Source organism: Paenibacillus sp. FSL H8-0283 (assembly GCF_045040675.1).
Lineage (GTDB): Bacteria > Bacillota > Bacilli > Paenibacillales > Paenibacillaceae > Paenibacillus > Paenibacillus amylolyticus.
The window spans coordinates 980,413-1,095,755 of the sequence record NZ_CP150295.1 but is presented as its reverse complement, the minus strand read 5'-3'; the positions used below and the strand labels follow the sequence as shown (position 1 = coordinate 1,095,755).

Sequence of the window (115,343 nt, the reverse complement as noted above, 5' to 3'; positions counted from 1 at the left end):
AATCTCAGCTGTTCTCGGATCTTCATCGAGGAATGGCAGGAAGATTCGACCCCGATGCTGACTGTGCACCGGAACAATATGAAGTGCACCTGTGGCTTGTTTGAACACATTACCACTCCCCAGATGAACAGCATACTCACCCAATTCACCATCAATTCGTGCGTAATTCCCGTCCAGACGTACATTGTCGATCTTCAGCAGACGCAACGACTCGTTCACAATGACGTGACGCATCTCGATGGTTGTCAGGCTGGCTTCCGGATCTACGCCTCCCACATGTGCAACGCTGACCACCAGATCGATATCACGCATAACTTCCGAGAAGAACGTCAGCGGCACATCTTGCAGCGCTACAGGTTTGTAGCTCTTGCGATCGTAGAACTGCACCGTCTCCAAGGTAGGTGCTTCGGTATCTGCTGGTGAGAACCAATCTGCCATGGCATAGAGATTCGCGATCAGATTATGCTCATAGCTTACCTTCTGCAGACCTTCCTCATAACTGACAGTCCATTGGCGTCCTTTAAGCAGAGCTACTGCTTTTTTCGGTTGAATCTGATACCCCGCATATCGGCGGGACACCGTACCATTAGCCAATTCGTCCTCGTTAGGAAGATACAGCTCACGGAATACCTGCTTGAACGGCTGACGCTCCTGACGGGTGAACAGATCCCGCTGGAATTCACTCCAGCTTCCGCTCTGATACAGATGAAGCGGATGAGCAATCAACAGTTGATCCTGTTCCGCTAGTGCATGGACCGTACCCTCCGGTCCTGGTGCAACCAAACCATTGGATAATACATCGAATCTTCCCGTCTTGTCACCTGACTGGAATACAAGTGTTCTTACCAGCGGTTGTATAACCGGATTTTGCATCAGACTGGCAATTTCCTGACGTGTAAAGGATGTTCCAGCAGTCATCGAACGTTCCAGCTCCTGTCGTGCCCGGCGATACTGATCCACCAGATCCGATTTCAGCTCTTTCAGTTCAGCGATATATCCATCTTTTTTGAACCGGGCAGGTACAGATTTGAGTGTCTTACCTTTACTAACGATAACCATCTCGGGTTGACCTTCCTCATCGATGACCAATTGCGCTGTCGTATCAGCATCCAATGCATGAGGTTCAAAAAAGGATTTCATCTCATCCAACTTACGTGCTTCCATGTCCCACATCAGCCGCGTAACATCGGCATAACCTGCATTACGAGCAAGATTGCCCAGTGCAATCTGCGATGCCACACCTTCACTGGCACGGCGTTGCGCACCGAATTGTTTGCTCTGCATCAGAAACTTCTGAATGAAGTCGTATCGCTCACGCAGATCCTGTTCGCGATTTACAGCGAATGGAATCAAACTGTAGGTTAACAAGTGATCCTTGTTTCGCTTGTCTGACACGGACTCACGCATATCGTCCAGTCGAAGCTTGCCTAGTGCAGCATCTGCGAACAATTGGGATCTGCGGTGGTTGGATCCCCCGGAAATGTACTTGGCACAATCGTATAACAGATTGAACCGTTCCTCCCCGACAGCAGCATAGGCTTCTTCAAACCAAGCGATATCAAACGCACCTTCATTAAAGTCCTGTGGTGAGATTGGAGAATAGTGGGCCACGATGGTTTCTTTCTCCGCAGTAAAGCGTTCATTAATATGAGCATGGAAGTACCAGGCCGCACTGCGTAGACCTTCCCATCCCAGATGTTTCGCTACAATCTCCATCCACTGCGGGGCGTACATGGCTGCTTCCAGCAATTTCTTCTCATTCACCGGATACTTCTGGAGCAATTCCCCAAGACGCTTCTCATCTTCTCCATCTCGTGGATGACAATTCTGAATTAGATAGCTAAACGTCTCTTTACGTGTTGTGTTGTCCCCATAACTATAGATATATCCACGGACAAATGTATCCTGATCCATCGCCGAGACCAGATGTACCCAGTGTTCCATGCCTTCAATTCGATCCAGTTTCATGGCAAGTGTGCTTACTTCTGTAGAGAGTTCTCCCCGGGTCAGCTCAATCTCCAGAATGCGATCGACCACCGCATCTCGCAATTGAACAAGCTTCGGATCACTCGCGATCATTTCTGTACGAGTGGATGTTAAGTCCCGAATAAACAACTGACGATTCCCACCGACCAGCACCTGTCGATATATCTCTTGATCATCAATCAGGTTCAACTGGTACGCACGCAGGAAATCTTCAAGTGACAGTAAAGACAGCGGTTGACTACTCTCTACAAGACTGGTGAACTGGTAAGCTGTCTGGAAGAAACGTTTGAAGCTGTTATCGTCATGGATTTTGCCACGAACTACATAATTCCAAGGTCCAGTCAGAATATGAAGCATGCCTGACTCTTTTTCGAGTCGATCAGCAGGCATACTTGCGATGATGGAGGCCCAGGTTTTCTCAGCTATTTCAAACGTGTCGATCGGATCGCTATCCTGAAATGCCGCCGATATCAGTGCCACTACCTGATCCTTATACGTTAACGAATCCAGCATCTGCTGCAGCTTTTCGATGTCATCCAGAGGATAGATCTGTTCGGCAAACGACTTGCGCCAGCCTTCCAATAACGGAATCTTCTGCAATTCGTCATAGTCATACTGCTCACGGAAATAACTGTAATGGTCGCTCAAATTGCCATTGAACTCCCCGAGCTGTATAGCCATGTATAGCTGCATCAGTTCCACACTGCTGAACCCGGCATGTTGAATATAGTTCTCCCATACGTCATGAAGCGGGAACTGTTCCATCTGCTTCATTTCATTCCGCTCTCCATACGGAACCTTGGAGCGAAGACTCGCTCCGACTAACAATGTGTCTTTATAGCCAGCGTAGTATTCCACCTGATACTCATAATCCCTGTGTTCATGCACTAATTCACTAAGTCCCTCCAGAAATGGTCTGGTCTTATCCAGAGAGAGTGTAAAGATATCCTTCGGATTATGGCCCTTGAGATCACGCTTCTCATCCAGCAATGGCTCACGTCGCTTCGGATCAAATAAACCAAATCCATTAGAAACTGTGTAACGACTCCCCTGATCAGTCAGCTTATCCAGTAGTTTCTGTTCCTTGGCAGTGGGTGTCTCAATCAGCTGCGCCAATGGCTGCAATTGCTCCTGCTGATCTATCCGCTCTGGATCTGCCGCAATCTCGGTCAATAATTCTAGCGCACCCAAGCGCTGCAGTTCACTCTTGGCCTGCAAAAGTCGCTTCAGCGAGACCGCCAATTGGTCCACGGGTTGCAGTAACAATACATGAATGACCTTCTGACGAAGTGAGCCTGTTTTGAGCTTCATCAACGCCTCCATCTGTTTCATCTCATCAACCGTCAACGTGAGCAGCTTCGCTTTGGCGAGTGCACTCTCCCGATTACTGATGCTTTTATCAGACAAACTCTCAAACACAAACTGTCTTTGCACCTCATTATCGGGATGCTGAACAAACTGGGACAACAGTTCTCCGCGCAGTTCCGGGCTTAAACGGTCCTTGATTGCGATGACCTCCCCGATCCATTCCGGGTCCATATCATAAGCGGCCAAATATAACATTTTCTTGACTACATCATCCGTATCAATCCGGTAGTGAACATACTCAAGTACACCCGATGGTCCACCTGACCCTCCTTTTGGAATGGCAGCCAGCATCTGTTTGAACCGATCAAAGTCCTGACGCCGCAAGCCCTTATCTCCAAGAGCAGGCAATGGCCACACGTAGACGCTACGCTGATTCTCTCCATTCTCGAAACTCCAGTTGTACATATACATCGCATCATAGTTGGTCACAATCCAGTGCATCAACTCGGTATCCTGCGCCTCCAGATAACGACGTGCAATGTCCAAACGAAGCTCCCTGTTCTGGCTGTTAGCCAGTACATATTGAGCAACAATCTTCTGATATAACTGACCTTGATCCATAATCTCGATTATCTTGCTCTTCAATTCATTCTCTTCAATGACCGCTGTCGCCCAAAGACTGATAAAGAGTTTGTTGGCGTTAGCTTCCTGCTGCCAGGCCTCGCGTACTTCTGGTTGCACAAGCGCCTGATAGGCCTGTTCAATCAACTGTGCCGCAACACGTTGGTTGGCTGCTTCTATACCGATCCCCGTCCATACGGCAAGCGCTCTTACCACGGAACTGAAACGAATCAGGTTGTTGTCGATAATGATTTTTAATATGTAAATATAGGCTTCCAGTGTCCCTTCATCCATCCGCTCCACAATGCTTTGGCGCAGCCCTTCCTGCAACCTTGCTGCAACTAGCAGCTCACCCACCATCTGATAGGCATCCGCCTGATCACTCATGAATATACCTTTGATCATTTCATGGGTTAACAGCGCCGTCTGATTGTCACCATAGATAACATCATGCAGCGCCTGCTTCATATCTCCGCCCTGATGATCCAGTTCATAAGCGATACAATCCGCCAGGACCCAACGGATCTCATGCAAATAATCCAGCTTGTACTCACGAAGTGACACATATTCTTCCAGCGAGAAATTTTTCATTTCCATACGGAACAATCCCATCAGTTTACGGATGACTTGTTCTACATGCTGCTCCGGATCGGATGTGCGGAAAGGGCGGCGTTCATAGTTGTTACTGTATGGGAAACGAGTCGCACGCTCTGCAATATAACGGAATCGTGCAACCAATGACTCGCTCTCCAGATGCTGGAGCACATCCAATAGTGGCTCGAATAATGGTTTCTGCGTTTCTGCAGCCAGCCTTCCAAGCAACTTATCAGTATTCAAAAACATCTTTTCGTCTCCACGTAAATACGTAGACCCGGCGATCTCCACAACATAGCCTGCCAGCTCAAGCTGTACCCCTGTTAACGACTTGGCTCTTTCCTGCAATCCATCCATATACACCTGTACTTGCTCTTCCTGATTCATCCTGTTCTCCTCCTTCATCGTTCTCTACCACAGACGCCCGGCTAGCATTGTAAAACGAATAAACACCACGTTATCTCCGTCTTTTACAACAAGCGACTCATCCAGCTCCTGCAATTCTTCATCGTTGAGAAATACTTTATATAACCCATCCTCATAGGCGGTTATAGCTGTCTCCATCGCAACATTCAGATCAGGAACACCCTCATTGTATACTGCGCCAAACCCAACTTTCCCCACCGCTCCTTGTGTCTCAATCTCATCCGGCATCAGGTAGGCGAGCAATTCTGCCTGTTGTTTCTTGTCCTGAAGAGCTTTTACTTGTAGAGCCACCATGTTCTCAATGAGCTGCCTTAACGTATGAGTTGTTTCCGGAAGTTCGGCAGCTTGCTTGGCAAGTACCGGCTTGCGCTTGCCCAGACTTTTTACCGTTATCCATACATTCACTGCATTACCTCCCTTGTCCTGCTCTATTTGAAGAAGCTTCCATAAGCCCCGATATCTATACCACGATGCGGAATAACCTAAACTCGAAATGATTATCTGTCTCTAAATAAAATATAAAATACGTACATATGTACCCCTAATGAACATCATAACTAAAATTCAATCCATATTCATGAGCCAATCCTCATGTTTACGTGGAACCACGGAACTAGGGCCTACTTGCGTACATATACGCAAAAAAAGCCGCACAGTGTCATATAAATATGGACTGTGCAGCTGCTAAGCTACCATTAGAACAGCTTATGATGCCTGAGAACCTTTATAAACTGAAACCTGTATGAATCATCTCGCCAGACGCAACGGTCGAATGGTTACAGCTGCTGTCTTGAACCCAGGCATCCGGCAGAACGGATCCAGCTCTGGTCTGGTGGCCCGATTCACATTCTGAATGCCGCCCCAATGCATCGGCACGAACAAGGTATCCTCCCGAATCGAATCTTTGATACGCGAACGAACCGTGAAGCTTCCGTACGTCGATTGAATCTCTACCCACTCTCCATCGTGAATACGATAACGGGCAGCGGTAGCCGGGTGAAGTTCAACAAAGTTCTCCAATTCACGAGCTGCCAGTGCCGGACTTCGATGTGTCTGCACCCCTGTAAGATAATGAGGCAGCACACGCCCATTGGTGAGAATTAAGGGGAACTCCGAAGATATATCATTCCAGCCCGGGCTGGATTCAAATGTGAACGCCGCTTTGCCATCCGGGTGAGCGAATCGTTCACCGAACAGCAGTCCTTCTCCCTGATCTTCGAGGGCAGAACACGGCCAGTATACCCCTTTCTCGTTACGCAAACGCTCATAGGTAATGCCATAGTAATCAGCGACTCCGCCGCGGCTCGCCACCCGAAGCTCATTAAAGATATCCTCAGCAGTGTCATATTCAAAGTAAGAAGCTTTACCCAATTGCGCGGCAATCCGGCATAATATATCCCAATCATCAAGCGTTTCTCCCGGTGCAGGCCGCCCCTGTTCACGGAGCAGAACACGCCCCTCCAGATTGGTCAGTGTACCTTCATTCTCCATATAAGATGTAACCGGCAGAATCAGATCAGCCATGCGTGCTGTCTCCGACAGGAACATATCTGCCACGATCAGAAAGTCCAGCTTGCGCAGACCTTCTTCCACCAAACGCACATTGGGGTTGGATACGACCGGGTTGGAGCCCATTACAAGCAACGCCCGAATCTCCTGATCATGGACCTTCTCCATCATCTCGTAGGCGGATACCCCTTTGCCTGGCAAACTTGCAGGTTCCACGCCCCAGACGGATGCCACATAGGCACGATCGGCTTCATTTTCAATGGATCGATAGCCCGGCAGCTGGTCAGCCTTCTGCCCATGCTCCCGTCCGCCCTGCCCATTGCCTTGACCTGTGATGGCACCATATCCACAGCCTTCTCTACCAATTTTGCCAGTCGCCAGCACCAGGTTCAAAAAGTGTCTAACGGCCATATGCCCATCCGTCTGCTGCTCCACACCACGTGCTGTCATGATCATGCCTGTCTCTGCCTCACCATAGGCCATCGCTGCCTGACGAATCAGCGCCAGATCAACCCCGCACGTTTGTGCCGCCTGTTCGAGTTGCAGATCAGCCAACCCTTGTATCAATTGATCGTAACCATGCGTTCGTTTGTCTATAAAATGAGGCTTCACCAATCCGGCATCCATAATCACCTTCAACATGCTATCCGCCAGCAGAGCATCCATGCCAGGCTTCACCTGCAAATGAAGGTCGGCAATGGCAGCGGTTGCCGTCTTGCGTGGATCAATAACGATAATGAACGCCCCGTTCTCCTTGGCCTGATTGAAGTAGGGCAACAGGGTAGGTTGGCATTCTGCAATATTGGTACCTGCGAGTACTATACAACCTGCCTTGGGAATATCAGACAGTCGGAACGTCAATCCACGATCTATCCCGAACACTTTACTTCCAGCTGAAGCCGCAGCTGACATGCAGAACCGTCCATTATAGTCGATATACTTTGTCCCCAATGCAACCCGGGCAAATTTTCCGAGCAGGTAGGCTGTCTCATTGGTCAAAGATCCGCCTCCGTAGACTCCGACCGTATCTGCTCCGTATAAATCCCTCAAGTCCTGAAACCGCTCTGCGATGGTCTGAATGGCCTCCTTCCAGGAACAGGGTTCAAGCTCGCCATTACGACGAATGAGCGGATGCATTAATCGTTGACCACTGAGCGCATGTTGATGCGCATTCATGCCCTTCACACACAACCTGCCCTGAGAGGCTTCATTCGGAACACCCTGAACCGTATACTCACCACGACGCTGGCCTGCAACAGGTGCAGCCAGTTCTTCAACAGTCATCTTGCACTGCACACTGCAATACGGACACTGGGTTTCCTTTACATGGAGCTTGGAGGCTGTTGGTTCTGAACTCACGGATAATCCCATCTTTTCATCCCCGCCTTTCATCTATATATCAGCTTGAAGTGTAGCTGCAAGTTCCTTCTGTAACTGGTCATCCAGCAGCGTTTCCCGAATCGACATGAATCCCAATCGTTCCGTCCATGCCCATAACGGCTCATCATACCAAGCGGTTTGGCGATACCATTGAAGGCAGGCTGATGCAAGTGTGGCCGCTTGCACCTCTGTTTCAGCCACCCCAATCAAGCCACCTTGTTTGACCGGATGCTCTGCATGACCGCCTGCGTAGATCTCCCATCCAGCTGGTGAAGCCAGCAAGCCAATATCCTGCACCAGTGCGCTCACCAATGATCCCGGCCCTGGTGCAACTCCCATATTCACCGGCGACGGCATTGCAGCGCCGATCCAACTCGCACGAAGCTGTGCAGCCAGCCCCCTGGCATCTCTTGCATAGGATGAAAGCGGGATCTGATCATCCCAGCGCACCTGAACCTCTGAGTGACCTTCGATCTCTCGAACAACCATCGTTCCACCGGATACCTGTAAGTAATAATGAATTACGGGGCGACATACCGCGCAGCCATGTTCCGAACCCCAACCCAGCTTCTGCAAGATCAAAGATATGTCTGGTAGCCCTGTCTCCAGAACATTGATGTCAGCCAGTATTCCCTTTAACTCTGCATGCCCAAGATCCGTACAACTGCAAACAGGCATTGGAGCAGGTTTATCTGGTGTGGCTACCACGCCAGTACCCCCGTTATTTTTCAGGTTATGCGTATGTTTCAACAGAGCAGCCACCATCGGGCGACAGCCACCGCATGAACCTGACGCCTTGGTCTGCTCCTTCACCTGATCTGCCGTCTCGAGACCCTGTTCCTGAATAGCTTTCATAATGGCAGCCTTGGTCACATTGTTGCAGGCACATACGGTCTCCTGAGCCGGTAATGCCGCAGCAGCAATCTCAGCCGGGTCCGGAGCCCCTTCACGCGGAGCCAATTCCGCCACATCTGCGCCTCGTTGCACAAGTCCAAGCAATGCCGTTCCTTCGGTTGTATCTCCAAATAAAATGGCTCCGCGCACTTTGCCAGCCTGCATCAGTACTTTTTTATATGTGCCTTGAATGCCATCCAGATGTTGAATTGCGGTCTGCATGCCTTCCCCACTGATCTCGCCTGCCGAGAAAACATCAACCCCCGATACCTTCAGCTGTGAGTATGGAATTGATCCTTTGTATTCAGGCGTTTCCTGTCCACAGAGTGTACGTGCGAGCACCTTCCCCTGTTCGTATAAGGGGGCCACCAGACCATAACTAATTCCCCGATGTTCAGCACATTCCCCAACTGCGTAAATACCCGGTACACTGGTGCGCATATAGTCATCTACCATAATTGCCCGATTGGTGGCGATTCCACTTCGTCTGGCCAGGTCCACATTTGGCCGAATTCCTACAGCGACAATGACAACCTGAGCTTCAAGCTTGGAACCATCTGTGAAGAGCAGCCCCTGCGCCTGCGATCGTCCGGTGATTTTTTGCGTATTTCTGGCCAAAAGAAAGGACATACCCTGCCCTTCAAGTTCCTCCTGAAGCATCGTGGCAGCCTTCTGATCCAACTGCCGATTCATAATGTAAGGTGCGTTATGGACCACCACAGCTTCCATGCCCAGATGCAGTAACCCGCGCGCAGCCTCTAGCCCAAGCAATCCGCCACCAATGACGGCGGCCTTGCGATAGGTTTTGGAATAATCAGACATGCGCGTACAATCGTCAATCGTTCGGAAGGACATGACCCGCTCTTTATCAATTCCCGGAATCGGTGGGATAAAAGGTGAAGACCCTGTCGCCAGAATCAGGACATCATAGGTTTCTTTTAGTCCGGATTCCGTCTCTATATATTTTCCACGGGTATCAATGCGGTGTACCGTTTCACCTGTACATAGCCGTATATGATGCTCGGCATACCAAGTCCAATCATTGATAATGATATCCTGTAACGAATGCTCACCCTGCAATACTTTTGATAACATGATCCGATTGTAGTTGGGACGGGGTTCATTGCCGTAGATTACAATCTCATACGTATCAGGCTCCAGTGCTATAATCTCTTCGACACACTTCACTCCAGCCATGCCATTCCCGATAATCACCAGTTTGCTTCTACTCATGGGCTGCCCCCCTATCTCTCTCTCACCTGAAAATAAACAGAAAAATCCCTTCTCCATGATTCGGAAAAGGGCACCGTTGCCTCCGGAATCCACACGCCTTTGTGTGGATTCATATTAGATTCAGATTAAGGGAATCTCAATCTAATGTCAACTAAATTAACATTAAAAGTGCGAATAACGATTAAAAAATGAATTATTAAAAATATCATGTAATTTTTATTGACATACACATTTTCTCTTGATTATAATTTGAATCAAAATCACAGTGCTGTGATCAACTCAGATGCGGGAACACAATGACGTGTACCGCCTGTCGGCAACGGGGCCGCAAATCGTTCAGATCTGGACGAATTGCGGCCTTTTTCTGCCTTAACAAGCACATAGACAAATCACGAAGATCTCAATTGGATGAGGAGCGATGATGGATGATGGAGAGCAAAAGTTTTTGGAAAAGCGGGCATAAGCCCACCCTCTTCGGGGCGTTTATGTATTTTGACATCAGTTTTATGATATGGGGGATGCTTGGTCCACTCGCAGTTGTCATAGCGTTGGATTATCCGATGACTCCGCTGGAAAAGGCCAATCTGGTCGCATTGCCTATTCTCGGCGGCTCCATCCTGCGCCTTGTGCTTGGCTTCATGTCTGATTATATTGGTCCGAAACTGACCGCACAGATCGGGATGCTCGTCACCTTAGTTCCTTTATTACTCGGCTGGTTATGGGTTGACTCCTTAAGCCAACTGTACGTGGTGGCACTCTTGCTTGGTGTCGCAGGCGCCTCCTTTGCTGCTGCGCTACCTCTGGCAGGCCAATGGTATGGCAAGGAGCATCAGGGTCTGGCCATGGGTATTGCCGGGGCGGGTAACAGCGGAACCGTACTCGCGACGTTGTTTGCTAATCGCTTGGCTACGCATTTTGGCAGCTGGGAAGTTGTGTTCGGACTTGCTATTATACCGATCGTTATTGTATTCATCCTCTTTTCAATCTTTGCCAAGAATAGCCCTAACCGGCCTGAACCCAAGAAATTGTCCCAATATGGAAGTCTGCTTAAACAAAAAGATGCTTGGGTATTCTGTGCCTTCTATTGTGTGACCTTTGGTGGCTTCGTTGGATTATGTAACTATCTCACCATCTTCTTCAACACCCAGTATGGGCTCTCTCCAGTTCGTGCCGCTGACATTACCACCTTCTGTGTAATCGCAGGCAGTTTCTTCCGGCCTGTAGGGGGTTATCTGGCGGACAAAATTGGTGGAACCCGCATGCTAACATTCCTGTACACAGGGGCTTGTGTCATGTTAATCGGAGTATCCTTCATGCCACCGCTTCCTGTTGTAGTAGTCATGTTGTTCCTCGGTATGATGTGTCTGGGAGCCGGAAATGGCTCCGTGTTCCAACTGGTTCCCCAACGTTTCGGCAATGAGATTGGCCTGATGACAGGTATTGTGGGTGCCGCTGGCGGATTGGGGGGGTATGCACTGCCGCTGATTCTCGGTCAACTGTATAGCAGCTATCAATCCTATACACCAGGTTTTGTCATTCTTAGCCTGATTGCAGCAGCTTCCCTGTTCCTGGTTCTCTTCATGCAATCCCGCTGGCGTGTGAGCTGGTTGAGCCGAGGTAACAAAGGCATGGCGGAATCGACATCCCTTTCTTCCTGAGCAACCACTCGGCCGTTAACCAATGGTACGGTGTATGTGGATGATCCCGAAGTCGAAGTAAGCAAAGAACAGCGCAGCCCGATGGGGCTACGCTGTTTTTTCTGCTTAAAGCTGCTTTTTTGCTTAAGATGAATACTTTTGAAGAACAATAACCGCATTATGACCGCCAAAACCAAAGGAATTAGACATCCCAATCCGCAACTCTGCTTTTCTTGCCTCGTTTGGCACATAATCCAGATCACATTCGGGGTCCCTCTGCTCCTGATTGATGGTTGGAGGAATGATGCCATGCCGCAGACTTTGAATAAGTGAGATCGCCTCCGCACCGCCTGCTGCACCAAGCATATGTCCCGTCATGGACTTATTCGCTGTGACCGGAATATCATAGGCACCTGTCCCGAAAAGTTGTTTAATGGCTCTCGTCTCAGACAGATCACCTGCCTCCGTACTGGTGGCATGGGCGTTAATTACATCAATGTCCTCAGGTCCAATCTGAGCTTCTTTCAGTGATGCTTTCATCGCCAGATATGCACCCCGTCCTTCCGGGTGGGTAGCTACCATATGATACGCATCTGAACTGGCACCATATCCAATCACTTCGGCAAGAATATTCGCCCCTCTTGCTAGAGCATGAGACAGTGATTCCACAACCAGAATTCCAGCACCCTCCGCCATGACAAAACCGTCTCTCCCTGCATCAAATGGACGGCTGGCTGCTTGGAACGCTTCATTTCGTGTAGACAACGCTGTCGCATTACCGAAGCTTGCCAGTGACACTTCCGTTACAGCCGCTTCTGTTCCTCCAGCAATAATGACATCGGCTCCGCCATGACGAATTAACCGGAAAGCCTCTCCAATGGCTGTATTGCCAATGGAACAAGCTGTTACTGGCGACAATGTCGGTCCCCAGCAACCAAACCTCATACTGACCATAGCTGCCGCCATATTGGAGATCATCATAGGTACCAGTGTTGGGCTGACTCTCGCAGGTCCCCGTTCTGACAGGATCTTGCCTTGTTCCATCAATGTCTGGATGCCACCTATGCCTGAACCAATATATACACCTACCCGTTCACGGTCCAGTTCATCCATCACAAGACCCGATTGTGATACAGCCTGATCCGTAGCAGCAACAGCAAATTGAACGAATCGATCCATACGCCTTGCTTCCTTGCGTCCAAAACGCTCTTCACCATCAAAATCACGGACCACTCCTGCGATTCTGGTTTTGTACGAAGCTGTATCAAAATGTACTATAGGTGATACACCTGATCTACCCTCAATCAATCCGTTCCAGAATGTATCTACATCATTTCCCAGAGGAGAGATAACTCCCATACCTGTAATCACGACTCGTTCCATGTCCATCCTCCTTCAGCGCTGTTGTCTACCTTACTCTTACGCTCTGCCACTAATAGTGCACTTTTGAATATCCTATTACAAGTTGTCAATTATAATAGTATAATGACTACCATGATAACGAGGATTGAAGGTGATGGATTGAACTACGATGTCAGGTTACAGGCATTGTCCACTTTTCTGAAAACACAGCGTTCCAAAATTTCCCCCGAATCGGTCGGTTTACCCACTGGAAGTCGGAGAAGAACGCCTGGGCTGAGGAGAGAAGAGGTTTCCCAACTGGCAGGAGTGAGTACAACATGGTATACCTGGCTTGAACAAGGTCGGGATATTCAGGTATCCCATTCCGTGTTGGATAACATTGCTTCGGCACTGAGGCTTACTACAGATGAACGAAAATATCTGTTTTCGCTCGCCATGGAGCATCATACGGAGCTACCCACACTGGAAGAAGAACCGGTTCAACTTCACCCTTCCTTGCAGAAAATTTTGCAAGAACTTCACCACTGTCCTACCGTGATCTCGGATCGGCGTTGTTACATTGTCGGCTGGAATGATGCAGCCCGGCATGTTTTTATTGATTTTGAACAGATTGCCCCCGAACAGCGGAATATGATCAGTCTGTTATTTGATCGAAAGGAGTTTCGCAGGCTCGCGGTGAACTGGGAGGATTTTGTTAGCGGATTTCTGGCAATTTTTCGTGCTTACTATGGCCAGTATGTTGATGATGAATGGTATAATTTATTTTTGGATGACATGATGAACAGACATCCCGATTTTCATACCCTTTGGAAACAAAGCAGCGTCAGTAGTGCCCCGGACGTATTAATCGAGTTCAGGCATTCCAAAGCAGGCAAAATGTTGTTTGATCTGACTTCGTTGCAGGTTCAGGGTAGTTCCGATCTGCGTTGCAGTGTCTACACCCCTGCGCCAGAGAGCGCTACCGAGCGCAAATTGATGCGCCTGATCGAGCGTGAAGCTGATCCACATCTTGGCAAGCATTAAATCGGAGTCTCTCACCTTCTCGGAGTCATGTTAGAGCCTTGACATCCTCATGTTGCATGTTTTAAATATCAGGTATATTAAGTAATCCATGGATCTTAGTCCTTCTACAAGAAGGGGGTTCAGAAAGGAATATCATGACGAAAGTGCTTATCATAGAGGACGACAACATGTTAGGCGATACATTATCCTTGTATTTGCAAGGTGAAGGGTATGATGTTATCCGTGTCGATAACGCAAGAGATGGTCTTCTACAGCTTCAAGCGCGGCCTGATATCCTGCTTCTTGACTTGATGCTCCCTGATTCAGGTAATAAGAATCCTAGTTCTCTCATGCGCCAACATACGGCAATCCCCATCATTGTCATCTCTTCCTTAACCGAGGTTTCTGAGCGTATTCGATCATTAACAGACGGGGCTGATGACTATGTATGTAAGCCTTTCAGCATGCAGGAGCTGAAGGCACGTATTGAGGCCGTATTGCGTCGTTACTCTATATTGAACAGCTCTGTTGTCACTGAACAGGAATCCGGAATATCTCTCGATCTGGCCCGAAGAACTGTTTTGTTGAATAACCAGCGCGTGGAGATGACGTTTTCCGAATTTGAGATCATGAAGCTGTTTATCCTCAATCCTGGCAAAGTCTACAGTCGGTATGCCCTGATCGAAGCCATTCGTGGTATTGATGCGTACATTAATGATCGCACCATCGATGTGCACATTACCAAGCTTCGCAAAAAAATTGAGGACAATCCAAAAAACCCCCAATACATTCAAACCATCTGGGGGGTCGGATATAAGTTCACACCTTAAAACAACACAGCTTCATTCCGATCACCATGGCAGGGACTTGGTAATTTTATCAATTTCCTGTTGTACCTTCTCCAATACCAAACGCAGTTCCTCTTCTTTGAACACCGGACGGAACAAGAGCGATTCCAATTGGAGAACTGCACACATCAGGTCCACTGCATGCAGATTCGCAGCTACGCCTCGAAGAGAATGAACACTACGAATGACATCAGCAATCTGTTGTTGCTGATGTTGAATCGCCAGTTTTTTCTGAAACGAGCCATACTCCATTCTGAATTTCGTGAGCGCATATTGCAGAATATGCGGCTTGCCGTCCATCTGTCTGATCGCCTTATCTGCATCAATTCCATTGATCTCCCTTATGCCTTTTAGATCAATCCATATTTCCAAAATGTCTGCGAGCTGTTGTTCATGTATGGGCTTAGTCAGGATGGCATTCATACCTGCTTCAAGATATAATTCATGGTCCCTTTTTAAACCATTCGCTGTAATCGCAATAATAGGTGTACGATCATATTTCCTCATCTTGCGAATGTGCCTTGCTGCATCAATTCCGTTCATAGCTGGCATATAGAGATCCATCAGAATCAGTTCCCATGTTTGTTCGTCCAATTTCTTCAAAACCTCTGTGCCACTGTCTGCCAGCGTCACCTTGAATCCGTTATGTTCCAGCATGGCCCTAATGGCCAGTTGATTGATTTCATGATCTTCAGCGATCAGAATGTGCCCTTTGGATTTAAGCAAGTAGGATTCATCACCTTCTATCATCCGGTTTTTCTCCAATGGCCCTTCACCCTGAAGTGCAAGTAATACTTCGAACAATCCCAGACGTGTAATCGGTTTGATCATCAAGAGATCGGGGCGAAAGGATCTCTCCTCACTCCACAGGGCATTTTCACTAAAAGCATGGGTATAACCCACCATTTGAAATTTGGTTTGATTCATTCGCTTCATGAAACTATCCCATGACGATCCGTTGACGGTCTCCTCTGCATCCATATCCAACATGATCAACATCGAACTTGTCCCATCTACATGATGGACATACCAATCACTTTCCATCATATGGTTCAAGGAAGTATACAGCGTCGAATTCATCCCGAATGAATAGAGCAGTTGCTTCAGATTTGCGCCCATCCGTTCATCATCTTCAATGATAACCACATCATTCGCACCATATAGGAGAGGGTGTGTCTGCAGGGAGAAACTCTCTTCTTCTTCCGAATCTGCAAGTTCAAATATCAAGTCGAATGAAAACAGACTGTACTCTCCCAAAACACTATCCACCCGCAAGCTTCCTCCCAAAGAGGTGACCAGAAGGTAACAGATGACCAGCCCAAGACCAGAGCCACCATATGTTCGATACGTCGAGGGTTCCGCTTGAGTAAACGGGACAAAGAGCCGTTCCAATTGTTCGGGTGACATTCCGATTCCCGTGTCCTGTACCTCAAAACGGACATGAACTCGCTCCGCCTCCAATGAAAGAACCTCTGCCTGCAACGTTACATATCCATGCTCCGTAAATTTAATCGCATTACTGAGCAGATTCAATAACACCTGTTCAAGTCGGAACGGATCACCAATCACCGTTAATGGCAGATCGGGATCGGTTGTAAAAATCACTTCGATATCTTTGTGCCCGATGGCCACACCGATCTGATCTGCCACACGTTTGATCACATCCTCTGGTGAAAAAGAGACCTTCTCCAACATCAGCTTGCCTGCCTCAATTTTCGAAAAATCAAGAATATCATTTACGAGGGCAAGCAAGGTTTGGGAGGACGCATTGATTTTACTCAAATAATCCTTTTGTTGTGGAGATAGATCTGTCCGTTGAAGCAACAACGAAAAGTTGATAATACCGCTCAGTGGGGTACGAATCTCGTGGCTCATGAATGCGAGAAACTCACTCTTTGCCTGGCTTGCTTTGTCAGCCTTAACACGTCTATAGTGATCCGAAATGTCATGAATGACTGCCTTAATTTTCTCACTCGAGTTTAATACTTTAACAGGGGATAGGTGAACCCTAACATGCTGCTCATGACCTTCTCCAACAATAAAACTCAGTTCCGTATCCTGTGCTATATTGTGATGTAAGGCTTTTTGGAAAACGAACAACCAGTTCTCCAGCTGCTCAATGAACAACAATTCTTCAAGCTGACGCCCAATCACTTCCTGCCTGCCGAGACCGAGAACATCCAGAAATTTCTGATTCACTGACACAATACATCTGTTGTTATCCAAACCGACAAACCAGTCTGCCGACACTCGCTCAAGTGTTCGATATCGCTCTTCACTTTCTTGAATCCTTCGTTTAACCGCTCTGTGCTCCGTAATATCAAGTCCATATCCCACGACATATTTCACCACACCCTCTTCTCGCAGAGGGCGAACGTTCACCAGCGAATAGTAACCTCCATGCTCAATCTCGTAAAAAAAAGATTCCCCTTCCCATGCCCGGTTAAACTGCTTTCGCAGAAATTCTACCTTTTCCTGAGGTAAAATATCCAATGTGCCCAGTTTGTAATCTTGCTTCAGACTACTCATATCCAAGCCCAGTCGGGAGAGCATCTCTCCCTCAAGCACAAGATACTCGAATTTTCCGTTGTGTTTTCGGATTTTAAAAGTAAAACCCGGCTGCATACGAAGCATCTCTAGCATTTCCTGATCCCTCTGAATGACCAATCTCCTATATCGATGATTTTGGTTCAGATAATACAGGAATAATATAACGGAGAGCAGGCAGATACATTGAAAAAAGAGAATCTGCCCCATCATTAGCAGAGAAGGGGAATTGGTCTTTAGTGCAGAAAACTCATACACAGTAATCAACAGCAACGCTCCGGACAACCACTTCTGTATAAATCCCCTGATATACTTAAAGATCAGACATATGGCTACAACAAATAATAACTCTGTCAACGCATACTGCCAGTTCTCCAACAAGGGATTACGCCCCATATTAATCCGAAACATCCACATGAATGCAAAAGTAACGAAAGCAGAGCCACTCCCACCAAAATAAGCAGCAAGCAGATACACAATGGCCCGGAAATTCAACAATGTACCATCCTCAAGCACAATAGAGAAATAATAGAGCGCCGTGCCCAACATGCTCAGCGTAATACCAATAATGATCCGAGTCGTGATGGATGTTGAACGGGTAGCATTTGTATGGTTCAGATAGTGATGAATTAGGAAAACAAAGATCAAAATTAGCGTGAAATTTAATACAAGATCGCGTAGCAAATGGTCACCGTCCACATTACGACTTCAGGATTTCATGCATTCAATGAATGTTGTCAGATTCATGGTCGCAGTTCCTCAGTACACAAATCATAGTATGCCGTGCTCCCTTATTCAATTGACGATATTGACCATTTTTTTGAAAATAATTACTACTTTCAGCTAACATCCCCTTATCACCAAACAACGTTTTTTTTCATGAAAATTCATCATTAAATATGCTGATATAAAAAAGAGAATCATCCAAATGAACCGATGTAATCGTAACTTGGGCTTCCCACACTTCCTGATCAGCCTTCATCAGTTTGGCTACGCCGGACCAGGTCTGATTTCCTCTCCAGTGGGTATCCATTAACAATCGGGCAGGCTGACCTATGGTGCTCTCCCGTGAGAATCCTGTTTTGGTTACATAAACGGAATTCACATCCAGAATCACACCCTCCTCATCTGTAATCATGACCGCATCCGTTAGCAGTAAGAAGGCTTTGAGTTCCAGTTGCATGGTTGTCCACTCCCTCTAATGAAACATGATGTGATGCTGTCCCTGTATGATACTCTCTTCTACGATCCCGTTTAATACTTAAACTGTCTAATCAGACGCTGCAGCTCTTCAGCCAGGGTAGACAAGCCACGAGCCGAGGAAGAAATCTGCTCCATCGCTGCCAGTTGCTCCTCTGAGGAAGCGGCCACTTCTTCGGAAGTTGCGGCGTTGCCTGACGCAATGCCTGCCAACTCATTGGATACAGCAGATACTTCCTGCACACCTGCTGTGATCTCTTGCGATGTGGCAGCAATCTCTTCAATCTGAGGTGTCGTTTCCCGCATGCTATCCAGAATACGTTCAAACTTCCGAATCGCTTCTGTAGAGATGTCCATGCCCTCTCCAACCTCTGAAGTCACCTTCTCCATCATGCGAACGGAAGCAGCCATATCTTCCTGTACCGCCGTAGTCAGCACGGTGATTTCATTGACGGACTGCCCGGATTGCTCTGCCAACTTGCGAACCTCTGCTGCTACAACGGCGAATCCATTGCCATGTGTACCTGCACGAGCAGCTTCAATGGATGCGTTCAGCGCGAGCAGGTTTGTCTGTTTGGCTATATTTCCGATTAACTCCGTGATCGCTGAAATTTGGTGTGATCGTTCATATAACGCCTGAATCAATTGGTTTGTCTGTTCTACTGTCTCTTGAATCGATTGCATCTGACTCACCGTCTGCTTGACGGTGTTGCCGCCTTCTTCTGCTTGTACGGTTGTATGTTTCGCCAAATCAGCGACATGTATGGAACGTTCGGCGATTCTTGTAATACCAATCGTAATTTCATTCATGGCCTGATGGTTATGTTCAATACCTTCGGTCTGTTTCTCCGCACCACTCGCAATTTCTTGAATGGCTCGCGCTACCTGCTCACTGGCTGCACTGGTTGATTCCGCACTCTGAGTCATTTCATCCGATGAGATGACTACCTGACTGGCGCTGTTCTCCACATTTTGAATCAACACACGCAGATTGTGCTGCATTTTGCCAAAAGCCTCACTCAGTTCACCTATTTCATCATGGCTTGTACTTATTATGGTCTGGGTTAGATCCCCTTCGCTCACCTGAATCGCCTGATCCTTCAACTGACGGATCGGTTTAACAATCGATCGCATCACCAGCCAGATGATCAAAATTCCGATGACAAGACAAGAAACGATGACCATAATCGTTCGATTCAGAATAGGTGCAGCGGCATCCTCAACTTCAGAGGAGAACATGGTGCCAGCGACCTTCCATCCCGTGGATGCATTCGTGGCGTAATACATGACCTTATCAACCTGATCAAAGGTATAGTTGAAATTACCGGATTCATTCGTATACACTTGTGTCCAAAAATCTTCTGTTGCATCTGTTCCAGGTTGCATCGTCGGATGATAGATATACTTTTCGCTGGCATCCAGCAGAATCAGATGTCCCTTTTCTCCAACTTTAATTCCGCTAACTAATTGACTAATGTCCGCCAGATTGAGATCCAGTTGGACCACACCAGATTGGTCTTCCAGTGCCTTCGCAATCGTAATGGTAATCTCTTTTGTCTCGGCAGAAATATAAGGGTCTGTAACAATGACCTGCTGTGGAGTACCCATCGCTTCTGTGTACCATGGTCTTGTTCGCGGATCGTAATCTTCAGGCATCTCCGCATCAGAGGACATCAGATACACACCTGCCTCTGTGCCTACACCTATGGTGATGATATCTTTGTTCTGTGCGGCATACCCCTTCAATTCGTTCACAACCCGAACCTCGGCATCTTCTTGACGCAATTGCTCCGCGAGTGTACTCGCATAATATTCAATGTGGTTCCGCTTGGCATTGACTGAAAGATCTATCGTTGCACTGGCAAGGTTCACATTTTCCATCGCACTATGTAAAATTTGCTTCTCCACTTCATCTTTTGCACTGTTATACGATAAAACTCCAATACTTAACGAAGGTATGGCCAGGAAAGCAATAAAGGACACCACCAGCTTGGTCTTAAAGTTCTTATGCATCTTGTTGAACCAGGTCGATTTGCTATTTTTTCGGGACAAATTTCTCTACCTCTTCCAGATAAATTTTAGTTTTACTTGATCTACTTATAAGTTGAACTAGTGATTATTTACACTTGCCACTCCGATGACAGAACAACCGCCAATTGCTGAATGATTCATACAACTTATATAGCTCTTGTATAGCTCTCATAGATTGTAAACCATCTTTTCAAAAAACTAGGTCTCACTTCTTGTGAAAAACACTCTTTACACTACAAAACTCGAACAAATCTCTTAATTTATAATCCAAAAGAACTATTTTCAAACAAATTATACGAAAAAACTATTAAATAAAGTGTTCCGGGGATATGACCAAATTGTTAACTTTCTAAATACTTGTTAATAAGCGAGCGGACGACAAAAAAAAAGATCCAAGCGTTATCGCTCAGATCTAAAGGTTATTTACATTGGACCAACGTATTCTCTATTTAAATGCCGGGATCGCAATATCTGCATATTTCTCTTCGAAGAAGGCTTTGACCTCTGGACCCGCCATGCGTTTAGCCAGCTTCTGGATCGCTTCGGAGTCCTTGTTATCCTCACGGGCAACCATGGTGATTGCAAAATGGGAATCATCCTTCTCGGTTAACAATGCATCCTTTTTCGGTGTAAGACCGAGCGGACTGGCATATGCCGGAGTCATGGCTACCAGATCAGCATCATCCATCATGCGAGCCAGCATCAACAAGTCCACTTCCTCAAACTTGAAGTTCTTTGTATTCTCGGTGATGTCTGCCTGTGTGGCGTTAAAACCTGCGCCCTCTTTCAGCTTAATCAACCCGTTCTGCTCCAGCATCACAAGAGAGCGACCAATGTTGGAAGGATCGTTTGCAATTGCAATCGTTGCACCTTCTGGCAATTCCTCAATCGTTTTGTACTTTTTGGAGTAGCCGCCATAGATGGCATTATAGATAGGCTGTACAGCCACCAGATTGGCATTGTTCGCCTCATTATACTGGGTCATGTAAGGCACGTGTTGGAAGAAATTTGCATCCACTTCCTTGTTCGCGAGTGCCGTATTCGGCTGTACGTTATCTGACAACACAACAACTTCCAGGTTGACACCATCTTCCTTCAATAGCGGTTTAACAATATCCAGCACATCTGTCATCGGCGGAATCAACGTGGCTACTTTCAGCGTAACTTCTTGTGCAGCTTGTGTATCTTCTTTTGTTCCTTCAGCCGCAGGTGTTTCTTCTTTTTTGCCACAAGCAGCTACAACCAGCATTACTGCAAGCAACATAAGCATCATTTTCACTTTCATTTCATGTCTACCCCTCATCGTATAATCTGTATTGGTTATTCGTAATAATGCACGGTCCAACCGTTCAGGATCTGCGATCCAGCCAGTGGGACAGTCTGCTACCTGTGAATTGGATCATCTGTACCAGGATAATCATAATGATGATCGTAAATACCATAATCTCCGTTTCGAAGCGCTGATAACCGTAGCGAATGGCAAAGTCACCAACACCGCCGCCACCTACAATACCCATCACCGTCGAGTAGGAGATGAAGCTAATCGTAGCTGTTGTGAGTCCCAGTACAAGACCAGATCGTGCCTCCACGTACAAGAATTTCACCACAAGTTGCATCGTCGATGCCCCCATGGAAGCAGCAGCTTCAACCACTCCCCTCGGTACATCCAGCAACGCTTGTTCCACCAGTCTGGCGTAGTAGGCAATTGCAATGACCGAGAGTGGCACGGTTGCCGCCAACGTACCTATGGACGTTCCCACAACAATCCGTGTGAATGGAATCATGAATACAACCAGCAGTAAGAACGGAAACGAACGAACGATGTTAACGACACTGCCGAGTACAAAGGACAGCGTTTGATTCTGATACCGTTGTCCTCTCCGGAATAAGTACAGCAGTGTACCCAGAGGTAACCCGATCAGAACAGCTGCCGCAATGGAGATACCCACCATGACAAAAGTCTCTCCGATCGCCTGCCATATCTCATGCTGATATTTCAGCACAGACTCAGGTAACCTCATGACTTGTCCTCCTGTTCTGCCTTACGGAACAGAGACGAACCTGTCATCCCGTATTCGTCACCCGCAAGCAAGGAGGTCAGCAGATCAGGCTGCGGAGCAGGGATACTGCTCACTTCCGCTTTAGACAACGTACGAACTAGTCGCCCATCCTTCATGACGGATATCCTGTGACATAGTCTGCGAGCCACTTCCATCTCATGCGTTACTACAACAATGGTCACGCCCAGCGTTTCATTGATATGTCGTAGCACATCCAGGATACCGTTCGTGGTCTGTGGATCAAGCGAAGAGGTCGGTTCATCACAGAGCAGCACATCCGGACGACTGGCCAGCGCTCGTGCAATCGCCACACGCTGCTTCTGTCCTCCGCTAAGCTGAGCAGGATATTGACCCGCCTTGTCTTCCAGTCCAACAAACCGCAACACCTCAAGTCCACGTTCAACTCGCTGCACACGGGGCATACCCGCAAGCTCCAATGGCATGCAGACATTGCCACTCACCGTTCTGTTACTGACAAGATTGAAGTGTTGAAAGATCATGCCAATGGATCTTCGTGCCTGACGCAGACTCTGTTCATTCATCTGGGTCAGGTGCTGCCCATTCACAACAACCTCACCATCATCCGGCTTTTCCAACCCGTTGAGCATCCGCAGAAGTGTGGATTTGCCTGCACCACTTGATCCAATGATGCCATGTATTTCTCCTTGTCCCACTTCGAGGGACACCGAGCTTAATGCTTCGAATCCCTGATCTGCACGGGAACCGCGCTCGTTATAACGTTTGCTTACACCATATAATGAGATCATGGAGAGTCCTCCCGTGAATGATCATGCATGGTTCTTCAAGAACACATGAAGAAAGCCCGCACAGCCGATAACCGGAGCGCGAGCAAGCCTGTTCATTTATAATAAATCAACATCCCTTACGAGACAAGCTTTTAAGGTGAGATTGCCTCCTGCAGGCGGCTGGCTTCATGTACACGAAAACGTCCGTTGGACGAACCCACATACACTTCATTACCGATCCGGTTAATCATTCCATTCTTCGCATCCCGGTCCCGGTGCTCCGGGTTTCCCATCACAACGTCATGTACACGACCTAACAGTGCTCCATTCTTTTTGTTCATTACGAGAAGATTTTCGTCCATGGGCAACAGCAACTGATCATCAATGACCAGATAACTTCCCTGATTCGTCGGATGCCTTAGTGTTGCAATCGTATCTTTGGCATTCCAACGCGTCTCCCCCGTTTTATAATCCACAGCCGCTGGATAACCGTTCTTAATCACATACAACTGATCCTCTTCCACCAGTCCTCGTTCAATCTTGCCCTTGATCGTCCAGCGTGTTTTGCCTGTCTTGGCATCATACAGGGTGGTTGTAAAATCTTCATATTCGCCGTAATGATCGCCGTTTTTGTTCTCACGGATCAACAACATGCCATCATCCAGCTCCTCAAATCTCTGTCCTACCAGAACAGGGAATTGGGCAAGCTTTTTCCCCGTGTTCAGATCAAGCAGAAGCCACTGATTATCTAACGATAGCCATCTTTCAGCATTCGTGGTTGCAAAGGGATCCATACGTTCGATTCCATCAAAATATGGATCATTCACAAATTGTTCTATGGTAGATCGTTTAGCTTTCAAGCTCCATACGGTTCGGCCCGATTGCGGATCGGCTGCAACTAGCTTATTCTTTTCCCAATACAACACATAGGGGTCATCTGCACTCTTGTTCAATAATTCATAACCCTTAGCCAGTTTTCGCGTCCACAATGTTTTTCCGTTTGCACTGTCCAGAACCGTTAACCAACTGTTGCTTGAGCTCTCAACAACCGGGTTATCTACAACCACAACGTTCTTCGCAGCGGTGATGCCATTTAGTTTAAAATTTTGCTTAGGAGTGTACGTCCACATGACCTTTCCGTTCTTCAAGTTCAGATGACGAATACGATCCACGTATTTTTTCTTATCAGGGTCATAATCGGTGTAGATTGTAACGTATTTGCGCTCTGCATCCACCACTGCCTGCTGTCTTCCAAAACCCCCGTTGATCTCCCATAATTGCTGGCCGGAATGTCGGTCAAGGGCATATATAGAACCTTCGTAGTAACCCCCGCTGAATCCACCGTCATCCCCTTTCATCAGGAGCACATCATCCGTGGCTGCTTGTAAAAAAGTGTAGTTAATATCCCCCTGGTTGGTCCATACCGGTTTCCAAGGGATTGTCGTTGGCAGTGTTGTGCCATAGATTTTTGTTGTGAACCCATATTCATCCGCCCGACTGATGTTCCAATCGGAAACAACAGCATTTCGATTATCCTGTGCTAAATTCCAGCGTGTTCTGGCCAGTCTGCCATTCTTGTTTAATGTGACCAGAAATTGCGCATCTTCCCGCTCATATCTCCAGGTCTGTCCAATACTCATTGAATAACCCGTGAAATTTAGATTGCTTGAACTCTCTTTCCAATCCGGCTCGCCTAACCACCCAGCCACTTGTTTGGAGGTGGTTGCCTTGTTCAGCTTCATATCTGTCAGATGGCGTATAACCGAAGTTGGCAGCGATGCCTCCTGATTGAACCAGCCATCAGCCACATTCATCCGCTGTTCTATAGCCTGTGCCTTGATCCAGAAGAGTCCTGGCCGATACGTGGAGGATTCTTTATTCCAGACTCGTGGAGCAATGGATACCCCATACCAGCCTTTCCACTTTGCAACAATAACAGCCTTATCTGTTAGCGCTTTCTCAAAAGACCAAGTTGTAGAACTATCCGGAGCCAGATACAGCTTGCTGCCTGATTGGAGTGTGAAGCTTTGGGGAGCTGTTTCCGTCATGCTTCTGCTCTCCTTCAGGGCATACCAACTTGGCAGCCAAAAGTCTCCATGCTCGGTTGACTTAAGCTGCACCCACTCACCTCGAACCGAGGCCAACGTATACTTTTCGTTTTTTGTTGTATAGTATTCAATCCCCAGCTTGTCAGCAGCCACACTGCCGTCCCTTCTGTTTTTGAACAGAGGGATGTCATTAATAAGCGTAACGGTGTCTCCTTGTTTGTAAGCTAACTTTGCAGTTAAGACTTGGGAACTTTCCCCCAATGCTTGTGGCGTTGTAGCCAAAGCTTGTCCTTCAAGGGCGACCATTTTGGAATCCAGCAGCATCCAGCCCGTCAACAGCACAGCTGATAATCCAGTCATGGTAATCCATTTGTACCCCGTTCTCTGCCAGTCAGGACCCGTCTTCACTCTCGTTCATCCCCATTCATTAGAAGTTATTTCCAATAGAGACGCAGTAAAAAGGAAAAGGTTACCGTTTACCTCAATATATTTCTATCTATCTGCCCGTATTACCTTACATCCACCATCGTAGCATGATAAGGAAAGGTAACCCCGATGTAATAAGCAGCCGTTAAGGTGAGCATATAATAAAATACAAACCACAGATCAGCTCGCGAATAGCCAATCTGAATGTAATACGTGCGGCTCGCGCCATCTGTGAACCCTTTCGCTTCCATTGCTACCGCCATTCGCTGTGCACGGCGAATGCTCTGTGCCAGCAGCGGAATAGCGTAACGCTTGAGTGTACCATACACATTCCAGCGAGAGCCGAGTTGCTGTGTTCCACGAATACGAATCGCATAACGGAGCGTCTGGAATTCATCCAGCAAAATGGGGATCATGCGCATCGCGGCCAAAAAGCTATAGGCATATTTTGCGGGAAGCCGCCACTGCTGCATCAGGGAATAAAACAGTCTCACAGGCTTGGTCGTAAGACCAAAAAGTAACCCAGCCGCGGCCATAGTCAGCGAGCGAAAACCCAAGTGCAGACCGCGATAGAAACTCTCTTCGGTTATGTGGATCAGTCCCCACTTATACCATGTGGTCTCGCCCTTACCAAACATCATCATGCCTGTAGACGTGGAGATAAACACCAGAATGAATGGTGATGCGTACAGCATCAATCTGTACCACGGATGACCTGCCCAGCACAGTAACAGCATCATCGCCAACGCAACGTTGGCCATTACATTCAGATTGTGAATGAGGATAACGATGACAAACATCATCGTCAGAATGATCATCTTTAATCCCGGATTGACGTTATGAAGCCAGGTTTCACGGTGAGGAAACGACAGTTGCATCAGATAACCTCCCCTCATCTACCGTCCAGATTCGGGTGCAATATCTTTTTACAATTTCACGATCATGGGTAACCATGACAATAGCTGTTCCCTCTCTCCGCAATTGCTCCAGCTGTGCTAAAATGGCAAACGTATTGCGGGCATCCTGTCCAAAAGTAGGTTCATCCAACAGCAGTATTCGCTGCTCTCTCACCAGTGCAGAGGCAACGCTCAAGCGTCGTTTCTGCCCCATCGATAATTGGTAGGGATGGCGCTCGGAGAGGTCTATTAGCCCAAATTGATTCAACATATGATCAGTCCTGACAAGTCTTTCTTCCGTTGTCAGCCTGCCCCCCAGCAATGAGAATTCCACTTCTTCCGCGACCGTGTTGGTCACAAATTGAAACTCCGGGTTCTGAAATACAAACGCAATTCGATCTGCAAGCTGCTCCGTTTTGCCAGAAGGCTGACCTTCCACCTCATAATGACCTGTTGTTTTCAGGATATTCATCAGAGATAACAACAATGAACTCTTGCCAGCTCCATTAGCTCCGACAATACCAATCCAGTCTCCATGCCATACCTTGGCCTGCTCCACCTGAATGAAAGGTGTTTTCCCACGCCATCCAGTGAACTGCTGCAAGTCCAGTGCAGGCAGATAGGCGGGAGATACAGGCGAAAAGGATGAGTCGTGAGATATGGGGGATATACCCGGTGTATCGGATAAGCCAGACGATTGCTGTGCTTCCAAACTTGAGATGCCGTGGTCCACACACACTTGAAGCTCTCCAGAAGTACTTCCCTCTTCTTCCTTAGCTGCCCGCTCTTGCTCCTCCCATATGCCTGGATACCAGATCCCATAAGCCTTCAGCTTGCCCCGTTCATCCGTAAATACCTGCTGTGCTGGCCCATCCGCCACAATCTTTCCTTCAGGTGATAACACAATGATGCGATCGACCATATCTACAATCTTGTTTATTTTGTGTTCAACGATGATGATCGTTTTGTCACTGGCGATTCGTTTGACGGTATCCCACACCTGGGAAGTCCCCTCATCATCCAGCAGTGCAGTGGGTTCATCCAAAAACAATACCTCCGGGTCCATGGCAAGCATCGAAGCAATCGCAAGACGCTGCTTCATCCCCTGAGACATGGACTGGATCAATACACGATTCTGTTCAAAGGATAACCCCACTTGTTTCAGATAATATTCAATCAGAGCAGGCATCTCTTCACGCGGAATATTTCGGTTTTCCAGAACAAATGCGATCTCTTCATCTGTAAATGACATACAGAACTGGGTATCCGGATCTTGAAAGACCACTCCTGCTTTGGCGGGAATCTGAATATCATCACATTTCATCGGAATCTCAACCGAACGTGGTATCAGACCGCTCAGAATTTGCAATAACGTTGATTTACCGGAGCCACTTGGGCCAAGCAACAGCACTTTCTCTCCTTGACGCACAGAAAGAGACAAGCCTTGAAATACCAAGGCTTTCTCTCCCGGGAACTTGCATCTTAGATTTGTCACACTTACCGCTTGCGAATTCTCTTCCCCGTTCATCTAATCCAGTGCCTCATAATCTTGTTTGGATACCGGTCTGAGTGAACGCGTTACACCGGTTAGTTCCAATGCTTTGGCAAGATAATAAGCAAACACTCCAGCAATCAGAATACTTCCAATGAAGCGGAATCCGATAAATAGCGTATAATTCCACGCCGAGAGTGAATCAATATACCCGTACTGGTAATCCAGCAAAAGCGAAGCCGCTGCGGCTCCTATGGCTGCAAGACAGGTGACAAACAGATTGGTTTTACGATACAAAAATGCGGCGAAGAATATCTCGGCTCCCAATCCTTGCAACAGACCGTATACAAGTGTGGACATGCCCCATTCACTACCCAGAAAAGCACTTACCGTTGAAGCCGCAACTTCGGCAAGAATAGCCACACCTGGTTTACGAATGATAACAAAAGCAAACGTGCCCGCCATAAACCACATGCCGTAGATCATCTGCTCCGCATGAACACCAAATGGTTTCATCAAGTCATATGTAGGTCCCCATATCTTGTAAATTACCCCAAACACTACTGCGATCACGATGGTTACCAGAATATCCGTTAGTTTCAATCGCTTGTTGCCTGCTGTTGTTGCCATGTTCTCTACGTCCTTCCTTTATTCCCTGTGGGGGTTATCATAATAACGAAAAAGCCTCCCCGGTTCCGGGCAGGCCTTACGTACAGTGTACAATCCTCACAATGATGTAATGGATGGATGTCGAAAATACGGAATATCAACCAGCACCCCTCCGTCATGGCAGATACACCACCACAGTTCAAAGAGGTCTGTTGTTCATCCACGTTCATTCCCACAATTCACCCTTACATATCGCAAATCCATGTTCTCTACGCTGGCATTACCCAGATCAGATGTACGGTCAGCGGCACAAGGCCACTCTCTCAGCCCAACTTCATTGAGCTCCCGGTTCACTTATTTCATTGCTTCTAATGTACATCAGATGGGTATTTGTGGCAATCCCTAGAAAAATCATCATGCTTCATTTGGGGTAATAGGGGAAATAATCTGATGGTTCACTTTCCATAATATGAAACATTTAGGTTATGTGGTCCGTCTTAAACATTAGAAGGGAGATTGATAGTGATGAAAGATTACAATTCTATTTGGCAGCTTAAAACATGGAAAATGGTCCTTGCCGCTTCGATACTCACCGCAGGCACGGCACCTGCCTTACTCTCATCCACTGTGGCGGAAGCCGCAGCAACTAAACCTAAACCGACAGCTTATATTAACAATGTTCAAGCTCAATATGATGTTGTCATACGGCAGGGTATTACGTACGTGGCATTGACGGAGCTTCAATTCCTCGGCAACTATACGTTTGGTTACAATAACAAAACAAAAGAGATCAGCATTAGCACAGGCAGCGATAAGTATGTCCTTACACCTAACAGCAAAACAATGAAGAAAAACGGTCAGAATGCGACATTATCCTCAGCGCCGATTCTGGTGAATGGTAAAGCGATGCTTCCGCTCCGTGCCATCGGTGAAGCTTTTGGTGCCAAGGTGCAGTGGAACCAGAAGGCCAAGGAAGCCTATATTTACACTACCGATGCTACGATTGTAAAAGAATATAACAGTTCCGATCTGACTGTGACGCGTGAAGCCGCACTGCATCTGCCACGCTTCTCTGAACTGGGACAAGCACGTCTGGACATTCGCAATCCTTTGGGTCCGGTGGATTCATCCATTGAATACATCTTTGAGCAAGGTAAAAAAGATCGTTTTTTCGTTGTTGAGGATAACGATCTGATCAGTTATTATATCCTTAAAAATGGAAGTGCACTGTTACAATGGCAGGCTAACATCAGCAAAAATGCCGGAACCATCGGTGACCTGTTCTTTATTAAAAACAAAGCCGTTGCTGAAGCAGGGACTCGTCCTTCCGTAACAGGTCAAACACTCGTATCATTCAAGTACTCTCGCATGCTTGAAGAAACCTCTTACGAGATCATGAACAAATTGGGCTCTATTGATACCGGTTCTGTTGTCCCCGAGAAAGGCAAAGTCATCGTTGAAGTTCCGGGAGAGAAATAGTCTGAGCATCCTCTATAAGACATTGCTCAGCAGAAATTATCACATCTGCATTACAAAGAGCGCCCTCAAAGTCATTGTGGCAATGACCTTGGGACGCTCTTTTTGGCGTTATATTTTAACTTCAAATCACAAGTGGAGCTTAACTTTTACCAACTCCAGCGATTCAATCTCCTGTTTAATATTGCGTATTGCCGGATTGACTGGTCTTACCTGAAGCAAATCCCTTGAATAGGGTTGGCACTTTGGAATAACGGGTATTCGTAATTTTCCCTTGTGATGTGCTGCTGTCTGTACGCATAATCGAATCTTTCACATTGGAAATGTTGGAGTTATCCAGCGTCATGTTAACTGCAAAGGAAGTTCCACCATTTTGGCGAACCAGTTTGCCAATATCATCTGCACGGAAATTTTTGATGTTAATTGTTCCAGCTGCATTCATCTGGAACACTTTATCATAAGCCTTATACGCTGCCCCACCGGTAATGTTAACCGTTCCGGCAGACTTCAATGTCAGTGCATCCTCGCCCACGTCCTGCCAGACCACATTCGATATATTACAGTTGCCATAACAGTGAACACCATCAGCAGCTGGTGATCCAATGTTTACGTTTTTGAGCGTGGCCCCTGCCTCCAGACGGAAGACTGGCTTCTGATTTTCTGCTTGAGATCCGTCGCCCAGTGTGGAAGGATTGGCTACAAATGTTTTACCTTGGCCGTCATAGGTCGTGCCCTTTGGAACCACAATGGTTGAATTTACAACCGTAGGCGCAGCCGCAGCCGGAACTGCACCAAATATAGAAGCAACCAAACCAGCGGACAGTAACAACGTCAACATTTTTTTCATAACTTTATTCCTCCCTTATTCTCTCGTTTTTTGGTAGTGTACAGCCTGGGCTTGTACTGGAAGATCTTCAGAGGTGCACCTCTGTCCGATCTACAACCTAATCTTACCAAATAAGGGAGGTAACTAGAATAATCATTAGATCAGATATATCATGACATCGTACAATCCCTGTCATATCGGCATTTTTTGCATGCTAGGTCTCTCAAGCAATATGCTCATATCAACCTCTGGTATGCTCATTTGTAACGTATATACCCCTCACTTAATCCCCGATAACAAAGAAAGACCACTGCATTTGTCTCCAAATGTGTGATCTTGAATGGCTTCTGGCTTGCTGATATAAGATATCAGGCTCCAAATCTCTGACGATAACCGCACTTTCTACACAACTCTTCTACAGCTTCGCGTTTGGAGAAGCCATATACCAGATTGTTCGCTCGCTCACCCTCAATAATCTCCGAGAATGACTTCTCGTGCACATTACCAAGGTTAATCACACCCTCGCCATCGAGACAGCATGGAACCACCGTTCCATCTACAAGCACAGCTGCCTGACCGCGAAGTGCATGGCAAAAGCCTTTACCGTCATCTTCAGGTGCATCCAGACTTGGCCACTGGAACTCATGGTCCTGATTCAGGTATACATTCGGGGCAATTTTGACCCCGCTGCCTGGAACTACTTTTTCCTCAATGCGGAAGTCCAGATTAAACTCACGTTCCAATACTTCAAGGGTCTCCCGATTTCGATTCATCTGAGCATTTGTGAAGTTATCCTGTGTCAGATTCCACAACCGGAATGAAATGATGACATTGTGCTTAACGGCCTCGTGTACAAAGGACAAAATATGACGCAGATACCCGTCACGATCTGTTGAACCTTCATGCCCATCGAAGCTGTGCAGGGAGAAATTCATCTGCCGCAGCGCCGGTTTGCCAAGCAATTTATGCTGAGTCTTGGGCAGCAGTGTACCATTCGTTGTAATGTTCACCTTGAGTCCCTTCTCATGTGCGGAATCGAGCAACAGATCTATTTTGGGATGCAACAAGGGTTCACCTTTGACATGTAAGTAAATATGATTGGTGTGTGGTTTAACTTGATCCAGTATATTGTTGAAGACTTCAGGGTCAATGAATCCTTTGGCACGCTGTGTCTGCGGACAGAAGCTGCATGCCAGATTGCAGATACTCGTGATCTCAATATATACTTTTTTGAACGTTTTCAACTCGGGTCCCCATTCTGCCTAGGAGGGAGAACAATCCCACCTGCATTTGTGATCCGGCCAATATGCGCCACCACTATTATATCGGGTTAGGGAGCCCAGGTAAATTGTTCAGTTGTTCGGGTATGACTCCAAGTTCATCTCAAGAATTCTATCATGCTGCCTCTTTACAGTTCATGTTCGATTGATATATGCTGAACACACAACTGCATATCTTGAACTTTTGCACTAGGGGAGCCTTGCGGCTGAGACGAATATGACTATTCGGACCCTTTGAACCTGATCTGGATCATACCAGCGGAGGGAAGTGGAGCGGCCTTTTAGTAAGCGGAATTTTTTCATGTATGTGAAGATAAATTGCGGATTTAACTTACAGACCCACTCATTTCTCCGGAAATGGGTGGGTCTTTTTTGTTCCTTTTGCAGAGTATAGGATGCCGTTGTTATTGCAGTAGTCTGACATCAAGGGGGTGAGGATCAGATGGATAACCATGTAACCATTCACAACGTAAGCTTTGCTTTTCCCGAAAAAAAGGGTTCCCCTGTGCTCTCCAATGTGTCGCTTCAGGTTCAACAAGGAGAATTTGTCTCGCTCATCGGCTCCAGCGGATCAGGTAAAAGCACGCTCTTCAAGCTGCTCGCAGGCTTGCATGAACCAACCGTTGGCACCATCGATATAGCTGATGTCCCGCAAGGACAACGGCTCGGACGAGTCGCCTATATGCCGCAGAAAGATCTGCTGTTATCCTGGCGTACCGTCATGGAGAACTGCATGCTACCTGCCGAGCTTGCACCAGGCCGACAGGATAAGGACAAACTACGAGCCGATATCATCGCAGGATTGGCAAGGTTCGGCTTGTCCGGTTATGAACATTCCTATCCGGATGAGTTATCCGGCGGCATGCGGCAGCGGGTGGCATTGCTTCGTACCTTGCTTACAGGCGGGCAGCTCATGTTGCTGGATGAACCCTTCGGTGCACTCGACGCATTAACCAAACGAGAAATGCATCGCTGGTTGCTGGAGCTGTGGGAGAGCTTTGGCCAAACCGTGATGTTCATTACACATGACATCGAAGAAGCCCTGCTGTTAAGTGACCGTATCATTCTGTTAACTCCAGGAGGGCAAGGTCAGCAGTTGCAGGAGATGACGGTTCCTTTACCACGCCCAAGGCATTCGGACATGATCTACGAACCGGCTCTCGTGCAGATGAGGCAACAACTGGAGGAACAATTGCATGCACGATAGAGCTGAGGTTAGCGTCTGGACGTGGTGTTTAAAGTGGCTCTCGAGGTCGTTTTCCCAATATGGTCTGTTCATTATGCTCATGTTCTTATTACTGGCGATCTGGGAAGTGATTGTGCGTATGGGATGGGTGCCCTCCTTCATCATTCCTGCACCCACGGCCATCGTAAGCTCACTGGTTGAGCATCGCCGTCTGCTGTTGACCATCCATCTGCCTGCTACCTTTATGGAGGTTGTTGTTGGTTTTGTCTTGTCCATAGTGACTGGAATTACGCTGGCAACAGGCATGCATATGAACCGATCGATTGAAAGGGCATTGTATCCCTTCATCGTGATCAGTCAGACCATACCGTTGATTGCCTTGTCCCCCGTATTTATCCTGTGGTTTGGTTACACGTTGTGGAGCAAAGTCGCCGTGGTATTTTTAATCGCATTCTTCCCCATTGTGGTCAGTACCTACGATGGACTCCGCCAAGGCGATCCAGAGCAGCGTGAACTGTTGCTCACCATGGGCGCCAGCAAGTGGGATATTTTTTGCAAACTCCAGGTTCCGCTGGCACTTCCCTCTTTTTTCTCGGGGCTAAAGATGTCTGTGGTGTACTGCGTGGTTGGGGCAACGATTGGCGAATGGCTCGGTGGTAGCAAAGGTCTAGGGTACTTCAGCCGTCGTATGTCCAGCAACATGAACACGGATGCGATGTTTGCCGCCATTTTGCTGTTATCCCTGCTTGGGATCGTTTTGTTTGTACTGATTACCTGGCTGGAGAAACGGTTTAGCATACGGCGTCATCGTCATGGAGGCAAAAGAAAGGTTGGATAATACTTAGACAGAAATTAGATGTAAATACAGTAGTTACAATCTTCAAAACAAAACATATCTTATGCACAATTTCAGCAACATCTTCAATCAGTTCATTGTCACATTATCGTTAACATGCTGTTGCCCATTTTCTACAAATCAAAACGATGAAATGAGGAACTTCATTTATGAATAACAAAGGTATATACTCCCTGCTTCCCATCATACTCATTAGCCTTTTGCTGATCGTTAGCGGATGCAGCACCACAGACAATAGCCAAAATACGCCAACAACAGATTCGGCAACCAATACACAGCAAACAGATCCGTCTGCAACCGAACCTGCATCAGACGCCAAAGATAAACTGTCTATCATGCTCGACTGGTACCCGAATGCAGTACACTCCTTCATCTATGTGGCTCAGGAAAAAGGATACTTTGCAGACCAAGGTCTGGATCTCGATATTCAGATGCCTGCGGATACCAATGATTCGCTCAAACTTGTTGCTGCCGGAAAAATTGATCTGGCCCTAAGTTACCAGCCCCAAATCTTGCTCGCGCGTGGCGAGAACATTCCTGTACGTTCCATTGCTGCTGTTGTTCGGCACCCGCTTGTGCATCTGTTGACCGAAGCGAATGGCAACGTAAGTTCACCCAAAGATCTTGAAGAAAAGACTGTTGGTTATTCCTCCATTCCTCTGTACGAAGCGATGGTACGCACGATGATCAGTAAGGATGGCGGCAATCCCGACAACATAAATCTGGTCGACGTTGGGTTCGATCTGATTCCTTCGCTGGCTTCCGGACAAGCGGATGCGATTATGGGTGGTTTTATTAACCATGAACAATTGATTTTGGAGAAAGAAGGACATGCCATGAAATCGATTAACCCCGTCGATTATGGTGTGCCTGATTATTATGAATTGGTCCTGACTGCAAGTGAAGCTGGCATTGAAGCAAAAAAAGACCAACTTACCCGGTTCGTCAAAGCGGTCCAGGAAGGACAGAAATATGTGACTGAGCATCCAGAAGAAGCCTTGAGTATTCTGCTCGCTCATGAGAATGAAACATCACCGCTTGACCCGGAGATCGAAACCAAAAGCCTGGCAATTCTGCTACCACTCATGAATGAAGAAGGCCAACCATTTGGTCGGCAGGAAATGGAATCGTGGGAAAATGTACGTACATGGCTCGTTGAACAGGATTTGATTCCTGAATCGGTGAAAGCCGAGGATACTTTTATTACTCTGCAAGGAGAGTAAATAAAGGAGAGCAACGCGAATAAAGGAAAAGTGATTGAACATAAAGGGAATGAAAGCAATGTGATTAAAAGCAAAGTTAGCAAAACGTAGGATCGAATGCATGAAGTTTTGCGAAATGGAATTGGCCTGAAGCAAGCATCGGAGGATCAGAATTTATAACAATCCTAAGTGGCTTGATGTGCATCTGGGCAGATTGATATGCGTTTGGGTGGCTTGTTGATATGTATTTGGTAATGTAATTAGCGCTTATCTTCAAGCCTACTGGGAGCTGAAACGCTCCTTAACTTGATCGAAACAGAGCATGCTACGACCGCTAACGAATCTGAGGCGTCCTATTCAGGGATTTGGAGCGGTTGCAGAAATCTAAAGAACCTGAAACATGTTATATCAGAATAAATAGCTGTTTGCAGCGTTTTGGTCAGGAGATTCTGGGAATAACGTGTCTGATGTTCCTTACATTTCAAAAGGAGGACCTGACAGCCAAATAAGACGTCCTGTGTTCTTTAGAAACATCGTCTGACCAGTCGTGCCCCGATCGATCGTGCCCCAATCAGTTGGGTATCGACCAGCCTGGACTTCAAGACACTGGTTGGATGCTAACATCCATCACAGTATTGCTTGCCTGAGTTTGGAGAAATACCCTGGGTTCACTTTCTGTATTTTGTATCGTTTCGTTTTTTATTGTTTCGCTAGATATCGATCAGAATGATTCAATTTGTCTATATCCAGTTCCAAAAATCCATTTTAGTGAGTTATGAAATTGATTTAGATTTTACGTTTCTGCTTTTCCCGCATTAATGCATCTGGCTGTTGTTAGACTCTGCGCCCCAACTCAACAAGGGAACTCATATCCAATTATTCTGTTGAGTGACTCCAGATATCGGACTTCCGCCGATCGGGTTACTTCAAAACAAGGAGGAAATTATATGTCTTATCTGGAACGTGTTCGTACGCAAAATCCGCTGGTACACAATATCACTAACCTTGTCGTGGCTCCCTTCACAGCCAATGGTCTGCTTGCACTCGGTGCGTCCCCTTTTATGGCCTATGCTCATGAAGAGGTCGCTGATGTCGCCAAGATGTCAGGAGCCGTGGTACTCAACATCGGTACACTCGATGACAAAGTCGTTCAGGCAATCCGTCTGGCAGGCCAATCGGCTAATGCGCATCACGTGCCTGTGGTGCTTGATCCGGTTGGAGCTGGCGCAACCACCTATCGCACGGAAACCGTGCAGATGCTCATTCGTGAACTTCGTCTCACGGTACTGCGCGGCAATGTGGCAGAGGTCGCTAATGTCATCGGTGAGAGTTGGAGTATTAAAGGTGTGGACGCAGGATCAGGTGAGGGCGACCGAATCGGCATTGCGGAGCGGGCAGCGCATAAACTTGGCTGTGTCGTGGTCATTACCGGAAAAGAAGATATTATTACTGATGGACAATCCACATTCCTCACGAGTAATGGTCATGCCCTGCTCACTCAGGTCACAGGTGCTGGCTGTCTGCTCAGTTCAGTGATTGGCGCTTTTACAGCCATAGCGGAATCAGGAGCCGATCTTCTAGGCAGTGTTGTTGAAGCGCTAGCGTTTTATGGTGTAGCAGCTGAACTGGCGGCAGAGCGGACAGCTCATCAGGGGCCGGGTAGCTTCCAGATTGAATTGTTGAATCAACTGGCACAAGTAACACCAGACCTCTTGGCAGAACGCGCACAGATCCGTCAGATCCGTGGAGGTGCAGTATGAGTATTGCTCAAGCGCTAACCATTGCAGGCTCCGATAACGGGGGCGGCGCAGGCATTCAGGCCGATCTGAAAACATTCCAAGAACTTGGTGTATACGGCATGACCGTTATCACCGCTATTGCTGCCCAAAATACAACTGGTGTGCAGGGCGTTTTTCCCATCCCTTACGATGGCATTGCCCAGCAATTGGACTCGACCGGCGAAGACTTTCAACCAACCGCAACGAAGACCGGCATGTTATATAGTGCCGAGATTATTCGTCTAGTCGCTGAGAAATGGCAGCAATACCGTTGGGCTAATCTGGTCATCGACCCTGTGATGGTAGCCAAAGGTGGCGCCCCCCTTCTCCAGCAGGAAGCTGTACAGGCGTTGGTTACGGATCTGTTGCCCCATGCCCTGATCACAACACCCAATATCCCGGAAGCGGAACTGCTTACCGGGATGTCTATCACCAATCTGAGCCAGCGGGAAGAAGCCGCAAGACGGATTGTACAGATGGGCTCAACGTATGCTTTGGTCAAAGGTGGTCATGATGAAGGAAGTGGCATGATCGTGGATGTGCTCTACGATGGGCAGTCTTTTCATTATCTGGAGAATGTTCGTGTGGTAACCCGTCATACACACGGAACGGGGTGCACATACTCTGCTGCCATCACCGCAGAGTTAGCCAAGGGTTCACCTGTTCTGGCTGCCGTTACGACCGCGCGAGCATTCATTCAGGCAGCCATCGAAGATGAGCTGGGGATTGGGGCCGGACATGGGCCGACAAATCATTTTGCGTATCAGCGCAGACAGCGGGGTGAGCAGTGATGCACCCTTGGAATGCAGAAGCGGTACGACGCGCGATGCAGGTGTATTTGGTGATGGGCAGCGTTAATACAACGCAAGACCCGGTGGAAGTGCTGCGCCAGGCCATTGCCGGCGGCATCACGCTGTTCCAGTTCCGCGAAAAGGGAACTGGCGCCCTGGTTGGCGAAGCTTGCATCACGCTTGCAATGCGGCTTCGCGAGGTATGCAGCCAGCACGGGGTCCCGTTCATCGTGAACGATGATGTGGAGCTGGCTGTAGCGGTGGAGGCCGACGGCGTGCATGTCGGCCAGGAAGATGCGGACGCGGCGCTAGTACGCGCCCGCATTGGAGATGGGCGGATGCTTGGCGTATCCGCCCACTCTGTGGAAGAGGCGCGCCGTGCCGTGCAGGCGGGCGCCGACTACCTTGGCGTCGGGCCCATGTACCCGACGCGCTCCAAAGCGGATGCCCACGCTGTGCTGGGCCCCGCAGGGGTGGCGGAACTGCGCGCCGCAGGCATCGCAGTTCCGATTGTGGGTATCGGCGGCATTACGCCCGATACCACGGCCGCCGTGATGGCGGCTGGAGCCGACGGAGTAGCCGTCATCTCCGCCATCGCGGGCGCGGCCGACGTGCGCGCAGCGGCTGCGCAGTTCGCTGCGGCAGTGTGCGGGATGCAGGCGTAGCCCTGCTCTCCCTGCACTGCCAGCCCCGTGGGCTGCACCGAATACATGGTGCAACCCACAACTGCTCACGCTCCTCTCCATAACAGAGGAGCCTCAAAACACCCCCGCGGCGCGGCAGCAACCCATGTCTTCGACATAGAAGCACAGCCGCTCCCCTACAGTGACTGAATGTTATAATAATTCAGTCATATCCAGTCACATCCTGTCATCAATCCATGATCAAGATGCAGCTTCCATGCTCGCATCTTGTTTTTTCATTTTCAACGGTTGACTCTCACGTAACGTGACACTGTACAATCGGTGTTGTAAGGAGGTTTCACACATGGCCATGAAGGTAAAAGAAGTTGCCGAACTTGCCTCGATCAGTGTGCGCACACTGCATCACTATGATGAGATCGGATTGTTAACACCGGACGAAGTAACTTCTGCCGGATATCGATTATATTCAGATGCCAACCTGGAACGGTTGCAGCAAATATTGTTTTTCAAGGAACTCGACTTCTCTCTGAAGGAGATCAAAAACATTATAACCAACCCCTCCTTCAATCCGGAAGAAGCACTTAAAATGCATCGACTTATACTGCTGGAGAAGCGCCAACGCTTGGACCAGATGATTGCTACCATTGATAGAACGGTTTTACACGTGAGAGGAGAAATTAAAATGACAGCCAAAGAACAATTCGAAGGATTTGATTTTAGCCAGAATCCGTATGAACAAGAAGCGCGGGAACGTTGGGGAGACCATGCCGTCGATCACGCAAATCAGAAGCTGCACAGTAAATCAACCACAGATCAGAAGGCTCTATCCAATCAAATGAACGAAATCTACAAGCGTCTAGCCGCACTTCGTCACACAGAACCAGCATCTGCCGAGGCACAGGCCGGTATTCAAGAATGGTACACCTGGCTGAATCAGATGGGAAGCTACTCGCCTGAAGCCTTCAGAGGACTTGGTCAGATGTACGTGGACGATGATCGCTTCACGCGTAATATTGATCAGTTTGGCGATGGTTTGGCAGTATTTATGAGAGATGCTATGGCTGTATTTGCTGACCAAAACAAATAATATAACCCTGTATTCAACCACATACAGTTTTATTTAATTCTCATTGTCGTCAGATGTGTACTGTAAACGATAGTCTTGAACTTAGAGCTCTGTCCTCTAGTGATAAAAGTAATCCCTCGTCATCAGCTTTATTCACAGTAAATGACCCTTCGGATAACTGAACCTACCTTTTGGGGTGAACATATCTTTCTTGTAATTAACCTTATGAACATGCTGGATATTTACTAGGGTTATGTGGTAAGTAATTTAAATCGATCCGAATTGTTGCAAAAGTTATGAGCAATATCCCCCTACCTGGTGTATACACAAAAGGGACGTACACCCTCAGGCGTATCGTCCCTATGTATGTAAGTATCTCAGCCGCAATGTGAACAAGCCTAACTGCTGCTCACTCTGAGTACTTTATAAATATCTTTTAAAGTAGATGCTCTTTACTACGTTTTTCTTCTGCTCCCAGTCCTTCGATATAACCTTTTCACAAGTGCTTAGGATGATGAGCATTAAGTTTCTTCTGTCAAACGTTCTTCATTTTACTGCCAAGCGTCCACCGTCTATCCGATTAAGCTCTTGGTGCGTGATCCGATGAAGATGCATCCGTAGCTAGACTGGTTCTCGCCATCCGGCCAGGAATCTGCCATGCAGACACAATCGCAAGCACGATGAATAACAAATCAATCGGTTGACTGAAGTACTCCTGGAAGGTTTCCACAAACGCACTGATCATCTCGCTATCAAACACAAGTTCCATCACGCCGACATCACCAAACAGTTCAGAAGTAAAATAAACCACCGTCAGATATTTCCCCAACAAAATGCCGACAAGTGCAAACAGTACGGCAATAATCTTATGTACCGTCGCAATTTGTTTATTGGAGAACAACACAACTGCGTAACCTGTGAGCGCTCCAATCAGAATCGCAATTAATCCCACCTCATAATCGGTCATTGCAGCAATAGCTGCCCATACGATGCCTCCCAGAATGGCTGCAATTAAGCCACCAATGATCGGCATACCGATTTTAACTCCTTGTTTCTCTTCCACGTTGTCTTTCCCTCCTGAGTCATGCATATGCTTCTTTTCCAGAATTCACCTTTCCTATGAAACCACAAAAAGACTTATTATTCAACATTTTTCTACTTTTGGTGCCATGTATTTACATAATAGAAAAGATATATTAAGCATCCATTTCCTTATTCGCTCGAATATCATTTTAGTTTTGTCCACAAACCTCTCATAATCATTCCCTTGGTACATAAAAAAACACCCCTCCAACAGCATAATAGCCGTAGAAGGGATGTTGTCCATATCTGTATCATAGATATAACCAATGTAACCGAGAAAACTACATTGAAAAGCTCTCTCTATCTTACCTTTGCACTTCCTTGGAAGGCTGAATGACAGCTGCAATCTGTGCCAAAATGGCATCCACCGATGCCGGATCATGCACATCATACTCATCAATGTTCAGACGCAGCACAGGGCAAGCTGTAAACTGATCAATCCACACGGAATAGCGCTCGTGCATGTGTTCCCAGTACGAACGGTCCGTCTGAATCTCCATCTCGCGTCCGCGTTCCGTAATACGGTTTAAAATCGAAGGCAGACTGCCTTCCAGATAGATCAGCACGTCTGGATGTGGGAAATACGGTGTCATTACCATCGCTTCAAATAAACTGCTGTATGTCTCGAAATCTGTAGCAGACATGGTTCCTTGATCTGCATGCATTTGTGCAAAAATGCCCGTATCTTCATAGATAGAACGATCCTGTACGAATCCGCCACCCAGTTCAAAAATCTTTTTCTGTTCCTTGAATCGCTCTGCCAGGAAATAAATCTGCAGATGGAAGCTCCAACGCTCAAAGTCATGATAGAACTTCTCCAAATATGGATTATGATCAACTTGCTCTAGAGAGGTCTTGAAGTTCAAACGCTGCGCAAGTGCAGCCGTTAACGTGGATTTGCCCACCCCAACCGTACCTGCTACCGTAATTAATGCATTCGTTGGAATGCCATAGTTATTCATATGATATACTCCTTTACCTGATTAACAATTTGCCTGAAGTGTTCAGGATGTTCCACAAAGTCGAGTTGCTCTGCATTGACCTTAATGATTACTGGCGGATTTGAGCTATTTGCCAGATAGTCCATGCCTGTTTTGTAATCGGCGATCAGTTGTTCCATATATGCCGGGTCCATATCCTGCTCAAATGAGCGTCCACGCTTGTTAATGCGGTACATCAACGTATCGAGTTCAGCTTCAATATAGAGCACCAGGTTGGGCTTTGGCAGATCATCTGTTAACAGATGATAGATTTGACGATATTTATCCCGTTTCGTTCCCTTTAAGGTACGATCGGCAAAAATCATGTTTTTATAGATATGATAGTCTGAAATGACTGGGGTATTCTGCTCTACATAATGAGCGCCCGTGTCTTCCAGCTGTTTAAACCGATTACACAGAAAAAACATTTCCAATTGGAAACTCCACTCGTCGATATCCTGATAAAAGGAAGCCAGAAATGGATTCTCTTCTACGATTTCTTTAACTAACGGAAGATTCAATTCATGGGAAAGCATCGTTGCCAGCGTTGTTTTCCCCGCTCCGATCGGACCTTCCACGGCAATAAACGGGGCTGATTTCATCGTGTTCACTGTTCCTCCTCGTACTTATGCGTGTTTCCGTTTTCTATATAGACCTCACCTATTGTATCACAGCTTTAAGGATTGGAACGCCAGTATTTTATGTATATAACAAGTCAAATCAGAACTAATGAATTACATAAAATGATTTACATTAAAATAAAAAAGACACACTCGATATCATCAAGTGTGTCTTCCTGTTGCTTGGCGGCGTCCTACTCTCCCAGGACCCTGCGGTCCAAGTACCATCGGCGCTAGAGGGCTTAACGGTCGTGTTCGGGATGGGTACGTGTGGAACCCCTCCGCCATCGCCACCAAACGCATAGCTTAGCTTACATTTCAGAGTTGTTGTTCTCTGAAAACTAGATTCGAAACGAGACATGCGAATTACAACTTGCTATTGGATAAGCCCTCGACCGATTAGTACTGGTCAGCTCCATGCATTGCTGCACTTCCACCCCCAGCCTATCTACCTCGTCGTCTTCAAGGGGTCTTACATACTGGGAAATCTCATCTTGAGGGGGGCTTCACGCTTAGATGCTTTCAGCGTTTATCCCGTCCGTACATAGCTACCCAGCGGTGCTCCTGGCGGAACAACTGGTACACCAGCGGTACGTCCATCCCGGTCCTCTCGTACTAAGGACAGCTCCTCTCAAATTTCCTACGCCCACGACAGATAGGGACCGAACTGTCTCACGACGTTCTGAACCCAGCTCGCGTACCGCTTTAATGGGCGAACAGCCCAACCCTTGGGACCTACTTCAGCCCCAGGATGCGATGAGCCGACATCGAGGTGCCAAACCTCCCCGTCGATGTGGACTCTTGGGGGAGATAAGCCTGTTATCCCCAGGGTAGCTTTTATCCGTTGAGCGATGGCCCTTCCATGCGGTACCACCGGATCACTAAGCCCGACTTTCGTCCCTGCTCGACTTGTAGGTCTCGCAGTCAAGCTCCCTTATGCCTTTGCACTCTTCGAATGATTTCCAACCATTCTGAGGGAACCTTTGGGCGCCTCCGTTACTCTTTAGGAGGCGACCGCCCCAGTCAAACTGCCCACCTGACACTGTCCCCGCACCGGATTACGGTACCAGGTTAGAACCTAGATACGATCAGGGTGGTATCCCAACGTTGCCTCCACACAAGCTGGCGCTCATGCTTCAAAGGCTCCCACCTATCCTGTACAGATCGTACCCAAATTCAATATCAAGCTGCAGTAAAGCTCCATGGGGTCTTTCCGTCTTGTCGCGGGTAACCTGCATCTTCACAGGTATTAAAATTTCACCGGATCTCTCGTTGAGACAGCGCCCAAGTCGTTACGCCATTCGTGCGGGTCAGAATTTACCTGACAAGGAATTTCGCTACCTTAGGACCGTTATAGTTACGGCCGCCGTTTACTGGGGCTTCGGTTCACAGCTTCGGATTGCTCCTAACCACTCCCCTTAACCTTCCAGCACCGGGCAGGCGTCAGCCCGTATACTTCGCCTTACGGCTTCGCACAGACCTGTGTTTTTGCTAAACAGTCGCTTGGGCCTTTTCACTGCGGCCCCCTCGTGCTATTCACACTACCGGGGCACCCCTTCTCCCGAAGTTACGGGGTCATTTTGCCGAGTTCCTTAACGAGAGTTCTTCCGCGCGCCTTAGAATACTCTTCTCGCCTACCTGTGTCGGTTTGCGGTACGGGCACCATCACCTGGCTAGAGGCTTTTCTTGGCAGTGTGAGATCATGACCTTCGCTACTATAATTTTCGCTCCCCATCACAGCTCAGCCTTACAATGTGCGGATTTGCCTACACATCAGCCTTACTGCTTAGACGGACATCCATCAGTCCGCGTCACTACCCTACTGCGTCCCCCCATTGCTCATAACGGCTTACGGTGGTACAGGAATTTCGACCTGTTGTCCTTCGACTACGCCTTTCGGCCTCGCCTTAGGTCCCGACTTACCCTGAGCGGACGAGCCTTCCTCAGGAACCCTTAGGCTTTCGGCGGATCAGATTCTCACTGATCTTTTCGTTACTCATACCGGCATTCTCACTTGTATAATGTCCAGCGCTCCTTACGGTACACCTTCAACCCTTATACAACGCTCCCCTACCCCTGATGCAAAGCATCAAGCCATAGCTTCGGTGGTGTGTTTAGCCCCGTTACATTTTCGGCGCAGAGTCACTCGACCAGTGAGCTATTACGCACTCTTTCAATGATGGCTGCTTCTAAGCCAACATCCTGGTTGTCTGTGCAACTCCACATCCTTTCCCACTTAACACACACTTGGGGACCTTAGCTGATGGTCTGGGCTGTTTCCCTTTTGACAATGGATCTTAGCACTCACTGTCTGACTCCCGGAAGTAAGTCTATGGCATTCGGAGTTTGACTGAGCTTGGTAACCCTTGCGGGCCCCGCACCCAATCAGTGCTCTACCTCCACGACTCTGTTTTCCGAGGCTAGCCCTAAAGCTATTTCGGGGAGAACCAGCTATCTCCGAGTTCGATTGGAATTTCTCCGCTACCCCCACCTCATCCCCGCATTTTTCAACATGCGTGGGTTCGGGCCTCCAGTGCGTGTTACCGCACCTTCACCCTGGACAGGGGTAGATCACCCGGTTTCGGGTCTACGTCCACGTACTAATTCGCCCTATTCAGACTCGCTTTCGCTGCGGCTCCGGCTCTTCACCTTAACCTTGCACGGGAACGTAACTCGCCGGTTCATTCTACAAAAGGCACGCCATCACCCCTAAAACGGGCTCTGACTTTTTGTAAGCACACGGTTTCAGGTTCTATTTCACTCCCCTTCCGGGGTGCTTTTCACCTTTCCCTCACGGTACTGCTTCACTATCGGTCGCTAGGAAGTATTTAGCCTTGGCAGATGGTCCTGCCGGATTCATACGGGGTTTCACGTGCCCCGCACTACTCGGGATCCGTCTCGGAGGGAACAGACTTTCAACTACAGGGCTTTTACCTTCTTTGGCGGGCCTTTCCAGACCTCTTCGCTTAACCGGTTCCTTTGTAACTCCATGTGAGACGTCCCACAACCCCAAAGAGCAAGCTCTCTGGTTTGGGCTTCTCCGCGTTCGCTCGCCGCTACTGACGGAATCACTATTGTTTTCTCTTCCTCAGGGTACTTAGATGTTTCAGTTCCCCTGGTATGCCTCTGCATAACCTATGTATTCAGTTATGAGTAACTGGAAATTACCCCAGCTGGGTTTCCCCATTCGGACACCCCCGGATCAAAGCTTGCTTACAGCTCCCCGAGGCAGTTTCGTTGTTCGCCACGTCCTTCATCGGCTCCTAGCGCCTAGGCATCCTCCGTGTGCTCTTAGTAGCTTAACCTCGTGCTCCGGTTTCGACTGCTCGCTTCCCTTGTTTTGCTTGCGCAAAGCCAAAAGTCGCTCCCATTCGATACCATCGTACGTGCAATCTACCGTTTTTATTGAAACTTGTTTAACACAAGTTCAGCTAAAAAGGAATGTTCTAATTCGCGTTTGTTTCGTTTCGATATCTAGTTTTCAAAGAACAAGCTCCATGCAAAAGCAAGCTGTTTGAGAGTTTGAGCTCTCAAAACCGAACAACGAGTGAGTGTTTTGCAGCTAAGCTGCGTATTTGAATGTTTCCGTTGCAGGAAACGATTCTCCATAGAAAGGAGGTGATCCAGCCGCACCTTCCGATACGGCTACCTTGTTACGACTTCACCCCAATCATCTATCCCACCTTCGGCGGCTGGCTCCTTGCGGTTACCCCACCGACTTCGGGTGTTATAAACTCTCGTGGTGTGACGGGCGGTGTGTACAAGACCCGGGAACGTATTCACCGCGGCATGCTGATCCGCGATTACTAGCAATTCCGACTTCATGCAGGCGAGTTGCAGCCTGCAATCCGAACTGAGACCGGCTTTGTTGGGATTGGCTCCATCTCGCGATTTCGCAGCCCGTTGTACCGGCCATTGTAGTACGTGTGTAGCCCAGGTCATAAGGGGCATGATGATTTGACGTCATCCCCACCTTCCTCCGGTTTGTCACCGGCAGTCTATCTAGAGTGCCCACCCGAAGTGCTGGCAACTAAATATAAGGGTTGCGCTCGTTGCGGGACTTAACCCAACATCTCACGACACGAGCTGACGACAACCATGCACCACCTGTCTCCTCTGTCCCGAAGGAAAGATACATCTCTGCATCGATCAGAGGGATGTCAAGACCTGGTAAGGTTCTTCGCGTTGCTTCGAATTAAACCACATACTCCACTGCTTGTGCGGGTCCCCGTCAATTCCTTTGAGTTTCAGTCTTGCGACCGTACTCCCCAGGCGGAGTGCTTAATGTGTTAACTTCGGCACCAAGGGTATCGAAACCCCTAACACCTAGCACTCATCGTTTACGGCGTGGACTACCAGGGTATCTAATCCTGTTTGCTCCCCACGCTTTCGCGCCTCAGCGTCAGTTACAGCCCAGAGAGTCGCCTTCGCCACTGGTGTTCCTCCACATATCTACGCATTTCACCGCTACACGTGGAATTCCACTCTCCTCTTCTGCACTCAAGTCACCCAGTTTCCAGTGCGATCCGGGGTTGAGCCCCGGGATTAAACACCAGACTTAAATGACCGCCTGCGCGCGCTTTACGCCCAATAATTCCGGACAACGCTTGCCCCCTACGTATTACCGCGGCTGCTGGCACGTAGTTAGCCGGGGCTTTCTTCTCAGGTACCGTCACCTTGAGAGCAGTTACTCTCCCAAGCGTTCTTCCCTGGCAACAGAGCTTTACGATCCGAAAACCTTCATCACTCACGCGGCATTGCTCCGTCAGGCTTTCGCCCATTGCGGAAGATTCCCTACTGCTGCCTCCCGTAGGAGTCTGGGCCGTGTCTCAGTCCCAGTGTGGCCGATCACCCTCTCAGGTCGGCTACGCATCGTCGCCTTGGTGAGCCGTTACCTCACCAACTAGCTAATGCGCCGCAGGCCCATCCCCAAGTGACAGATTGCTCCGTCTTTCCAGTTCTCTTCAGGCGAAGAAAACAATTATTCGGTATTAGCTACCGTTTCCGGTAGTTGTCCCAAACTTGAGGGCAGGTTGCCTACGTGTTACTCACCCGTCCGCCGCTAAGTATCAAGGAAGCAAGCTTCCTATCAACTCCGCTCGACTTGCATGTATTAGGCATGCCGCCAGCGTTCGTCCTGAGCCAGGATCAAACTCTCCAATAAAGTATTGAAAAGAGCGATAAGCTCATTTTGAATCTGACGAGATTAAAAATCTCATTTGTGCTCCAGTCGATTCAAGCCAAGGCTTGTTTCAACTTTCGCGTTCATTCTGCAAGCAGAATGTTTACTCACTCGTTGTTCAGTTTTCAAAGATCAAACTTGTTTCGTTACCGAATGTTGTTCTCTTCAGCAACTCTTATATAATATCATGTCCGAACCAACTTTGCAAGCTCTTTTTTTTAAATTTCTTTCGAAGCTTATTTCATTTGCTTGCCGCACCGTGTAAACCGTGTTTTCTTGGCCGGATTAATAATATATCACGTATAGATATTAATTACAATACTTAATTTAATAAAATTCATTTACTACAAATAAACTACTCTTACTGTGTTGCTCTCCTCTATCCCAGTGTAAAGTTTATTATAGCTTAAATGACATTTTTTCCATTCATACATCGCAATACATGTCTAATTGATTTTAAACTTATTAGCCTACATCTCCTCTCTTATATTTTAGCTTCATTAATATGCTCAATTTAGGTTGTCCTTTTATCAAGGTCATGCAAGATTTACTGGGGGCACTGTAAGTTACCACGAGTATAAGTAGAGGTATTATAAAAGATAAACAAAAAAAGTGATGCACGCATATAACTATACGTGAACCACTTTCTTGTGTGTTATTACATTATATATAGAAGGAAACTCTTAATGTTGTGCCTGTGCTGATGCTGGAGGCGTCATCGTCATTTGTCCATTACCTGCTTTTTGCATACCAACTCGCAGCAACGTAATTCCCCACGTAATAATCGAGATCAATAGAAGATGAACCATGTATCCCCCAACTGCTTCTCCACTATAGATCAAACGCATAAATCCCTGTACCCCATTGGAAGCGGGCAGAAAGTTTCCGATATAACGGTAGAATGGCGCCAGCATCTCGGCTGGAATGATATTTCCTGCTGTCATCAACTGGAGCGGAACCATCGCTACATTAAATAGAGGACCTGCATTGCCAAACAGGGCAAAGCTCATTTGTGTAAAACAGATACAAGCCAGACTCACCAGCACATGATACAGATACAAAGCGCCGAAGGAGCTCGCAACATCTGTGAACTGAAGAGCTACTGTATCCACAATTAGGGGAACAATCAAAGCTATACACAATAACAGCAATTGCCGTCCCCAGAAGATTTCCCATTTGGAATGGGTACGCTTCATGATATTCGACGTAATATTAAACTGAATATTCATAGTCATCGAAGCAATATAGGTGATAAACCCCAAAATCATGGGCAGCATCGATGTTGCAAAATCACTCACGCTGTTCGTTTTATTAATTTCAGCCTTCACAGGCCCTTCATTCATCTTCGCCATCGCTTGTCCAATAGCTGCACTCAGTTCATCGCTATTTATACTATCGTTATTGAGTGTCACTTGAACCTTGGATTCCAGAATCCCTTGACCCATTTGTGCAGTCATTCCGGTCGCAGCATGTTCCACAATGGATTTGGCTACATCGGCATTTCCCTGATTGATATAAAAGGGTAAGCTCGCCTCTGTGCCTCCTGCAATCTGGTCAGTGAATCCTTCCGGAATAACAATAACCATCGCATAGTTACCTGCATTCATCTGTTGCTCAGCTTCCTCGGCAGAACCCAGTACATTGACATGGAAAGGCGCGAGCGTTTCAATCTGCTTCTGCACCTCTTTTCCCTGTGTCCCGTCTTCGTTCACCAGAGCAACTTGAAGTTGATCCACTCTCTCCGTGGCTTGATGATAACCCGTCATCCAGATCACAACAAATAACAGCGGAACAATCAATGCAAAAACCAACCCTATTTTTGTCTGTGGCACTTTAAGAAAATCTTTGAAGCTTCTCATTCGTTCACGACTCCCATTAGTTAAAATTAAAATAATTGCACTACATATATATGCACATGCACATAATTGCTCAAAAAAATTTATTTCATCTTTTCATAGATACGATTCATCACATTCATGAATGCTTCAAGCTCTTCAGGAGAACATTCGGCGAGTGCCTCTTGCTCTTGCTGTTTTGCCTTTGGTGTCAGAACGTTATTCATTTCCAGTCCTTCCGCCGTCAAACAAAGCAAAACCGCTCTGCGATCCTGTGGATCTTCTTCTCTTGTCACCAGACCTTTGCGAATCAACTTGTCTATAATTTTGCCTACCGTTGTCTGGTCCCGCACTGTTAATTCAGCCAGTTTTTTCTGTGATATATGACTTCCAGCCTTGCTCAATTCATTCAAGACTGCAAATTGTTCCGGAGTAATATCCTGTTCACTCAGATTTCTGGTTGTTGTTTTTTTGTATGCCAGATACGTCCGTGACAGAATCAGTCCAAGTGGATTTTCATCCATATTAACAGGCATGCTGTTGCTCCTTTCTCTATATAGTAGCACTACCATCTAATTTGCGTAAGCTCTATATTATTACCATATTTACATTACTGTCAATTTAATTTTTTATCTTTTCAAGCAAAAAGAGACCCACCCGTTAGTCAGGCAGCTCTCTCCTCTGGCATCGTCAAGCCATACTTACTCGGGCTTGCCACTTGAAGTTTCGGTATCGTCCTTCTTCTTTGTGCCTTTACTTTTATAAGGCTTCGGTGCACTTTTCGCCCGGTTAGCAGCGGCTTGCCAACGGTTCCAGCCTTTTTTACCTGTACCACGGCCGGTGCCGCCTTTTCCTTTTGCATTGCTCATGTTATCACTCCAATAATCCTGTATATGCTTAAAAATGACCGTCCTCGGTAACTTATTATGCAACCCAGCCCATCTAATTCACTTCCAGCATTTCTTATTATACCAAAAATCCACGTCTTTACGTCCATTTCCATAAATCATTGTATTGTTATTCTGTTATGAAAGCGGTATAGTGGACATAATTGAAAGAGGAAGCTGCGTCTTCTTCGGGATTGTTACTGGTAAGCAGGCGATACCCAAACCAAGGCTATTAAGCCTTAGTTTGGGTTTTTTGTTTTTATTACGACCAATTGAGGTGAAACACATATATGATCATCCGTCAGATTTTTAACAACAATGTCATCCGGGCTGAGAACCAGGTTGGTCACGAATTTGTTGTCATTGGCAACGGTCTTGGCTTCAAAAAGAAAAACGGACAGCCCGTGGATGAGGATAAAATCGAAAAAACCTTTGTGCTGAAATCGGATAAAATACCACAAAAATTAATCGATCTGATTGGGGAAACATCGGTCGAATATTTGAAGTTAGCGGACGAAATTGTGGGCCATGCCAAAAAGGAAATGGGCGATATTTTTAGTGATAATATCTATATATCATTGATCGATCATATTCAGTTTGCTATTACCCGGTACCGTAAATCCGTCGGGCTGAAGAATTCTCTTTTGTGGCAGATCAAGAAGTTTTACAAGAAGGAGTTTGGGGTTGGTATGAACGCTGTGGAGCTGATTCAGGAACAATTCGGTATCCAAATGGATGAACATGAGGCCAGCTTTATTGCGATGCATTTTGTAAACGCTCGTCAAGATGCTCAGGGCATGAAACAAACCGTTGAAATTACCGAAGTTATTGATGATATCTTCAACATTGTGACCAACCACTACCAGATTGCTCTGGACGAAAATTCATTTAATTATTCACGGTTTATTACCCATCTTCAATATTTTGTGCAGCGAATGTTGAGTAATGAACAGGAGCAATTTGCTTCAGGAGATAACTTTCTGTATGAGCAGGTGAAGGACAAATATAGCAAGGCATTTGAATGCACACAGCGGATCAATCAGTACCTTGAAGACAAGTTTGAAAGTGCTATGTCCATTGATGAAAAGGTGTATTTGACGATCCATATTCAACGTGTCACTTCCCGTAACGAGCTGCTGGACGCGGAATAAAAAAAGCTTGCAAACGATTTCGGCGTCATATATAGTAGGTCTCACAACTTAACGACAAGGATTGTTACTGCTCAAGCAGGCGATACCTAAATGATTGGCAACAGGTCATCTTTCCGATGATCATAGCCATTCGTTTAGGTATTTTTTTGTTTTCAGGCAATCTTAACAACAAAGGAGAATGAACATGGATCATAAAAAAATGGGGGATGACATCGTTCGTCTCGTCGGCGGAGAAGCCAATATCAATGGTCTTGTCCACTGTGCGACCCGGCTGAGATTCGACCTGAAAGATTCCAAAAAAGCCGAACGCGAAACGCTTGAAAAGCATGACGGCATTATTACCGTTGTCGAAAGCGGCGGCCAGTTCCAGGTGGTCATCGGTAGTAACGTGGCTCATGTATATGCGGAGATTATGAAAAACCGGGATTTCGGAGGAGATTCCTCCTCATCGGCTGAGTCTACAGGGGAAAAAACCTCGCTATTATCCAAAGTTTTTGAAATTATATCCGGAAGTTTCTCGCCGTTAATCCCGGCTATGGCAGGATCAGGTATGTTAAAAGCTTTGCTGACTGTCCTGACCATGCTCGGATGGATGTCGGATACAAGTGACACATACTTGATTTTATCCGCTGCCGGCAACGCTGTATTTTATTTTTTGCCCATCTTCCTTGGGATCACACTGGGTATGAAGCTGAAAGCCAATCCTTATGTAGCTGGCGTAATTGGTGCCGCTCTGATGGAACCGAGTTTCACCGGGCTGATGGATAAGGGTTCAGATGTATCATTCCTGGGTATCCCGGTTGTCATGATGAATTATTCAGCCAGCGTATTCCCAATCTTCATATCCATTAGTATCTACGCTGTTCTCGATAAGTTACTCAAGAAAATCATTTTGAAAGACCTGCAATTGTTCCTTGTACCAATGATTGCTTTGATGATTATGGTTCCTCTGTCCGCAATGGCCTTTGGACCATTCGGTACCACGGTAGGTGACTGGATCTCCTCGGGCGTAACTTGGCTCATTGGTGTCAGCGGTATATTATCAGGGGTTGTACTGGGTGGATTCATGACCTTCATGGTTGTGTTCGGACTCCACTGGGGCTTCACTCCAATCACGATACAGAATATCGGGGTTGGCGGCGATCCGATTGAAGCCATGGCTGCTGCAGCTGTATTTGCACAAATCGGTGTAGCCTTCGGTATTTTCCTGAAAGCCAAAAAGAACAAAACCCTGCGCACTCTTGCTGGCTCAACCAGCCTTACAGGTTTACTTGCAGGAGTCACTGAACCAATTGTATATGGTCTGATCCTGCGTTATAAACGTGTGATTCCTATCGTGGTTATCGCAGGTGCGATCGGCGGTGCCATCAATGGTCACTTTGGTGTTAAAATGACTGCTTATGTGTTCCACAATATATTTGCCATTCCTGTCTATACACCAACGGTTGTCTACGTAATTGCGATTGCCTGCTCCTTTGCGGTAGCCGCGGTATTAACGGTGATGTTTGGTTATGAAAGCAAAACCAAAGACAAAGTTTCCGCGACCAATGAATCTGTCCCCCACACGTCAGTTGAAAGTACGCCGGCAGAACTTCCTGTCGTACCTGAGACCAAAACAACGGAGATCAAGAAAGAACAAATTTATAGCCCACTTACTGGTAAAGCCGTAGCACTGAATACCATTAACGACCCAGCCTTTTCGACTGGTGCTATGGGCAAAGGTTTGGCGATTGTCCCTGAGATTGGCGAAGTTGTCGCTCCCGTAGATGGCGTTGTCACTTCCCTCTTCCCAACTGGACATGCCATTGGATTAACAACCAACGCAGGAACGGAAATCCTGATTCATATCGGCATCAATACAGTAGCGCTAAAGGGAAAACACTTCTCTCCAGTTGTTCAGGAAGGTGATATCGTCAGACAGGGCGATCTGTTGATCCTGTTTGACATCGATAAGATCAAGGAAGCCGGATACGAAACCGTAACCCCTGTCATTGTGACCCTAACGCTGCAAGAAGTAGATGTGTTCGAAACAACTCAGGAACAGGTACAGAAAAATGATGTCCTGCTGACTCTCGTTGTCTGACCCAACTTATCTTATACGAATTCAACTTAGGAGGAACTAACTATGAAACATACTCAACTGAAACCATTTCCTAAAGATTTTTTCTGGGGAGGTTCAACCTCTGCCTATCAGATTGAGGGAGCCTGGAATGAAGATGGTAAAGGCCCTTCTGTCATCGACATGGGGAATCATGTGGAAGGCGTAACCGACTTCAAGGTAACCAGTGATCATTATCATATGTACAAAGAAGATGTGGCGTTGCTCGCCGAAATGGGCTTCAAAGCCTACCGTTTCTCCATCGCATGGACACGCATCTATCCGCAAGGAGCGGGTGAGGTAAATCCGAAGGGACTCGCCTTTTACGATTCTCTCATTAATGAGTTAATTAAATACGGTATTGAACCCATTGTGACGATGTATCACTTCGATCTTCCTTATGCGCTTGAAGAAAAAGGCGGCTGGTCCAACCGAGCAACGATTGATGCTTTTGAACAATATGCCAAGACCCTATATGAGAACTACGGAGATCGGGTTAAATATTGGCTGACCATCAACGAACAAAATATGCTAATCCTGCATCCTGGCTCTCTGGGTACACTGGATACAACACTTGTTGATCCGCAAAAAACACTGTATCAGCAAAATCACCACATGCTGGTTGCTCAAGCTAAAGCCATGGTCCTGTGTCATGAAATGCTGCCTGAAGCCAAGATTGGCCCAGCTCCCAATATCGGTGTAATTTACCCGGCGAGTTCCAAACCAGAAGACACACTCGCGGCTGATAACTATGCTGCCATTCGTAACTGGCTCTATCTCGATATGGCGGTATATGGACGTTATAACCATATTGCCTGGAGTTATCTCGAAGAGAAAGGATATACACCTGTCATTGAAGACGGAGATATGGACATCCTGGCTCAAGGAAACCCTGACTTTATTGCGTTTAACTATTATACTTCCCAAACGGTTGGTGAAAGCCTGAACGATGGTAATGACTTCTCCCATACAGGAGACCAGCATGAAATCGTAGGTGAACCGGGCGCATATAGAGGATCTGTGAATCCCAATCTGCAAAAAACGGAGTTTGGCTGGGAAATTGATCCCGTGGGCTTCCGCTCTACCCTGCGCCAGATCTACTCCCGTTATCACCTGCCATTGATTGTTACGGAAAATGGTCTGGGTGCCTTTGATAAACTGGAGGAAGGCGACGTGGTTAACGATCCATATCGTATTGAATTCTTCAATAAACATATCGAACAGATTCAACTGGCGATTACGGACGGCGTGGATGTATTTGGCTTCTGCCCTTGGTCTGCGATCGATCTGGTCAGCACACATCAAGGGTCGAGCAAACGTTATGGATTCATCTATGTGGATCGTGAGGAATTCGATATCAAGGAATTGAGACGTATCCGCAAACAGAGTTTCCACTGGTATCAAAAACTGATTGAAACGAATGGAGAAATTCGTTAATACACGCACTAATAAAAAAGTCGACTGCACATGAAACATGTGTAGTCGACTTTTTTGGTGTTGATGCATTGATATGGAAGCGTTCTTTTCCAATTATAAAATTACATTTCAGCCTTCGGTTGTTTTACCGCTTTGGCCCCTCTGAGTACTCGTAGGGATAACAGGAAACAGATCGCCAGAACGGCAGCTGCCGAAACATAAGGATAGTTAATATTCACATCGAACAGCGCTCCAGCTACGATTGGACCTGCGATATTCCCCAAACTGGTATACGCCGAGTTCAGTCCGGCCACAAAGCCCTGTTGTTCTTGTGCCAGTTTGGACATCTGTGTACTGATCGCCGGACGTAAAATATCCATACCCAGAAAGACGATAAACGTTACGACGAGAATCATCCAGTACGTACTTACAAACAAGGTCAACAGTACAAATACGGCTACAAATAACAGACAGACTGAAATGACCATCTTTTCACCAAATCGATTGAGCAACCAACCGATCAGGGATACTTGCACAACCGCACCTGCGATGGAACCAAATGTAATAATAAATGCAATGTCTTTGGTCGTGAAGCCAAACTTGTGATCCACAAATAGTGAAAATACCGTCTCATAGTTCGCTAGACCAAATGCCATAACAAATACAATAATCAAACTGAAAAAGTACGGTTCACGGTATGAATTCAGCAATTGGGATACCATACCCGGAGCTTTGGCCTTCGTTAAACCAGGGATAGGTTTACTTTGTTCTCCTGTACTTCGTGCAGATTCCGGCAAAATAATCAATGTAATGATGGATGCCAGCAAACCGGCAACCCCAGCGGCGTAGAATGGAATTCGAATGCCAAAGTCCGCAATGTATCCACCAATTCCCGGACCGATGATAAATCCGGTTGTAATCGCTGCATTAATCAAGCCCATACCTTTGCCGCGTTCTTCCTCTGTTGTAATATCTGCGGTGTAAGCCATAACCGCCGGGAAGATCATCGCCGCACCAATACCGCCTAACATCCGGGCTGCGAAGAGCAAGACTGGTGCATTGACCGCACCAAACATAAACTCGGATACGGCAAAGATCAGCATGCCGCCAACGATAATTTTTTTACGTCCCCATGTATCCGACCAACGACCCGCAAGCGGGGAGAACAGAAACTGGGTGAAGGAAAATGCCGCTACCAGCAATCCAACCGTGAATCCGGTGATATGCAGTAGATCCATATACGCAGGCATGATCGGTACAACCAGACCAATACCCGTAAAAACGAGAAAAATATTAAACATTAACAGCAGCAGTGCGCCCCTGTTCCGTGTTAGTAATGCCATGATTCCATCCTCCGTAGTTGTCAAAATGTTGCTTAAGCTTTATCTTTTGCAATCCCGTGCAAGAATACACTAGCGGCCTGGCGGTATAACGCAAGAGCCTGATCAGGCTCCATCCCCCGTGACATCTGACTAAGGCCAATAATGGTACTTTCCAATATGAGCGCGAGATTATCTACATTGTCTGCTTTGAACTCACCGCTCTCAATGCCTTGCTCTATCATTTGTTTATTAAATTGAATATGCCGCTCAAACATTAAGGAGATCCGCTCCTCAATATCATTTTCTTTCTTTTCCCCTGTGAAGAACTCATCAGCTGCCTTCGTCAGCGGGTGATTCATATCATCCATGACGAGTTGTTCCGCCAAACCATAAATTTTCTCCGTGGAGGTGCGATAGAGATGTTCTTTGGCCGCCCAACTCTCTTCCCACTCCCGGTCCCACTCATCGATTAGATAGAGGAACAGACCTTCCTTACTTTTAAAATGGTAATATATATTGCCTTTGCTGCTGCCCGTCGCAGCTACAATATCCTCAATGGACGTTGCTTTATAACCTTTTTGTACAAAAAGGGCTTTGGAAGCATCCGCAAGTTTCTTCTTGGTCTGCTCAGTCTGTAGTTGTTTTTTATTCATATTCATTCCATTTCACTCCGTCCCATCCATACTGAACATTCGTTCTGTATTTTAACAGATGCACCCAATATAAGCAATGAAAAAGGAGAATTGGCACGCATGCCCACTCTCCCTCAACAATCATTTCACTTTTTTACCTTTACCATGCAATATTTTCAGTTGACCATTCTCATAACCCAACTGATACTCGACCCGATATTGCGATAGTATATATTCCCCATCTTTGCGTTCATTTGCTGTAATCATTGCCTTCACTTCCATCTCGTCATCGCCTTTATTGACTGAGGATACCTCACTGATGGTCACCTCACTTGTATTCAGATATCCTTCTCTGAACTTGGCATATGTTGTAGCACTCTGCCACTCGCTTCCGAGCAGTGCATAAGCGGTGACATAATCACTCAGATTAAGACTTGCATAAAAGTCCGTTACAATTCCTTCTGCTTGCAATGTCTTAGTGGCTGAACCCAAGTGAGTATCTCCAGCCGTCCGCACCGACGTTGTGCCAGAAGGATTTTTGGACCATGCCTGAACCTGCTTGAGCACACTAGTCATAGGAATACTGAATCCTATTCCCCCCTCCTGTTCCACGACCGCCGAATTAATGCCGATCACTTCACCAGTCTCCGCACTAATGAGTGGTCCACCACTGTTGCCATGGGTTATTGGTGCCGAGATCTGATAGAGGTTACTATAGATGTAAGGCGCTATTTCAAAGCTACGCCCCAACCCACTGATGATTCCGGTTGTTACGGTGTTCTCTAGCCCAAGTGGACTACCCAATGCCAGAATCTCGTCTCCGGTCTCAGCTTTGGATTTGGCGATGATTAACGGCTTAACTTTTTTCAAATCAGGAACTCTGACTACAGCTACGTCTGTTTCATCACCAATACCAATAACCGTCCCCTTATATTCCTCATGGTTCAAGGTCCGAATAGTTACTTCATTCGCCCCCTCCACTACATGGGCATTGGTCACGACATCTCCCTGATCATTGTAGAGAAAACCGGAGCCCAATCCGCTGCTACTCTCGATCGTTACAACTTTCTTCTGGCTTTCTTCTATAATCTGTTTGCGTGTCTTCTTCACAGGTTGCTTGGAGGCAGTCGTGGCTGCCGCATTTTCCGTTTCCTTCGCGGCAACAACTGCCAGTCTGGGCCCATCCTGCAACTGATCTGCTGAATGCTGGTGTATCCAGAACACGCCCCCTGCTCCAGCACCAATGATAATAGCACTGGATATGATCATACTCCATGTTCGTTTGGTCATTCCAACCTGTCCTCCTATTCGAGATACCACGTTGCATTCACAACAGAGATTTCCGCTTCCTCGTACACACCATAATAATAGGTTTCAAAAAAACCTTCTTCCCCCACATCCAGCCAGCTTGGATACACATCTGCATAAGTTTGGCCCAGATATATACCGTCTATATTATAAATATCAATCAACACTGTAATGGAAGAGATCGGACGAGTTGCATTATTGATCAATGAACCGCTAATATAAAGATCCCCGTACATATCAAGCGTCGCATCAACGTTCACGACACTTACTGCCGCCGTTCGATTCATCAGATCTTCTTCTGCAGCCTGTTGCTCCGCCAGTTGAATCCGATCCGCTTCCGCTTTTTCAAATGCCTTTTTTTCACTGAGCACCCGTTCACGATACGAAGTCAGTTTTTCATTTTCCGGCGCATAGGACAATCCCTGGTCGACCGTTTGTAACGCAATTGTGAAATTCTTTTGCTTTACTTGCTGTTCCGCCTCTTTATAACTTATGCTTGCGAGCTTGTCGACAATTTGCTTCTCTACTGTCTCAGCTTCCTTGCCTTTCAAGTCTGATATGGTGTCCAACTTCTCGGCTAGTGCCTCAATTGTTGTCAAACTGTCGATTTCCTTTTTCACCTTCAATACGGCCAGTGTTACCTTTCTGTTGTTGAATGCGGCACGCACTTTGGCAAAAACAGGTTCTTCCCGCTCCATCAACGCTTTGGCTACAGCCTGAATGGTCTTGTCTCCTGCGGACAGCTTTCCTGTCTTCAGACTTGTGGACGCCTCATCCAACTGATTCATCAAGTTGAACGCCTTCGCCGTAATTTGCCGATCCTGTATAAGTGCATCATAGTTCGGTCGTTTCGTTAGAGCGCTGTCCAGCAGTTGGAGAGCCTCTTTATATTTTCCCTCTAGTGCAGCCTGTTCCGCCTGTTGGTGCAGTGATTTAACCTCTGCATTTATACCTGTTTCCTGCTTGTAATAATACGTTAGCAAAGCTCCTACAACTACTGCCAGAAGTATGGGAATAATCCAGCTAAATGCAAGGCCTTGACCCGTATTTCCCTGTTTGGAAGCTGGTTGCTGCTGACGGGACAACGAATCAATTGCTTTTTGCGTTCCTTTATCCAAGTCAATGGCTGTTTCTGCCCAGATCTGTTCCTCTGTAGAGCTTGTTTCTTTCAATTTGGTTCTACACTTTCTGCACGTGTTATCCGCCGGACTGTTTTTGGTCCCACATACATGACAATACACCCTGATCCCTCCACTTAAGAACATATGTATACTTCGCTTTCCCGGGGTTCGCCTATCGCATCAATTGCTAAAAAACACCAACATGAATCGATAATTATCATATAGCAAAAAGGAATATTACACCATATGTTCTGTAGATATCATGTTTAAACGAGTCATACTGGATGCAAAAAAGCCTTCCTATTAATCTAGGAAGGCTCTAGTTATTTTCATTTTATTACTCCGAAGGAAAAGCGCTGAGATCCATATAGGAAACTTCCCACAGGTGATCATCCAGATCCTGAAAACTCCATCCGTACATAAATCCGTGATCCTGTGGTTCGTTGGATGGCTTCCCTCCTGCATCGAGGGCAGCTTGTACAATCACATCTACCTGCTCACGGCTATCTACAGACAGGGCAACGATGACTTCGGTTGTATCGGCGGCATTGGAGATTTTTTTTGAAATGAAGGATTGGAAACGTTCCTCCACCAGAAGCATGGCGTAAATATTTTCCCCGATGATCATACAAGTAGCAGACTCGTCCGTAAAATTGGCATTAAACTCAAATCCCACCTTGGTAAAAAACTCAACGGATTTCTTCAAATCTTGGACAGGTAAATTAACAAAAATCTGCTTAGCACGAATAGCCACCATCGATCACCTCGAACTCATAGAATACATTCCACCTCAAAATAACACCTCGCGAATACGCTGTCAATTTTATTATAAATACCTTCCAATACCACAAGATCATTTTCTCGTAGAATAAACTCAAAGTGTATCTCACATTGAAAATATTCTTTATTTAATAATAAAATAATCAGTTTGGCTACATATATTGTAGTTTTTTGTAACCCTCGAATGCTATAATTTTTTATATTTACTTGGAGGTGTTAGCATGGAGACTTTGGTTGTCAGAAAGAGCATAAAAAATTTGAACCAATCAATGAAGGCTAATTGGAATGATTTTTTTAAGTCTTTAGGAAAAGCAACAATCGGAGGAGTATTCTTAGATTCTAAAGAAGTTATTAATAACAGTTATGAAGCGTTACTTTCACTTGGACTTGAGAAGGAGGTAACACATCTAGCCTGGCTTCTAATTTATAGATCTCTTACTGAAGCTATAAGAAATATAGTTGAAGAAAGTCGTGAATTATTTAATATCACAGAAATAGATATAGAAAGTCTCAGCATGAGAATTGATCTATCTTTAGAGAATGAAATATTTGAGATTGATAGAAACTTCTTTTCTAACCCTAAATCCTTGAAAATATTAAGCACTGTAAAAATACCGTTTGCACAATGGTTAGATGGTTTCAATCTCTCAGCAAGTCAAATCACTTCAATAACTGATCGATTACCCGTATTTTTCACCTTTGCTCTCCATGAAGAGTGGAAAGCAAGGCCAGAACAATATAAAAGTATTTCAGAATACTTTGATTCTCCTTTTATGAGAGCTAATGAAAGACAACTTTCTTGGTTGCGCTATACCACTTATTTACGAAAAGAAACTGAAAAAAGAATGTTTGATGAAGCATTTAGTTTGAGAAAAATCTATGTTCCTCTGCGGGCATACTATAACAAAAAATCTCAGGATAATTCAAAGTTGGGAGATATTGATTTTTCACTTCCTCCTAATAAAAAAGTCGTTATTGATTTAGAGAAAGAATTAGATAACTGGTTACATACAGCTGATAAAAATGATGCTATTCGCGTTATAAGTGGAGGTCCCGGATCAGGGAAGTCTTCTTTTGCAAAAATATACTCGGCAAAATTAGCCGAAAAGCAAAGTGTACCTGTGTTATTTATTCCATTGCATCATTTTGAATTGGCCGATGACTTAATTGAGGCAGTAGGACGATTCGTGAAATATGATAAGTACCTCATCCATAATCCCTTAGATCCTCAAAATGGTGAGGAAAGAATAATTGTTTTTTTTGATGGTTTGGATGAATTATCTAGACAAGGAAAGTTAGCAAATGAGATAGCCAGACAATTTGTTGAGGAAGTACAACGTAAAGTAGATCGCTTTAATATGGAAGAAATAAGAATTCAGGTCATCATGACAGGTAGAGAACTAAGTATACAGCAAAGTAAAGATCAGTTTAGGCGGCCTAATCAAATATTTGAAATACTTCCATACTATATTAGCCACGACGACAAGGATGACTATTATGATCCTAATAAGCTTTTAGAAACAGATCAAAGAGAAACTTGGTGGAAACTTTATGGATTGGCAAGTGGCCAAAACTTTACCTCTATACCTGATACCTTAACTGGAGAAAGTCTCGAAGAAATAACTTCTCAGCCCTTACTAAATTATTTAGTGGCATTAAGTTTTATGAGAGATAAGATTGATTTTAATAAAAATAACAATTTAAACGCAATATATAATGACTTACTACAAGCAGTCTATGAACGAGGATGGGCCAATAATAAGCACCCATCGATAAAAGACACTACTTTAGAACAATTCATTCGTATCCTAGAGGTTATAGCTGTCTCGGTTTGGCACGGTTCAGGTCGAACCACTACAATAAGGGATATAGAAAACTACTCTCAAAACAATGGGTTAAAAGATTTGTTAAATAGATTTCAAGAAGGCGCCGCTAATGGAGTCACTAGGCTCCTAACTGCATTCTATTTCAGAGAATCAGGAGCAAATAATATGGGCGATAACACTTTTGAATTCACCCATAAGAGTTTCGGAGAGTATTTAGCTTCTCGGAGAATTATCTTATCATTAAAACATATAAATAAAATGCTTTCTAGAAGAGCAGATGATCCTGATGATGGATGGGATACCAAATCAGCAGTTGTTTACTTTATTAATTTATGTGGGTCAGCTAAGATTGACACTTATTTAATCAACTTTATAAAAGGAGAGCTTGATTTTCTAAGTGTGGAGGAAATACAAAGACTCCAAGTGACATTAGGAGAGTTATTAAATTACTGTATTAAATTTGACGTACCTGTTGACAGACTTGATCCTAGGCCATCCTTTTCATTAGAAAGGATATACTCTAACAACACTTTTGAATCTTTAATTATTTTACTTAGCTTAACTTCTAGCCATATCGGCCAATCACTAAAAATCAATTGGGATTTAGATAACAGTTTTGGTACTATTTTGAAAATGATAACTGGACAACGTACTGGTGCAACAAACCCAGTAGTTATGTCAAATTTAAAGCATCTTGATCTGTCAAATCAACGTCTTGATATTGCAGATTTGTATGGGGCTAACTTGTCCAACACGGATTTTAATTTAGGAGCTTTACACTATTCTAATTTAGTTCTTTCAAATTGTGAGAGAACTAATTTCAAAGGAGCTCGTTTAAATTATTCTCAGTTAACGAGAACTAATTTCAATTATAGCAATATGACCGGAGTTAGTTTGAATGGAGCCTACGCTCAGAAGTCCTACTTTATTGGAGCACAATTAGAGCAAGCAAACATATATGAAACTGATTTTTCTGGCTCTAATTTTCATAATACAAATTTAAAGAATTTAAACAAAAATAAAAATAAAGAGCTGTTCAGGAGAAAAATTCACCTTGAAAGAATAATCTTCACAAATGCAGAATTCAATAATACAGATTTAACTGGTTCTCTTTTACGTGGTTGTAATTTTACAGATGCAACATTAACAAATTCAAATTTTCACAATGCAAATTTATCATATTCTTGCTTTGATAATGCAACATTAAATAATGTGAATTTCAAAGATGCTGATTTGACAAAGGTTGATTTTGAGAAGATTAAATTAATCGAAGATTGTACATTCGAGGGTTCATACTGCTTAATCAAGCATGAAGAATCTATTGAAGATTAAAATCCATATAGAAGTTAACACCACTTCTTCTTATGAACACATTAAATTCCACAAATAAATTAAATAAGAGTGATTAGTTATCAACTTTTAATGATAACCAATCACTCTTATTAGTCTTTTAACAACTATTGAAAAACTACTTTATCTTCTCACGAAAAATTACTGCGTAATCTCCAACTTTTCCAAAAAAAGCTTTAATTTATCCACGACATAGTGGCTTCCACCTCGGCCGTTCACCTCTTCAATTACAGCGGATAACAGAAAGCTCGGAGAACCAGTATCAAACACTACGAAAAATCCGTTTTCCTGACCCTTCTCTCCCTTTTTTGCTTTCAGTTCCGCTGTTCCCGTCTTGCCCGCGAGCCCTCCAGGTATTGAATTCAAGGTGTGGGCCGTACCTCCCTGCCGGGAAACAACTTCTCCCAAAGCATCCTTAACCGTATTTGCGGCTTCCGGAGTAATAATTACCTCAGGCTCAGTGCTTTCTTTTCCCTCGATCAGAACAGGTTTCACCAGTTTCCCTTCATTAATAAAAGGTGTAAATGACGATGCCAGATGAATCGGGGACATCAACATCTCCCCTTGCCCGTAGGACGTATCAGCGAGCAACACCTCGGAAGACAGATCCAGATGTGCTTCGTTGGCATATTGGCTTGGCTTCAGATACAGTTCATCCAGTCCAAAGTTATCGCCAAAACCAAACTTCTGGATCCCATCAATAAACTTGGCACTACCCATCTCGATCGCTTCCATCGCAAAGTAAATATTGTCCGAATACACCAGAGCATCGACCATGTTAACCGGGGATAAACTCTTCACACGCTTAACATAATAACCGCCCCAGCTATCGTCTTTGCGCCATTGCAAGCCAGAGATATCATGGGTTTTGTCCGCTGTAGTCACCTTCTCCAGCAGTCCCGCTGCGGCTGTAATCGCTTTGAAAGTTGATCCTGGTGCATACCGGGTAGTGACTCTGTTGATAAAAGGAAGCTTCTCATTCGCCGAATAAGCATCCCACTCTGCCTGAGTAAGTCCTGTAACCATTTTGTTCGGGTTATAGGAAGGCGCACTGACTAACGCCAGCAGGTTGCCGTCCGTCGGATTCATCAGAACCATTGCACCGGCGTCTCCACCACTGGATAAAGTCTGATACAATTTCTTTTGTTGTTTGGAGCTAATCGTCAGTTGAACATCCTGTCCATCTACAGCTTCCTTGCGAATAAGCTCAGAACGAGAGTTACCGGATTCATCGGTGATTTCGATCAGACCACCACGTTCACCACGCAGCTGCTTCTCCATGGACTGCTCCAAACCCGCTTTGCCAATCCAATCTTCTGCGCGATAATACCCTTCCGTATCCTTATCCAGATCTTCCTTGGTGGCTTTGCGCACGTATCCAATCAGGTGTGCAGCCGCATTGCCGAGTGGATAATAGCGGATTTCCTTGCTTTGCATCGTAACCCCGCTTAAAGATTCTGCCACGTCAAACTCCTCCGTTGAACCAATCGGGACAAAATACTCTGGCTTCACCCATGTCTGCGCAAGCGCTTTGTGAATGGCATCTTCCGAAACCTGATAATGGCTCGCGATTCGGGCAATCATCTGGTCCGGGTTATCCCCAAGTTTCTCAGGTACAATGCCCCATTCATTCATCGTTCCCTTGGTAGCGAGTGGCAGACCATCACGATCCACAATGTCTCCACGATCCGGGAACAGTGTCCTCACTCGTACCTTACTGCCCTTAACCATGTCATTCAGGATCAGTGAAGGCTGCCAGTTAATTTTCCAGTTTTTTCCCCCGTCCTCAAGCTCCTGCCGGACCATTTTCAATGTATGCGTCTCACTGACTTCACCCAAAAAAGTTGTCAGTTGCAGGTTGTAATCCACCTCATAGGTATCCGGGTTTTGTTTCTCTGCATCGGTCTTACTGCCATCGGAAGCCGTTTCGGCAACATCCACAGGTTTAACCGCCGCCTTGACGGTGGATACTTCCATACCCGAATAGATCGCATTGTATTTCTCAACAAATTGTTCCTTGTTCATGCCCGACTCTTGCAGCGAAGCAGGTGTCATCAAGGTGTACAACTGGTCAAATTCTTTTTTTTGCAGATGCTCTATGTATTGATTCACGGTAGTCTGGGGCTTAGCCTCTGCTTCTTTGTTATTCTGCATGTATAGATACATTCCGATTCCACCTGCAAACAAGATGGGCAGCAGTCCGTACATTAATTTACGTTTTGATTTCATGGTTACATCACCTCTAATATACACTATAGATTTCCAGAGCCATTTAAACAATGAAACAAATCTGACGAATTTATCATTAAAAATAGCCGAAAGCTCACATAATATGTTTAAATAAGGAGAGTGAGATTACATACTAAAGCTTTTTTGCTATGCAAAAGGCTGAAAAGGAGCCCGATGATGGAAATCAGCTATTTTTTACTCCCCAAAGCCGAAGTGGCCTATATCAAGTCTACCGCTTCCATGAAAGATGCTATTGAGCAATTGGAATCGCAACACTACACCGCCGTTCCCGTGATTGACCAGGATGGAAAATATGTTGCTACCCTGTCCGAAGGCGATTTGTTATGGAAAATGCGAAATACACCCGGATTGACTTTTGATACGATGGATCAGGTTCAGGTCCATGAGATTAACAATCGGGTATATAATGAATGTGTATTCATTGAGGCTGAAATGGAGGATATGCTGACACTTGCAGCAGACCAAAATTTTGTGCCCGTGGTGGATGTCGATCGTGTCTTCCTCGGTATTATCCGTCGTAAGGATATTATTGAATACTATACGCGTAACATTTCGGATTAAATGAAGTCAAACATCCTGTAATAAACGAATATTCAACTCGAAAGGGTACTCCTGTGGTCATGTTTTGGCCAAACCGGGGTACCCTTTTTGTTTCATGGTCTGGTCGGAATCATTCTAGTTACGCTTAGCCCGCTCTTCAATGTAATAACTCAACACATCCCTCGGACTTCCCTGAAATGCACGCTCTCTGCCGAACTCATACGCCTGATGCAAATACGAATACGCCTCGTCATGCTGTTCAAGTCTCATGCAGATCATGCCGAGATCGATCAACGGACTCGTACTTCTATCCGAACTCCGCGTACTTAACGATATCTCAGCCCACGGCTTCGCCAGTCCATACTGCTTCAGATCGATATGTGCATTCGCATGACAGGATGCGATCCAGCTTGCAATCTCCCATTCCATCTTCGGCTCGGGCAACATGCCCCATGCCTGATCATAATAGATAAGTGCTTGTTCATGTTGTTGCGTCTCATCCAGCACATTACCGGCTTCTACCGTTTCTACAATTTGTCGCTCCAGTTCGGCATGTTCCGGTGTCAGATCTTTCATTGCACCGTCTCCTCCTCCAGAACGAAATACCACTCCAGAAAAGCATTGAAATCAGCCCACTGCGGCTCACTCTCGCCATTAAGAAACCGTTCAATCGATTCACCCAGTTCCACCAGTACCACTTCTCCCGTCTGACGGTTGTAGAAAAATCCACCTTCACCTTCAAAACTGTCCAGTGGAATATACGCCTCGGGAAGTCCCAGTGTAAGCTGTGCTACATCCATGTCTTCCATATATACGGTGTTCTCCATAAACCAGCAGATCTGATACAACTCCTGATGCCTGCTGTAGAAAGTTGGTCCATCCTCTGCATGTAAATAAAATTGTGCAAAATCCGATTGAAGATCAATTCCAAGCTTCCGCAATGCTTCTTCGTAGGCTGCTGGAACATCTTCATGCCACCAGCCTTGCTCCTGGCAATGATCAATCACTTTATTGGATAACATCGCAGACCTCCTAATTCAATTTTGCTCATAATACCTGTTCAAAAAGATTGGTTTTCAGTACCGAGAAGATGGGATGAAGCTAGAAATGGAGTAGCGGAGCGTAGGGAAACTACGTGAGCAACGGACATTTCGGCTGAATTCCATATTCAATGCTGATGATGCCTCTAGGCATCCTTCGTAATCAAAAGCGGACTTTTTGAACAACCTCTTATAGTGATTTTACAGGTATCCAGACTTGGGGAGGTGTGCCATCACCTTTGTACACTTCAAGTTCTGGAATCCCTGCATGCTGATATGAAGTGGAAGGAAACCACTCTGTCATAATATAGTGCCACAACCGTTGTATCGCTTCCGGCTCTAGTTCATCAGCTTCAAATACGACCCAATGGGACTCAGGAAGTTCGATGGACACCAAACCTTCAGGCACTTCACCTGAGTAAGAGGTAGCAATCCAATACTCCATTTGATTGTCATGCAGCTCTCGCTGATCTACACAGATGCCCACCAGACCGGGAATAGCTCCGTTATTGAACCCGTTTAAACGTTCCTCAATGCCGTCTGCCACATCTTAGGAATTTCTATTAAATTCTCACCATCCACACAAGAGAACGTTCGTTTGATGCCTACAAAGGTAAGAGACTGTTGTTCGATCACATGTTCATTCACATTCATTAGATGGACTCCTCTCCGAGAGCGATACGGGGCACGGTTCTCCATGACCCATTCATGAAAACATTGTCCCATACATGATATATACCTCCGATATGTCCTACAGTTACTGTATCAAAAGAGTAAGTAGATTGGAAATAGTGCCAGTACTCCTGCAAATAAAAAAAGTCCGCAGTGACTGCGAACCATATCTCTAAAAGGAATCACTCATAGCTTCACTCAAGAAAACACTTCCCGGCTATGGAATATACGATATGTGGCAAGTATAGTCGAAACAGTCATGAAAGCCATCACAACTATATATAAGGTTAAATAAGATATATTCAGTCCGAATAAGGAATAGTTTATTGGTGTTTGATAAAGCCCTGTTACCCGTATCATGGTACTTATCGAAAATTTTTCGACCCAATTTAATGACCCGGAATTCAAATTTAATACGTCAAAGGCCAAGTATGGCAGACCTACTATCACGGTATTCACAATTATAGCTATAAAGGATGTAGAACTGAGGACGGATACCAGTAAAACAATAGATGCAAAGACCAAGCTACCTGCTATATGAGTAAACAATTGAACTAAATAATATTGAAAAGCAGTAAACGTATATGGTGAGAACTCATAATCAAAGCTGTAAACATACATGCCCACGCTCTGTATGGAAGTATCCGCCCCAGCCAGATTACCAAACCTTAACCAATATAAAACCAAGTTTACCCCAGTAAATAAAACGGCACACATCACAACGTACAATATGGAAGCAATGCATTTTGCTGATACAAGCTTGCTTTTTCCTCTTTTGCTGCTACGCAGTAATGATGCTGTACCTAGTACATATTCTTCGGTAAATACCGGAGCCAACCCTAGCAGAATCATAATCATCATAAAAACTACACCGAATTGATCAATGTATTCCAGTAGGTAACCCCAAGGTTTATTATAATAAATTTCGGATACATTCACTGTTCGCTCCATGATGTTGCCATGATCATCATATCGTGTACTGTTCTTAATCGCCTCTGGAGAAAAAAACACAATATCGTACAATGCACCATATTGGTATCTACCTTTGGTACTATCCCAAATGGAATCATATTGATTATGTGCGACTTTTACCTTCTCTGTTGTAATAGCACCTTCATAAGGTTTGTAAAAGGCGGAACCATCCATTATCCCAGGATGCCTCCAAAATGAGTATACGACTAGAAAAACAATTAAAATAGACAATGCTATGCCAATACTTTTACGCGTTATAATTTTATAAAACTCGAATTGAGTTAAACGAATCAAGACTTCGTCTCCTCTCCAAAATAGTGCATATATACATCTTCAAGCCGAGGTGATTCTCGTACGGCTTGCGGGACAGGCTGTTCTTTGGCCAGTATTCTGGCTACGATTCCATCAGACTCATAAGACAAACCACTTACTTTGAAATGAGAGGTAAGATCAGCAAGTTGTTGCGGATTTAATTTCGCTTTCCATACGTTATTTTTCATCCGGTTCATAATCTCTTCCGGAGTATTATGGGCGATGAGCTGCCCTTCATTCAACAAAATCATCTCCTTACATGAAAACTCCAAATCAGAAATGATATGCGTAGATAACATTACAATACGATCTCTTCCCAGCTCGCCGATAATGTTACGAAATCGAATGCGCTCTTTGGGGTCCAATCCAGCTGTAGGTTCGTCAAGAATCAAAATTTGTGGATCATTCAACAAAGCTTGGGCAATTCCCAATCGCTGCTTCATTCCTTCGGAGAATGTGTGGATTTTATGTTGTGCTTGATTTTCAAGGCCCACCGTCACTAGCGTTTCCTGCACACGTGCTGAAGCTTGACTAATACCGATCCCTTTCAAAGAGCACATATACATGAGAAATTTATAAGCACTGAATCGGTTATAAAATCCAAATCGCTGGGGCATGTAGCCCAACAAACTTCGATAACGGTCTCCCATGTTTTGGATAGACTGCCCGTTCAACAAAATTTGTCCAGACGTGGGCTTGGAAATGTCTACAATCATGCGAAACAATGTTGTCTTCCCTGCTCCATTCGGCCCAAGGAGACCGTAAACACCACCACTGGATAGTTCTAGTGAGACTTCTTTTACAGCCAACTTGTTCCTGTATTTCTTGGATACGTTATCCATGGTCAGTATCAAAGGAGTAACCTCTTTCTGTCTGTGATGTATATTTCCTTGCCATCTCATAGATCTGACTGATTAATAGTAAAACTCCGCATAGAGCCATCGCTATAAGTACTGTGGGCTGGATCGATTGAAGTAGAGTCTTCAATTCGGGATTACTTAGTACAAGCCAAACCAGCGCGAACCATACAATTAAAAAGATACTGACGGCTGTCCCACCTCTGACACGCATCGCAAGCCATAGACTTGTACCTGCTGCTATCATAAGCTGTGTATACGAGAGGCCGATAGCACTCCATGATATGGAAACATCTTTTTCGCTTGATATAAGTAAATTAAGCAAAACAACAAACGCCATATTCCCAATAAGTACTACGATTAGACGGGTAAGCATCAGTTGCTGTGCCGTGATTTTGCAGGTCAGTTCGATTTCCATTAATCCTTGATCTCGACCTTTAAAAACTTCTAGCAAACCAAGTACAAATGGAACAGGAACTATAAAGAGCACACTCATGTACGGGTCTGTCGTACTGTGAGTACCTAGCCAATAGCCGAACAACAAGAGCATTGAACAAACTAACCAGTAAGATTTGTGGAAGACAGCAACCTCACCATAAACTAACTGGAACAATTCCTTAACTGAATTCCCAGATGATTTTTGTTTCAGGTGAGCATTCATGTGATCTGGCATATATGTATCCAGTATTCTAATTGTCTTGTCAATCTCCATCTCGGATGGAAATTCGACCGGATACTCATCCAGATATGAAGCAATTTCGTTGTACTCTTCTATTTCCAACTCTGTTACAGGATTCAGTTCATCTCCGTTTCCTCTGCTTTTCATCCCGTTCACCTCCCACAATAATCTCCTTTAATTTCGTTATCCCCAATCGAATGCGCGACTTCACGGTCGATTCGTTGGTTCCCGTAAGTTCAGCAACTTCCCTGATCTTCAATCCATTGTAATAGTTTAGAATGACTGCATCTCGCTGGTGATCAGGCAAACTTAATACTGCGCGCCTGACTTGCTCATTCTGAAATCGCTTATGAAAAATATTCCAAACATTCTGTTGTTCACTGGCAGGGAACGCATCCTCAGTTAATTCACTCTCTCTTTGTTGTTGCTTGAACTCCCGCCCACGATAATAATCTCTACAATGGTTCACTGCAATCTTCAGTAGCCAGTGACTGAATTTACCTGTGTTCTGATACTTGTCCAAGGAATTCATCATTTTTACAAATACCTCTTGTGTTAGATCATAAGCAGTATGGTACTCTCCGGTTTTCCGGTAAACATAAGCAAATATCGACTGATAGTGCCGCTTCACCAGTACTTCCATGGCAGCACGGCTACCTTCGCGAATCTCTTGAATAAGCTCTTCATCATTCAACGCTCCCTCACCCCCTCTATAAACAATTAACGAAATTTGGATAGTAAAAGATCAAAAGCATAGAAGTGTATTTTTTTGAATATAACAAAATTTCAAAAAAGAAGTATTAATACATTGGCTCTGATCCAAATTTACTCAGGCGTGCGAACTACTAGCTTCATCCTTCGTTTCCTTATTCTGGTGCAACTTTATTGTTACTCGTTCGTCTAACTACTGACCAACAACGAAGGAGATGACTATGCGAATAACTTGCAGCCCCGGTTTCCCAGGAAGCATGATTGGATCGATTGATCTTCAGCCATCGAAGTATTACACCCCACCTTCCAGTAACAGTAAGATCACAGAATATGTTGACCCCGAACTCGTTACCATTCCCTATGTAGAAGATCCGGAATTCGGATCACACTTTGACAACATGAAGGTTATGAACGGAACTTATAAAGATGAAATGCATGTGAGCTATGATGTCGAATTTACGATTGATGTAGATAAAAAAGGTTATATTACGCAATTCGAGCATACGTTCCAGCTGGAACGTTATCTGGATCTGGTTCGCACACAGTCCTATAAAGTGATCAAGACAAACTGGCGTGGACAAACATTTCACGTGATGACGTGCAGTTACCTGGAGGAAGTCATTCATCCGAAAAATGTTCTTTTTAAATGTAACAATGCCGAGGATGTCTTCGTCGTGGCTGAACTTATACCCCATCGTGTTGGTGGCATTGTAGTACAACCCAATAATCTTTATCTTCATTTCCGTGCATTAATCTCGGCACGAGATGACTTGTACCCATTAGATTATATGTGTGAGCCTGATTTCGACCTGAGTCTCGACTAAAAGTAGATACATATGTAGAAAGAGCATAAGCTGTCCCCAATCAGCGGGGTGGCCTGTGCTCTTTTTTCAACAAATGAACCACTAACTCCCTAATTTAAATACCCTCCTTCATACGCTCGGCCTTATGCTCCCATGCCTGGCTCTAAGCAAAACCAGCTGTAATGTCGATGAATATACCATAATGCTGAACATGCATATGTTCTTTGTACGTTCAGATATGAGAGGGGTTGGAAACATGGTTTACCGGAAAAATAAAATACATTCACTGTTCACTCTGCCCTTGGCAGGTTTACTGTTTCTGTTATGGGGTGCTCAAGCGGCACATGCGGAACAGGTCGACAGTTTGTTACCTGAGCGAAGTCAGCAGGAGATTGTCCAAAAGTGGAATCAGTGGATGAATGGCAATGATACATCTCCCCTGTATACAAAGACACCTTCGACAAGTGCTCCCTACTCTGCTGGTGTGGTAAGTGACGCCTATCTGGAACAAGGGCTGAATGCAGCCAACTTTTATCGTTTTATCACGGGGCTACAGGGCGATCTTGTCCTTGATCCGGCATTGAATCGTCAAGCCCAGCATGGGGCTGTTGTGGTCTCCACGGGTGGATACCTGTCCCATTCTCCAAAACAGCCAGGAAATATGCCAAAGGATTTCTTTGACACCGGTTCAAAGTCTGCCAGCAGCTCCAATCTGTACGTTACCAGCAGTGCAAAGAATAACGTCCTGACAAAAAGCATACAGGCCTACATGAATGATTCAGACGCCTCCAATATTGATCGACTCGGTCATCGGCGCTGGATTTTGAGTCCACAACTGCAACGAATCGGATTTGGACTCGCCACTCGTAGTGAAGCAGGCAAGACATATGATCAGTACTATAGTGCCATGCAGGTATTTGATAAAAGCAGAACGGGGGGAACTTCGTTCAACTACAGCCTGTTCCCGAATCAGGGCGCATTTCCAATCGAAGCTTTTGGCAGCACACAGGCCTGGTCTGTTCAACTGAATACAGATGTATTTGCGAAACCATCACTATCTGAGGTACAGGTCGAGATGACTCGGACTTCCGATCAACGTACATGGACCTTTAATGCAAAGAATCAGAACAGTGGCTTTCCAACCGGTTATTACAACGTGGACCCTGCGGATAAACAATGGTTTAATCAAGCCTATTTCAATGTAGAGACAGCTGGATATGGATATGGTTACGCCATCATATTCCGTCCCGACGATGTGCAATTGTTAAAAAACGGCGATACGTTCAACATTCGAATTACAGGTCTGCAAAAGAAAAACGGTACAGTAGCGGAAATCTCATACTCCACACGTTTCTTCCATGTGGACGGTGTTCAAGATACAACACTTACCCGTATAACGCCAGGACAACCAAACCTGAAAGTCCGAACAGGAGAACAGATTGATCTGCCTTCAATCACTGCCGTGAATGATAACGGAACATCCTATGTTCCACAGTCTAACGTTTCCTTCACCACGACGTCAGATCGCATTGTCATCAAGGATGGAAAAATCATTGGACTTCAGGCTGGTAAAGCCGAAATTCGGATTCGTTTTGAAGGGAAAGAAGCGGTTGTCTCTGTTACGGTAACGGGAATTCCCCAATTAACTGATGTCCGTACACATTGGGCGAAAGATGCCATTCAATGGGCCGTTCAACAGGAGATGGTCAGTGGATACGAGGATGGAACGTTCAAACCCAACAATCAGGTGAGTGAAGCCGAATTCCTCTCTATGTTGTTCAAGCTGTATGCGAATTCCCATGTCATTCAGAGCATCGATGCTGCAGAGGGACAAGCTATCAAAGGAAACATCTGGAGTGATCGTTACTATACCTATGCTTCCGCGTTGAATCTGAAACTGGATGCCAGCAAACAGAATCCGAAGCTGCGCAATCGTGCCTTGAACCGAACAGAAGTAGCCTTAATCGTGGCGGGGCTTGGCGGTAAAAATTATACCCAGGACGACGATGCCATCCGGTATCTGCTGAACATGGGATACTCTTCAGGCAAAACCGCAGCTACGGTGCAAGGTTATGCGGGACAAGAATCCTTGACCCGGGCAGAGGCCGTTGTTTTTCTCCAGAACCTGAAGGAAAAAGGCTTCGAACTATGGAGCAGGCCGAAGAATGCCACTGAAGCTACCGAGAATGAAAAGAACGGCGGACTACCGGATCAGACCATGAAAGCAGTATATTCTTCCGATCACACACTGGTCCTTCAAGGTACGTTCCCGGCGTATGCCAACCAGACGATGCCGATCAAAATCCATGGTCCTTCGCCTGCTGTAGAGCACATCCAGACGCAACAGGTTACAACAGATGCCTATGGCAATTTTAAACTAACGCTAAGTAACCTTGATGCAAAGGAACTTAACCTCTATGTGGACGTGCGCGAAGATTATTCCTACTGGATCAGTGTAGAAGCGGGGCATACTGCGATAAGTGATTATACCGAGTAACATGTAAAAAACCAGCTTAGGAATTCTACATTGAATTCCCAGCTGGTTTTTTTCTCGAAACATATTATTTCTGGTGTGAACATGACATATTTTTATGGAATTGGAGAAGCGTCGGCTGCACTAGAAATTAAATCGGATGACCGAATTGCTCTGCCTTTTCTGTCATTATCCTCGCTAACCTCGCTCTTAGTCCGCTCATCCACTCCGGCTCATATGACCACTGCTCTGCAACAGATCGAAGCATACGCACATAACCGTACAAGTTGGCAAAACGGCGACAAGCGGGGAACATACTCTCCAGATCATAACGTTCTCCTGCCTCGGACCAGTACCCGTTCAGGAACAATTGTTTCTTCTGCTCCCATTGTTCAGGCTCGATCTCCTCACGTAAACTATCCAGACTCTGTTCCACGTCCATTGCGTACCAATGATACATCGAATCATCAAAATCAATGGCATAACAAGACTGGCTACCTTCGTCATAGAAAACATTGTCCAGTTCAAAATCGTAGTGGATGAGACCGAAATTTTGCTGGGTCATCGGTAAAGTCGCAAAATACGTTCGAAGAAACTCCACCTCATTCAAAGCAGCCGTTTCACCAGGAAAACCCTTCAGGATCTCCTGCATCCAATCCAAAACATCCGTATAGGTCCAGCGTTTCTCCTTTTGCTCAGGCATGAATGTACGTGATAAATGATGCAGCTCACCCAACGCCTGACCATAGCTGTACAGGATGGAGTCATTCAAATCAATGCTTCCTAACTGCGATCCAGGTACTCGCTTGAATACGGAAGCATAGTACACTCCCCATGGGGTGTGAGCCTCTATGAGTTCTGTCCCTGAATGGGAAGGTACCGCCTCCATGGCTCCATAATGATTCGTTTGAAGATAACGCAGAAACTCCAGTTCAGCGCCAAGATTGATTTGATTTTTCTCCTCTACCGGAGCAAATCGAAGTAATCTCACTTCCCCCTGATCTCTGAACGGATACACGGCATTGGAGGATATGCGATAATACTGAAACATATCCAGCGACTCAGGATCATAGTTCCAATTCTTTAAAATCATCTCGGCAAGATCATTATGTTGAAATAAATATTTTAATTTTAACATGGGCAGTTCTCCTTTTTGATCGTTTTATGTGCATTGCTTGTAGGCAACGAATGTCTATTTTTGCGCGCAAAAAGCCGCAGGCTATGCCTGCGGCTTTTAAAAATTCTGAGTGTATGAGAAATTTGCACAAGCAAATAAACCTCGTATACGCCAGAAAAATTGAGCAGTTATATCCCTATATATCAGCAGATCTCAGACCAAACCGGGGAACAAGATGTGTTCCTCCCTTCGTCTGATAGTCTGCCGGAATTATTCAGTTTATGCTTACCTTCATTGTAGTAATAGAACATACCATCTTAGACCGTCGTTTCATGACGCTCACTCCCTTCAAAAAACCAGTTGTTACCATAATAGCCGATAAGCCAAATGTAAGCAATTACAAAACGACGATATTCACATCATTTTTTACTGGACAACCATCACCCGTTCCACCGTCTCGGTGTTGTCCTTATACCACACCATCACGATGTTTTCTTTTTGAAGATCAGACACTTGAATGGACGAATTCGCACGTGGGATGGAATTGTCCGAGCCCGGCGTCCCCATGCCTTCAGTGATAACAACATCATCACTTATATTCAATTTCATCTCCATTCCGGTATCCATCCATTCCCTGCTTGGGGATGAGTTGTCCTGCACCTCAAGTAACGCCAGCGTCACTATGTTCCCATTCACGGAGATGACTCTACCAGTAATGTCGGCATTCATCATCCCCTGCGTCATGCCAGAACTGCCTGTTCGATCATTCATACCCGCGGTGCCTCTTCCACCTCTCGGTGTTCCTCCATTCATGCCCAGGCCACCACCATTCGGCATACCGCCACCGTTCATGCCTTGTGCAGAACCGGTGGCGGTAATATTCTGGGCGGTTATCACATCGCAAGCCGTTAGCATAACCGAACATCCCAGCAGTAGGAGTAGCGTAACCGATGTAAAATATTTATTTTTTCGCATATGATCACCTTTTTCTCAGGGAATACTTCTCCAAGGTACCTTTACGATGGAATATGAAGTCATACGTATCTTTGAAACCCATATAGGACAGCACAACCAACAACGGATATACAGGGTAGATGTATCTGGACTTAATCTCCCATAGAATATAAAATCCGATGAATCCGAGAATGACCAGGATTAAGGAGACTTCATCATATCGTTTACGACGAATTCCACCGAACAACCGGATGAAAATAAAACAGTACATCAAGAAATTCATCACATATACAATACAGAGCAAACCTGTCCGATAAGCCGAATCCCCTTGCAACAGTTCTGTTATCGCATTGGTGTAACTGTAGGAGCCTGCGATTCCGCCTCCCCTTCCTCTTCCCGCACCCATGGAACTTTCATTGCCGATTCCGTAGCGGTCCATCTGGTATGTCCCTTCGGTCCAGGTCCATATGATCTTTTTGTAATACATCTGCACCAAGTCACTCGCACTTGCTTCAGACAGCTTGTTGCTGATTTCTTGTTTGAATAATGATGCGCTCTCTGCCTTACTGTAGTTGGCCTGCCTCTGGTAGATCTGATAACTCTCCATATTGTCCCAGAAGCCAAAACGCGCCAGATTAATCCCCATATTCAGCCACATATAGACCGGTGCAGCATTCTCTCCGACAGGTTCGCTCACAGCACCGGAGGATTGAAGAACCGCATTCTGAGTCCAGGTTGGTACATTAAACAACATAGCCAGCACACCGATGGAAATGATGACTTTCTTCATTCCGATGCTCCGCATATTCAGCAGGAGATATATGATGGCAGCGATTAGCACGATCACGCCGATGCTTCGGAAGTAATTGCCCATCGCGAGAAAAACGGCGGCAATGACGATGGTTTTCCAAGACTTTTCACGCACAAAACGAATGATAAAGTATAGGCACGATGTCAGAAATGCTGTAGCAATCACATCGTTATAGATCAGGTTGTTCAGGAACAAGGACGGTAGGTACGTGGCTGCAAAGATCAACACACCGTAATCACGTTCCGTGGATCTGTCGTTCACTTGTTTGTAGATAAGATAAATCATGAACGTTGTTAACGTTGAAAACAAAATATTAAATAGTTTGATGACCAGATAGTTGTCCGGGAACAGGTACAGCAATGTCTTCAGATACAACACGATCGAATAGTTAAACGGGAACATGTGCAGATAACCACCCGTTTCAAACGAAGAGTAGTCTTGGTCATACAGCATGTTCATAGCAAGTGAAAGAACGGTCTGTGAATCATCGGTGGGCACTCTCGGAAATACAAAAATGATGATGATCTGAATGGCCAAAGAACTTAGTAGCACAATCGGAATGACAACCTTCGGACTGTATTTGTTCAGCTTCAGACATAGAGCATATAACCCGACACCTGAACCAAGAAGCAAAAGAATGACCGGGAGAAAAATACTCCACTGCTGCATGCCCAAAATGGGATTGTCCCCATATAAGGCGTAGTTGTACTGTGCCCGAACCAACAAGGACGAAGCAATAAACACCGCAACAAACACGAGCAAAATGAGATAAAACGACTTATGCAGCACCTTAGACATGCCAAAACTCCTTTTCGATTACAGGATTCCGTGAGTATTATAATGGCTCTGGCTGAAAAATCGCTGAAAAGGAGTAACGCTTGCGATCGGTGCGGATCAGTATGTGTATACAAACAGAAAAAGACCGTCCCTTCGATAAAGGTAACGGTCTATATGTCCAATTTTTTAAAAGTATAGGGCCTTAGCTAATTGTTGAAGATCACTTCTCGTCCTTAATAAACTCAATGATATCCTGGATGTCACAATCCAAAGCCTCACATATTCGATTCAGCGTATCGAACTTCACACCATCGGTTTCTTCATTATATAATTTGGCAATCCCATTTCTATGTAATCCGGTTAGTCGGGATAAATCAGCAATATTAATTCTTTTCTCACCCATAATACGAGATAAATGAACCTTGATCATACGAATTCCCCTCCAAACTAAAATGCACACTGTGATGTTGACAAAGGATGCCTTATTCTGTCCAATACACACAAATAGACCGCCCCCCTCGCAAAAGGATGCGGTCTATTGTTGATCATCTTTCTAAGCGAAGCCCACCGCCCTTAAAAGCGGCTATTGCTCGGAGGAGTCGTGTTACCAGCGCGGCTCTCTTTGCATTTTACGTCTCATCTGCTCTTATTATACCCTACTCAAATCTCCGGCGTCACTTGTAAACCACGCTAGATACGATACATTTCTTTATACTCATCCACATATAAAACTTCAATACAATTCGACCAATTCAGAATCGAACCGACAAAATCCTGAATGTCCAGACCCGGCATCTCATACGTCTCCGCTGTGTTCACTGAACCTGTTGCGTCCTCAATCAAGGTTACCTTAAACCCTTCGTATTCTGCAGTAATTGCCGTAAACAGACAACAATATTCCATGTTGAATCCAACAATAAATACATGTTCTACCTGATGCTCATGTAGCCAAGTTCTTAGCTCCGGATTGCTGAAGGCACTTGGTTTGCTTTTCTCCATAACGGGATACTGACCCGTACCCATTATAATTTCCAGGTTCGCAGCATTTTTATAGAACAGTGAAGAAGCCTCCTGATCGTAATCTACATGTTTCATGTATATGATTGGCTCATGTTGCTGTTCAAAATCAGCGATAACCGCTTCAATCTTGCCCAACTGAACTGTGAAATCCTTCAATGACGTGATCCCATACTGCACATCCAACACGATTAGTGCTTTGTTCATCTGTACTTCCCTTTCAGTAGACTAACAGGTTTTTACCATTTACTACTTCTTCTGCTTCTTCTCCCGAGCTTTTTCCACATTTTCTTTCACCCGAAACTCCACAATCCGGCGGATCAGATCCTCCGGCAATGGCTGGTCCAGCGGAAACTGGACAGATCCCTTAGCCCCTTTGTACTTGGAGAGTTCCTCCTTAAACGCCAGAATCCCCGTGGGAGCAGGGTAAAACCCAATATGATGCTGGTAAGCGGCAAAATGAACCAAATTCCCATGCTGTGCATACGTAGGCATCTTGTAACTGATCTTCTCTTCGGCGTTCGGAGCCGCTTCACGAATAATCTGTCTTATTGCCTGTAATCTCACCTGTACATCAGGTGCAAACTCCGAAATATATTCATCTACCAGCACCGAATAATGGTTACTCTCAGCCATCTTGGACTCCTTCCACCACGGATACATCAATGGATTCGTGGTACGGGCATATTTGCTTATATTGTACTTCAAATGGACAAGCGGAACAGCTATTTTCCTGCAACTTGGAATGTTAAATTTGATTTTTAAGTGAACTAAGCCTTATAATACGTTTAAACAATTAAACATTATAACGGAGTGAGCCATGAACGAGTCGATGGGTAACCAAAAAGTTATTGATATTTTCGAGAATCTAAGTCCTTATCTTCAAGGTTTGGGAGACCCCGTTCGCCAGCGAATCATATCGCTGCTCATTGATCAAGAGAGCATGAACGTATCGCAGATTGCAGAGCATGTCCCCATGTCACGCCCTACGGTCTCTCATCACTTGAAAATATTGCGTCAATCCGGGCTGTTATCGGTTCAGAAAAAAGGTACGGAGATGTATTACAAGCTGGAGTTCAACGATGCGATCGAATTACTCAAACAGCTCGTTCATCTCGTAGAAGTGGAATGTCAGAGCTAGCGCATATCGCGCTGGTGAACTGCATTCCTTTTCTTCACCCTTATTGGTTTAATAGTTTAAACATATAAGTACATGAACATATCAACGGAGGTATATCGAATGAATAGAAAAAGAGTTCTTATCGCTGGAGGTTATGGTGCTGTAGGTGCACAGCTTGCCCGCATTTTGCATGACAGGCATCCTGATCTGGAATTGGTACTGGGAGGCCGTTCTGCGGGTAAAGCAGCACCTTTTCCATCCAATCGTGTCCAAACGGTTGTTGTTGATACCCATGCAGACGATCCACTGATTCACGCAGGAGAGAATATATCGCTAATCATTAATGCAGTGAACGATCTGGATGATCGGCTACTGGTATCGGCAGTGCGGAGAAAAATTCCACTTATCGATATAACACGCTGGACTGAGGTGTTCAATCAAGCGATCCGTACAATAGAGCAGGAAGAGCTTCATGCTCCGGTAGTGCTGTCCTCTGGATGGATGGCAGGAACGGCGTCACTCTTTGCCATGATACTTTCTAACTCTCTGCAACATGTCGAAGTAAACATTCATGCCCTATGGTCGCTGCGGGATAAGGCCGGCCCTGACTCGGCAGCCTTCATGGACCGGATGAGTATTCCTTTTCAGATAACCGAATCCAATACACATCGACTCGTCTATCCCATGACAGATCCGATCAAAGTTCATTTCCCGAACGGGTATACGACTCCATGTTACAGATTGGATACACCCGATCACGTCACATTACCTCATACCAGCCATATCGATTCCGCCAGTTTCCGTATCTCATTCGATAGTAAGGTATCTACATATGCTCTCGCCGGATTGGTCAAAACCGGAGTATGGAAGATGATCAGTGGTGAACGTTTCCAGCCATTCCGGCGGAAATTGCTCTATAATCCGGGAACCGGGAGTGCACATCATCTGGTCATTCAATTGAAAGGGCTGGATGCGAAAGGAAACGACGTTAAACGAACGATAACAGTCTCTGACCCACTCGGTCAGACCCACATGACTGCACTCAGCGCTGCGGTGCAAGCCGAGAAGATACTGATGATGCCAACGGACAAGCCTATGGCTCCAGGCATCTATTATCCTGAGCATCTGTTCGATGATCGAATGGACATGGATGCAGTTACTCATTTTTTCAAACAATACGGCGTTCAAGTATCCCATTCCTGATCCAGACATAACAAAAAATCCGCGAAGCCGCTCACTGCAAACAGTGGGACCATCGCGGATTTTACGAATTATAATGGAGGGATCTATCGTATCAAGTACAAACTTGGGTCTGGAATTATAGTGTCATAGCCCGACCATTGCGCATCAGGTAATCTTCTTTTGTTTTGTAATCCGGCATGATGCTACCGATCCGCCGCCAGAAGGAGCGATCATGATTCATGTGGTGAATATGGCACAGTTCATGAATGATGACATAATCGATCACTTCCAATGGCGCCATCGCCAGGCGATAATTGAACGTAAGTTTTTTGTCCCAGCTGCAACTGCCCCACTTGGTGGGAGAATCTACGACTTCTACTGACTTCGGCTTCACCTTCAACTCCTGCTGATAGCGACCGATGCGCTCCCCAATCATACGTTTACACTCGGCAAAATAAAACTTCTTCAAATTCGCTCGTAGCTCTTCTTCTGTCAGACCCTCTACAGGAATTAAGTCATGCAGTGCATGCTCCTTGCCAAAAAGCAGAAACTTCCCCTTGCCCTCATCTTCGTATTCCTTGGCTTGAGGACCTTCGAGCGCCCGCTGCATCAGTGCGGATTTCTTCAAAATTACATCCCCGTGCTGCTCTACAAGTTGCCGGATCATGTCTTCACTGGTACCATTGGGTGCTTTGATTGTTACCATATAAGGCAAGTCCATCGTGATGGACACTTTCTTGCGTTTGCCGTATTGGATATGACAGTTAATGCTGTGATTATTTAATTCTATAGTTAACATAACGCGCTCCGCTTCTGAAATTATTCAACCAAATTAAATTGTATACCATCTCCGGCTATAATGCATACTGTTCGGCGATATATATGTTAGTATTGTATTTTTATACACGATTATGTATTATTATTTAATTATAAAATCGGAGGTTAGATATGACGCATACTACGGATTCAGAATACAAAACCATTGAAGAACTATCCCTTAATCACTGGCAACCCTTGTCCACCTTACTGTATGACGGCTGGGTACTGCGTTTTGCCAAAGGATATACCAAACGTGCCAACTCCGTTCAACCGATCCACTACTCCACTCTGGATGTGTATGAAAAGATTGAGGAATGTGAGCGCATCTATGCTTCCAATCAGTTAAATACCATATTCAAAATCACACCGTTTATTCAGCCGGATCATCTCGACCAACTTTTGCAAGAGAAAGGGTATGGCGTTGTCGATCTGACCCGCATCCAGACTCGGAGTCTGGAAGAGATCAAAGAGCCTGTGCACCAATCTGTACAGATCGACGAACAGTTGACCACAACATGGCTGGATCACTTTTGCCGGTTGAATCAGGTGAATGATCTGCAACGGGAAACGACCGAATTAATGTTGGACAACATCCGGACAAAGGTAGGTTTCATTTCGCTGTTGATTGACGGGCAAGTCGTCGCTTGTGGGTTCGGTGTCATCGAACGTGGCTACATTGGATTGTATGACATCATAACAGACGCTAACTTCCGGAATCGGGGACTTGCTGAACAGATGATCTTGCATCTCCTGCATTGGGCAAAAAGGAATGGCGCTACGTCTAGTTATCTGCAAGTCGTTGCGAATAATGCACCTGCCTTGAAGCTTTACGCCAAGCTGGGTTATTCAGAGATTTATAGCTATTGGTACAGAGTCAAAGAATAGAGTGTTTGCTAATCAAGCTTAGCTTGTGGATTTTATCATATTCAGTCTGACAAACAGATTAATTCAAAACAACATCTTGAAAGCAAAACTACCCTCCTCCTATGAAGGAAAGGCAGTTTTTAATTTTTCTTAGTGATTGTCCAAAACTCTTCACATCGTTCAGCAGTACCCCCTGCGCTTTTCTACAGAGGCAGCTTCACCAGCACCTCATATTTCATACCGGCTTGTATGTTCTTGATGATGTCGCCTTCAATCCCTTGGCCGTCAACATGCACTTCAATCGTCTGGACAGTTGCATCCTTCTTCATGTTTACATTCAGCTCAGCCCCGCGGAACAACCGCGTAACTGATGCCTTGTTCCAATCTTCTGGTAACTGCGGCCGCACTTGAAGTCCTTCTGCATGACCTTGCAGTCCAAACAATCCGTCGATCAGGCAGCGATACACCCAAGGTACTGTGCCGGTGTTGAACAGATGACTGGAGCGCCCAGCTGTACGTGGGAATTGCCGATAAGCTCCGCGATAATAATTCGGGATAAATACAGGTAGCTGACCCCGCTGGAGAATATCCTCGCCATCAGGGCCCGGAATCATTTTACGCAACAGACGATACGCCTTCTCCTTCTCGCCCACCAGGTACAACGCATAAATATAGAACGCCGCCGCGTGATTGTACACAGCACCATTCTCTGCACTTCCCGGATGTTTCTGCGTGACACGACCTACATCCTCCCGCATGGCGGTGAAAGACGGCGCGAGTTTCTCGACACCATATGGCGTCTCCAATTGCTCCTCTACCGCACGAATTAACTTCTCCTGTTTATCTTGATCCGCAGCACCGCTCATAAGTGCCCAGCTCTGAGGATTGATATAGATGCGCCCTTCCACGTCTTTGCTTACACCAAACACTACGTTATCATCCGTAATTCCGCGGGCATACCAGTCCCCATCCCACAGATACTCATTGGCTACCGCATTGGTCTGAGTGGCTTCCTGACGGAATTCCGCTGCAACCTCGCCATGCCCTGCCTGTTCACCAATATCTGCCCACACATTGAACGCATATGCCGACGCAATGGTTAACCAGCCGGATACCCCTTTGCCTTTGTACCCCACCATGTTCATCGGATCACACCAGTCACCCTGATTGATATAGTTCAACCCACGCGCATCACGCTCATGGATCAACCAGCGCATTGCAAGATTCATATGCTCCAGTACGGAAACCTTTTGTTCACTGTCTGTAAAAGCAACTTGTTCCTCCAAAATGCTATAGTCATTCGTTTCATCCAAATAGGTCTTCATACAGACTGGAAGCCAGATACAGTGATCGGTATGAGGAACCTGGTTAATATATTTCAGTTCTGCGTCTGGGTGCAAAATAATGCCGTCTGGCATCGCGCCGCTTATATGCTGCTGAGAGAGAGCGGTCAAGAACGCAGCCCGTGCAATCTGCGGCTGAATGTAACTCATGCCCATGTTGTCCTGCAAATAATTCCGCGTCTGCGGATCAGTTGTAAGACGATTCGTTTTGCCATGATAGTACATCTGACGAGGTAGCCAGTGATTCACGACATTATCTAACCAGCTGTCCGGTGTCTGAATCTGGATGTTCCCTTGCCCTTCCGCAATATAACCAGCATACTCCTGTTCTGCTGCGACGAAACCATCCTGTCCATCCTTATTCTGCTTCACAAAATAATGCTGACGAATGCCCTCAATCTCTGTCTCATCATGAGCCGGACCAAAGATGAATCGATACGCCTGCTCCGCTCCTGCTTCCAGTTTGACTCTATATTGCAATACAGCGACAGGTGTCTCATACCGCGCATCTCCACCTGCGAGTGTCTCTGACTGAAGCGCCGAAGGATTATGTAGTCCACCTTCGCCTTCAAAAGTCTCATGATTTACTTCCCAGCCAGTCGGTTGGTGATCTGCAAGCAGATAGGTTTTGTCGCTGTAATTTTTGATTTTGCTATAATCCTGATATTTCTGATACGGCGTAATCGCCGAGCAGACAATGCCCTGCAAATCTTCCACATATGAACCGGATTGGTTCATCCAGGACATATAACCGACCGTATAATACGGGTAGATACTCAGCTTGCGTTTTCTCGAAGACAGATTGGTTACCTTCACACGCCATAGCTCCATGACATCTTCCTTCGGCAGGCGCAGGGACATCTCGATGCAAATGTCGTCCTGAATCACTTTCCAGTGAATATCGTGTTTACCGACAGCGAACGTATAGCTATCCGCCTGCTTGCGAACCGGTTCATACGGGGCTGAGAAAATTTCGCCACTTATTTCATCTTTAATGTAGACAAACCGTCCCGGATGGTGGGCATAGTATGGTTGCTCCGGTTGCATAAACGTCTTGGCTTCCAGGTTGGGCGCATACGAGTATTTAGCAGGTTCGGGCTGCATGAATTGGGCCACCGCGTACCCCCGGCAATTCACATGAATCATCATCTTTTCATTCCAAAGGAATCCGGATGCCTTCGGTAAACTTGTCGGGCTTGTTAGTTCAACATATTGATTATCTTCCGTTGCTTTAATCATCACTGAACCTCACTTTCAGATTATGGAGTTAAAAGACAGAAAACGTTTTAGGTAACTTGTATACAACTTTGTCCATTATAACACGGGAACGCTTACAAAGAACTGAAAACTAAAAAAGAGCTGAGAAACTCAGCTCCGATTACGCTCCAATTGTTTCTCGATGCCCAACCTGTCGATCTGTATCCAATACTCTGCAATTTGTTCGTTTTCCACTCGGTATACTGCACTGGCAATTTCAATCACCGGGAGGTTGGTTGGACTGTATCCGTCCACTTCGCCAACATGGGTACCGGTTTGTCTCCAGCGAACATAAACTTTATCGCCTTGCGTCAGCAACTCCTGAATTTCGAGTGAAAATTCCCCGTAAGCTTCGATCATTTCTCGCACATGATCTGCATAATCGGAAGGTGTTCGGGTGACCGTGACCTCAGCTTCGGATATTACTTGATGAGCCAGTACTTGTTCCGCCATCACGCTGCTTGCATAATCAGGATTTCGGCCTGATCGGACTTCTTCAAAAAAGGTTCTGACAATCTGTTCTGCTGTCATACGCCAATCCAGCCTCCTCAATTATTCTTCTGTTATATATATAAATATGTAGTAACTCTTGTATTTTAACATGGTCCCCCCGCTATGGAATTACAACTGTTCTATTGTTCTACAGGACTTAAAACCTACCCTCTCACCTTGACAATGCGTCAATATGACCATAAACTAGCAAAGGATATTAGGAAATTAATAGGAGGTTTGGCCGTTAAGAGGTTCGAGTATGGGTTTTAACCAATTTTGATAATCTTTCGGTGTGTAGAAACGTAGCATTAGAGCAACTCAGAAAAACAAGAAAGCGGTGTATCATGAAACGTCTATTTTTCATTATGTTTGCACTCACCCTGTTACTGGCTGGATGCCAGAGTACTGAACAGGAGAGTAGTCCGTCCGAAAATAACCCTACAGAAGTAGTAGAAGGTTCTACCATTTTAAGTTTGAAGCAGAAATACGGCTCTGAATCGGAACAAGCGATCATGCCGATGTACAATGTAGCTCAGGATGAAGAATTTACGTTCAATTTTAAAGCAGATTTAGGAAAATCTAATTGGTCCCTGAGAGATACCATATCCGTACATACCGATATTAAAGCACTCAAAGCAAGTGAAGTACCTTTATTATCAGATATTCATGACAATAGTATTTCTATTAGACCTCTTGGATGGGGCGTTTTAAGTTCAGATTCCATGATGAACAGGGGCCAAAGTTCTTGGGGTGGTGCCCCCATTTATTACATTCGTCTGAATTATGATCCTGACGCAGAGAACATGACGTTGCTCGATGAACCCATCATTATTCCGTTTACAGTGAAGTCAGAGTTACCTGTACCTAACCTAAGATACGAAATTGACAAAGATAGACGGTTCAAGTTGGTCTGGGACAAGGTTGAAGGTGCCACAGAATATAAAATTTATAAACGTTCTGACCTAACCAACTTCGATACAAATGTAGCTCTAACTGGCGCAGAGGACGCGTTCAGTAATAGTCTGCCTTTAGATATTGCGGTAACGACAGAGACGTCTTTCAATGATTTTTTGAGAGACGGAAAAGGCGGGCTAGGCACTTATAATGAAATGATAACTACCACTCAGAACCATGGTATACGAGGAGAATATTACGTCACTGCAATCGGCGGAGGCAAAGAATCCAATTTTAGCAGAGGTGTCCCTACAGCTCCGCTTGCTTCCCAGTTGCCAACATCTCTGAAAGAACAATTGTATAGGGAGAAATTAAAGAATATAGATGTACTTCCTCAGAAAGCAACAGTTGAGTACAATGACGGCTCTCTAGCTCGTGAAACCATTGTCTATGATACCAAAAGCGTAGAAATTTCAGAGTTCAATGAAACGAATATTCCTTTTCATATTAAAGGAACAGCTCTGAAAAGTTACGTGCGTGTAGAAAATGTGACCCAAGCAGACCTGGACAGACTTGCTCAGCAAACCGTAGCCGATTCCAGCAACGGACTGGTGGAACCAAAGAATGACACACCTTACGTTCCTGCACCTGATGTGCCAACGATCATCAACAATCATGATGCACCTGAGTCTGCAACGGAAACAGAGGAAGCACCGGCTTCGGAAACTTCAACTCCAGAGTCTACAACCGATACTGGAACGTCAGAAGATGCAACTGATCCTCTATCTACTGAGGCTTCCGATGATACTTCTGATAATTCTTCAGATATGGCTTCTGAAGAAGCTTCCAATGAAGCACCTGCTCCAGCTCCCGAAGCTGAAGAAGACAACCTGGTAGATGAACAGAAATCCAATACACAGCAAAATGTAGAACAAGGTAATCAGGAAACCGTGCCTCAGCCTGCTACAGGTGATGCAATGATCAATGCAGATTCCGCATTGGAAGAAGTTTTAGCCAAAAATATGATTGCGGCACAAGATAAAATTTCGTTAAAAGCTTTTCCCGAAGCTCAAAATTTCTCGACACTCTCGGATGTTGTTCTGAAAGTGATGTACCAGAATCCATTGATTCTTGGTGTGGAAGGTTTCGAATACAACTATGGTACACTTACCCTTTCCATTTATTACAATGAATCGGCTAGTGGAATCCAGAAGAAGCAAGATGAGATTATTGCCAAAGCAAACGAAGTGGTGGCTTCCATTATCAAGAATGGTATGAACGAAGACGAGAAACGGAAAGCCATCTACGATTATCTGAACGATAACGCGAAGTATGATGATGCAGCGCTGGAAAATGCGGAGCAAAACAACTTCAAAAATGTCGATCCACAGTTTAATGACTCGTTTACCACATACGGTATTCTGGTCAAAGGAGTTGGGGTATGTGCCAGCTATGCTTCCGTTTACAAATTGCTCTCCGATCTCTCGGGATTGGAAAGCATCGTTGTAACGGGCGCTTCCAGCGGCGTTCCACATGCATGGAACAAGGTCAAAATCGGGAACGAATGGTTCCATGTCGATGCCACCAACAACCTGACGAACTCCGGCATCCCGTATTTCCTGTACAACGCCAATGATGAGACTGCTGCAAGTCAGAAAACGATAGCGGATCAAGATTATTGGCTTGATTCCGAGCTCACGATGTTTAATGGCGAGAGCGATGCCAATGATTATTATGTGCAGAATGATCTCGAAGTCGCGTCCATTAATGAGTACAAAACCAAGGCTGAGAGTGAACTCAAAAAAGGAGAGAACCGGGTCATTCTCCGTTTCGCCTCACCTGTTGACTCTGATGAGCTGATGACAGCTGCCGGTGAAGCCCTCGCTGCAGTGGATGAAGCCCTTCTGAATACAGCACAATTAGCCACGCTAGGCAGTTATGCCATTCTGGACCCGAAACCAGAGCAGAAGTAATTTTATTTTCATAAAAAAATAACATAACAATAAAACACTCCATTCACCTTCATCGGGAATGGAGTGTTTTGCTTAAATTTCCTATGAGTACTGACCTAGGATTTATAGGCCTTTTATATCCAACGTTTACGGACTAACCGTACCGCCATTTGCATTCAGTGTCTCTCCGCTCACATAGCTGGATTCCTGGCTTGCCAGGAACACAAATGCCGGAGCCATCTCGGCAGGTTGTCCTGCTCTACCAAGCGGTGTATTGGAGCCAAAATCGGCCAGCTTCTCGACTGGTTGTCCACCCACGACCTGAAGTGGTGTCCATACCGGGCCTGGTGCAACAACGTTGACACGAATTCCTTTGCTACCCACCTGTTGCGCCAGCGCTTTGCTGAACGTGTTAATGGATGCCTTCGTTGTCGCATAATCCAGCAGGATTGGCGAAGGTTTGTATGCCTGAATCGATGATGTGTTGATAATGGAGCTGCCCGGCTTCATGTGTTTCACAGCTGCTTTGCAGAGCCAGAACATGGAATAGACATTTGTTTTGAACGTTGCATCGAACTGCTCGGTGGTCAGATCCGCAATCTGCTCCACAAACTGCTGTTTACCTGCCACGTTAGCAAGGATATCAATCCCGCCAAGCTCTTTTACCGCAGATTCAATGAGTTCTTCACAGTATTTCTCATCCTTCAGGTCACCTGGAATCGTAATTGCTTTGCGACCGGCTTCCTCAATCAGCTTCACAACTTCCTGCGCATCTGCTTCCTCTTCCGGCAGATAGGCAAGAACGACATCCGCGCCTTCACGAGCAAACGCAATCGCTGCCGCCCGGCCTATTCCGCTGTCGGCTCCGGTCACAACCGCTTTACGTCCTGTTAAACGTCCGCTGCCTTTATAACTTTTCTCACCCGCATCGGGAACAGGGGTCATCTCACGCTGGAGCCCCGGCTCATCCTGTTGCTGTTTCCACTCCGGTGTCGCCTTTGGATATTGGGTCGTTGGATCTTGCATGGTGTGCTGATCTTGATTAGCCATGTTCAATTTCCTCCTTGGTTATTTACACGATACCCATCGTATAAACGTATTTTTTATTTGTTGTGAATTTAATTTGCGTAAAAGTTGCACTCTTTCCTTTGTAACCGAGTTGGGTGAAATTTAAACTAAGCCCGCCAGAATTCCATGACAGTCGTCTAACATTGAATCTCCAGTGACAGGAGGTTGTATAATGAATCATGAGGTGATCTCGTTGAATGCAAACAAAGAACCCTATTCCATCGGTGAAGCAGCCAAACTGATCGGCTCCACGGTGAAAACGATCCGTTATTACGATGAGATTGAACTGTTACAACCCTCCAATCATACGGAAGGCGGGCATCGACTCTATACAACGCAAGACCTGTGGCAACTCGAACTCATTACAACACTTCGTTATCTGAATTTCAGCATACCGGATATTCGAAAGCTCATGTCGGGTGAACTGGCGGTAGCACAGGCACTGGATCTGCAGATTGAAGCGTTGGAAACCCAGATCGGCACGATGAATTCCATGCTCTCCGTTTTGCAGCAAGCGAGGCAACATGAAGAAGAAACTTCACTGCGCTCGGAGCAGTCTCTTACCTACATCTCCAGTCTGGTAGAATCCCTGACGGCCAATGCGAGCAGGCGAAAACAATTTGTTGCTGCCAAGGTGGATGAATCCCATCTGCTGGACAGCATTCCGCAGGAGTGGAGAGTGTCGTTTCTGCACTTTTTTGATAAATACATGATGAAAGATACCAAACTGACGGCTCAGCAAACACTGGCCTGGAAGGAAATTCAGGAACTGATCAATGATCCGGCCTATTGGGCTGATCTGGCTCGGCTGGAGGTTCCATTCTTCATTATGGTGAATCAACCACAAGTCGAAGCGGACGTCTGGGTGAAAAAAATGGAGGCTATTCGCATTCGTACTACCGAAGCGCTGGACAAGCGTTGGGCAATCGATAGCCCTGCTGTGCAAAGCATGGTGTGGGACTTTGTGTTGATGTATGCAAGTGTCGAGCATGCCGAAACACCTGAAGTATTTTTCAGCAAACAGGCCCGATATATGCTGGACTCTGTGACGGATCGCATTCTGCGTTTTAACAAGCTGTGCAAGGTGATGAATCCCGAATGGAGCCAGATTGTAGATGGCATTAACCTGTTGCAGGAGGGCATGCGGTTACGATTAAAACAAATGGAAGAAGACTGAACTCCAGTCTCCTTCCATTTATACGTTTAGCCTTTTTTCAACAAATAGGACTCGTGTTCTCCCACTTCCGTGTCCAAATGTAGCGATTGCCCTTTCAAGTAGTGGTTAAAAAAATCAATCGTTGTATCGTTAACCAACTGTTGTGTCCCCCGCGCATCTACACCCTGTGTCCATTCGAGCAGTGGAGAGATCAGGTAGAGGTCGGAGAAACTCAGATGTTTGGTGTTGGTCAGCTCCATCCAGAAGTTCCCTCCTGCGGTTACCGGCTCATAGCGCTCGTACACTTCCTCGTAATATTTCTCGGCTTCCGGACGGGTCGTGCCCATCGCAGCAATCTCTTCGTCACTCATCACACTTGTGCCTGCAACGGTTGAGTCTGCACTCATCATCAGGAACGGCTTGCCCACGCCTTCCGCAGGGATACGTTTCTCGCCAAACAATACACCGTCCATATTCATGCCTGCTTTCACACGTGGATCATCCATTAACATCTGTACTGTCGTTGCTCCGCCAAATGAATGCCCAAACATGCCGATATTGTCCAGATCCATACGTCCGGTAAAGCGTCCGCTCGGATCTTCCGCACCCAACTTCTCTACCTCATCCAGCACAAACTGTGCATCCTTCACCCATGTCTCATTTAACTTGTCCATGTAACTGAATTGTAGCTGCTCAAAACCTTCTTTCCCTTCCGATTCAAACTGCGCCACACGTCCATCCGGGAATACGGACACCAGACTGCTATACGTGTGATTAATGCCCACAACGATGTATCCTTGACTCACTAGCTGCTCGACCTGGAACGTATTCTGATTTTCATACCCATGCAGACCATGAGAGAAGAGAACAACCGGATACTTGGCTTCGGCCTCAGACAACTGAGCTTCCTGTATCGCATGTGTTTTGACCTGACTCAGACTGGAAAATAAAAGCTTTGGCAGTTTCAGCACTTCATTGAAGGCTGTCGCATAGATATCCGGCTTATTAACATAAGGAGCTGTTGCGCCCTCTGCGTCTGAATTCGTTGGGTACCAGATCTGTACCATCAGCTCCCGTTGATCACCGGCAGAACTCGTCAGCAACTCCTCACGGCTGTTATCTGTCCAATCGTAGGATACCGTTCCGATTCCATAAGGACCTGCTGACTTGGCAAACGAAAACACCGGGAACAGCAGCGGCAAGCCAATGCTTACAATAGCGTATCCCAACACCAGGAGAGACGTTGCCATGATTCGAACACGTCCGAATTTCCCCGCCACAGTCGATGTGGAAGCAGATGTCCCGGAACGTTTACTGTTCAGCGAGGTTACACCTGACTGTTGCTGGCGTCTTGCCTTTGTAAATAACACAACCAGTGGAACCAACGTGAGCAGATACGCCGGAATCATCGGCCAACGAAGTCCTTCGACCACACTATGGACGATCAACAGCACACCCGATATGACGAATCCACCCCATACCATTTTCCGAAAATGTTGACTCTGTCTCCCGATCCCGATTACCCCCACGAACATAAGCAGGTTAAAAATAAGATAAATCCATTCTACTGTCCTCATATACTTAAAGCCTCCCTTTCTACCTCCAATCTTAAAACCTCCAGTTACAGGAGATTCAAGCATGAATTTTGCGGATAAAAAAATGCACTCCTTGAATGACGCTGAATCACCCGCAGGTTCTCCATTGTATTCAAGGAATGCACGTATGAAATTACGATATAAGTTGATTTTTGAATATTAGGCTAGCGATCTTCGCCGCCATCTATCCGTTGTCTTTTGCCAATGCCAAATGCGAAATATCCTGCCACCACGATTGCCATAAACGTAGCTCCAACAACCAGAGGCAAGCGCGTATCCGGGTTAAACGCCATACCGATAATGACGAGGATCAAATACACAATAATAATGTAATTGCTGATCGGGAACCATTTGGACTTGAAGTTATGATCCGCCATCTCGTTGCCCCAACGCCTTCTGAATCGGAACTGGCTGAACGCCAGGGCGAACCATGGAACCATACCCGGAAGAACACTTGCACTGTAGATGTACAGGAACAGCTTGGAGTCCGGCATCAGGTAGTTCAGCACAACCCCAATCAACAGCAAGGAGATTGTGATGACGATACTGTTGCGGGGAACCCCGCCTTTGGACAGCTTTTTGAAAAAGGCAGGTGCCTGCCCATTCTCAGCCAGTGTATATAACATCCGTCCCGCACTGTAGATCCCGCTGTTACATCCCGACATGGCCGCCGTGAGTACCACAAAGTTAATGATCCCCGCTGCAGCAACAATACCAACTTTGGCAAAGGTGAGCACAAACGGGCTTCCCGTCTCGCCCACTTCGTTCCAAGGGTACAGGGTTACGATAACAAATATGGCACCAACGTAGAAAATAAGAATACGCCACACGATATTTTTGATCGCTTTACGCAAGGTGTATTTCGGATTCTCCGCTTCGCCTGCTGTAATACCGACCATTTCAACTCCCTGATACGCAGCCGTTACGATACACAGCGCGAAGAGGAAACCTTTGATGCCTCCAGGGAAGAATCCGCCATGACTGAACAGATTCGACAGCCCGATTGGCTGTCCTCCGTTACCCCAGCCGAAGAAGATGAGACCTGTTCCGATTACAATCATGGCCACAATAGCCGTCACTTTGATCATCGCAAACCAGAATTCAAATTCTCCATAGAACTTCACAGCCGCCAGATTTGCCGCCGCAATGATGAGCACCCCAGCAAGTGCAGGCAGCCACTGTGGAATATCCGGGAACCAATACCCGACATAGATGCCAATCGCCGTAACTTCCGCCATACCAACCGTAACCCACAGGAACCAATAGCTCCAGGCGGTCAGAAATCCGGCAAGCGGACTAATATATTTGTGAGCAAATGTTGCAAACGAACCCGTGACCGGCTCCTGAATCAACATTTCACCCATAATACGCATGACAAAAAAGATAACGATACCGGCCAGTAAATAGGCCAGCAACACGGATGGCCCTGCCCATTTGATCGTACTCGCCGATCCCATGAACAAACCAACGCCGATTGTACCGCCGAGTGCAATCAGCTCTACATGGCGGGGCTTTAGCCCTCTAGATAGTTGCTTTGATTCCAAACGATTCTCCCCTTTTCTTGTGTACAGCTTCCTGATGTAATCTTTAATTTTCACATTCACATTAACGCAATGCAGAATTACTCCACCAAATTGTACGAGATGTGTCGCAGAAATACAACAAGGAATGTGAGGAAGTTTAGCTAAACAGGGCTTTTACATGAAAAAGGTGCCTCTTCCTCATGCCCTCACCTGACATGATTAGGATAACCCTTGATGATTTATTGCAATCAGATTAATCCTGATTTTTATCCCTACTGGAATAGGGATCTGAAAACTCATAAAAAAAGAGCTACCAGAGAAATAACTTTGGCAGCCCTACATCCATTTTTGTAATCATCCGGAAGGCAAATGAACCATCACCGTTGTCCCCACGCCCATCTGACTTTTCATTTCGACAGTTCCGTGATGAAGCATCACGATTTTTTTGACGATGGCGAGGCCCAGACCGTTACCACTAATGCTACGATCGCGTGACAGGTCTGTTTTATAAAACCGTTCGAAAACATAATCCAGTTGCTCCGGCGCTATTCCAATGCCCGAATCGCTTATCGTGAAAAAGATTCCATCCACAGACTGGCTGGTGCGTATTTCGATACGCCCGCCCACGGGAGTAAACTTAATGCTGTTGCCTAGTAAATTCATCCACACTTGGTTAAGCTGATCCTGATCTGCCCTGATTTTGATACCGTCCGCCAATTCTAAGTGAATTGGAATGCCTTTGACTGACCATTGAGGCTCGCAAGTCACCACCACTTGCCTGATTTGCTCATCAAGATTATAGGTAGTTGTCTCGAACGGATGATGATCAGAATCCAGAGACGCAAGCTCCAGCAGATTATCACTTAGTCTGGATAGTCGTCCACTCTCCGTAATAATGATATCGAGGTAATAGTTACGATCGGCCTCAGCGACCAAGCTGCTGTTTTTCAACGCCATGGCAAAACCGGAAATAGAGGTCAGCGGCGTTTGAATCTCGTGAGATACATTGGAAACAAAATCCTGCCTCATCTGTTCCAGCTGTTTAAGCTCACTCGCCATTTCATTAAAACTCTGCGTCAATGCTCCCATTTCGTCCACGCACTTTGTTTGGATTTCCACATTAAAATCACCCTTCGCCAGTCGTTTGGTTGCCCTCGTCAACACCTGAATCGGCTTCACCAAATACCTTGCAGCAATAAGGATACAAAAACTTCCGATCAACAGTGCAAGCAATAACACCAGTAAAATCATCCGATTAATGATATTTTCGTTCTGCGGAGAATACTGCATAAACATGGCTTGTGGTTCCCCTTTGTATGGAAAAGGGAGACCGATGAACGTCTGCTCCACTTCTCCAGGAGAACGATAGATCTGACCCTGCAACACCATTTGAACCGCTTCTGGTGCAATTTCAACGGTCTCTGTATGGTCTAGGTCATAATAGGTTACGTTACCCGAAACGTCATATAGATGAATGGGATAGGTGGACACTTTCACCATACTTTTGATGAAAGCATCCCTGTCCTCAGGTTGCGTCTGCTCATATAGACGGATCAGTTCCTCCCCTACTGAAATCATGTCATTCTGACCGATATGATTTACTTCTTTTTTGAAAAGGAAGATCCCGATGAAGAAAGAGGTTAGCAAGCTGAAAACAATGACGACCAGAAACGTGCAAATAATACGAACATATAAGGTTTTGATCATGTGATGACTAACCGGTAGCCCAGACTACGAGCCGTTTCAATCTGAAAATGGTGTGCATCACCAGCGAATTTTTCCCTTAGTCGCTTGATGTGAACATCAACTGTCCGGTCATCCCCTTCGTAATCAATCCCCCAGATCTTAATGATTAATTGTTCCCGGGTAAAAATCTGCCCAGGCTGGTTTGCCAGCATGAACAGCAACTCGAACTCTTTTAGAGGCAAATTGATTGTTTCCTCTCCACGAATCACTTGAAAGCTGCGTCGATTCAGCACAATGCCCCCTAGTTGAATGGTCTGGGAAGAGACAATCAAGTAACGTTTCAGCAATGCTTTTACTCTCATCACAAGTTCTAGTGGATCAAAGGGCTTCGTTAAATAATCATCTGTTCCCAACTGAAATCCCTTCACTTTCTGGGCCGATTCCCCTTTTACCGTGACTATTAGCAATGGCATATTCAGATCCATACGCCGGATCTCCCTGCATAATTCCCAACCATCCAAACGCGGCATCATAATATCAAGGATAACCAGATCAATTGGGGATTTCCCCACAATCTCCAGTGCTTCAGCACCGTCCTTAGCTACCACAATCTCGAATCCTTCATTACGCAAAAACAAGGTGATCAGCTCACGAATATGCACATCGTCATCCACAACTAGGATTTTGGTCATATCAAATGTATGCCTCCAATATCTATCTTGTTTCTTCCACTTGGGAGGAGGTCTTCAACCAAAATGCCAGCCCAGCAGGTTCCAATGATAGAAAAATAAACTCAAGATCACTGCTGCTACCGTTACAAACGTATAGTGCACACGCTTCAGTAACGTCCAATATTGGTTTTTCCATGCCAGAACGCTCATGATGAATATTGCCGCAGTCAACCCTACAAGGATAACCGGCATAAACAGATAGAGACTTAAAGATAGTGGAATATGGCTAAGCCGATCAATCAAATCCATGTTCATCACCAGAAGCGTTGCGCCCAAGGTTAATAATCCCCATATAGACGTAATAGCTGACAACCGTACTGCCCATTTCTGCGCTTTTGGCATCACTCTGATTTCGCGTCTGCGATAAACAAATCCATGCAATACAGTGATGAACAGAACAACCGAAATGCCGAGCAAGAGGAGCCAGAACTTCGATTGGTTCATTAACGGTGCAGGTTCTAGCGGCATTGGGTTTAATATATCCAGAAACAGATACGTGACCTTGCCTTCTGCATCGGTGCGGAACCCCATCTGATGTGTCCCTCCGACCTCCTGGAATAAATTCACACCAATCGGAGTATATACTTGCTGATCTGCACCACTTCCAATAAACAGTCGGTTATCCGAAACCTCAATATTGATTTGAGTCAGAAAACTGAAAAACTTATCGATCTTCGTGTGATTACGACGGGTAAATTGATAGGAGCCTGCATATTTTTCCAGGGACTCCCCTAATTTAATAGAAGTTTCATTAGGCTGCTCAGTTGCATGTACAGGATAGTATCGGTCAAAAAAGGCTTGCGCCAACCCTTCTGCTGCTGTCCCGCCTTCCCCTCCACTATAGGAAACAAAGATGCCCACTTTTTTGTCCGGTACAAGATAAAGCGCTGTATTAAACAGCTCATCGGCCCCTCCATGAGAGATCACACGCAGTCCATTCATATTCAACTCGTAAAAGCCCAGATCCATGGCGGGTAAACGTTCATCAAACTGGAATGCCGGAGAATGCATGAGCTTGGCTGTTTCCGGCTTGAGCATTTGTTTATCTTCATATCGCCCGTCTTGAAGATGGGCAATCATAAAATGAGCCATATCGTTCGCCGACACGCTCCCTGATCCCGCAGGACGGAATCCTCCCTCATACGTTGGCCGTTTGGTTACAAACTCGCCGTTGGCTCGGGCGTATCCAAGGACGGCATAAGGTTCCAGAGACGCTGGAACAGGCTCCTCTACCGTAGCATAATTCATGCCCAGCGGATCAAATATATTTTTCTGTATATAGTCATTGTAGGCAACACCGCTGACTTCTTCGACGATAAGTCCCGCGAGTGAAGCGCCATAATTGGAATACGACAGCATCTCGCCTGGTGCCTTAACCCGTGCAGGCATATGTTTTGCCATCGTTTCAGCAATAGAAACGGGAAGTTTCCCCGGATCGGTAGTGATCTGATAACCTACACCGCCCTCCTCGAACCCTGCGGTATGGGTCATGAGATGACGCAACGTAATCGGTTCCTCATAGGTTCTCGGTATTTGCACCGTTTTCAGATAAGTGTTGATATCTGTATCAAGATCAAGCTTGCCCGCCTCAACCAATTGCATCACGGCGGTCCATGTGAACAGCTTTGTTGTTGAAGCAATTCGAAATAAGCTGGTTTGGGGATCAACGGGTTTATTTTCTTCGATGTTCGAATGTCCGTACCCTTTGGAGAGCAGGATCTTCCCATCCTTCACAATCGAAATGACTGCGCCTGGAATCTGTAAAGATCGCATTTGCACATCCATCATCCCATCCATGAATGCCGTTAACTGATCTGAATCATCCAGATTCGCTACGACTCCTTGCTCCAATTTGCCCGAATTTAATCCCGGATTGGATACTGCTGCCGATAGTGGCATGGTCCCTAATCCAGTTGCCTCTAATATCATGCCTAACAATAACACCAGTAAAATCATTTTCCCAAAAATCTTTCTTATCAACGATGACATGACTTGCCCCCACCACTCCGCATATTTTTTAATACCTGTTCCTTACGCTTTCTTTCGAGAGCATATCAAGCACGTATGAACGGAGCGTGAACCTTTTTTTCATATTTTGCCAAATCAAATTACCTTTAGTAAGATAGGAACAGATTGAATAGGAAAAGGAGACTTTGCATGCCTGACTTTTTACTGGCTTTATTTTTGTTTAACCTGTCTCTCTTTCTGCTTCACGAAATGGATGCCATCAGGCGGTCCGAGTGGAAATTGTTTATGGTGTTAAAAGATATGGAAGATGATAAAGCCTATAGGTATTTCACTTGGATTCACCTGCCAATGTATACCATCATCCTCTCTCTTCTTTTTAGCTCATATCAGACCATTACATTTTGGGTGCTGGATATCTTTTTCATCATACATACCGTATTACACTTCTTTTTCGAAAAACATCCTCGAAATGAATTTAAAAACGGGTTCTCCAGATCATTGATCTACCCTATGGGAATAATCGCTTTAATTCATTTGATATTCCTAATCATCTAATCTGATCCACTATTTACATCTGTAATTTATTGGTATATAGTATAGTCGTTAGGAATGTCAGCGCTAACATAAACTGAATAAGGAGGGGCTCCAATCCGTTTCGAAAAGGTTTTTGGTTTACATTGAGTTAAACTATAAAAACACTTTATTTTGAGAGGATGGGCATTCTATGAAAAGACGCATTAGCACATTTTTTGCACTTATTCTAGGTATCTCCCTTCTGTTTAGCCTGACCGCTTCCGCTAATCCCGCCATCGTAAGTTATGGAAGCACCTATTCCCATGCGCTCTCGGCCGGGCAAGGATACGCCTATATTCTTCCTAACGCTAAAACGACTGGTACCAGCGTGAAAATTACGACAAATGCAGCCAATACCCTTCAACTGCGCTACTACTGGAACTACAATAATACGACACTCGACCTCGGTACAGTTATCGTAAGCAACAATACTTACAATGGCGGGTCAGCCTACTACAATCCGGGTACGCTGATCACTGTAGTAGAACGTGTTCCAGGATCGACGACGGCATACCCTAACGTAGCCTACACAATTTCTTTCAATTAGATTAGTCCTATATCACCGATCAATCTAACCTACGACCGCTGATTGCGGTCTTTTTTATATTCAACAACTAGACTCTCTTATTTATGGAAGTGGCACCCCTTAAATAAAAGGGTAATAATAGATTGATAGTCTATTCTATATTTTCTTAAATGGAGATAATAAAGTGGATTACGCCAAATCAAAATATGCCATCGTAGACGAGACCCCGAATCCAGCAGCTTCAAGGCATTGGAAGAGGTCATGTTACAGCGTGAAGGTAATCTAATCATGAAATAGAGTATTATAGAATAACTGTGAATATGGAGGTGTGCCTATGCAGCAACATCATGCAGAACGAGTTGAACTATTTGTTTCCAACACCCAGATCATCAAGAAGTCGTTCAAATGGCAACATGCGATGATGCAACGTCTGGTTGCCCTGCTCTATGCAGCGGAGAATAAAACAGCGGATGGGGAAGCTATTCGTCAAAGCCATGAGTTGATTAAGCAAAACACAAAACTTTTCTCTGCATTCAGAGGTAATTCGGCCATTAGCATTGCTGCCATGCTCTCCCTTACAACGGATGAAGAGACAAGACTGGCAGACACCTTGCATGTCTATGACTTGATGAAAGAGATTAAATTTCGCAACTCTGATTATCTGGTTATTGCCGCCTATCAGATCGCTACTCAGACATCACCTGACCAGTTTCAACCTACGGTGGAGCGGGCTAAATTATTTTATGACGGCATGAAAGCAGAGCATCGTTTCCTCACTGGACAGGATGACTACATTTTCGCTGCCATGTTAGCTCTTTCCGACCTCAACGTGGATACTGGTGTGGCACGTATGGAACAACTCTACGGGGAATTAAAACCAGAGTTCTCTTCCAGAAACAGTGTGCAGGCGTTAACTCAGGTCCTGGTTCTTGGAGAGGATCCACCGGATGCAGGTGCTCGTGTGATTGCTTTAAATGAAGCTTTTCGCAAAAGGAATCTTCGAATGGACAAAACCTATACGTTAGCCTCTCTTGGAATACTTTCTCTACTGCCTTCGGACAGAGACTCATTAGTGGATGAAGTCGCGGAAACAAATGACTGGTTACGGACTCAAAAAGGCTTCGGTGCCTGGTCAATCGACAAACAGGAGTTGCTCCTGTTCTCGTCTGCTCTGGTAGCCATTCAACATGTGGAGAATCTGCGGAACGGTGTGCTTACGACAGCAATCTCAACCAGTATCACAAATATTATCATCGCTCAACAAGCAGCCATGGCCGCAACTGCCGCAGCATCGGCTGCTGCCGCTTCATCATCATCGAATTAATAAGTGACCCTGTTACCTTCAATATAAGATGAAAAAGACCCTCCCGAGTTCAAGTTCACTCGGAAGGGTCTTAAAGCATTCAAACCTACACCTAAAATAATGTTCATCATTCGCTAGGATATAATCCCCGTATCCCGGAATTCTTCCACGAAACTATCCAGCCAATCCGAACCATAGTCCAGCGCACCCGTATCACTCTCAATAAAAGCAACATCTAGTCCCATCACCCAGAATCGGCGAGCAACAATAAAGAGATCAACCGCCTGCTCATCTTCGGCAGAGAAACTTCTGACTGAACGATATCCTGCCATGAGCGCATCCCATAATGCTGCTTTTCGCTCATCAGACTGCCTTTTTCGAACTTTCACTTGAGCTAAATCATAGGCACGCCAGCCTTTGGCTGCCCACTCGAAGTCATAATGGATGAACTGATGTTCCTGTTGAAACACATTGTTATTTCCATGCATATCGCCATGGCACAGACCAAAGTCCAGCTCTTGTCTGGAAGTGGTAACGATGCGTTCTTTTAACGTTGTGGCAAACGTATGGAGAAATGCTGCTGCTTCATTGTTCTCACCGATATAGTGGATAATTCGCTCAAGGGGTTCGTCAATAAGTAACTTCAGATCCAGCTCATATCGTGGCAGCTCCATGTTCACCTGATCCATAGCCTCATGTAATTCAGCGGCAGATTGACCAAAAGCGTAACAAGACTCCTCATCCTCCAGGTTGTTCTCCGTACCCTCAATATACCGAAACATTACAGCAACCCGCTTGCCTTCCGCAGCCTCCAACACCGTATATCCCGTATGATCTTTCTTCTCGATGTATTCTCCAATGTCGGTATGTTCCGCAGAACCTAGAACGTTCTTCAGTTGAGACAATAATGAAAGCTCATACTGAACATCTGCCTCCGTGATTTCAGTGCGGTAGATACGGAGAATGTACATGCCACTGGACGTGCGAACCCGGTAAGTATCATTCAATCCTCTAAGCCAAAACAAACATTCTTCCCATGTTCCAATGTCATAGTGATTCCTCAATGCAGACTCCAGGTACCTGGGGTTAAGCACTGAACGTAAAGCAGTCGGTTGAATGGACATATGGTTGCTCCTTCGGTTTAATATGATTATTTCTCATCTAATAGACGATGTAATCCTTTCACCTATCAACCTATAACATAGTATATTTTTCGTTTATTTTCCAGAATATATATTTTGATAAGCAAATACTCTCTAGACTCTTATAGCTCCATCTCTCTCATCAGCAGGTTAGATAGGGCTATTTACATTGACTCGCTTTCCAGGTTTCAGCAGGTTATTACACTCTGGGTCGGTGCCAGCACTCGACAATGCAACGCATTCACGAAAGGCAAAATGTTTGCACCCCCTGCATTTCTGAACATCCAGATGCAATAATGCATAATTGATGGCTTCACCCGTGTGCTCAAACATATGATCCGGACCAATCCGTTCAATCAAACCTGTTCTCTTCAACATCTCCAACGGTTGCGCCTGAATGCCTGAAAGTAAAATCCTGCCCCCGGATCTCTCCATATGTTTGACAACACGGGCCAGATTGGATTCACCTGTTGTATCCATAAAAGGCACCTTACCCATTCGCAACAGCAGAGTGCCTGGTCGCCGATGAATCGAATCCATGACCGACTTCTCGAACATATCCGCTGCGCCGAAAAAAAGTGGCCCTTCAATTGTGTATAGGCTTATTTGCGGGCAGTCATGTCCTTCCCGAACCATGTGGGCCATGACTTTCTCATGTTTATGATCGGGATCGGGTAGTACTTTGGCAACCTTCAACATCTCACTCATCCGTTTAACAAATAAAAGGACCGCCAGAATCAACCCAACCTCTACAGCCGTTGTTAAACTTGTAAATACGGTCAGCAAAAAGGTAATCAGCAGAACGAGTGAATCACTCGTTTTGGTTTTCATGACATGTATGAAGGATCTCCGTTCACTCATATTCCAGGCAACCAGCATGAGAACGGGAGCCATACTGGCAAGAGGAATGTGGGATGCATATGGCGCAAAGAGAACAAGTACCAGCAAAACCACTACACCGTGAATCACGCCAGACCATGGCGATACTGCGCCGGATTTGATATTGGTTGCTGTGCGTGCAATCGCTCCTGTTGCAGGAATACCACCAAACAACGGCGTCACCATATTAGCAATCCCCTGCCCAATCAACTCTCGATTGCTGTTATGCCGACTTCCGGTCATGCCATCGGCAACAACTGCGGATAGCAGCGATTCAATTCCACCCAGCATGGCGATGACAAAAGCGGGTTGCAGCAAGTTCACAATACGCTCCCAAGTGATCTCTGGCACATGAAACTGAGGCAAAGAGTTAGGTATGGCGCCAAAGGACGAACCAATTGTAGCCACCTGCCCTTCAAAAAAGAACGCCGCGACTACCGTCGAAAGAACCAGCCCCACCAGTGATGCAGGCACCTTTGGTGCAAACTTGGGCACAAGCAGAAGAACAGCCAGACAGATTCCAGCTGTAAGCACACTGTATATATTAATCGTCGAGATATGCATCCCGATTTCTTTCATATTGGACCAGAAATCCTCGTGTTTCTCGATGCCTCGAAGTCCCAGAAAGTTCGTAATTTGTCCGCTAAAAATAATGACGGCGATCCCTGCCGTAAAACCGATAGTCACCGGCTTTGGAATAAACTTAATTAATGCCCCGAGCTTGAATACGCCCATTAGTACAAGCATCAAACCGGCCATCATTCCGGCGATCAGCAGATTCTCATATCCATACTGCATCACAATGGCAAATAGGATCGGAATGAATGCCCCCGTTGGCCCGCCAATCTGGAACTTGGACCCACCCAGCAAGGAAATGAGAATCCCTGCGATGACTGTGGTATACAATCCATACTCCGGTTTGACCCCGGAAGCGATGGCAAACGCCATACCGAGTGGAATCGCAATGATACCTACAATCAGTCCTGATAACAGATCCTTGCGAAAAGCGGCAGCATTGTACCCTGCATATCTCCCCATCCATTTCATGTACAAAAACCTTCTTTTCTTCATATATTTGAATATTTGAATATATTTAAAAGACTACTCCCCTGCATACGTCCTGTCAATCGGATTACGCACAATCTCAGCAGGAACCTAACACAAAAAAACAAGAACCTCCGGAGATTACACCCAGTTGCTCTTGTTTATTGTGTCAGGACTCTTTACGAATATCTTCCAGCATGGAAATGGCATCAACCAGATGATTGTCAAAAATCTGTTTGGTGACTGCCAGCAGGTCCTTAATCAGCGGATCACGCAGCGAATAGGTGACGGTTGTCCCTTCTTTGATTCCCTGGACAACGTTTTTGCTACGCAATACAGCCAGTTGCTGTGAAACAGCAGAGCCTTCCGATCCCAGAATGCTTTGCAGTTCATTCACGTTTTTGGCTCCTTCACTCAGCAGCTCCAGAATCTGAATCCGCATCGGGTGTGCCAACGCTTTGAAAAAATCCGCTTTAAACTGTTGTATGCTCTGATTCATGCGCTATGCCCCTTCAATCGAACTTTTGAAGATGCAAATATCATAACATAGATGTTATCCTAAGCCATTATAAGAACAGACGGTTGTTATCTATTGATAGGTTTGTTAAACGAACAGCACACTACAATTTAACCCCAAATCCCAACTGTCCATATTCATTCCGATAACCCGCGACCCATAACTTCCCATTGGATACCCAATACATATTTTTATAACTTGTTTCGATTAGTGATACGTTTTTATAGGAATTTCTCGCTTCCTCAGTACTCGCAAAATTAACTGTACCTGCACCATATCCCATAAATAACATTTCATTTTGAACAGTGACTACCAATGCTCCCTCATCCCCAGCGGAAATAGCCTTGTATGCAAGATCGACTCGAGGATACGTCATCTCTACACCATTCAATCGAATTGGTCCTCTGTTAATCATCAGAGGCTTGTACAACTTCTGGGTAACATTGAAACCCAACCGACGTGAAGTGTTATCACCCCAAGCCCATAGATTCCCCTTTTTATCCAGTGCTATCAAATAGGGCCCGTTATCTCCAGCCGATGAGATTTTTTTGATATTTTTGAATCCTTGCATTGGTGTAGCTGTAGTTTCTTTGTCCTTCATATTGGTATTCCAATACCACACTGTACCATCCTTCTTAACGGCGTAAGCACGATCAAGATCGCCAATGGTTACGTCCACAACATCTCGAATATTGATTTTTCGATGATGATTCTTCAAGAGTTTCATACCTGTGCCACCGGCTCCTCCAAGCTGATAGACATTCCCCGAATTCGTTAACAATACGACACCCTTCCCGTAAACACTTAAATCCTTTATCGTCTCAGGGATCAGCGTGATTTTTTGGGGTGTTCCCGTCATTGTTTTGATTCCTAAATAGTTCAAGTCTCCCCAGCCATAAAGTTCGCCTTGCTTGGTTAGATACAGTGAAAAACGTTCTCCTGCCCCTACTTTCACTACATTAGAGAGCTTATTAATTTTTGTTACAGGCAGTACTGGATGAACACTATCCTTAATTTCGTTATGTAAATTATCTCCCCAACCATATATCGTTCCATCTGCAGTCAAGACAATGACATGTGTGTTGCTTGCTGCTACGGATACAGGTTTAACGATTTGTTTAATCTGTTTTGCTGTAGTTACTGTCGGTGCTGCTGTACCTACACCATATTGTGTATAATCTATTTCATTCTTAACCGGTGGAGTGTACCCGTCTTTAAACTTGTCAAATGGACCAACTTTAATGTAATCCGGATCTTCATATAAGTGACTCGTGTCAAGATTAGGCATAGCTAGTGGATATCCCGGTGATACAGTTGACTCTTTCCCTCTCTCATTATAAAAAGAGATTGAAATATAATCATTCTTTACTTTAGAGGGGTCAATGCTCAAAGTGGTTACACTAAAATAACCATTTTTATTCGTCATTACTTGTGCCTCATACAAGCTAACATGTTCACTTTTACCACTTATTGCATTAACGTCAAGTGTACTAATCTGCAATCTCACGTTCTCATATGCTGAGTCTGTTGCCACTCCTTCAATGAAAATAGTGCCGTCCTCGTTAGGTTCATACCTCAAATCCACAATAGGCCCCTCATCCGCATACACGGTTTGATGCTGGCTATTGACGATGGAAGGTAGTAGAAACATTAGAACTAAAGTCCACCTCACAAGTTTTCTGAAAATCAAAACATCTCCTTCTTTCTATAAGAATATCATTCTTAATATATAGCAGAAAGGGAGTTATTGGAATCGGAAAATATATATCCATCATAGAAAAAGCTCAACCACCCGCTTGTAACTGCATGGTTGAGCTTTCTCTATATGATCTGTAGCATAGTCGCCACAACTGCCGAATCGTTAATTCACTCTATTCAGCCTCTAGTCATTTCGGATGTGGATGAATCTACTAGATGGAGCCGTATTCAAACCAGTCAAAATCCGCTACCTGATCGGAAGAAGTACCGTTGCTGCTGCTAAACATTCCGATACAACAGCCAACAAAGCCGCCGGCTACTTCGGTGCTCAGGCTGCTTGTATCCACCTGTTCCGCCACCAGATGATACTGACTTCCATCCGTGCTGTAATAGAAGTTTAGTTGCTGACCTGTCGCAGCCAATTTGATATACACTCGCGATACATCACCCTCCAGCGCGATTTGCGCAATGTGGGTATCCTGACCATCTATAACGGTCACCACACGTAGCACCTGCTGTTTATCCGCCAGAGCACGCTCAATCCGTACGTGATACAGATCGTTCTGAATGACGACAAGACCAGCCGTTTCGTTGGCATTCCCGGGCACAAATTCCATCGCTGTAGCTGCGACATAATCCATATGCCTTTGACGCAGACAAACAAAGCTGGAATTTTCTTTTTCCTTCAATGTTTGCGGTTTCAGCTTCAGTCGCAAGTATCCTTTTCGTTCGGTTAATGAATAGAGATCCTCCTGAGGATTGCGCAGGAACATCCATTGCAAGCCCAGTTTATCACTGTCAAAATGGTCAAAACGCAGTTGCGGCTCTACCGGAACAGGCTTCAAATCCAACGTGCCCTGCTCCTCCAGGATTCCGCGGCCCTCATTGACAACAGGCCATCCGTCCTCCCAAACGACAGAAGCAAGGAACGTCTCCCGCCCCAGATTGCTATAGCTCCCTCCATATGGACGCGAAGCAAGCATGACCATGAACCATTGACCGTTCGCAGCCTGCACCAAGTCGGCATGTCCTACATTAACAACAGGGTAACGTTTACCCAAATGGCGATGTGTAATGATTGGATTATTCGGATTCCCGACGTATCCTTCGGTCAAACTTTTGCTACGAGCAATGGTCACGGCATGGTTTGGCCCTGTGCCTCCCTCTGCAATCAATAAATAGTAATACTCATCGATCTTATACAGATGCGGGCCTTCCGGCCAGATGACATCCACCATCGCCCCGCGCCACAGAACGTAACTGTCTCCCACCAGCTTCATACTGCCCAGATCCAACTCCCGTAGCCACACTTCCCAGTTCCCATTGTAACGAACTCCCTCGGAGCAAGGACGTGTACCAAGGTAATACGCTTTGCCATCATCGAAGAAAATTGTAGGGTCTATGCCTTCTGCGCCTTCAATAAAATAAGGATCAGACCATGGCCCAGCCGGGTCGGTAGCGGTTACAACAAAATTGCCGCCATGTGATACATTAGTTGTAATCATATAGAAGGTGCCTTCATGATACCGAAGCGTTGGAGCGAATATCCCCTGTGAATGGCCTGCTCCCTGAAGATTTAATTGCGAAGGGCGGTCCAGCACATTTCCAATCTGTTTCCAATTCACTAGATCACGGCTCTGAAAGATCGGAACGCCAGGAAAATAGGCAAATGTTGATGTCACCAGATAAAAATCTTCACCCACCCGGCATACGGACGGATCTGGATAAAACCCGGGCATAATCGGATTGTTATACGTGCATTGTTCGCTTTGATTTACATTCTTCATTCTTTTACCCCTCCAATGGTTAGTCCAGTCACAAAGTATTTTTGCAAGAACGGATACAGTAAAACGATCGGCATTGCCGTCACAACCGTGATGGCTGCCCGAATGGATACAGGCGTCACCATGTTGGTTACATTTTTGAATGAATCCACGTTGACCGTTCCCCCCTGTGAGGTCGCAGAGGACAACAATTTCATCAGTTCATACTGCAAGGTGGTCAAATTCCGATTTCCTGCCGTGTACAACATGGAGTCAAACCAGGAGTTCCACTGACCTACAGCAATAAACAGTGCAACCGTAGCCAGAACCGGCTTGGATAGGGGAAGCACGATACGCATGAAAATCCGAAAATCTCCGGCTCCATCCATCTTCGCGGATTCAATCAATCCCTCAGACAGTCCCTGAATGTAGGTACGAATGACGATCATGTTGAACACCCCGATCAACCCGGGAATAATGTATACCCAGAAGCTGTTCAGCAGCCCCACTTGTTTGATCAGCATGTATCCCGGAATTAAGCCGCCGCTGAAATACATCGTCATGACAAACAGCGTTGTGACCAATTTGTTGAACATATACTCCTTGCGGCTCAGCACATAGGCCAGCATGGCTGTACAGAACAGCTGTACAACCGTTCCCACCACGGTTCTGGCGACCGAAACAAATGCGGCTTGTGTCAGATTCGGGTTTTGGAATACGGAGACGTAATTTTGCAGCGTCCATTCCCTCGGCCAGAGATAGATGCCCCCACGGATCGTATCCAGCCCGTTATTGAAAGATACGGCAATGGTGTTTAAAAAAGGATATAACGTAACAACCATGACAAGCAACATAAATATGCCATTGGTGATAGAAAAAATAGAGTCTCCCAAGCTTCGGTTTCTACTAAATCGTTTCACAGCTCTGCCCCCTTATCATATCAATCGCTCTTCACCAAGAGACTTGGCAATCCCGTTGGCGATAAATATGAGCACCAGACTGACCACACTTTTGAAAATGCCTGCTGCGGTGGCAAGTGAGTAGTTGCCGAGATTAATCCCGTATTTCAAAACAAAAATGTCGATCGTCTCGGATACATCCTGCACAAGTCCGTTCCCCAGCAAGTATTGAATCTCAAAACCCGCGTTCAGTACGTTACCAACGTTGATGATAAGCAGGATAATAATCGTTGGTTTGATGCTTGGAAGCGTGACATTGAACATTTTACGAAACCGTCCGGCTCCGTCGATGGAAGCTGCCTCGTACAAGCTCGGATTAATCGACGCCATGGCCGCCAGATAAATAATCGTGCCCCAGCCAATTTCCTTCCACATGCTGGACAGACCTACAATCCCCCAGAAGTACTTTGGTTCGGCAAAAAAATTGATCGGTGCATCAATCAGGCCCAATTTCGTCAACAGCACATTCACTATTCCTGTTTCCGTTGATAATACATTCGCAACAATACCTGTTACGATGATCCACGACAGGAAATGCGGAAGGTAGGAAACCGTCTGTACCACGCGTTTGAACAATACCATTCGCAGTTCATTCAATAAGAGCGCCAGACCAATTGAGCCGACAAATCCCAGAAACAGACTGATCAGGCTCATCGCCAGCGTATTGCGAATGACACGTAAAAATGTAGGGTCCGTGAATAACGTTCGAAAATGATCCACCCCCACCCAATCCTGCTCCATAAAACCAATGCCCGGTCTATAATTCTGAAACGCCATCAACCAGCCCCATAATGGTCCATACGCAAAAATAGCGATAAACGCAATAAACGGAAATGACATCCACATTAATTGTCGCTGACTTTTCATTCTGGACAGGTTGTACCCGATCCAGCTTGTTCCCGCCGGGATATGGCTGGTTTTTAACGAAGGCTGCAACTCCTTTTTGGCCATGTTTTTTCTCTCCTTGCTTACGAGTTTATCTATATCACCCAGTCTGGGTGAATCGATTCCATTCCTATTCAATCTCCCAATCTAGCGTGTAAGAAAGGCTACGGGGTTCCCCATAGCCTTTCTGTGTGACAGGCCTTTATCCCCACAGTTCCATACGTCTGCGGACTTCTTCCGTCAGCGCATCTTCATACGCTTTAATATCTGCACTTTCCTTGAGCGTGGCTTGATATTCTTCCCAAGCCTTATCAAATTCGGCTGGTGAGGTCATAATCACTTTGGGTAGCCATTTGCGTTTTACATCGTCCATTTTCTGTCTGGCGATGGTCTCCGGTTTATTCGGTTCAAAATTATAGGTATAGATTGGGAACCACGGTTCATTTTCCTCCGCAGGCTCAAGGAAGTCAGTAAACTTCGTATATCCATAAGCCTTCAGCACTTTTTTGTCGATGTCATTCAATGTGGCAAGGTACTCCTCCGGCTGCTCCTTAGGGTCAAGGGCATTCTTCCCGTCAGCGGTCATGCCTTCATGATGCGGGAAATAGACCAACGGGCTTCCCGTGTTTGCCAGCACCCAGTCCGGATCTTTGGAATTCGCACGTTGTTCTTCATTCCTGAAGAACACACCTTTGTCATCGACTTGGTAATCCACGCCTTCCTGTCCCCAGGTTCTCAATACCTCCATCTCAGGGTCCAACAAATCATTAATATATTGAAGTGCTCCCTCGATATCCTCGCAGCTCTTTGTAATGGCCAAACCACCATTCACGTTAAGGATTGGATTGTTCTGATAGCGCCCTTTAACATCCTCGGAGAGTGTAATGGACAACGGTACATAGGTTTTGTCATACAATTTTTGCTTCACGAGTGATGCCTCGGCGTCAAGGAATTGCCATCCTTGATCCACCATGCCCAGCACACGTCCGGTTGAAATTTTGGAGATATACTGATCATAGTTTGCTGTAAAGGTTTCGTTATCGACCAAACCTTGATGATATACCTCATTGATCTTCTTGAAATATGCCTTCGCTTCCGGAATGGTATTATAGTTTTTGGCCGTCAGCGTTTCTTTATCAACGATGGCTGCGCCTTCGTTAGGATAACCAGCCATGAAGAGCGGAGGGTTCTCCAGTGCGAAATAACGCCAGTCATAGGAGATAATTTCAAATCCAATTGTTGGCTGACCATCAATGGTCGGGTGAGCTGCTTTATACCGTTCAATCAAGTCGAAGTATTGGTCAAGCGTTTTGATTGTCGGATAATTATCCCACTCCAGTACGGCCTTCTGAATCCAGAATGCTTCTCCGTCATGGGATACTTTCATCGACTTTTCTTGTATATTGCCGAATTGAGGAATGAAGTAGATATGTCCATCCGTCGTATTTTTCATCTTCTTCCAGTCTTCGCCCAGGTAATTTTTGATGTTTGGATATTTATCGATGTAATCCTCAAGAGGTACTAACGCTCCTGCTGCTACCAGTTGCTGAGTACCATCACTCCCATCGATAAAATCGGGATATTCGCCGCCTGCAATGAGTACACCAATCCGCTCTTTGGCTGTTTGGCCCGTAAGCCAGTCCATCGTGACTCTGGCGCCTGTTTTCTCCTCAATAGCCTTTAACACCCGATTATCGTCAGGCGCAATTTTTCCCGGTACGGCAAAAAATGCGGAAAATTGTTTCAATTCCCTTCCATCTGCTGTCTTTTCCCCTTTCGAGGACGATCCCGGTGTACATCCAGTGAGTGCGATGACCAGTATTAAAGCGAGCAGAGCACTATACTTGATTCTTTTTCTAACATCCTTTTTCATCATGACCCCTCCATCGATTATATTGACAGAAGCTTTTTGGAAAGCGCTTTCCAAAGGCTGACTTAAAATTATCATGCTTCCATGCCCCTCTCAACGGGATAAACTATAGATGGAATCCCACTAATTCCAGCATCTGCGAAAAAAAATATCCCGCCGCTCCGTCAAGGAGTGCAGGATGTTAATCAAGAGAGTACGCAGCATGGGCACTTTTACGATATTGTGCAGGAGTCTCCCCCATGAGTTTCTCGAACCGGCTAATAAAGTAATCGGAATCCCGATATCCCACCATTGTTGCGATTTCGTATACTCTTTGATCTGTTCTGCGCAACAGCCGGGCGGCTTCCTCAATACGCAATTGATTCAAATAATCACTGAAGCTGATCGAGAAATGCTTTTTGAAAATCTGACCCAGATATGCACTATTCATGTAAAACTGCTCCCCGAGCAATTTCAGGCTGATATTTTCTCTGTAATGCTCGTGAATGAAGGCCTCAATTTTGGCTAATACGCCCATCGCATTTGACTTTTGCTGCTCCTTCAGTTTCTCTGCGCATATGAGCGAGAATTCGCATAAATGTTCAATGTTTTCCTCCATGGATAACATCGCGTAGTTCACCTTCAGAAAAGTCGATCCCATCAACCCCGAATCTGGAGTAACCGTATCGTTATTCACGAGATCCAGCAATGTGTATGCCAAATAATGCAAGTGGATGCGGACAATACCAGGCTCGATTCGCTCATCCAGAAAAAATTGAAAAATGGCCTTTGCATGACTGTATAACTCATCCGTCTGCTGTTCCTCAATAGACTTGACTAGCCCATCAAATAATTGTTTTTCGAACTGTCCCGGCCGATTAACAAATAAGGTCGTATCCATAAGTTCGAAATAATAAATGGGCCTGCAAGTGGTGAAGAAACGTAAGCTTTTCATTATGCCGCAGGATTGATAAGACTCGTGCAGCGCCTCCAACTCATGTACTTCCTTCCCGACATAACAAGCAATAGCCGCCTCTTGACCATGGCTCAGATCGGTATGTAATCGGGTCAAATATTGCTCCAAGGTCACTGCCTCACGGTTCACCATCAGGTCCGTAACCATAAGCAGAACCGCATTTTTATCACCTGTGAAGGGCTTCAAAATTTGTCCCGGCAAGGGCTTGCCCACCCATGCCTCAACCCGAGCGCACCAATCCGTTCCCTGTTCTGGACCGGCTTCCGCCTCAATCAGGACGCAACGCAGTATGCCGACATCTTGATAGTGGGACTGCAGACTCGTAACAGCATCCTCCTCAGCCACCCCAAGCAAGATTGACTGCATATGCTGAGCCATAATAATTCGATCTTTTTTTTGCTGATATCGCTTCTCTTCCGTCCGCGCATTAAATGCGACCCTGAACTCCTCAAGCACCTGAACCAGTTCGGTCTTCACAATAGGCTTGAGAATGTAGTCATCCACCTGGTATTTAATCGCCTGCTTGGCATATCCGAACTCATAGAATCCACTTAGAAGAATCAGCTTGATGTCACCGTTATATTGCTCGTACAAGGTTTTGGCAAGCTGCATTCCGTCCATTTCCGGCATCTTAATGTCGGAAATCACCAGATCGGGCTGCATAGCGCGTATGCACTCCAATGCCTGCATACCATTGGAGGCCTGACCGCAAATCTGAAATCCGTATGACTCCCAATCAATTAACAATAGAAGTCCTTGGCGAATAAATGGCTCATCGTCCACAATCAGCACGTTGATCATATCCTCGCTCCTTATTCTTGAGATGCCTGCATAAGAGGAATTTGAATGTCAATCGTTGTTCCCTTCCCCTTTTCACTGAATATGTGCACCTGAACGAAATCATCAAAATACATCCGCAACCGAATATATGCATTCATCATACCAATGCTGCTAAGCTCGCTCATCCGATCCATACTCGGGTCTTGCATCATTTTGTGGAGCGAGGCCAGCTTGTCCTGATCCATACCGACTCCGGTATCTCGAATGGAAATGTACAGCTCATTACTTCGAATTTCGAATAATACCTCCACGACCCCATCATTCGACGTCCCCTCAATACCATGGATACAAGCATTCTCCACAAAGGTGAGAACGGTTAGCTTGGGTATCATCATGGCAGCAATGGATTCGTCTGTGATCCGGATTGCAAATTGCAACTTTTCACCAAAGCGATACTGCTGGATACTCAGATAACTCTCCACAAAATTGATTTCCTCTGCAATTGTAATCAGATCATCGCCCCAATTGATCGTCTGACGTAACAGCAGTGCCAGTTTATGAATGACATCGGAGGTTTCAAGCTCGTCCTTGATCAAACTCCGCATACGGATCGTTTCAAGCGTGTTGAACATGAAATGGGGATTCACCTGACTCTGAAGGGCTTTCAGCTCCGCCTGCTTTTTGGAGAGCTCAAGGGCGTGCCGCTCCACCTGGCCCTTAAACACAATCTCAATCAGGTTCTTGATCTTGATGACCATCATGTTATAACTATGGGTCAGGCTGCCGATCTCGTCTTTGCCCACAGGTCCCGATATCACCTCAAATTTCTCATGCTTCACTTGATCCAGGTGCTTCGCTATCCGATCAACTCTGATGACCAGTGATCTGGATATCAACCAGATTAGCAGTGTCGGCACCAACAGATTAAGAATGATTAGTAAAGTCAAATTAAGCTTGGAATTAACAATCTCCGACAGAACGTCCAATTTCTCCGTGCTGACGACAATCTGCCAATCCTCGGATACGACGGGAATCGATTGCATGGATTGAACAGGATCAATTGAACTGTTTGCAATCAGATTAAATGGCTTGCGCATCTGATTCATTTTTGAATCGTTCGAGAAAATGACCCTGCCATCCGAAACGACATACACCTTCCCATTTGCTCCCTCATTTTTAAGCGATTTGTTGATGAAAGCGTAGTCCAGATCAACTTTTAACACCTTTTCAACCTGTTGCTCCCCAAAGTAATCCAGCTTACGA

Annotated in this window: 88 protein-coding genes, 3 rRNA genes and 2 riboswitches (2 of these 93 only partly in view); of the genes, 26 read left to right on the top strand and 65 right to left on the bottom strand. The window is 45.7% G+C overall.

Annotation, left to right across the window (positions count from 1 at the left end):
* The 4 genes from MHI52_RS04935 to nirB all read right to left on the bottom strand — a co-directional run.
* Positions 1–4,896 carry the 5' portion of a DUF4132 domain-containing protein gene (locus MHI52_RS04935; RefSeq protein WP_405158578.1) on the bottom strand. The gene continues 75 nt to the left of window position 1, outside the view, so 4,896 of the gene's 4,971 nt are visible here — the first part of the coding sequence; it begins with the start codon at positions 4,894–4,896; its stop codon lies off the left edge, out of view.
* 24 nt (positions 4,897–4,920) lie between these two features.
* A complete protein-coding gene (locus tag MHI52_RS04930) occupies positions 4,921–5,340 on the bottom strand; it encodes a hypothetical protein (protein WP_047841712.1) in 420 nt (139 codons plus the stop codon).
* A 342-nt stretch (positions 5,341–5,682) separates the two neighbouring features.
* Positions 5,683–7,815, bottom strand: coding sequence for a molybdopterin oxidoreductase family protein (locus MHI52_RS04925; RefSeq protein ID WP_405159353.1), 2,133 nt, complete (start codon positions 7,813–7,815; stop codon positions 5,683–5,685).
* Between the two features lie 21 nt (positions 7,816–7,836).
* On the bottom strand, positions 7,837–9,951 hold the full coding sequence (gene nirB / locus MHI52_RS04920) for a nitrite reductase large subunit NirB (protein WP_405158577.1): 2,115 nt from the start codon (positions 9,949–9,951) through the stop codon (positions 7,837–7,839).
* Positions 9,952–10,379: 428 nt separating this feature from the next.
* On the opposite strand from nirB, the gene MHI52_RS04915 reads away from it, so the two are divergent.
* Complete coding sequence (locus MHI52_RS04915) at positions 10,380–11,609, top strand: NarK/NasA family nitrate transporter (protein WP_076253512.1); 1,230 nt, start codon at positions 10,380–10,382, stop codon at positions 11,607–11,609.
* Between the two features lie 123 nt (positions 11,610–11,732).
* On the opposite strand, the gene fabF is transcribed toward MHI52_RS04915, so the two are convergent.
* The gene (gene fabF, locus MHI52_RS04910; RefSeq protein WP_076253482.1) at positions 11,733–12,971 is read right to left on the bottom strand and encodes a beta-ketoacyl-ACP synthase II; all 1,239 of its coding nucleotides are present in this window, start codon (positions 12,969–12,971) and stop codon (positions 11,733–11,735) included.
* A gap of 138 nt (positions 12,972–13,109) precedes the next feature.
* On the opposite strand from fabF, the gene MHI52_RS04905 reads away from it, so the two are divergent.
* Together MHI52_RS04905 and MHI52_RS04900 are read left to right on the top strand one after the other, a co-directional pair.
* On the top strand, positions 13,110–13,973 hold the full coding sequence (locus MHI52_RS04905) for a helix-turn-helix transcriptional regulator (RefSeq protein ID WP_036672651.1): 864 nt from the start codon (positions 13,110–13,112) through the stop codon (positions 13,971–13,973).
* A gap of 134 nt (positions 13,974–14,107) precedes the next feature.
* Positions 14,108–14,782 carry a response regulator transcription factor gene (locus MHI52_RS04900; RefSeq protein WP_076253483.1) on the top strand — a complete coding sequence of 225 codons (675 nt, stop codon included), beginning with the start codon at positions 14,108–14,110 and terminating at the stop codon, positions 14,780–14,782.
* A 21-nt stretch (positions 14,783–14,803) separates the two neighbouring features.
* Here the strand turns inward: MHI52_RS04900 and MHI52_RS04895 are convergent, their stop codons facing one another.
* The 10 genes from MHI52_RS04895 to MHI52_RS04850 all read right to left on the bottom strand — a co-directional run bounded on the left by MHI52_RS04895 (position 14,804) and on the right by MHI52_RS04850 (position 28,876).
* On the bottom strand, positions 14,804–18,031 hold the full coding sequence (locus MHI52_RS04895; RefSeq protein ID WP_405158576.1) for a response regulator: 3,228 nt from the start codon (positions 18,029–18,031) through the stop codon (positions 14,804–14,806).
* A gap of 193 nt (positions 18,032–18,224) precedes the next feature.
* On the bottom strand, positions 18,225–18,530 hold the full coding sequence (locus MHI52_RS04890; RefSeq protein ID WP_036672654.1) for a PAS domain-containing protein: 306 nt from the start codon (positions 18,528–18,530) through the stop codon (positions 18,225–18,227).
* A gap of 71 nt (positions 18,531–18,601) precedes the next feature.
* Entirely contained in the window at positions 18,602–20,599 is a 1,998-nt protein-coding gene (locus MHI52_RS04885) for a methyl-accepting chemotaxis protein (protein ID WP_405158575.1), read from the bottom strand.
* Positions 20,600–21,023: 424 nt separating this feature from the next.
* Positions 21,024–21,881, bottom strand: coding sequence for a MetQ/NlpA family ABC transporter substrate-binding protein (locus MHI52_RS04880; protein ID WP_405158574.1), 858 nt, complete (start codon positions 21,879–21,881; stop codon positions 21,024–21,026).
* 46 nt (positions 21,882–21,927) lie between these two features.
* Positions 21,928–22,599, bottom strand: a complete 672-nt coding sequence (locus MHI52_RS04875) for a methionine ABC transporter permease (RefSeq protein WP_047841707.1) — start codon at positions 22,597–22,599, stop codon at positions 21,928–21,930.
* Positions 22,596–23,405: a methionine ABC transporter ATP-binding protein gene (locus tag MHI52_RS04870; RefSeq protein WP_405158573.1), complete on the bottom strand. Its 810-nt coding sequence runs from the start codon at positions 23,403–23,405 to the stop codon at positions 22,596–22,598. The genes MHI52_RS04875 and MHI52_RS04870 overlap by 4 nt, the downstream gene beginning before the upstream one ends.
* Before the next feature lie 131 nt (positions 23,406–23,536).
* Positions 23,537–25,840 carry a PQQ-binding-like beta-propeller repeat protein gene (locus MHI52_RS04865; RefSeq protein WP_405158572.1) on the bottom strand — a complete coding sequence of 768 codons (2,304 nt, stop codon included), beginning with the start codon at positions 25,838–25,840 and terminating at the stop codon, positions 23,537–23,539.
* 101 nt (positions 25,841–25,941) lie between these two features.
* Entirely contained in the window at positions 25,942–26,736 is a 795-nt protein-coding gene (locus MHI52_RS04860) for an energy-coupling factor transporter transmembrane component T family protein (protein WP_405158571.1), read from the bottom strand.
* Positions 26,711–28,282, bottom strand: coding sequence for an ABC transporter ATP-binding protein (locus MHI52_RS04855; RefSeq protein WP_405158570.1), 1,572 nt, complete (start codon positions 28,280–28,282; stop codon positions 26,711–26,713). The genes MHI52_RS04860 and MHI52_RS04855 overlap by 26 nt, the downstream gene beginning before the upstream one ends.
* Complete coding sequence (locus MHI52_RS04850) at positions 28,283–28,876, bottom strand: ECF transporter S component (RefSeq protein WP_036672660.1); 594 nt, start codon at positions 28,874–28,876, stop codon at positions 28,283–28,285.
* 228 nt (positions 28,877–29,104) lie between these two features.
* A riboswitch (TPP riboswitch) is annotated at positions 29,105–29,215 on the bottom strand.
* A gap of 165 nt (positions 29,216–29,380) precedes the next feature.
* Between MHI52_RS04850 and MHI52_RS04845 the strand changes: the two genes are divergently transcribed.
* Positions 29,381–30,334 (top strand): copper amine oxidase N-terminal domain-containing protein, encoded by a 954-nt coding sequence (locus tag MHI52_RS04845; RefSeq protein ID WP_076253488.1) that lies wholly within the window; start codon positions 29,381–29,383, stop codon positions 30,332–30,334.
* A gap of 175 nt (positions 30,335–30,509) precedes the next feature.
* On the opposite strand, the gene MHI52_RS04840 is transcribed toward MHI52_RS04845, so the two are convergent.
* Entirely contained in the window at positions 30,510–31,178 is a 669-nt protein-coding gene (locus MHI52_RS04840; RefSeq protein ID WP_036606151.1) for a pectate lyase, read from the bottom strand.
* A gap of 347 nt (positions 31,179–31,525) precedes the next feature.
* Positions 31,526–32,401 carry a radical SAM/SPASM domain-containing protein gene (locus MHI52_RS04835; protein WP_036606150.1) on the bottom strand — a complete coding sequence of 292 codons (876 nt, stop codon included), beginning with the start codon at positions 32,399–32,401 and terminating at the stop codon, positions 31,526–31,528.
* A gap of 217 nt (positions 32,402–32,618) precedes the next feature.
* Positions 32,619–32,721: riboswitch (TPP riboswitch) on the top strand.
* A gap of 158 nt (positions 32,722–32,879) precedes the next feature.
* Here MHI52_RS04835 and MHI52_RS04830 point away from each other — a divergent pair.
* The 7 genes from MHI52_RS04830 to MHI52_RS04800 all read left to right on the top strand — a co-directional run bounded on the left by MHI52_RS04830 (position 32,880) and on the right by MHI52_RS04800 (position 39,981).
* Positions 32,880–33,644 carry an ABC transporter ATP-binding protein gene (locus tag MHI52_RS04830; protein WP_076253489.1) on the top strand — a complete coding sequence of 255 codons (765 nt, stop codon included), beginning with the start codon at positions 32,880–32,882 and terminating at the stop codon, positions 33,642–33,644.
* Complete coding sequence (locus MHI52_RS04825) at positions 33,634–34,461, top strand: ABC transporter permease (protein WP_076253490.1); 828 nt, start codon at positions 33,634–33,636, stop codon at positions 34,459–34,461. The genes MHI52_RS04830 and MHI52_RS04825 overlap by 11 nt, the downstream gene beginning before the upstream one ends.
* A gap of 167 nt (positions 34,462–34,628) precedes the next feature.
* The gene (locus MHI52_RS04820) at positions 34,629–35,702 is read left to right on the top strand and encodes an ABC transporter substrate-binding protein (RefSeq protein ID WP_076253491.1); all 1,074 of its coding nucleotides are present in this window, start codon (positions 34,629–34,631) and stop codon (positions 35,700–35,702) included.
* A 926-nt stretch (positions 35,703–36,628) separates the two neighbouring features.
* The gene (thiM, locus tag MHI52_RS04815) at positions 36,629–37,441 is read left to right on the top strand and encodes a hydroxyethylthiazole kinase (protein ID WP_036672665.1); all 813 of its coding nucleotides are present in this window, start codon (positions 36,629–36,631) and stop codon (positions 37,439–37,441) included.
* The gene (thiD, locus tag MHI52_RS04810; protein WP_101314593.1) at positions 37,438–38,250 is read left to right on the top strand and encodes a bifunctional hydroxymethylpyrimidine kinase/phosphomethylpyrimidine kinase; all 813 of its coding nucleotides are present in this window, start codon (positions 37,438–37,440) and stop codon (positions 38,248–38,250) included. The genes thiM and thiD overlap by 4 nt, the downstream gene beginning before the upstream one ends.
* Positions 38,250–38,915 (top strand): thiamine phosphate synthase, encoded by a 666-nt coding sequence (gene thiE, locus MHI52_RS04805; protein WP_282319357.1) that lies wholly within the window; start codon positions 38,250–38,252, stop codon positions 38,913–38,915. Before thiD ends, thiE begins: the two co-directional genes overlap by 1 nt.
* Positions 38,916–39,237: 322 nt before the next feature.
* Positions 39,238–39,981: a MerR family transcriptional regulator gene (locus MHI52_RS04800; RefSeq protein WP_315372078.1), complete on the top strand. Its 744-nt coding sequence runs from the start codon at positions 39,238–39,240 to the stop codon at positions 39,979–39,981.
* Between the two features lie 559 nt (positions 39,982–40,540).
* On the opposite strand, the gene MHI52_RS04795 is transcribed toward MHI52_RS04800, so the two are convergent.
* The 9 genes from MHI52_RS04795 to MHI52_RS04755 form a co-directional block, all read right to left on the bottom strand.
* A complete protein-coding gene (locus MHI52_RS04795; protein ID WP_053061447.1) occupies positions 40,541–41,023 on the bottom strand; it encodes a hypothetical protein in 483 nt (160 codons plus the stop codon).
* A gap of 325 nt (positions 41,024–41,348) precedes the next feature.
* Complete coding sequence (locus tag MHI52_RS04790; RefSeq protein WP_036672670.1) at positions 41,349–42,005, bottom strand: deoxynucleoside kinase; 657 nt, start codon at positions 42,003–42,005, stop codon at positions 41,349–41,351.
* Complete coding sequence (locus MHI52_RS04785; protein WP_017690540.1) at positions 42,002–42,625, bottom strand: deoxynucleoside kinase; 624 nt, start codon at positions 42,623–42,625, stop codon at positions 42,002–42,004. The genes MHI52_RS04790 and MHI52_RS04785 overlap by 4 nt, the downstream gene beginning before the upstream one ends.
* A gap of 199 nt (positions 42,626–42,824) precedes the next feature.
* Positions 42,825–42,941: ribosomal RNA gene (gene rrf, locus MHI52_RS04780) — 5S ribosomal RNA — on the bottom strand.
* Positions 42,942–43,022: 81 nt separating this feature from the next.
* A 23S ribosomal RNA gene (locus MHI52_RS04775) occupies positions 43,023–45,948 on the bottom strand.
* A gap of 306 nt (positions 45,949–46,254) precedes the next feature.
* Positions 46,255–47,807: ribosomal RNA gene (locus MHI52_RS04770) — 16S ribosomal RNA — on the bottom strand.
* Together the 16S, 23S and 5S rRNA genes form the textbook arrangement of a ribosomal RNA operon.
* Before the next feature lie 701 nt (positions 47,808–48,508).
* Positions 48,509–49,684, bottom strand: a complete 1,176-nt coding sequence (locus MHI52_RS04765) for a YhgE/Pip domain-containing protein (protein ID WP_076253738.1) — start codon at positions 49,682–49,684, stop codon at positions 48,509–48,511.
* An 80-nt stretch (positions 49,685–49,764) separates the two neighbouring features.
* A complete protein-coding gene (locus MHI52_RS04760) occupies positions 49,765–50,196 on the bottom strand; it encodes a MarR family winged helix-turn-helix transcriptional regulator (RefSeq protein WP_036605963.1) in 432 nt (143 codons plus the stop codon).
* A 165-nt stretch (positions 50,197–50,361) separates the two neighbouring features.
* Positions 50,362–50,529 carry a DUF3934 family protein gene (locus tag MHI52_RS04755; RefSeq protein WP_074093608.1) on the bottom strand — a complete coding sequence of 56 codons (168 nt, stop codon included), beginning with the start codon at positions 50,527–50,529 and terminating at the stop codon, positions 50,362–50,364.
* A 308-nt stretch (positions 50,530–50,837) separates the two neighbouring features.
* On the opposite strand from MHI52_RS04755, the gene licT reads away from it, so the two are divergent.
* From licT to MHI52_RS04740, 3 genes are all read left to right on the top strand, one after another.
* Positions 50,838–51,698 carry a BglG family transcription antiterminator LicT gene (gene licT / locus MHI52_RS04750; protein ID WP_339189717.1) on the top strand — a complete coding sequence of 287 codons (861 nt, stop codon included), beginning with the start codon at positions 50,838–50,840 and terminating at the stop codon, positions 51,696–51,698.
* Between the two features lie 184 nt (positions 51,699–51,882).
* Positions 51,883–53,781: a beta-glucoside-specific PTS transporter subunit IIABC gene (locus MHI52_RS04745; protein ID WP_127546729.1), complete on the top strand. Its 1,899-nt coding sequence runs from the start codon at positions 51,883–51,885 to the stop codon at positions 53,779–53,781.
* A 42-nt stretch (positions 53,782–53,823) separates the two neighbouring features.
* Positions 53,824–55,233: a glycoside hydrolase family 1 protein gene (locus MHI52_RS04740; RefSeq protein ID WP_074093605.1), complete on the top strand. Its 1,410-nt coding sequence runs from the start codon at positions 53,824–53,826 to the stop codon at positions 55,231–55,233.
* Between the two features lie 101 nt (positions 55,234–55,334).
* Here MHI52_RS04740 and MHI52_RS04735 read toward each other — a convergent pair whose 3' ends face one another.
* The 5 genes from MHI52_RS04735 to MHI52_RS04715 all read right to left on the bottom strand — a co-directional run bounded on the left by MHI52_RS04735 (position 55,335) and on the right by MHI52_RS04715 (position 60,349).
* Complete coding sequence (locus MHI52_RS04735) at positions 55,335–56,555, bottom strand: MFS transporter (RefSeq protein ID WP_062327247.1); 1,221 nt, start codon at positions 56,553–56,555, stop codon at positions 55,335–55,337.
* A 32-nt stretch (positions 56,556–56,587) separates the two neighbouring features.
* A complete protein-coding gene (locus MHI52_RS04730; protein ID WP_036606079.1) occupies positions 56,588–57,187 on the bottom strand; it encodes a TetR/AcrR family transcriptional regulator in 600 nt (199 codons plus the stop codon).
* 120 nt (positions 57,188–57,307) lie between these two features.
* The gene (locus tag MHI52_RS04725) at positions 57,308–58,456 is read right to left on the bottom strand and encodes a trypsin-like peptidase domain-containing protein (RefSeq protein WP_340389118.1); all 1,149 of its coding nucleotides are present in this window, start codon (positions 58,454–58,456) and stop codon (positions 57,308–57,310) included.
* A 14-nt stretch (positions 58,457–58,470) separates the two neighbouring features.
* Positions 58,471–59,646 (bottom strand): FxLYD domain-containing protein, encoded by a 1,176-nt coding sequence (locus tag MHI52_RS04720; RefSeq protein ID WP_180361870.1) that lies wholly within the window; start codon positions 59,644–59,646, stop codon positions 58,471–58,473.
* Between the two features lie 286 nt (positions 59,647–59,932).
* Positions 59,933–60,349: a VOC family protein gene (locus MHI52_RS04715; protein ID WP_101314792.1), complete on the bottom strand. Its 417-nt coding sequence runs from the start codon at positions 60,347–60,349 to the stop codon at positions 59,933–59,935.
* Between the two features lie 247 nt (positions 60,350–60,596).
* Here MHI52_RS04715 and MHI52_RS04710 point away from each other — a divergent pair, with 247 nt between their 5' ends.
* On the top strand, positions 60,597–63,533 hold the full coding sequence (locus MHI52_RS04710) for a pentapeptide repeat-containing protein (RefSeq protein WP_405158569.1): 2,937 nt from the start codon (positions 60,597–60,599) through the stop codon (positions 63,531–63,533).
* A gap of 159 nt (positions 63,534–63,692) precedes the next feature.
* On the opposite strand, the gene MHI52_RS04705 is transcribed toward MHI52_RS04710, so the two are convergent.
* On the bottom strand, positions 63,693–65,780 hold the full coding sequence (locus MHI52_RS04705) for a penicillin-binding transpeptidase domain-containing protein (RefSeq protein ID WP_405158568.1): 2,088 nt from the start codon (positions 65,778–65,780) through the stop codon (positions 63,693–63,695).
* Positions 65,781–65,957: 177 nt separating this feature from the next.
* On the opposite strand from MHI52_RS04705, the gene MHI52_RS04700 reads away from it, so the two are divergent.
* Positions 65,958–66,362, top strand: a complete 405-nt coding sequence (locus MHI52_RS04700; RefSeq protein ID WP_036605969.1) for a CBS domain-containing protein — start codon at positions 65,958–65,960, stop codon at positions 66,360–66,362.
* Positions 66,363–66,476: 114 nt separating this feature from the next.
* On the opposite strand, the gene MHI52_RS04695 is transcribed toward MHI52_RS04700, so the two are convergent.
* From MHI52_RS04695 to MHI52_RS04660, 8 genes are all read right to left on the bottom strand, one after another.
* The gene (locus tag MHI52_RS04695; protein ID WP_076253745.1) at positions 66,477–66,917 is read right to left on the bottom strand and encodes a hypothetical protein; all 441 of its coding nucleotides are present in this window, start codon (positions 66,915–66,917) and stop codon (positions 66,477–66,479) included.
* Positions 66,914–67,363, bottom strand: a complete 450-nt coding sequence (locus MHI52_RS04690; RefSeq protein WP_036605971.1) for an SMI1/KNR4 family protein — start codon at positions 67,361–67,363, stop codon at positions 66,914–66,916. The genes MHI52_RS04695 and MHI52_RS04690 overlap by 4 nt, the downstream gene beginning before the upstream one ends.
* Positions 67,364–67,571: 208 nt before the next feature.
* On the bottom strand, positions 67,572–67,928 hold the full coding sequence (locus MHI52_RS04685; protein WP_405158567.1) for a GyrI-like domain-containing protein: 357 nt from the start codon (positions 67,926–67,928) through the stop codon (positions 67,572–67,574).
* Complete coding sequence (locus tag MHI52_RS04680) at positions 67,901–68,035, bottom strand: hypothetical protein (protein ID WP_405158566.1); 135 nt, start codon at positions 68,033–68,035, stop codon at positions 67,901–67,903. The genes MHI52_RS04685 and MHI52_RS04680 overlap by 28 nt, the downstream gene beginning before the upstream one ends.
* A gap of 216 nt (positions 68,036–68,251) precedes the next feature.
* Entirely contained in the window at positions 68,252–69,319 is a 1,068-nt protein-coding gene (locus MHI52_RS04675) for a hypothetical protein (protein WP_405158565.1), read from the bottom strand.
* Entirely contained in the window at positions 69,316–70,179 is an 864-nt protein-coding gene (locus tag MHI52_RS04670; RefSeq protein WP_405158564.1) for an ABC transporter ATP-binding protein, read from the bottom strand. Before MHI52_RS04670 ends, MHI52_RS04675 begins: the two co-directional genes overlap by 4 nt.
* Complete coding sequence (locus tag MHI52_RS04665) at positions 70,172–71,020, bottom strand: hypothetical protein (RefSeq protein ID WP_036668293.1); 849 nt, start codon at positions 71,018–71,020, stop codon at positions 70,172–70,174. Before MHI52_RS04665 ends, MHI52_RS04670 begins: the two co-directional genes overlap by 8 nt.
* The gene (locus MHI52_RS04660; RefSeq protein ID WP_036668294.1) at positions 70,995–71,567 is read right to left on the bottom strand and encodes an RNA polymerase sigma factor; all 573 of its coding nucleotides are present in this window, start codon (positions 71,565–71,567) and stop codon (positions 70,995–70,997) included. The genes MHI52_RS04665 and MHI52_RS04660 overlap by 26 nt, the downstream gene beginning before the upstream one ends.
* A 274-nt stretch (positions 71,568–71,841) precedes the next feature.
* Between MHI52_RS04660 and MHI52_RS04655 the strand changes: the two genes are divergently transcribed.
* Complete coding sequence (locus MHI52_RS04655) at positions 71,842–72,408, top strand: hypothetical protein (RefSeq protein ID WP_405158563.1); 567 nt, start codon at positions 71,842–71,844, stop codon at positions 72,406–72,408.
* A 235-nt stretch (positions 72,409–72,643) separates the two neighbouring features.
* Positions 72,644–74,884, top strand: coding sequence for an S-layer homology domain-containing protein (locus tag MHI52_RS04650; RefSeq protein WP_405158562.1), 2,241 nt, complete (start codon positions 72,644–72,646; stop codon positions 74,882–74,884).
* Positions 74,885–75,011: 127 nt separating this feature from the next.
* Here MHI52_RS04650 and MHI52_RS04645 read toward each other — a convergent pair whose 3' ends face one another.
* From MHI52_RS04645 to MHI52_RS04620, 6 genes are all read right to left on the bottom strand, one after another.
* Positions 75,012–75,998, bottom strand: a complete 987-nt coding sequence (locus MHI52_RS04645; RefSeq protein WP_405158561.1) for a phosphotransferase enzyme family protein — start codon at positions 75,996–75,998, stop codon at positions 75,012–75,014.
* A gap of 405 nt (positions 75,999–76,403) precedes the next feature.
* Entirely contained in the window at positions 76,404–76,952 is a 549-nt protein-coding gene (locus tag MHI52_RS04640; RefSeq protein WP_405158560.1) for a hypothetical protein, read from the bottom strand.
* Positions 76,953–76,956: 4 nt separating this feature from the next.
* On the bottom strand, positions 76,957–78,540 hold the full coding sequence (locus MHI52_RS04635; protein ID WP_405158559.1) for a glycosyltransferase family 39 protein: 1,584 nt from the start codon (positions 78,538–78,540) through the stop codon (positions 76,957–76,959).
* 199 nt (positions 78,541–78,739) lie between these two features.
* Positions 78,740–78,949: a helix-turn-helix transcriptional regulator gene (locus MHI52_RS04630; RefSeq protein ID WP_036605982.1), complete on the bottom strand. Its 210-nt coding sequence runs from the start codon at positions 78,947–78,949 to the stop codon at positions 78,740–78,742.
* Positions 78,950–79,209: 260 nt separating this feature from the next.
* Complete coding sequence (locus MHI52_RS04625) at positions 79,210–79,743, bottom strand: cysteine hydrolase family protein (protein ID WP_036668303.1); 534 nt, start codon at positions 79,741–79,743, stop codon at positions 79,210–79,212.
* A gap of 42 nt (positions 79,744–79,785) precedes the next feature.
* Positions 79,786–80,172 (bottom strand): iron chaperone, encoded by a 387-nt coding sequence (locus tag MHI52_RS04620; RefSeq protein ID WP_405159352.1) that lies wholly within the window; start codon positions 80,170–80,172, stop codon positions 79,786–79,788.
* 184 nt (positions 80,173–80,356) lie between these two features.
* On the opposite strand from MHI52_RS04620, the gene MHI52_RS04615 reads away from it, so the two are divergent.
* Both MHI52_RS04615 and MHI52_RS04610 read left to right on the top strand, forming a co-directional pair.
* Complete coding sequence (locus tag MHI52_RS04615; RefSeq protein WP_017690570.1) at positions 80,357–80,677, top strand: helix-turn-helix transcriptional regulator; 321 nt, start codon at positions 80,357–80,359, stop codon at positions 80,675–80,677.
* A 99-nt stretch (positions 80,678–80,776) separates the two neighbouring features.
* On the top strand, positions 80,777–81,859 hold the full coding sequence (locus MHI52_RS04610) for a saccharopine dehydrogenase (RefSeq protein WP_405158558.1): 1,083 nt from the start codon (positions 80,777–80,779) through the stop codon (positions 81,857–81,859).
* Between the two features lie 115 nt (positions 81,860–81,974).
* Here the strand turns inward: MHI52_RS04610 and MHI52_RS04605 are convergent, their stop codons facing one another.
* Positions 81,975–82,637: a M48 family metallopeptidase gene (locus MHI52_RS04605; RefSeq protein ID WP_036668307.1), complete on the bottom strand. Its 663-nt coding sequence runs from the start codon at positions 82,635–82,637 to the stop codon at positions 81,975–81,977.
* Positions 82,638–82,786: 149 nt separating this feature from the next.
* On the opposite strand from MHI52_RS04605, the gene MHI52_RS04600 reads away from it, so the two are divergent.
* Complete coding sequence (locus MHI52_RS04600) at positions 82,787–83,542, top strand: GNAT family N-acetyltransferase (protein WP_405158557.1); 756 nt, start codon at positions 82,787–82,789, stop codon at positions 83,540–83,542.
* A 182-nt stretch (positions 83,543–83,724) separates the two neighbouring features.
* On the opposite strand, the gene MHI52_RS04595 is transcribed toward MHI52_RS04600, so the two are convergent.
* Both MHI52_RS04595 and MHI52_RS04590 read right to left on the bottom strand, forming a co-directional pair.
* Positions 83,725–86,103 (bottom strand): GH36-type glycosyl hydrolase domain-containing protein, encoded by a 2,379-nt coding sequence (locus MHI52_RS04595; protein WP_405158556.1) that lies wholly within the window; start codon positions 86,101–86,103, stop codon positions 83,725–83,727.
* A gap of 129 nt (positions 86,104–86,232) precedes the next feature.
* A complete protein-coding gene (locus tag MHI52_RS04590; RefSeq protein WP_405158555.1) occupies positions 86,233–86,652 on the bottom strand; it encodes an ester cyclase in 420 nt (139 codons plus the stop codon).
* 305 nt (positions 86,653–86,957) lie between these two features.
* Here MHI52_RS04590 and MHI52_RS04585 point away from each other — a divergent pair, with 305 nt between their 5' ends.
* A complete protein-coding gene (locus MHI52_RS04585) occupies positions 86,958–89,480 on the top strand; it encodes a transglutaminase domain-containing protein (RefSeq protein WP_405158554.1) in 2,523 nt (840 codons plus the stop codon).
* 126 nt (positions 89,481–89,606) lie between these two features.
* Here the strand turns inward: MHI52_RS04585 and MHI52_RS04580 are convergent, their stop codons facing one another.
* On the bottom strand, positions 89,607–90,509 hold the full coding sequence (locus MHI52_RS04580; protein ID WP_405158553.1) for an SDR family oxidoreductase: 903 nt from the start codon (positions 90,507–90,509) through the stop codon (positions 89,607–89,609).
* A 190-nt stretch (positions 90,510–90,699) separates the two neighbouring features.
* Here MHI52_RS04580 and MHI52_RS04575 point away from each other — a divergent pair, with 190 nt between their 5' ends.
* Positions 90,700–91,704 carry a MerR family transcriptional regulator gene (locus MHI52_RS04575; RefSeq protein WP_315372512.1) on the top strand — a complete coding sequence of 335 codons (1,005 nt, stop codon included), beginning with the start codon at positions 90,700–90,702 and terminating at the stop codon, positions 91,702–91,704.
* A gap of 26 nt (positions 91,705–91,730) precedes the next feature.
* Here MHI52_RS04575 and MHI52_RS04570 read toward each other — a convergent pair whose 3' ends face one another.
* The 5 genes from MHI52_RS04570 to MHI52_RS04550 all read right to left on the bottom strand — a co-directional run bounded on the left by MHI52_RS04570 (position 91,731) and on the right by MHI52_RS04550 (position 99,147).
* Positions 91,731–93,260: an alpha/beta hydrolase family protein gene (locus MHI52_RS04570; RefSeq protein WP_405158552.1), complete on the bottom strand. Its 1,530-nt coding sequence runs from the start codon at positions 93,258–93,260 to the stop codon at positions 91,731–91,733.
* Positions 93,261–93,442: 182 nt separating this feature from the next.
* Positions 93,443–94,822 carry an amino acid permease gene (locus MHI52_RS04565; protein ID WP_405158551.1) on the bottom strand — a complete coding sequence of 460 codons (1,380 nt, stop codon included), beginning with the start codon at positions 94,820–94,822 and terminating at the stop codon, positions 93,443–93,445.
* Between the two features lie 333 nt (positions 94,823–95,155).
* Positions 95,156–96,508, bottom strand: coding sequence for an ATP-binding protein (locus tag MHI52_RS04560; RefSeq protein ID WP_405158550.1), 1,353 nt, complete (start codon positions 96,506–96,508; stop codon positions 95,156–95,158).
* Complete coding sequence (locus tag MHI52_RS04555; RefSeq protein ID WP_405158549.1) at positions 96,505–97,179, bottom strand: response regulator transcription factor; 675 nt, start codon at positions 97,177–97,179, stop codon at positions 96,505–96,507. Before MHI52_RS04555 ends, MHI52_RS04560 begins: the two co-directional genes overlap by 4 nt.
* Positions 97,180–97,233: 54 nt before the next feature.
* On the bottom strand, positions 97,234–99,147 hold the full coding sequence (locus tag MHI52_RS04550) for a serine hydrolase domain-containing protein (protein WP_405158548.1): 1,914 nt from the start codon (positions 99,145–99,147) through the stop codon (positions 97,234–97,236).
* A gap of 228 nt (positions 99,148–99,375) precedes the next feature.
* Between MHI52_RS04550 and MHI52_RS04545 the strand changes: the two genes are divergently transcribed.
* The 3 genes from MHI52_RS04545 (at position 99,376) to MHI52_RS04535 (ending at position 101,609) form a co-directional block, all read left to right on the top strand.
* Positions 99,376–99,741 carry a DUF6713 family protein gene (locus MHI52_RS04545; RefSeq protein WP_127546784.1) on the top strand — a complete coding sequence of 122 codons (366 nt, stop codon included), beginning with the start codon at positions 99,376–99,378 and terminating at the stop codon, positions 99,739–99,741.
* A 169-nt stretch (positions 99,742–99,910) separates the two neighbouring features.
* On the top strand, positions 99,911–100,306 hold the full coding sequence (locus MHI52_RS04540) for a hypothetical protein (protein ID WP_036606000.1): 396 nt from the start codon (positions 99,911–99,913) through the stop codon (positions 100,304–100,306).
* A gap of 313 nt (positions 100,307–100,619) precedes the next feature.
* Positions 100,620–101,609 (top strand): DUF4003 family protein, encoded by a 990-nt coding sequence (locus tag MHI52_RS04535; RefSeq protein ID WP_127546786.1) that lies wholly within the window; start codon positions 100,620–100,622, stop codon positions 101,607–101,609.
* A 113-nt stretch (positions 101,610–101,722) separates the two neighbouring features.
* Here the strand turns inward: MHI52_RS04535 and MHI52_RS04530 are convergent, their stop codons facing one another.
* The 10 genes from MHI52_RS04530 to MHI52_RS04485 form a co-directional block, all read right to left on the bottom strand.
* A complete protein-coding gene (locus MHI52_RS04530; protein ID WP_036606002.1) occupies positions 101,723–102,712 on the bottom strand; it encodes a phosphotransferase in 990 nt (329 codons plus the stop codon).
* A 168-nt stretch (positions 102,713–102,880) separates the two neighbouring features.
* The gene (locus MHI52_RS04525; RefSeq protein ID WP_127546788.1) at positions 102,881–104,656 is read right to left on the bottom strand and encodes a SulP family inorganic anion transporter; all 1,776 of its coding nucleotides are present in this window, start codon (positions 104,654–104,656) and stop codon (positions 102,881–102,883) included.
* Positions 104,657–104,822: 166 nt separating this feature from the next.
* Positions 104,823–105,152: a metalloregulator ArsR/SmtB family transcription factor gene (locus MHI52_RS04520; protein WP_091038881.1), complete on the bottom strand. Its 330-nt coding sequence runs from the start codon at positions 105,150–105,152 to the stop codon at positions 104,823–104,825.
* Between the two features lie 121 nt (positions 105,153–105,273).
* On the bottom strand, positions 105,274–106,842 hold the full coding sequence (locus MHI52_RS04515; protein ID WP_405158547.1) for an RCC1 domain-containing protein: 1,569 nt from the start codon (positions 106,840–106,842) through the stop codon (positions 105,274–105,276).
* Between the two features lie 238 nt (positions 106,843–107,080).
* Complete coding sequence (locus MHI52_RS04510; RefSeq protein WP_405158546.1) at positions 107,081–108,655, bottom strand: glycoside hydrolase family 43 protein; 1,575 nt, start codon at positions 108,653–108,655, stop codon at positions 107,081–107,083.
* On the bottom strand, positions 108,652–109,551 hold the full coding sequence (locus MHI52_RS04505; RefSeq protein ID WP_036668326.1) for a carbohydrate ABC transporter permease: 900 nt from the start codon (positions 109,549–109,551) through the stop codon (positions 108,652–108,654). Before MHI52_RS04505 ends, MHI52_RS04510 begins: the two co-directional genes overlap by 4 nt.
* A 15-nt stretch (positions 109,552–109,566) precedes the next feature.
* Positions 109,567–110,541, bottom strand: a complete 975-nt coding sequence (locus MHI52_RS04500) for a sugar ABC transporter permease (protein WP_036606005.1) — start codon at positions 110,539–110,541, stop codon at positions 109,567–109,569.
* Between the two features lie 136 nt (positions 110,542–110,677).
* Entirely contained in the window at positions 110,678–112,351 is a 1,674-nt protein-coding gene (locus tag MHI52_RS04495) for an extracellular solute-binding protein (protein ID WP_339285532.1), read from the bottom strand.
* A gap of 175 nt (positions 112,352–112,526) precedes the next feature.
* Complete coding sequence (locus MHI52_RS04490; RefSeq protein ID WP_339285530.1) at positions 112,527–114,101, bottom strand: response regulator; 1,575 nt, start codon at positions 114,099–114,101, stop codon at positions 112,527–112,529.
* 11 nt (positions 114,102–114,112) lie between these two features.
* Positions 114,113–115,343 carry the 3' portion of a sensor histidine kinase gene (locus MHI52_RS04485; protein WP_339285529.1) on the bottom strand. Its footprint extends 572 nt past the window's final position, so 1,231 of the gene's 1,803 nt are visible here — the last part of the coding sequence; its start codon lies off the right edge, out of view; it ends in the stop codon at positions 114,113–114,115.

What these genes read in the sequence shown, in the direction of transcription:
- MHI52_RS04585 (WP_405158554.1), top strand. Translation starts at nt 86,958, where the DNA reads ATGAAACGTCTATTTTTCATTATGTTTGCACTCACCCTGTTACTGGCT.
- MHI52_RS04495 (WP_339285532.1), bottom strand. Translation starts at nt 112,351, where the DNA reads ATGATGAAAAAGGATGTTAGAAAAAGAATCAAGTATAGTGCTCTGCTC.
- MHI52_RS04880 (WP_405158574.1), bottom strand. Translation starts at nt 21,881, where the DNA reads ATGAGGGGTAGACATGAAATGAAAGTGAAAATGATGCTTATGTTGCTT.
- MHI52_RS04650 (WP_405158562.1), top strand. Translation starts at nt 72,644, where the DNA reads ATGGTTTACCGGAAAAATAAAATACATTCACTGTTCACTCTGCCCTTG.
- MHI52_RS04745 (WP_127546729.1), top strand. Translation starts at nt 51,883, where the DNA reads ATGGATCATAAAAAAATGGGGGATGACATCGTTCGTCTCGTCGGCGGA.
- MHI52_RS04600 (WP_405158557.1), top strand. Translation starts at nt 82,787, where the DNA reads ATGACGCATACTACGGATTCAGAATACAAAACCATTGAAGAACTATCC.
- MHI52_RS04725 (WP_340389118.1), bottom strand. Translation starts at nt 58,456, where the DNA reads ATGACCAAACGAACATGGAGTATGATCATATCCAGTGCTATTATCATT.
- MHI52_RS04890 (WP_036672654.1), bottom strand. Translation starts at nt 18,530, where the DNA reads ATGCAACTGGAACTCAAAGCCTTCTTACTGCTAACGGATGCGGTCATG.
- MHI52_RS04575 (WP_315372512.1), top strand. Translation starts at nt 90,700, where the DNA reads ATGAATCATGAGGTGATCTCGTTGAATGCAAACAAAGAACCCTATTCC.
- MHI52_RS04790 (WP_036672670.1), bottom strand. Translation starts at nt 42,005, where the DNA reads ATGAATAACTATGGCATTCCAACGAATGCATTAATTACGGTAGCAGGT.
- MHI52_RS04785 (WP_017690540.1), bottom strand. Translation starts at nt 42,625, where the DNA reads ATGAAATCAGCCCCGTTTATTGCCGTGGAAGGTCCGATCGGAGCGGGG.
- MHI52_RS04555 (WP_405158549.1), bottom strand. Translation starts at nt 97,179, where the DNA reads ATGACCAAAATCCTAGTTGTGGATGACGATGTGCATATTCGTGAGCTG.
- MHI52_RS04680 (WP_405158566.1), bottom strand. Translation starts at nt 68,035, where the DNA reads ATGAATGTGAATGAACATGTGATCGAACAACAGTCTCTTACCTTTGTA.
- MHI52_RS04755 (WP_074093608.1), bottom strand. Translation starts at nt 50,529, where the DNA reads ATGAGCAATGCAAAAGGAAAAGGCGGCACCGGCCGTGGTACAGGTAAA.
- licT (WP_339189717.1), top strand. Translation starts at nt 50,838, where the DNA reads ATGATCATCCGTCAGATTTTTAACAACAATGTCATCCGGGCTGAGAAC.
- MHI52_RS04730 (WP_036606079.1), bottom strand. Translation starts at nt 57,187, where the DNA reads ATGAATAAAAAACAACTACAGACTGAGCAGACCAAGAAGAAACTTGCG.
- MHI52_RS04530 (WP_036606002.1), bottom strand. Translation starts at nt 102,712, where the DNA reads ATGTCCATTCAACCGACTGCTTTACGTTCAGTGCTTAACCCCAGGTAC.
- MHI52_RS04925 (WP_405159353.1), bottom strand. Translation starts at nt 7,815, where the DNA reads ATGGGATTATCCGTGAGTTCAGAACCAACAGCCTCCAAGCTCCATGTA.
- MHI52_RS04630 (WP_036605982.1), bottom strand. Translation starts at nt 78,949, where the DNA reads ATGATCAAGGTTCATTTATCTCGTATTATGGGTGAGAAAAGAATTAAT.
- MHI52_RS04900 (WP_076253483.1), top strand. Translation starts at nt 14,108, where the DNA reads ATGACGAAAGTGCTTATCATAGAGGACGACAACATGTTAGGCGATACA.
- MHI52_RS04800 (WP_315372078.1), top strand. Translation starts at nt 39,238, where the DNA reads ATGGCCATGAAGGTAAAAGAAGTTGCCGAACTTGCCTCGATCAGTGTG.
- MHI52_RS04500 (WP_036606005.1), bottom strand. Translation starts at nt 110,541, where the DNA reads ATGGCCAAAAAGGAGTTGCAGCCTTCGTTAAAAACCAGCCATATCCCG.
- MHI52_RS04655 (WP_405158563.1), top strand. Translation starts at nt 71,842, where the DNA reads ATGATTGGATCGATTGATCTTCAGCCATCGAAGTATTACACCCCACCT.
- MHI52_RS04850 (WP_036672660.1), bottom strand. Translation starts at nt 28,876, where the DNA reads ATGGCAACAACAGCAGGCAACAAGCGATTGAAACTAACGGATATTCTG.
- MHI52_RS04520 (WP_091038881.1), bottom strand. Translation starts at nt 105,152, where the DNA reads ATGAATCAGAGCATACAACAGTTTAAAGCGGATTTTTTCAAAGCGTTG.
- thiM (WP_036672665.1), top strand. Translation starts at nt 36,629, where the DNA reads ATGTCTTATCTGGAACGTGTTCGTACGCAAAATCCGCTGGTACACAAT.
- MHI52_RS04550 (WP_405158548.1), bottom strand. Translation starts at nt 99,147, where the DNA reads ATGATATTAGAGGCAACTGGATTAGGGACCATGCCACTATCGGCAGCA.
- MHI52_RS04735 (WP_062327247.1), bottom strand. Translation starts at nt 56,555, where the DNA reads ATGGCATTACTAACACGGAACAGGGGCGCACTGCTGCTGTTAATGTTT.
- MHI52_RS04590 (WP_405158555.1), bottom strand. Translation starts at nt 86,652, where the DNA reads ATGACAGCAGAACAGATTGTCAGAACCTTTTTTGAAGAAGTCCGATCA.
- MHI52_RS04535 (WP_127546786.1), top strand. Translation starts at nt 100,620, where the DNA reads ATGCAGCAACATCATGCAGAACGAGTTGAACTATTTGTTTCCAACACC.
- MHI52_RS04855 (WP_405158570.1), bottom strand. Translation starts at nt 28,282, where the DNA reads ATGAACGGGGAAGAGAATTCGCAAGCGGTAAGTGTGACAAATCTAAGA.
- MHI52_RS04710 (WP_405158569.1), top strand. Translation starts at nt 60,597, where the DNA reads ATGGAGACTTTGGTTGTCAGAAAGAGCATAAAAAATTTGAACCAATCA.
- MHI52_RS04845 (WP_076253488.1), top strand. Translation starts at nt 29,381, where the DNA reads ATGAAAGATTACAATTCTATTTGGCAGCTTAAAACATGGAAAATGGTC.
- MHI52_RS04690 (WP_036605971.1), bottom strand. Translation starts at nt 67,363, where the DNA reads ATGTTATCCAATAAAGTGATTGATCATTGCCAGGAGCAAGGCTGGTGG.
- MHI52_RS04705 (WP_405158568.1), bottom strand. Translation starts at nt 65,780, where the DNA reads ATGAAATCAAAACGTAAATTAATGTACGGACTGCTGCCCATCTTGTTT.
- fabF (WP_076253482.1), bottom strand. Translation starts at nt 12,971, where the DNA reads ATGGAACGAGTCGTGATTACAGGTATGGGAGTTATCTCTCCTCTGGGA.
- MHI52_RS04525 (WP_127546788.1), bottom strand. Translation starts at nt 104,656, where the DNA reads ATGAAATGGATGGGGAGATATGCAGGGTACAATGCTGCCGCTTTTCGC.
- MHI52_RS04825 (WP_076253490.1), top strand. Translation starts at nt 33,634, where the DNA reads ATGCACGATAGAGCTGAGGTTAGCGTCTGGACGTGGTGTTTAAAGTGG.
- MHI52_RS04695 (WP_076253745.1), bottom strand. Translation starts at nt 66,917, where the DNA reads ATGAAAGATCTGACACCGGAACATGCCGAACTGGAGCGACAAATTGTA.
- MHI52_RS04830 (WP_076253489.1), top strand. Translation starts at nt 32,880, where the DNA reads ATGGATAACCATGTAACCATTCACAACGTAAGCTTTGCTTTTCCCGAA.
- MHI52_RS04700 (WP_036605969.1), top strand. Translation starts at nt 65,958, where the DNA reads ATGGAAATCAGCTATTTTTTACTCCCCAAAGCCGAAGTGGCCTATATC.
- MHI52_RS04595 (WP_405158556.1), bottom strand. Translation starts at nt 86,103, where the DNA reads ATGATTAAAGCAACGGAAGATAATCAATATGTTGAACTAACAAGCCCG.
- MHI52_RS04645 (WP_405158561.1), bottom strand. Translation starts at nt 75,998, where the DNA reads ATGTTAAAATTAAAATATTTATTTCAACATAATGATCTTGCCGAGATG.
- MHI52_RS04760 (WP_036605963.1), bottom strand. Translation starts at nt 50,196, where the DNA reads ATGCCTGTTAATATGGATGAAAATCCACTTGGACTGATTCTGTCACGG.
- MHI52_RS04840 (WP_036606151.1), bottom strand. Translation starts at nt 31,178, where the DNA reads ATGAAAAAAATGTTGACGTTGTTACTGTCCGCTGGTTTGGTTGCTTCT.
- MHI52_RS04560 (WP_405158550.1), bottom strand. Translation starts at nt 96,508, where the DNA reads ATGATCAAAACCTTATATGTTCGTATTATTTGCACGTTTCTGGTCGTC.
- MHI52_RS04540 (WP_036606000.1), top strand. Translation starts at nt 99,911, where the DNA reads ATGAAAAGACGCATTAGCACATTTTTTGCACTTATTCTAGGTATCTCC.
- MHI52_RS04740 (WP_074093605.1), top strand. Translation starts at nt 53,824, where the DNA reads ATGAAACATACTCAACTGAAACCATTTCCTAAAGATTTTTTCTGGGGA.
- MHI52_RS04765 (WP_076253738.1), bottom strand. Translation starts at nt 49,684, where the DNA reads ATGAGAAGCTTCAAAGATTTTCTTAAAGTGCCACAGACAAAAATAGGG.
- MHI52_RS04820 (WP_076253491.1), top strand. Translation starts at nt 34,629, where the DNA reads ATGAATAACAAAGGTATATACTCCCTGCTTCCCATCATACTCATTAGC.
- MHI52_RS04665 (WP_036668293.1), bottom strand. Translation starts at nt 71,020, where the DNA reads ATGAAAAGCAGAGGAAACGGAGATGAACTGAATCCTGTAACAGAGTTG.
- thiE (WP_282319357.1), top strand. Translation starts at nt 38,250, where the DNA reads ATGCACCCTTGGAATGCAGAAGCGGTACGACGCGCGATGCAGGTGTAT.
- MHI52_RS04870 (WP_405158573.1), bottom strand. Translation starts at nt 23,405, where the DNA reads ATGATCTCATTATATGGTGTAAGCAAACGTTATAACGAGCGCGGTTCC.
- MHI52_RS04875 (WP_047841707.1), bottom strand. Translation starts at nt 22,599, where the DNA reads ATGAGGTTACCTGAGTCTGTGCTGAAATATCAGCATGAGATATGGCAG.
- MHI52_RS04620 (WP_405159352.1), bottom strand. Translation starts at nt 80,172, where the DNA reads ATGGCTGAGAGTAACCATTATTCGGTGCTGGTAGATGAATATATTTCG.
- MHI52_RS04610 (WP_405158558.1), top strand. Translation starts at nt 80,777, where the DNA reads ATGAATAGAAAAAGAGTTCTTATCGCTGGAGGTTATGGTGCTGTAGGT.
- MHI52_RS04860 (WP_405158571.1), bottom strand. Translation starts at nt 26,736, where the DNA reads ATGCAACTGTCGTTTCCTCACCGTGAAACCTGGCTTCATAACGTCAAT.
- MHI52_RS04625 (WP_036668303.1), bottom strand. Translation starts at nt 79,743, where the DNA reads ATGAACAAAGCACTAATCGTGTTGGATGTGCAGTATGGGATCACGTCA.
- MHI52_RS04490 (WP_339285530.1), bottom strand. Translation starts at nt 114,101, where the DNA reads ATGATCAACGTGCTGATTGTGGACGATGAGCCATTTATTCGCCAAGGA.
- MHI52_RS04580 (WP_405158553.1), bottom strand. Translation starts at nt 90,509, where the DNA reads ATGGCTAATCAAGATCAGCACACCATGCAAGATCCAACGACCCAATAT.
- MHI52_RS04915 (WP_076253512.1), top strand. Translation starts at nt 10,380, where the DNA reads ATGGAGAGCAAAAGTTTTTGGAAAAGCGGGCATAAGCCCACCCTCTTC.
- thiD (WP_101314593.1), top strand. Translation starts at nt 37,438, where the DNA reads ATGAGTATTGCTCAAGCGCTAACCATTGCAGGCTCCGATAACGGGGGC.
- MHI52_RS04570 (WP_405158552.1), bottom strand. Translation starts at nt 93,260, where the DNA reads ATGAGGACAGTAGAATGGATTTATCTTATTTTTAACCTGCTTATGTTC.
- MHI52_RS04605 (WP_036668307.1), bottom strand. Translation starts at nt 82,637, where the DNA reads ATGTTAACTATAGAATTAAATAATCACAGCATTAACTGTCATATCCAA.
- MHI52_RS04640 (WP_405158560.1), bottom strand. Translation starts at nt 76,952, where the DNA reads ATGCGAAAAAATAAATATTTTACATCGGTTACGCTACTCCTACTGCTG.
- MHI52_RS04670 (WP_405158564.1), bottom strand. Translation starts at nt 70,179, where the DNA reads ATGGATAACGTATCCAAGAAATACAGGAACAAGTTGGCTGTAAAAGAA.
- MHI52_RS04545 (WP_127546784.1), top strand. Translation starts at nt 99,376, where the DNA reads ATGCCTGACTTTTTACTGGCTTTATTTTTGTTTAACCTGTCTCTCTTT.
- nirB (WP_405158577.1), bottom strand. Translation starts at nt 9,951, where the DNA reads ATGAGTAGAAGCAAACTGGTGATTATCGGGAATGGCATGGCTGGAGTG.
- MHI52_RS04615 (WP_017690570.1), top strand. Translation starts at nt 80,357, where the DNA reads ATGAACGAGTCGATGGGTAACCAAAAAGTTATTGATATTTTCGAGAAT.
- MHI52_RS04635 (WP_405158559.1), bottom strand. Translation starts at nt 78,540, where the DNA reads ATGTCTAAGGTGCTGCATAAGTCGTTTTATCTCATTTTGCTCGTGTTT.
- MHI52_RS04510 (WP_405158546.1), bottom strand. Translation starts at nt 108,655, where the DNA reads ATGAAGAATGTAAATCAAAGCGAACAATGCACGTATAACAATCCGATT.